The organism is Thermosipho sp. 1074, from assembly GCF_001999655.1.
Taxonomy (GTDB): Bacteria; Thermotogota; Thermotogae; order Thermotogales; family Fervidobacteriaceae; genus Thermosipho; species Thermosipho affectus.
Genome location: NZ_LBEX01000004.1, coordinates 57,672 through 173,014, shown reverse-complemented (window position 1 = coordinate 173,014; position 115,343 = coordinate 57,672). Strand labels below are relative to the sequence as shown.

Annotated in this window: 120 protein-coding genes and 2 tRNA genes (2 of these 122 cut by a window edge); 84 read left to right on the top strand and 38 right to left on the bottom strand. The window is 32.0% G+C overall.

Features of this window, described 5'->3' with window-relative positions:
• The 3 genes in view from XO08_RS02420 to XO08_RS02410 are tightly spaced (at most 9 nt apart) and all read left to right on the top strand, a layout consistent with a single transcriptional unit that may run on beyond the window.
• A protein-coding gene (locus XO08_RS02420; protein WP_075665472.1) for a diguanylate cyclase crosses the window boundary here: on the top strand, positions 1 to 109 show its 3' end. 1,280 nt of this gene lie to the left of the window's left edge; 109 of the gene's 1,389 nt are visible here — the last part of the coding sequence; its start codon lies beyond the left edge, outside the window; its stop codon occupies positions 107 to 109.
• Positions 78 to 1,586: an RIP metalloprotease gene (locus XO08_RS02415; protein WP_172799328.1), complete on the top strand. Its 1,509-nt coding sequence runs from the start codon at positions 78 to 80 to the stop codon at positions 1,584 to 1,586. The genes XO08_RS02420 and XO08_RS02415 overlap by 32 nt, the downstream gene beginning before the upstream one ends.
• A 9-nt stretch (positions 1,587 to 1,595) precedes the next feature.
• The gene (locus XO08_RS02410; protein ID WP_075665471.1) at positions 1,596 to 2,027 is read left to right on the top strand and encodes a GNAT family N-acetyltransferase; all 432 of its coding nucleotides are present in this window, start codon (positions 1,596 to 1,598) and stop codon (positions 2,025 to 2,027) included.
• 6 nt (positions 2,028 to 2,033) lie between these two features.
• Here XO08_RS02410 and XO08_RS02405 read toward each other — a convergent pair whose 3' ends face one another.
• Positions 2,034 to 2,393 carry a hypothetical protein gene (locus tag XO08_RS02405; RefSeq protein ID WP_075665470.1) on the bottom strand — a complete coding sequence of 120 codons (360 nt, stop codon included), beginning with the start codon at positions 2,391 to 2,393 and terminating at the stop codon, positions 2,034 to 2,036.
• Positions 2,394 to 2,408: 15 nt separating this feature from the next.
• A complete protein-coding gene (locus XO08_RS02400) occupies positions 2,409 to 3,089 on the bottom strand; it encodes a 16S rRNA (uracil(1498)-N(3))-methyltransferase (RefSeq protein WP_075665469.1) in 681 nt (226 codons plus the stop codon).
• A gap of 86 nt (positions 3,090 to 3,175) precedes the next feature.
• On the opposite strand from XO08_RS02400, the gene leuS reads away from it, so the two are divergent.
• The 36 genes from leuS (at position 3,176) to XO08_RS02220 (ending at position 36,759) form a co-directional block, all read left to right on the top strand.
• Positions 3,176 to 5,647 carry a leucine--tRNA ligase gene (gene leuS / locus XO08_RS02395; RefSeq protein ID WP_077287163.1) on the top strand — a complete coding sequence of 824 codons (2,472 nt, stop codon included), beginning with the start codon at positions 3,176 to 3,178 and terminating at the stop codon, positions 5,645 to 5,647.
• A 14-nt stretch (positions 5,648 to 5,661) separates the two neighbouring features.
• Entirely contained in the window at positions 5,662 to 6,648 is a 987-nt protein-coding gene (locus tag XO08_RS02390) for a peptidyl-prolyl cis-trans isomerase (protein WP_075665467.1), read from the top strand.
• Positions 6,649 to 6,719: 71 nt separating this feature from the next.
• A complete protein-coding gene (gene mtnA, locus XO08_RS02385; protein WP_075665466.1) occupies positions 6,720 to 7,760 on the top strand; it encodes an S-methyl-5-thioribose-1-phosphate isomerase in 1,041 nt (346 codons plus the stop codon).
• A 5-nt stretch (positions 7,761 to 7,765) separates the two neighbouring features.
• Positions 7,766 to 9,040: a serine--tRNA ligase gene (serS, locus tag XO08_RS02380; RefSeq protein ID WP_075665465.1), complete on the top strand. Its 1,275-nt coding sequence runs from the start codon at positions 7,766 to 7,768 to the stop codon at positions 9,038 to 9,040.
• A gap of 10 nt (positions 9,041 to 9,050) precedes the next feature.
• A complete protein-coding gene (dxs, locus tag XO08_RS02375) occupies positions 9,051 to 10,898 on the top strand; it encodes a 1-deoxy-D-xylulose-5-phosphate synthase (protein WP_075665464.1) in 1,848 nt (615 codons plus the stop codon).
• Complete coding sequence (locus tag XO08_RS02370; protein ID WP_075665463.1) at positions 10,867 to 11,196, top strand: Asp23/Gls24 family envelope stress response protein; 330 nt, start codon at positions 10,867 to 10,869, stop codon at positions 11,194 to 11,196. Before dxs ends, XO08_RS02370 begins: the two co-directional genes overlap by 32 nt.
• A gap of 13 nt (positions 11,197 to 11,209) precedes the next feature.
• Positions 11,210 to 12,820, top strand: a complete 1,611-nt coding sequence (locus XO08_RS02365; protein ID WP_075665462.1) for a DAK2 domain-containing protein — start codon at positions 11,210 to 11,212, stop codon at positions 12,818 to 12,820.
• A gap of 10 nt (positions 12,821 to 12,830) precedes the next feature.
• The gene (locus XO08_RS02360) at positions 12,831 to 13,229 is read left to right on the top strand and encodes a SoxR reducing system RseC family protein (RefSeq protein WP_075665461.1); all 399 of its coding nucleotides are present in this window, start codon (positions 12,831 to 12,833) and stop codon (positions 13,227 to 13,229) included.
• A 1-nt stretch (position 13,230) separates the two neighbouring features.
• The gene (locus XO08_RS02355; RefSeq protein ID WP_075665460.1) at positions 13,231 to 13,995 is read left to right on the top strand and encodes an alpha/beta hydrolase; all 765 of its coding nucleotides are present in this window, start codon (positions 13,231 to 13,233) and stop codon (positions 13,993 to 13,995) included.
• A 5-nt stretch (positions 13,996 to 14,000) separates the two neighbouring features.
• Positions 14,001 to 14,432 (top strand): flagellar assembly protein FliW, encoded by a 432-nt coding sequence (gene fliW / locus XO08_RS02350; RefSeq protein WP_075665459.1) that lies wholly within the window; start codon positions 14,001 to 14,003, stop codon positions 14,430 to 14,432.
• Positions 14,433 to 14,441: 9 nt separating this feature from the next.
• On the top strand, positions 14,442 to 14,669 hold the full coding sequence (gene csrA / locus XO08_RS02345) for a carbon storage regulator CsrA (protein ID WP_075665458.1): 228 nt from the start codon (positions 14,442 to 14,444) through the stop codon (positions 14,667 to 14,669).
• Positions 14,656 to 14,937, top strand: coding sequence for an Asp-tRNA(Asn)/Glu-tRNA(Gln) amidotransferase subunit GatC (gene gatC / locus XO08_RS02340; RefSeq protein WP_075665457.1), 282 nt, complete (start codon positions 14,656 to 14,658; stop codon positions 14,935 to 14,937). Before csrA ends, gatC begins: the two co-directional genes overlap by 14 nt.
• 10 nt (positions 14,938 to 14,947) lie before the next feature.
• The gene (gene smpB, locus XO08_RS02335; protein ID WP_075665456.1) at positions 14,948 to 15,397 is read left to right on the top strand and encodes an SsrA-binding protein SmpB; all 450 of its coding nucleotides are present in this window, start codon (positions 14,948 to 14,950) and stop codon (positions 15,395 to 15,397) included.
• Positions 15,398 to 15,408: 11 nt separating this feature from the next.
• The gene (gene deoC / locus XO08_RS02330) at positions 15,409 to 16,125 is read left to right on the top strand and encodes a deoxyribose-phosphate aldolase (protein WP_075665455.1); all 717 of its coding nucleotides are present in this window, start codon (positions 15,409 to 15,411) and stop codon (positions 16,123 to 16,125) included.
• A gap of 8 nt (positions 16,126 to 16,133) precedes the next feature.
• A complete protein-coding gene (gene glgD, locus XO08_RS02325; RefSeq protein ID WP_075665454.1) occupies positions 16,134 to 17,249 on the top strand; it encodes a glucose-1-phosphate adenylyltransferase subunit GlgD in 1,116 nt (371 codons plus the stop codon).
• An 11-nt stretch (positions 17,250 to 17,260) separates the two neighbouring features.
• The gene (locus tag XO08_RS02320) at positions 17,261 to 18,499 is read left to right on the top strand and encodes a glucose-1-phosphate adenylyltransferase (RefSeq protein WP_075665453.1); all 1,239 of its coding nucleotides are present in this window, start codon (positions 17,261 to 17,263) and stop codon (positions 18,497 to 18,499) included.
• A 12-nt stretch (positions 18,500 to 18,511) separates the two neighbouring features.
• Positions 18,512 to 19,504, top strand: a complete 993-nt coding sequence (locus tag XO08_RS02315) for a DUF4899 domain-containing protein (RefSeq protein ID WP_075665452.1) — start codon at positions 18,512 to 18,514, stop codon at positions 19,502 to 19,504.
• 10 nt (positions 19,505 to 19,514) lie between these two features.
• Positions 19,515 to 20,510, top strand: coding sequence for a 2-C-methyl-D-erythritol 2,4-cyclodiphosphate synthase (locus XO08_RS02310; RefSeq protein WP_075665451.1), 996 nt, complete (start codon positions 19,515 to 19,517; stop codon positions 20,508 to 20,510).
• 10 nt (positions 20,511 to 20,520) lie between these two features.
• Positions 20,521 to 21,120 carry a hypothetical protein gene (locus tag XO08_RS02305; RefSeq protein ID WP_077287160.1) on the top strand — a complete coding sequence of 200 codons (600 nt, stop codon included), beginning with the start codon at positions 20,521 to 20,523 and terminating at the stop codon, positions 21,118 to 21,120.
• Positions 21,117 to 21,893, top strand: a complete 777-nt coding sequence (rsmA, locus tag XO08_RS02300; protein ID WP_075665449.1) for a 16S rRNA (adenine(1518)-N(6)/adenine(1519)-N(6))-dimethyltransferase RsmA — start codon at positions 21,117 to 21,119, stop codon at positions 21,891 to 21,893. The genes XO08_RS02305 and rsmA overlap by 4 nt, the downstream gene beginning before the upstream one ends.
• A gap of 30 nt (positions 21,894 to 21,923) precedes the next feature.
• Complete coding sequence (gene fmt, locus XO08_RS02295; RefSeq protein WP_075665448.1) at positions 21,924 to 22,835, top strand: methionyl-tRNA formyltransferase; 912 nt, start codon at positions 21,924 to 21,926, stop codon at positions 22,833 to 22,835.
• Positions 22,825 to 24,111 carry a methylenetetrahydrofolate--tRNA-(uracil(54)-C(5))-methyltransferase (FADH(2)-oxidizing) TrmFO gene (gene trmFO / locus XO08_RS02290; protein ID WP_075665447.1) on the top strand — a complete coding sequence of 429 codons (1,287 nt, stop codon included), beginning with the start codon at positions 22,825 to 22,827 and terminating at the stop codon, positions 24,109 to 24,111. The genes fmt and trmFO overlap by 11 nt, the downstream gene beginning before the upstream one ends.
• A 16-nt stretch (positions 24,112 to 24,127) precedes the next feature.
• Positions 24,128 to 25,408 carry a UDP-N-acetylmuramoyl-L-alanine--D-glutamate ligase gene (gene murD / locus XO08_RS02285; protein ID WP_075665446.1) on the top strand — a complete coding sequence of 427 codons (1,281 nt, stop codon included), beginning with the start codon at positions 24,128 to 24,130 and terminating at the stop codon, positions 25,406 to 25,408.
• Positions 25,395 to 27,206 carry a translation elongation factor 4 gene (lepA, locus tag XO08_RS02280; RefSeq protein WP_075665445.1) on the top strand — a complete coding sequence of 604 codons (1,812 nt, stop codon included), beginning with the start codon at positions 25,395 to 25,397 and terminating at the stop codon, positions 27,204 to 27,206. Before murD ends, lepA begins: the two co-directional genes overlap by 14 nt.
• Positions 27,193 to 28,047, top strand: a complete 855-nt coding sequence (locus XO08_RS02275) for a phospholipase D-like domain-containing protein (protein ID WP_075665444.1) — start codon at positions 27,193 to 27,195, stop codon at positions 28,045 to 28,047. Before lepA ends, XO08_RS02275 begins: the two co-directional genes overlap by 14 nt.
• Complete coding sequence (locus XO08_RS02270) at positions 28,037 to 29,044, top strand: L-threonylcarbamoyladenylate synthase (protein ID WP_075665443.1); 1,008 nt, start codon at positions 28,037 to 28,039, stop codon at positions 29,042 to 29,044. Before XO08_RS02275 ends, XO08_RS02270 begins: the two co-directional genes overlap by 11 nt.
• The gene (gene hslV / locus XO08_RS02265; RefSeq protein WP_075665442.1) at positions 29,041 to 29,571 is read left to right on the top strand and encodes an ATP-dependent protease subunit HslV; all 531 of its coding nucleotides are present in this window, start codon (positions 29,041 to 29,043) and stop codon (positions 29,569 to 29,571) included. Before XO08_RS02270 ends, hslV begins: the two co-directional genes overlap by 4 nt.
• A gap of 1 nt (position 29,572) precedes the next feature.
• Positions 29,573 to 29,851, top strand: coding sequence for a DUF503 domain-containing protein (locus XO08_RS02260; RefSeq protein WP_075665441.1), 279 nt, complete (start codon positions 29,573 to 29,575; stop codon positions 29,849 to 29,851).
• Complete coding sequence (yqeK, locus tag XO08_RS02255) at positions 29,848 to 30,438, top strand: bis(5'-nucleosyl)-tetraphosphatase (symmetrical) YqeK (RefSeq protein ID WP_075665440.1); 591 nt, start codon at positions 29,848 to 29,850, stop codon at positions 30,436 to 30,438. The genes XO08_RS02260 and yqeK overlap by 4 nt, the downstream gene beginning before the upstream one ends.
• On the top strand, positions 30,435 to 31,118 hold the full coding sequence (locus tag XO08_RS02250; RefSeq protein ID WP_075665439.1) for a hypothetical protein: 684 nt from the start codon (positions 30,435 to 30,437) through the stop codon (positions 31,116 to 31,118). Before yqeK ends, XO08_RS02250 begins: the two co-directional genes overlap by 4 nt.
• Before the next feature lie 3 nt (positions 31,119 to 31,121).
• Complete coding sequence (locus tag XO08_RS02245; protein WP_075665438.1) at positions 31,122 to 31,541, top strand: hypothetical protein; 420 nt, start codon at positions 31,122 to 31,124, stop codon at positions 31,539 to 31,541.
• A 15-nt stretch (positions 31,542 to 31,556) separates the two neighbouring features.
• Positions 31,557 to 32,348 carry a tRNA (adenine-N1)-methyltransferase gene (locus XO08_RS02240; RefSeq protein WP_075665437.1) on the top strand — a complete coding sequence of 264 codons (792 nt, stop codon included), beginning with the start codon at positions 31,557 to 31,559 and terminating at the stop codon, positions 32,346 to 32,348.
• Positions 32,341 to 33,546 (top strand): S41 family peptidase, encoded by a 1,206-nt coding sequence (locus tag XO08_RS02235; protein WP_075665436.1) that lies wholly within the window; start codon positions 32,341 to 32,343, stop codon positions 33,544 to 33,546. Before XO08_RS02240 ends, XO08_RS02235 begins: the two co-directional genes overlap by 8 nt.
• On the top strand, positions 33,543 to 34,061 hold the full coding sequence (locus XO08_RS02230; RefSeq protein WP_075665435.1) for a hypothetical protein: 519 nt from the start codon (positions 33,543 to 33,545) through the stop codon (positions 34,059 to 34,061). Before XO08_RS02235 ends, XO08_RS02230 begins: the two co-directional genes overlap by 4 nt.
• On the top strand, positions 34,054 to 34,443 hold the full coding sequence (locus tag XO08_RS02225) for a hypothetical protein (protein ID WP_075665434.1): 390 nt from the start codon (positions 34,054 to 34,056) through the stop codon (positions 34,441 to 34,443). The genes XO08_RS02230 and XO08_RS02225 overlap by 8 nt, the downstream gene beginning before the upstream one ends.
• Positions 34,444 to 36,759 (top strand): RND family transporter, encoded by a 2,316-nt coding sequence (locus XO08_RS02220; RefSeq protein WP_077287158.1) that lies wholly within the window; start codon positions 34,444 to 34,446, stop codon positions 36,757 to 36,759.
• Here the strand turns inward: XO08_RS02220 and XO08_RS02215 are convergent.
• Genes XO08_RS02215 through XO08_RS02155 form a run of 13 tightly spaced genes read right to left on the bottom strand, consistent with a single transcriptional unit; the run spans position 36,756 to position 47,784 of the window.
• Entirely contained in the window at positions 36,756 to 37,754 is a 999-nt protein-coding gene (locus XO08_RS02215) for a lysylphosphatidylglycerol synthase transmembrane domain-containing protein (protein ID WP_075665432.1), read from the bottom strand. The two genes, XO08_RS02220 and XO08_RS02215, sit on opposite strands and share 4 nt — an antisense overlap.
• Positions 37,738 to 38,490, bottom strand: a complete 753-nt coding sequence (locus XO08_RS02210) for a glycosyltransferase family 2 protein (protein WP_232218210.1) — start codon at positions 38,488 to 38,490, stop codon at positions 37,738 to 37,740. Before XO08_RS02210 ends, XO08_RS02215 begins: the two co-directional genes overlap by 17 nt.
• Positions 38,490 to 39,626, bottom strand: coding sequence for a glycosyltransferase family 2 protein (locus XO08_RS02205; RefSeq protein ID WP_232218209.1), 1,137 nt, complete (start codon positions 39,624 to 39,626; stop codon positions 38,490 to 38,492). The genes XO08_RS02210 and XO08_RS02205 overlap by 1 nt, the downstream gene beginning before the upstream one ends.
• Positions 39,626 to 41,011 carry a hypothetical protein gene (locus XO08_RS02200; RefSeq protein ID WP_075665430.1) on the bottom strand — a complete coding sequence of 462 codons (1,386 nt, stop codon included), beginning with the start codon at positions 41,009 to 41,011 and terminating at the stop codon, positions 39,626 to 39,628. The genes XO08_RS02205 and XO08_RS02200 overlap by 1 nt, the downstream gene beginning before the upstream one ends.
• 1 nt (position 41,012) lies before the next feature.
• Positions 41,013 to 42,152: a hypothetical protein gene (locus XO08_RS02195; RefSeq protein ID WP_075665429.1), complete on the bottom strand. Its 1,140-nt coding sequence runs from the start codon at positions 42,150 to 42,152 to the stop codon at positions 41,013 to 41,015.
• 11 nt (positions 42,153 to 42,163) lie between these two features.
• Entirely contained in the window at positions 42,164 to 42,805 is a 642-nt protein-coding gene (gene radC, locus XO08_RS02190) for a DNA repair protein RadC (protein WP_075665428.1), read from the bottom strand.
• On the bottom strand, positions 42,756 to 43,352 hold the full coding sequence (locus tag XO08_RS02185) for a nucleoside triphosphate pyrophosphatase (protein ID WP_075665427.1): 597 nt from the start codon (positions 43,350 to 43,352) through the stop codon (positions 42,756 to 42,758). The genes radC and XO08_RS02185 overlap by 50 nt, the downstream gene beginning before the upstream one ends.
• Positions 43,321 to 43,866 (bottom strand): Gx transporter family protein, encoded by a 546-nt coding sequence (locus XO08_RS02180; protein ID WP_233120221.1) that lies wholly within the window; start codon positions 43,864 to 43,866, stop codon positions 43,321 to 43,323. The genes XO08_RS02185 and XO08_RS02180 overlap by 32 nt, the downstream gene beginning before the upstream one ends.
• Positions 43,809 to 44,150: a NusG domain II-containing protein gene (locus XO08_RS02175; RefSeq protein ID WP_077287156.1), complete on the bottom strand. Its 342-nt coding sequence runs from the start codon at positions 44,148 to 44,150 to the stop codon at positions 43,809 to 43,811. Before XO08_RS02175 ends, XO08_RS02180 begins: the two co-directional genes overlap by 58 nt.
• A complete protein-coding gene (gene hutI, locus XO08_RS02170) occupies positions 44,137 to 45,333 on the bottom strand; it encodes an imidazolonepropionase (RefSeq protein ID WP_075665425.1) in 1,197 nt (398 codons plus the stop codon). Before hutI ends, XO08_RS02175 begins: the two co-directional genes overlap by 14 nt.
• A complete protein-coding gene (locus XO08_RS02165; RefSeq protein WP_075665424.1) occupies positions 45,334 to 46,083 on the bottom strand; it encodes an undecaprenyl-diphosphate phosphatase in 750 nt (249 codons plus the stop codon).
• 11 nt (positions 46,084 to 46,094) lie between these two features.
• Positions 46,095 to 46,760 carry a hypothetical protein gene (locus XO08_RS02160; protein WP_077287154.1) on the bottom strand — a complete coding sequence of 222 codons (666 nt, stop codon included), beginning with the start codon at positions 46,758 to 46,760 and terminating at the stop codon, positions 46,095 to 46,097.
• A 19-nt stretch (positions 46,761 to 46,779) separates the two neighbouring features.
• The gene (locus XO08_RS02155) at positions 46,780 to 47,784 is read right to left on the bottom strand and encodes a M42 family metallopeptidase (RefSeq protein WP_075665423.1); all 1,005 of its coding nucleotides are present in this window, start codon (positions 47,782 to 47,784) and stop codon (positions 46,780 to 46,782) included.
• A gap of 82 nt (positions 47,785 to 47,866) precedes the next feature.
• On the opposite strand from XO08_RS02155, the gene tilS reads away from it, so the two are divergent.
• The 7 genes from tilS (at position 47,867) to XO08_RS02120 (ending at position 54,816) form a co-directional block, all read left to right on the top strand.
• Positions 47,867 to 49,138 carry a tRNA lysidine(34) synthetase TilS gene (gene tilS, locus XO08_RS02150; RefSeq protein WP_077287152.1) on the top strand — a complete coding sequence of 424 codons (1,272 nt, stop codon included), beginning with the start codon at positions 47,867 to 47,869 and terminating at the stop codon, positions 49,136 to 49,138.
• Positions 49,135 to 50,979, top strand: coding sequence for an ATP-dependent zinc metalloprotease FtsH (gene ftsH, locus XO08_RS02145; protein WP_075665421.1), 1,845 nt, complete (start codon positions 49,135 to 49,137; stop codon positions 50,977 to 50,979). The genes tilS and ftsH overlap by 4 nt, the downstream gene beginning before the upstream one ends.
• Complete coding sequence (locus tag XO08_RS02140; RefSeq protein ID WP_232218207.1) at positions 50,948 to 51,346, top strand: thioesterase family protein; 399 nt, start codon at positions 50,948 to 50,950, stop codon at positions 51,344 to 51,346. The genes ftsH and XO08_RS02140 overlap by 32 nt, the downstream gene beginning before the upstream one ends.
• On the top strand, positions 51,330 to 52,694 hold the full coding sequence (locus XO08_RS02135) for a radical SAM protein (protein WP_075665420.1): 1,365 nt from the start codon (positions 51,330 to 51,332) through the stop codon (positions 52,692 to 52,694). The genes XO08_RS02140 and XO08_RS02135 overlap by 17 nt, the downstream gene beginning before the upstream one ends.
• Positions 52,695 to 52,949: 255 nt before the next feature.
• Positions 52,950 to 53,039 (top strand) — tRNA-Leu (locus XO08_RS02130).
• Between the two features lie 32 nt (positions 53,040 to 53,071).
• A tRNA-Met gene (locus XO08_RS02125) sits at positions 53,072 to 53,148 on the top strand.
• A gap of 525 nt (positions 53,149 to 53,673) precedes the next feature.
• On the top strand, positions 53,674 to 54,816 hold the full coding sequence (locus XO08_RS02120; protein WP_075665419.1) for an MFS transporter: 1,143 nt from the start codon (positions 53,674 to 53,676) through the stop codon (positions 54,814 to 54,816).
• Positions 54,817 to 54,829: 13 nt separating this feature from the next.
• Here the strand turns inward: XO08_RS02120 and XO08_RS02115 are convergent, their stop codons facing one another.
• The 9 genes from XO08_RS02115 to XO08_RS02075 are packed head-to-tail and all read right to left on the bottom strand — an operon-like array spanning position 54,830 to position 63,360.
• Positions 54,830 to 55,612, bottom strand: coding sequence for an OAM dimerization domain-containing protein (locus tag XO08_RS02115; protein WP_075665418.1), 783 nt, complete (start codon positions 55,610 to 55,612; stop codon positions 54,830 to 54,832).
• Positions 55,609 to 57,171, bottom strand: a complete 1,563-nt coding sequence (locus tag XO08_RS02110; protein WP_075665417.1) for a lysine 5,6-aminomutase subunit alpha — start codon at positions 57,169 to 57,171, stop codon at positions 55,609 to 55,611. The genes XO08_RS02115 and XO08_RS02110 overlap by 4 nt, the downstream gene beginning before the upstream one ends.
• Positions 57,161 to 58,501 (bottom strand): DNA mismatch repair protein MutS, encoded by a 1,341-nt coding sequence (locus XO08_RS02105; RefSeq protein ID WP_075665416.1) that lies wholly within the window; start codon positions 58,499 to 58,501, stop codon positions 57,161 to 57,163. The genes XO08_RS02110 and XO08_RS02105 overlap by 11 nt, the downstream gene beginning before the upstream one ends.
• Complete coding sequence (locus XO08_RS02100; RefSeq protein WP_232218206.1) at positions 58,492 to 59,412, bottom strand: hypothetical protein; 921 nt, start codon at positions 59,410 to 59,412, stop codon at positions 58,492 to 58,494. Before XO08_RS02100 ends, XO08_RS02105 begins: the two co-directional genes overlap by 10 nt.
• 41 nt (positions 59,413 to 59,453) lie before the next feature.
• Complete coding sequence (locus XO08_RS02095; RefSeq protein ID WP_075665414.1) at positions 59,454 to 59,864, bottom strand: MaoC family dehydratase; 411 nt, start codon at positions 59,862 to 59,864, stop codon at positions 59,454 to 59,456.
• Positions 59,861 to 61,132, bottom strand: a complete 1,272-nt coding sequence (gene ablA, locus XO08_RS02090) for a lysine 2,3-aminomutase (RefSeq protein WP_077197904.1) — start codon at positions 61,130 to 61,132, stop codon at positions 59,861 to 59,863. The genes XO08_RS02095 and ablA overlap by 4 nt, the downstream gene beginning before the upstream one ends.
• A 12-nt stretch (positions 61,133 to 61,144) precedes the next feature.
• Positions 61,145 to 62,176: an L-erythro-3,5-diaminohexanoate dehydrogenase gene (locus tag XO08_RS02085; RefSeq protein WP_075665412.1), complete on the bottom strand. Its 1,032-nt coding sequence runs from the start codon at positions 62,174 to 62,176 to the stop codon at positions 61,145 to 61,147.
• A 1-nt stretch (position 62,177) separates the two neighbouring features.
• A complete protein-coding gene (locus tag XO08_RS02080) occupies positions 62,178 to 62,999 on the bottom strand; it encodes a 3-keto-5-aminohexanoate cleavage protein (protein WP_075665411.1) in 822 nt (273 codons plus the stop codon).
• Position 63,000: 1 nt separating this feature from the next.
• Positions 63,001 to 63,360 (bottom strand): hotdog domain-containing protein, encoded by a 360-nt coding sequence (locus tag XO08_RS02075; RefSeq protein WP_075666683.1) that lies wholly within the window; start codon positions 63,358 to 63,360, stop codon positions 63,001 to 63,003.
• Between the two features lie 251 nt (positions 63,361 to 63,611).
• Here XO08_RS02075 and XO08_RS02070 point away from each other — a divergent pair, with 251 nt between their 5' ends.
• The 15 genes from XO08_RS02070 (at position 63,612) to eno (ending at position 75,985) form a co-directional block, all read left to right on the top strand.
• Positions 63,612 to 64,427, top strand: a complete 816-nt coding sequence (locus tag XO08_RS02070; RefSeq protein ID WP_075665410.1) for a peptidoglycan DD-metalloendopeptidase family protein — start codon at positions 63,612 to 63,614, stop codon at positions 64,425 to 64,427.
• A 3-nt stretch (positions 64,428 to 64,430) separates the two neighbouring features.
• A complete protein-coding gene (locus tag XO08_RS02065; RefSeq protein ID WP_075665409.1) occupies positions 64,431 to 65,201 on the top strand; it encodes a 50S ribosomal protein L11 methyltransferase in 771 nt (256 codons plus the stop codon).
• A complete protein-coding gene (locus XO08_RS02060; protein ID WP_075665408.1) occupies positions 65,174 to 65,698 on the top strand; it encodes a DUF501 domain-containing protein in 525 nt (174 codons plus the stop codon). Before XO08_RS02065 ends, XO08_RS02060 begins: the two co-directional genes overlap by 28 nt.
• Complete coding sequence (locus XO08_RS02055; protein WP_075665407.1) at positions 65,698 to 66,156, top strand: 23S rRNA (pseudouridine(1915)-N(3))-methyltransferase RlmH; 459 nt, start codon at positions 65,698 to 65,700, stop codon at positions 66,154 to 66,156. Before XO08_RS02060 ends, XO08_RS02055 begins: the two co-directional genes overlap by 1 nt.
• Before the next feature lie 10 nt (positions 66,157 to 66,166).
• Entirely contained in the window at positions 66,167 to 66,739 is a 573-nt protein-coding gene (gene rdgB, locus XO08_RS02050) for an RdgB/HAM1 family non-canonical purine NTP pyrophosphatase (RefSeq protein ID WP_075665406.1), read from the top strand.
• Positions 66,736 to 67,212: a hypothetical protein gene (locus XO08_RS02045; RefSeq protein WP_075665405.1), complete on the top strand. Its 477-nt coding sequence runs from the start codon at positions 66,736 to 66,738 to the stop codon at positions 67,210 to 67,212. The genes rdgB and XO08_RS02045 overlap by 4 nt, the downstream gene beginning before the upstream one ends.
• Positions 67,209 to 67,586: a fluoride efflux transporter CrcB gene (crcB, locus tag XO08_RS02040; protein WP_077287150.1), complete on the top strand. Its 378-nt coding sequence runs from the start codon at positions 67,209 to 67,211 to the stop codon at positions 67,584 to 67,586. Before XO08_RS02045 ends, crcB begins: the two co-directional genes overlap by 4 nt.
• A complete protein-coding gene (locus XO08_RS02035; protein WP_075665403.1) occupies positions 67,583 to 67,900 on the top strand; it encodes a DUF190 domain-containing protein in 318 nt (105 codons plus the stop codon). The genes crcB and XO08_RS02035 overlap by 4 nt, the downstream gene beginning before the upstream one ends.
• Positions 67,897 to 68,919 (top strand): class I SAM-dependent RNA methyltransferase, encoded by a 1,023-nt coding sequence (locus tag XO08_RS02030; RefSeq protein ID WP_075665402.1) that lies wholly within the window; start codon positions 67,897 to 67,899, stop codon positions 68,917 to 68,919. The genes XO08_RS02035 and XO08_RS02030 overlap by 4 nt, the downstream gene beginning before the upstream one ends.
• Positions 68,920 to 68,930: 11 nt before the next feature.
• Entirely contained in the window at positions 68,931 to 70,700 is a 1,770-nt protein-coding gene (locus XO08_RS02025) for a TIGR03960 family B12-binding radical SAM protein (RefSeq protein WP_077287148.1), read from the top strand.
• A 60-nt stretch (positions 70,701 to 70,760) separates the two neighbouring features.
• Positions 70,761 to 70,991, top strand: coding sequence for a preprotein translocase subunit SecG (gene secG / locus XO08_RS02020; protein WP_172799327.1), 231 nt, complete (start codon positions 70,761 to 70,763; stop codon positions 70,989 to 70,991).
• A gap of 12 nt (positions 70,992 to 71,003) precedes the next feature.
• Positions 71,004 to 72,194, top strand: coding sequence for a tyrosine--tRNA ligase (gene tyrS, locus XO08_RS02015; RefSeq protein WP_075665400.1), 1,191 nt, complete (start codon positions 71,004 to 71,006; stop codon positions 72,192 to 72,194).
• Positions 72,195 to 72,294: 100 nt separating this feature from the next.
• Positions 72,295 to 73,314 carry an S-layer homology domain-containing protein gene (locus XO08_RS02010; RefSeq protein WP_077287146.1) on the top strand — a complete coding sequence of 340 codons (1,020 nt, stop codon included), beginning with the start codon at positions 72,295 to 72,297 and terminating at the stop codon, positions 73,312 to 73,314.
• A gap of 46 nt (positions 73,315 to 73,360) precedes the next feature.
• On the top strand, positions 73,361 to 74,572 hold the full coding sequence (locus XO08_RS02005) for a hypothetical protein (protein ID WP_075665398.1): 1,212 nt from the start codon (positions 73,361 to 73,363) through the stop codon (positions 74,570 to 74,572).
• Between the two features lie 126 nt (positions 74,573 to 74,698).
• Positions 74,699 to 75,985 carry a phosphopyruvate hydratase gene (gene eno, locus XO08_RS02000; RefSeq protein WP_075665397.1) on the top strand — a complete coding sequence of 429 codons (1,287 nt, stop codon included), beginning with the start codon at positions 74,699 to 74,701 and terminating at the stop codon, positions 75,983 to 75,985.
• Between the two features lie 24 nt (positions 75,986 to 76,009).
• Here the strand turns inward: eno and xerA are convergent, their stop codons facing one another.
• The 12 genes from xerA to ppdK form a co-directional block, all read right to left on the bottom strand.
• Entirely contained in the window at positions 76,010 to 76,858 is an 849-nt protein-coding gene (gene xerA / locus XO08_RS01995; RefSeq protein WP_075665396.1) for a site-specific tyrosine recombinase/integron integrase, read from the bottom strand.
• 2 nt (positions 76,859 to 76,860) lie between these two features.
• On the bottom strand, positions 76,861 to 79,626 hold the full coding sequence (gene uvrA, locus XO08_RS01990) for an excinuclease ABC subunit UvrA (protein WP_075665395.1): 2,766 nt from the start codon (positions 79,624 to 79,626) through the stop codon (positions 76,861 to 76,863).
• A gap of 1 nt (position 79,627) precedes the next feature.
• Positions 79,628 to 80,074, bottom strand: coding sequence for an adenylyl-sulfate kinase (locus XO08_RS01985; protein ID WP_075665394.1), 447 nt, complete (start codon positions 80,072 to 80,074; stop codon positions 79,628 to 79,630).
• Positions 80,067 to 81,230, bottom strand: a complete 1,164-nt coding sequence (locus tag XO08_RS01980; protein ID WP_075665393.1) for a hypothetical protein — start codon at positions 81,228 to 81,230, stop codon at positions 80,067 to 80,069. The genes XO08_RS01985 and XO08_RS01980 overlap by 8 nt, the downstream gene beginning before the upstream one ends.
• 20 nt (positions 81,231 to 81,250) lie before the next feature.
• Positions 81,251 to 82,672, bottom strand: a complete 1,422-nt coding sequence (locus tag XO08_RS01975) for an ABC transporter permease subunit (protein WP_233120220.1) — start codon at positions 82,670 to 82,672, stop codon at positions 81,251 to 81,253.
• A 176-nt stretch (positions 82,673 to 82,848) separates the two neighbouring features.
• On the bottom strand, positions 82,849 to 83,274 hold the full coding sequence (locus XO08_RS01970; RefSeq protein WP_075665392.1) for a hypothetical protein: 426 nt from the start codon (positions 83,272 to 83,274) through the stop codon (positions 82,849 to 82,851).
• Complete coding sequence (gene pth, locus XO08_RS01965) at positions 83,271 to 83,804, bottom strand: aminoacyl-tRNA hydrolase (protein ID WP_075666680.1); 534 nt, start codon at positions 83,802 to 83,804, stop codon at positions 83,271 to 83,273. The genes XO08_RS01970 and pth overlap by 4 nt, the downstream gene beginning before the upstream one ends.
• A gap of 4 nt (positions 83,805 to 83,808) precedes the next feature.
• Positions 83,809 to 84,462 (bottom strand): 50S ribosomal protein L25, encoded by a 654-nt coding sequence (locus tag XO08_RS01960; protein WP_075665391.1) that lies wholly within the window; start codon positions 84,460 to 84,462, stop codon positions 83,809 to 83,811.
• Between the two features lie 35 nt (positions 84,463 to 84,497).
• The gene (locus tag XO08_RS01955) at positions 84,498 to 85,448 is read right to left on the bottom strand and encodes a ribose-phosphate pyrophosphokinase (RefSeq protein WP_075665390.1); all 951 of its coding nucleotides are present in this window, start codon (positions 85,446 to 85,448) and stop codon (positions 84,498 to 84,500) included.
• On the bottom strand, positions 85,429 to 86,781 hold the full coding sequence (gene glmU / locus XO08_RS01950; protein WP_077197889.1) for a bifunctional UDP-N-acetylglucosamine diphosphorylase/glucosamine-1-phosphate N-acetyltransferase GlmU: 1,353 nt from the start codon (positions 86,779 to 86,781) through the stop codon (positions 85,429 to 85,431). The genes XO08_RS01955 and glmU overlap by 20 nt, the downstream gene beginning before the upstream one ends.
• Positions 86,778 to 87,188 (bottom strand): hypothetical protein, encoded by a 411-nt coding sequence (locus tag XO08_RS01945; protein ID WP_075665388.1) that lies wholly within the window; start codon positions 87,186 to 87,188, stop codon positions 86,778 to 86,780. Before XO08_RS01945 ends, glmU begins: the two co-directional genes overlap by 4 nt.
• A gap of 56 nt (positions 87,189 to 87,244) precedes the next feature.
• Positions 87,245 to 89,890, bottom strand: a complete 2,646-nt coding sequence (ppdK, locus tag XO08_RS01940) for a pyruvate, phosphate dikinase (protein WP_075665387.1) — start codon at positions 89,888 to 89,890, stop codon at positions 87,245 to 87,247.
• A 178-nt stretch (positions 89,891 to 90,068) separates the two neighbouring features.
• On the opposite strand from ppdK, the gene XO08_RS01935 reads away from it, so the two are divergent.
• Genes XO08_RS01935 through XO08_RS01900 form a run of 8 tightly spaced genes read left to right on the top strand, consistent with a single transcriptional unit; the run spans position 90,069 to position 96,662 of the window.
• Entirely contained in the window at positions 90,069 to 90,671 is a 603-nt protein-coding gene (locus XO08_RS01935; protein WP_075665386.1) for a uracil-DNA glycosylase family protein, read from the top strand.
• Positions 90,661 to 91,164, top strand: a complete 504-nt coding sequence (locus XO08_RS01930) for a metal-dependent transcriptional regulator (protein ID WP_075665385.1) — start codon at positions 90,661 to 90,663, stop codon at positions 91,162 to 91,164. The genes XO08_RS01935 and XO08_RS01930 overlap by 11 nt, the downstream gene beginning before the upstream one ends.
• Positions 91,164 to 92,096 carry an SDR family NAD(P)-dependent oxidoreductase gene (locus XO08_RS01925; protein ID WP_075665384.1) on the top strand — a complete coding sequence of 311 codons (933 nt, stop codon included), beginning with the start codon at positions 91,164 to 91,166 and terminating at the stop codon, positions 92,094 to 92,096. Before XO08_RS01930 ends, XO08_RS01925 begins: the two co-directional genes overlap by 1 nt.
• The gene (locus XO08_RS01920) at positions 92,065 to 93,297 is read left to right on the top strand and encodes a replication-associated recombination protein A (RefSeq protein WP_075665383.1); all 1,233 of its coding nucleotides are present in this window, start codon (positions 92,065 to 92,067) and stop codon (positions 93,295 to 93,297) included. Before XO08_RS01925 ends, XO08_RS01920 begins: the two co-directional genes overlap by 32 nt.
• Entirely contained in the window at positions 93,281 to 93,820 is a 540-nt protein-coding gene (locus tag XO08_RS01915; RefSeq protein WP_075665382.1) for a macro domain-containing protein, read from the top strand. The genes XO08_RS01920 and XO08_RS01915 overlap by 17 nt, the downstream gene beginning before the upstream one ends.
• Entirely contained in the window at positions 93,813 to 94,787 is a 975-nt protein-coding gene (locus tag XO08_RS01910) for an ABC transporter permease (protein ID WP_075665381.1), read from the top strand. Before XO08_RS01915 ends, XO08_RS01910 begins: the two co-directional genes overlap by 8 nt.
• 8 nt (positions 94,788 to 94,795) lie before the next feature.
• Positions 94,796 to 95,647 (top strand): ABC transporter ATP-binding protein, encoded by an 852-nt coding sequence (locus XO08_RS01905; protein WP_075665380.1) that lies wholly within the window; start codon positions 94,796 to 94,798, stop codon positions 95,645 to 95,647.
• Position 95,648: 1 nt separating this feature from the next.
• A complete protein-coding gene (locus XO08_RS01900; RefSeq protein ID WP_075665379.1) occupies positions 95,649 to 96,662 on the top strand; it encodes an ABC transporter permease in 1,014 nt (337 codons plus the stop codon).
• Here XO08_RS01900 and XO08_RS01895 read toward each other — a convergent pair.
• Together XO08_RS01895 and XO08_RS01890 are read right to left on the bottom strand one after the other, a co-directional pair.
• A complete protein-coding gene (locus XO08_RS01895; RefSeq protein WP_233120219.1) occupies positions 96,643 to 97,851 on the bottom strand; it encodes an aminopeptidase in 1,209 nt (402 codons plus the stop codon). The two genes, XO08_RS01900 and XO08_RS01895, sit on opposite strands and share 20 nt — an antisense overlap.
• Before the next feature lies 1 nt (position 97,852).
• The gene (locus XO08_RS01890) at positions 97,853 to 98,812 is read right to left on the bottom strand and encodes an aldo/keto reductase (RefSeq protein ID WP_075665378.1); all 960 of its coding nucleotides are present in this window, start codon (positions 98,810 to 98,812) and stop codon (positions 97,853 to 97,855) included.
• Positions 98,813 to 98,926: 114 nt separating this feature from the next.
• Here XO08_RS01890 and XO08_RS01885 point away from each other — a divergent pair, with 114 nt between their 5' ends.
• The 15 genes from XO08_RS01885 to XO08_RS01815 form a co-directional block, all read left to right on the top strand.
• Positions 98,927 to 100,309 (top strand): MATE family efflux transporter, encoded by a 1,383-nt coding sequence (locus tag XO08_RS01885; protein ID WP_075665377.1) that lies wholly within the window; start codon positions 98,927 to 98,929, stop codon positions 100,307 to 100,309.
• Positions 100,296 to 102,008: a M3 family oligoendopeptidase gene (locus XO08_RS01880; RefSeq protein WP_075665376.1), complete on the top strand. Its 1,713-nt coding sequence runs from the start codon at positions 100,296 to 100,298 to the stop codon at positions 102,006 to 102,008. Before XO08_RS01885 ends, XO08_RS01880 begins: the two co-directional genes overlap by 14 nt.
• Position 102,009: 1 nt before the next feature.
• Positions 102,010 to 102,312 (top strand): hypothetical protein, encoded by a 303-nt coding sequence (locus tag XO08_RS01875; protein ID WP_075665375.1) that lies wholly within the window; start codon positions 102,010 to 102,012, stop codon positions 102,310 to 102,312.
• Positions 102,313 to 102,464: 152 nt separating this feature from the next.
• Positions 102,465 to 103,802 (top strand): FAD-dependent oxidoreductase, encoded by a 1,338-nt coding sequence (locus XO08_RS01870; protein WP_075665374.1) that lies wholly within the window; start codon positions 102,465 to 102,467, stop codon positions 103,800 to 103,802.
• Positions 103,803 to 103,912: 110 nt separating this feature from the next.
• Positions 103,913 to 105,127, top strand: coding sequence for an iron-containing alcohol dehydrogenase (locus XO08_RS01865; protein ID WP_075665373.1), 1,215 nt, complete (start codon positions 103,913 to 103,915; stop codon positions 105,125 to 105,127).
• A gap of 102 nt (positions 105,128 to 105,229) precedes the next feature.
• Positions 105,230 to 105,679 (top strand): MarR family winged helix-turn-helix transcriptional regulator, encoded by a 450-nt coding sequence (locus tag XO08_RS01860; protein ID WP_075665372.1) that lies wholly within the window; start codon positions 105,230 to 105,232, stop codon positions 105,677 to 105,679.
• Positions 105,663 to 107,387 (top strand): ABC transporter ATP-binding protein, encoded by a 1,725-nt coding sequence (locus XO08_RS01855; RefSeq protein WP_075665371.1) that lies wholly within the window; start codon positions 105,663 to 105,665, stop codon positions 107,385 to 107,387. Before XO08_RS01860 ends, XO08_RS01855 begins: the two co-directional genes overlap by 17 nt.
• Positions 107,384 to 109,225, top strand: a complete 1,842-nt coding sequence (locus tag XO08_RS01850; protein WP_143609909.1) for an ABC transporter ATP-binding protein — start codon at positions 107,384 to 107,386, stop codon at positions 109,223 to 109,225. The genes XO08_RS01855 and XO08_RS01850 overlap by 4 nt, the downstream gene beginning before the upstream one ends.
• Before the next feature lie 62 nt (positions 109,226 to 109,287).
• On the top strand, positions 109,288 to 109,560 hold the full coding sequence (locus XO08_RS01845) for a metal-sensing transcriptional repressor (protein WP_075665369.1): 273 nt from the start codon (positions 109,288 to 109,290) through the stop codon (positions 109,558 to 109,560).
• A gap of 34 nt (positions 109,561 to 109,594) precedes the next feature.
• Positions 109,595 to 110,764, top strand: a complete 1,170-nt coding sequence (gene thiI / locus XO08_RS01840; RefSeq protein WP_075665368.1) for a tRNA uracil 4-sulfurtransferase ThiI — start codon at positions 109,595 to 109,597, stop codon at positions 110,762 to 110,764.
• Positions 110,761 to 111,522, top strand: a complete 762-nt coding sequence (locus XO08_RS01835; RefSeq protein ID WP_075665367.1) for a 1-acyl-sn-glycerol-3-phosphate acyltransferase — start codon at positions 110,761 to 110,763, stop codon at positions 111,520 to 111,522. Before thiI ends, XO08_RS01835 begins: the two co-directional genes overlap by 4 nt.
• Entirely contained in the window at positions 111,503 to 112,030 is a 528-nt protein-coding gene (locus tag XO08_RS01830) for a bifunctional nuclease family protein (RefSeq protein WP_075665366.1), read from the top strand. Before XO08_RS01835 ends, XO08_RS01830 begins: the two co-directional genes overlap by 20 nt.
• Positions 112,030 to 114,393: a hypothetical protein gene (locus tag XO08_RS01825; RefSeq protein WP_075665365.1), complete on the top strand. Its 2,364-nt coding sequence runs from the start codon at positions 112,030 to 112,032 to the stop codon at positions 114,391 to 114,393. The genes XO08_RS01830 and XO08_RS01825 overlap by 1 nt, the downstream gene beginning before the upstream one ends.
• A gap of 10 nt (positions 114,394 to 114,403) precedes the next feature.
• On the top strand, positions 114,404 to 115,015 hold the full coding sequence (locus XO08_RS01820; RefSeq protein ID WP_172799326.1) for a hypothetical protein: 612 nt from the start codon (positions 114,404 to 114,406) through the stop codon (positions 115,013 to 115,015).
• A gap of 11 nt (positions 115,016 to 115,026) precedes the next feature.
• Positions 115,027 to 115,343: the 5' end (the start) of a hypothetical protein gene (locus tag XO08_RS01815; RefSeq protein WP_075665363.1), read on the top strand. 1,846 nt of this gene lie beyond the right edge of the window; 317 of the gene's 2,163 nt are visible here — the first part of the coding sequence; it begins with the start codon at positions 115,027 to 115,029; its stop codon lies off the right edge, out of view.

The following is a 115,343-nucleotide window of genomic DNA, read 5'->3' as shown; positions in this document are numbered from 1 at the left end:
GGTGTGTTGTAAACCAAAAAGGTCTATGTTGGCTTTCGTTAAAGAAGCAGATAAAAATCTTTATAAGGCGAAAAGAAATGGAAAAAATCAAATATGCGGAGGTGATTAGTATTTTAACGTTTGTTTCTTTTGTTTTGGTTTTTATGTTTGTCGTTGTTGTACATGAGTTTGGACATTTTTTATTTGCAAAAATTTTCAAAGTGGGTGTTTTGGAATTTTCAATTGGTTTTGGCCCGGCTCTTTTTAAAAAGAAGTTTAAGGAGACTTTGTTTAGAATAAATATAATACCTTTTGGTGGATATGTTAGATTAAAAGGTGAGGACTTTGATGAAGAAGTAGAAGATGGACTTTATGCAAAACCAGCTTGGCAAAGACTTTTAATTGCTTTTGCAGGACCTTTATTTTCCATACTTGCTGCTTATATACTATTTATACCTATAGTTACTAATTGGGGAGTTCCTGCCGTTACTGTGGGAAAGGTTATTGATAACTCTCCTGCTGCCGAATATGGTTTGAAAGACGGAGATGTAATTTTGAAAGTTAATGGAAAAAGGGTGTTTGATTCCATAGAGGTTAGTGAACAAATTTCTAAGGGAAAGGTTGTGGAATTTCAAGTCTTAAGAGACGATAAAGTAATTACCATCTCTATTCCACCACGTATTACTCCGCCTGAATATATATTTGTGTTAGATGATGTGTACGGTGATATAAAAGGAAGTTTGAAAAAGATTAATGGATTTACTCCTGGTGTGAATTTGCAATTGAAAAATGGAGAATTTATTGAATTAGAAGATAATTTTGGAAATACTTTATCTGGAGTTGTTGTAAGTTATTCTTTTGTAGGTGAAAGACCTACAATAGGTTTTTATTATGCAGGATTCGAGTCTGTTATTAGTAAAGATATTTCACCGTTTCGTACAGGTGATCGAATAGTTAAAGTAAATTCTATGGAAATAAGAGATTATGTTTCACTTTTGAACCTTGTTTCAAGGTTAGGGCTAAAACAAAACCAAATGTATATAGATATTTGGGGAAATAAAATAAAGACAAAGTTGCTACCCTTGGATGATAATTTAGAAATTGTTGTAATAAGAGATGGAATTGAAAAAAAATTAAACATGAAACGAGAAGATTTTTCAAAGTTAATTACTACTCCTGGATTTTTTAAACAAGAACAGAAATATTTGAAACCTAAAAATTTATTTGATGCTGTTTCATTGGCCATCCAAAGGTGTAATTCAGCTGCAAAAACCATTTGGAAAGCGTTTGGAAAGTTGTTTTTAGGAAAAGGTGTAAATCAAGTTGCAGGGCCTGTAGGTATTGCGGTTATAGTAGGTGAAGCTGCAAAAGCGGGATGGGAGACTATTTTAACAGTGGTTGCATTGTTTACGCTTAATTTAGGTATTTTTAACTTACTCCCTTTGCCTGCGCTAGATGGTGGGAGAATAGTATTTTCTTTAATTGAGATAATAACAAGAAAAAAGGTTAATAGAAAAATTGAAGCAATAGTCCATACAATTGGTTTTTTTGTATTAATGGCACTTGCGTTTTATTTTATGTTTGCAGATTTTACAAGATTCTTTTAAGGTGAAAATATGATAATGGAAATATCAGATAAAGAGTTGTTAAAAATTGAAAGTGATGATTTAAAATACTTTTCTGAAACAAGAATTATAGATATTCCACGAAGGGTGGTTTTGAATTTTTTTGAAAGTATTCCTATTGGTTTTGTAACTTTTAATGTGCGCTATTTTAATAGAAATGCGTATATAACTTATTATGTAAGGAGTGATATGCGAGGAAAAGGGTATGGAAAGGTTATATTGAAAAAAGCTATAGATTATGCATTTGATGAAATGAATTTAAACAGGTTGACAGCTGAAGTGTATGAATACAACGAGATATCTATTTATTTATTGGAAAAGCTTGGATTTGTAAAAGAAGGTGTTTTAAGAAAAGCAAAATACAGTCAGGGAAGGTACTTTGATATATACGTGTATGGATTGTTAAAAGATGAGCGGCGTTAATGCCGCTCATTTTGTTTTTATGTTGAAATAATCCGTGTTTTCATCATTTTCTATTTTTTTAATTCTATGTATGGCTGATTCTGTAATTCTTTGTATAATAGCGTTCAGATCACTATTTTTTGAAAATTTTTCAATTTCTTCCTGCCATTTTTTAGAAAATTTTAAGTTTTTACCGTCAAGGTATACATCCTCTGGTGTTAAATTTTCAAATATTCCATCTACTTTTGAAAGCAAAATTTTTAGAGTTTCAAAGAGGATTTCCTTTACTTTTGATCTTTTTTTTGCAAGAGCTATTTTTTCCCTGTAGGTGGGTTCAATTTCATGTTCAAATTTTACGTAGGAATAAACTTTTTCACCTTTAATCATATAACCACCCCCTTTTTAAATTTTGTTTAATTTGATCGCTACAAAACTGAGGAATACAAAGGCAGCAGTTTCAAATCTCAGTATTTTTTTTCCTAACGAAACAGATTTGAAGTTTTTGGTTAAAAACTCCTTTTCTTTTGGTGAAAAGCCACCTTCAGGGCCAACAATGAAAGATATGCTCGAATCAAATTTTTCCGGTATTTTTTCACCTGAAAGATCCAAAAAGAAAGTATTTTGTGTTGCATACTTTGGAATTTCATCAAACGTTATGAATCTAAAATTTGGAAAATAAACTCTTGTACATTGTTTTGCACTGTTTCTAATAACAAGTTCGATTTTTTCCGGTTTTTCTGTGTAGTTTCTATTTGAGTATTTGGTTTTAGTAATGTATATTTTATCAACTCCCAATTCTACTGATTTCTCAATTAACCATCTAAGTCTTTCCCATTTTCCAGATGGCGCAAATAATATTAAATTTTTTTCTTGTAATTTCTCTATATGTTTAGACTCTAAAATGATTCCAAAAGATTTCTTTTTTTCAATTTTTTCAATTTTTACAGTATATTTATTTCCCTTTCCATCTGTACACTTTATTATTTTACCTTCTTTAACTCTAATGGTTTTAAAATGTTTTGTTTCATGTTCGTCAAATATGAATTTTTCTTTGTCTTTATATCCAAAAAATATGTTAGGCATCTTTTCACCTCTTCACATCTTATTTGTTAAGTGTTTATATTTATAGTATAATAAAATTAAAATGAAAATAAAAGAGGAGGGATTCCATGAAAGAGTATATTCCAAGTAAAATAGAAGAAAAATGGCAGGAAATATGGGATAAAGAAAAGGTTTTTGAAACCCCTCAGCGTTCGGAAAAGAAAAAGTTTTATAACCTAGTTATGTTTCCGTATCCTTCTGGTACATTGCATGTAGGTCATGTGAAAAATTATGTGATTGGTGATATTGTAGCAAGGTATAAAAGGATGAAAGGGTATAATGTTTTACATCCATTTGGTTACGATGCCTTCGGATTGCCCGCTGAGAATGCAGCAATAAAAAATAAGATCCATCCAGAGAAATGGACCTTTAAAAATATTGAAATAATAAAAAGCCAGATAAAAAAGATTGGAATAAGTTATGATTGGGCTAGAGAAGTTATTACATGTACAGAAAGTTATTACAAATGGACCCAATGGATTTTTTTAAAGTTGTATGAAAATGGTTTAGCCTACAAAAAGAAGGCAGCGGTTAATTGGTGCCCAAGTTGTCAAACTGTTTTGGCAAATGAACAAGTAGTGGATGGGAAGTGTGAAAGATGTGGAACAGAAGTCACAATGAAACATTTGGAGCAATGGTATTTTAAGATTACAGATTATGCAGAAAGGTTATTGAATGATTTAGAAAAATTGGAAGGTTGGCCGGAGAATGTAAAAACGATGCAAAAAAATTGGATTGGTAAAAGTACGGGTGCTGAAATAGAGTTCCCCGTAGATGGTTTGGATATGAAAATAAAGATTTTCACAACAAGGCCAGACACCCTTTGGGGAGTAACATTCATGGCTATTGCACCTGAATCTCCTTTGGTAGAAACATTGGTTACAGAAGATAGAAAGGAAGAACTTTCTAAATTTTTGAGAAAGGTTTCGCTTGAAGATAGGTTTAAAAGAACTAGTCTTGAAGCAGAAAAAGAAGGATTTTTCCTTGGAAGGTATGCAATTAATCCTGTAACAAAAGAAAAAATACCTATTTATGTTGCAAACTATATTTTATACGAATACGGTACCGGGGCGATAATGGCGGTTCCTGCACATGATCAAAGGGATTTTGATTTTGCAAAAAAATATAATCTTCCCATTCGGGTAGTTATTGACAATCCAGAAAGTTCGATAGATGCTAGTAAGATGGAAAAAGCATATGAAGAAGAAGGAGTTATGGTTAATTCAGGCCCTTTTGATGGAATAAGAAGTACTAAAGCACTTGGAAAGATAATAGAATACATTGAAAAAGAAGGTATTGGTAAGAGAAGTGTTCAATACAAATTAAGGGATTGGCTTATTTCAAGACAGAGGTATTGGGGTGCACCCATCCCCGTTGTGTATTGTGAAAAATGCGGAGTTGTTCCCGTACCAGAGAAAGATTTACCAGTAAAATTGCCAAAAGATGTTGAATTTTTACCAACAGGGCAATCTCCTCTTTCATTAGATGAACAATTTTTAAATACCACGTGTCCAAAATGCGGTGGACCTGCAAAACGTGAAGCGGATACTATGGATACGTTTGTCGATAGTTCTTGGTATTATTTAAGATATGTAAATCCAAAGCTTGAAGATAAACCGTTTGATAAAGAAGATGTAAATTACTGGATGCCTGTTAATCAATACATTGGCGGAGTGGAACACGCGGTGTTACATCTATTGTATTCCAGGTTTATTACAAAAGTACTCCACGATTTGGGCTATTTAGACTTTGAAGAACCATTTGAGAACCTGTTTACGCAAGGTATGATTTACAAAGATGGTTGGAAAATGAGTAAGTCGAAGGGGAACGTGGTTTCGCCAGATGAAATGATTAAAAAGTATGGTGCAGATACTCTAAGAACGTACATATTGTTTATGGCTCCACCTGAAAAGGATGCGGAATGGAGTGATGCGGGAATAGAAGGTGTAAATAGATTTTTAAAGAGGTTGTGGAACAATGTTTATTCTATTTTGCCAAAAATAAAGGATGTTAAAGCGGAAAATATCCAATTAAAAGATAAATCGGAGAAAGATTTGAGAAGAAAGTTGCATCGAATAATTAAGAAAATAACAGAAGATATAGAAGGAGGATTTAAATTTAACACCGCTATAGCTGGTTTGATGGAACTTAACAATAGTTTGTCTGAATATTTGAATAAATCAAGGGAATTGAATCTACCGTTACTTAGAGAATTAGTGGAAAAATTAACACTCATTTTATCACCATTTGCACCACACATGGCAGAAGAGATTTGGCATGATTTGGGAAACGAAACTTTAATAGTGAATGAAAAATGGCCAAGTTATGATGAGAGCGCTTTGCAAGTCGATGAAGTTACGATTATCATACAAATAAACGGAAAAGTAAGGGGAAAAATACTTGCAAAAGTTGATACAAATGAAGAGGATATAAAGAAATTAGCATTTGAGAATCCAAAAATTTCTTCATATTTAAAAGGGAAAGATGTAGTAAAGGTAATTTATGTGAAAAATAAGTTGCTCAATATTGTTGTTAAATGAGGGAGGATGAATTTATGAAAAAATTTCTTTTTATTTTTTTAGTGCTTTTCTCTGTAATAGCTATTTCTGAAGAATTACCTGCAACCTCAACAGTTGCGATGGTAAATGGTGAAGAAATCACGCTTTCAATGTTAAATAGTGTTGCAGATGTGCAAAAGTTAATGGTTAGTATAAGTCAGGTTGATCAAACGTTTTTTAACGTGCTTTCCAATACAGAAGAAGGAGTAAAACTTATACTTAGATACAAAAGAGCTGTTTTAGAACAACTTATAGATAAGTATTTAATAGTTCAATTTGCAGAAAAATACAATGTAAGACCCAGTGAAGAAGAAGTAAGGGCTTTAATTGATAAGCAACTTGCAGATTATTTGAAAAAGCAGGGGATAGATGAAAAAACGTTTAATGTGTACCTTCAATATGCAAATATGGGTACACTTGAGGATTTTAAAAATAAGATGTACTTTAATACGCTTGTAAATTTATCTATTGAAAATTTGTTTAATTTCGTCGCAAAAGATGCAACGGTTACAGAAAGTGAAGCAAAGGATTATTATGAAAAAAATATAGAAAAATACTCTACTCCAACTCAGTACGATATTTATATATTTAATTTTTCAAGTAAGTCACTTGCAAAAGATGTAAAAAATAGGATTATTTCAGGTGAATCTTTTGATTCACTGGCAAAAGAGTTGAAGCTAAATGACTACCATTATGAAGGGTTACCAGAAGGAAAAATCTTTCCAGAAAAATTGTGGATGTATATAAAGAATGCATCAGAGGGAGCAATTTTAGGTCCAATCAATGTGGAAGATAAGTTCTATGTATTTAAAGTGTTAAAAATTATGCCTATGCGTTCGAAAAGTTTTGAAGATGTAAAAGAAGATATTTTTAAAGAGTTACTAAACAACAAAAAGTCAGTTATCTGGTCTAATTTTATTGAGAACGAATTTAAGAAGTTTAAGGATGAAAGTAAGGTAGAAATATACTACGAAGTAAAATAAGGCCCCAAACGGGGCCATTTTTATTAAATATGTTATAATTTAATAAATGAAAAAATAAAGGAGGTTTGTATATGAAGTTAAAGACTATGACAATGGAATGGACAGGTGATGAGTTAATTTTGATTGATCAAAGGAAAATACCACTTCAAGAGGAATATATGCATTGTAAAACATATGAGGAGGTAGCATATGCAATTAAAGAGATGATTGTGAGGGGAGCTCCTGCAATCGGTGCGTCAGCTGCTTTTGGATATGTGCTTGGGGCAAGACAAATGTTTGATAAAGATTTTGATAAATTTATTGAAAATATGAAAAAGGTGCGTGAAGTACTTGCAAATACAAGGCCAACAGCCGTTAATCTGTTTTGGGCACTGGATAGAATGGAAAAAGCGTTAATAGGGTTTGGGAAACCCCAAGGATTACTTGAATTTCTCGAAGAAGAAGCATTAAATATTGCAAAAGAAGATATAGAGGTTAATAAAGCTATAGGAAGATACGGCGCAGAATTGTTGAAAGATGGTGATACAGTTTTAACTCATTGTAATGCTGGGGCACTTGCGACTGTGGATTATGGAACAGCACTAGGAGTTATTAGAGCCGCTGTGGAGCAAGGAAAGAAAATTAAAGTTTTTGCCGATGAGACAAGGCCTTACCTACAAGGTGCAAGATTGACCGCATGGGAATTAATGAAAGATGGTATAGACGTTACGTTGATAAGTGATAATATGTCTGGATGGTCTATGAAACTAGGAAAGATAAATGCAGTGATTGTGGGTGCGGATAGAGTAGCAGCAAACGGGGATGTTGCAAATAAAATAGGAACTTATATGGTTGCAGTTTTGGCCAAAAGACATGGTATACCGTTTTATGTTGCTGCACCAACGAGTACAATTGATCTAAATACAAAAACGGGTAAGGATATTCCAATTGAGGAGAGAAAACATACAGAAGTTACACATTGCGGTGGAAAACAAATTGCACCAGACAATGTTAAAGTATTTAATCCTGCGTTTGATGTTACCGATGCAGAGTTGGTAACGGCTATAATTACAGAAAAGGGCGTAGTTTATCCGCCGTATGAGAAAAATTTGAAAAAACTTTTTGAGGAGTGATTTGGATGGTGGATATAAAACTTTTGAGAAACAACCCTGAGATATTTTATGATGCTTTGGAAAAGAGAGGAATGGATAAAGATATAATAGATAAGATTGTAGAAATAGATAAAGAATGGAGAAAAATTTTAACGGAGGTTAATAATTTAAAAGCTAAAAGAAATGAACTATCTAAAATGGTTGCTAAACTAAAGTCTGAAGAAAAAGAAGAAGAAGTAAAAAGTGTAATAAACAAGAGTAAGGAAATTGGTGATACAATTAAAAGATTAAGTGAAAAGCAAAAAGAATTGGAAGAGGAAATAAAAAATCTTTCACTTGAACTTCCAAATATTCCACATAAAAGTGTACCATATGGGAAAGACGAAACGGAAAATGTAGAAGTGAGAAGATGGGGAACACCCAGGAAATTTGATTTTGAACCTAAAGCACACTGGGATATAGGACCAGAACTTGGATTGCTCGATTTTGAAAGGGCAGCTAAATTGAGTGGTGCACGTTTTACCGTAATGTATGGTCTTTTAGCAAAGTTGGAAAGGGCATTAGTTCAATTTATGCTTGATGTACATACAAATGAGCATGGTTATACGGAAGTGTGGGTTCCACATCTTGTTCGAAGAGAGACTATGATATGGACGGGTAAATTACCAAAATTTGAGGAAGAAGCGTATAATACAAAAAAAGATGATTTATTCTTAATTCCAACGGCTGAGGTCCCGTTGACCGCGTTGCACGCAAACGAAATTTTGAGTGGAAAAGATTTGCCAAAAAAATATGTTTCATATACTTCTTGTTATAGAAGAGAGGCGGGAAGTTATGGGAAAGACGTAAGAGGAATGATAAGGCAACACCAATTTGATAAAGTGGAATTGGTATGGTTTACAAATGAAGACGAGTCTTTTGATGCACTTGAACAACTTACAAGAGATGCAGAAAAAATTTTACAATTATTAGAATTACCATACAGAGTTGTTAATCTTTGCAGTGGAGATTTAGGATTTGCATCGGCAAAAACCTACGATATTGAAGTGTGGTTGCCGTCTTACAACGATTACAAGGAAATTTCATCGTGTAGTAATATTACAGATTTTCAAGCAAGAAGGGCTAATATAAGGTATAAAGGTTTGGATAATAAACTACATTTTGTTCACACATTGAATGGATCAGGATTGGCAGTGGGACGAACTCTTGTGGCAATATTGGAAAATTATCAAAATGAAGATGGTTCTATTACAGTACCTAAAGCATTAGTACCGTATATGGGAGTTGAAATAATTAAATGAAGGTGATAGTTTGAATTATATAGAGTATATTAGATCATTAGATTATGAGGATTTAGAAAAGTTTGCAGGAAAGATAAGAAATTACATAATTGAAGTTGTTTCGAAAAATGGTGGACATCTTGCTTCAAATTTAGGAGTTGTAGAATTGACTTTGGCATTGTACAGAGTTTTTGATCCTTACAGAGATTATATAATTTGGGATACAAGTCATCAAACATATACTCACAAACTTTTAACGGGAAGGTGGGAGCTTTTCCCCACTATTAGAAAGTTTGGAGGGTTGAGTGGATATACTAATATATTTGAAACAAAGTACGATAGATTTGGTGCAGGACATGTTGGAACTGCTATTGCTGCAGCTCTTGGAATTGAGAAGGCTCTGAAATTAAATGGAGAAAATTCAAATGTGCTTGTTGTAATTGGAGATGGAGCGCTTACCTCAGGTGAATCACTTGAGGCGCTAAATCAAATAAAGACGTTAAATTCAAAGATAAAGATAATTATTAATAACAATTCCATGTCTATATCCAAAAATGTAGGTGCATTGTCGCACTTTCTTGAAAAAATGAGAACTAGTAAAATTTATTTAGATGCAAAAAAGACGATGAAAAGTAGACTTTCAAAGGGTGTTGAAAAAGAATTAAAAAAATTAAGGGATGCATTAAAGGTTTCATTGACTGGTGAGGACTTCTTTGAAAGTTTAGGATTAAAGCACTTTGGACCACTTAATGGACATAATTTAAAGGAATTGGAAGATGAATTTAAAAGGATCAAAGATTATGAATATCCTTCTGTTATAACTGTAAATACGGTTAAGGGAAAAGGATTTGAAATTTCCGAATTAGATCCAGAGATGTATCACAGTGCCGCCAAATTTGATATTTCATCTGGGACCTTTGTAAAAGAAAGTGGGATAATTTCATATAGTGAAGCTTTTGGAAAAACACTTGCAAAGGTTGCCGAAAAAGATGAAAAGATAGTAGCGATTACTGCGGCGATGAAAAAGGGTACAGGACTTTTTGAATTTGCAAAGAAATTTCCAGAAAGATTTTTTGATCTTGGTATTACAGAACAAATGTGTGTTACTTTTGCTGGTGGACTAGCTACACTTGGATTAAAGCCAATTTTTGCCGTGTATTCGACCTTTTTACAAAGGGGATTTGATCAAATAATACATGATATTGCACTTCAAAAACTTCCAGTAATTTTTGCAATTGATAGGGCAGGCGTGGTAGGTGAAGATGGTCCTACCCATCATGGGGTTTTTGATATAGCTTACATGAGAATGATTCCAAATGTGAAAATATATGCTCCAAAGAATATACAGGATTTGATGGGCACTTTATATACACTTTTAAATAAAGAATTATCGGGACCTGTTGCAATTAGATATCCCCGTGATTATGAATTTGGAAAATTTGAAGAGTTATATGATAAAATAAAAATGATAGATTTAGATAAATGGGAAATTCTTAATTTTGGGAAGGAAGTTGCAATTGTTGCAACAGGTTATCCAACAATGGGTGCGTTAAATGTTGCAAAGAAAAATAATTGGACACTCGTTTTTGCAAGAAGTATTAAACCAGTTGATGAAGAAGTAATAGAGTGGGTGTTTGAAAATCATCGAGTGGTTTTTTCAGTTGAGGAAGGTGTGAAAGCCGGAGGTTTTGGAGAAGAATTGTTAAACTTTGGAAAAGTGGAAATTTTAGCCATTGAGGATGAATTTGTAACGCATGGTACTAGGAAGCAATTGTTGAAATTGTTAAAGTTAGATGAAAACGGCATTGAAGAAAGGATAAAAGAGGTTTTTGAGAGGAGGAGTATATATGAAGATGCAAACCGAATTTGGAGAACTTGATATTACGTTGAATGCTATTAGAAAACTTGTTTATTTTGCGATACTTGAGACTTATGGACCTGTTAGTATTTCGTCAGATAGTTGGTTTTCAAAGATATTAAGTAGTGAAGAAAGTCGTGTGAAAATTCAAGAAGATGAATTTGGTCATGTTAAAGTAGATGCGTATGTTGAATTAGAGTACGGTACGAAAATTTCTGAGGTTGGGAGAAATATTATCGAAAATGTAAAACACAAGTTGCAAAATTTGGCTGGTTGTGAAAGTGTTGAGGTAAATGTTCATGTAATAGATGTAAAATAAGGAGGTTTGTGCCTTGAATAAATTAAATGGGAAAGAGTTAAAACTTCTGTTTATGAAAGGAACAGAAAATTTGTTGAAGCACAAGGATGAAATAAATGCTTTAAATGTTTTTCCTGTACCAGATGGAGATACAGGATCTAATATGTCAGCAACAATGCTAGAAGGTTGTAAGTATTTGGAAAATGTAGATAATGAAACATTAGATAATGTTATAAATGCCATTCGAAATGGGACATTGATGGGAGCACGTGGTAATTCTGGTGTTATATTATCACAAATATTTAGGGGCTTTACCGATGCACTAAAGGATAAGAGTGAGGTTGATATTGTTGATTTTGCACAGGCATTTAGCTCTGCAAAAGATGTGGCGTATGGAGCTGTTATGAAGCCTGTTGAAGGTACAATATTAACTGCCATAAGGTATTTGGCGGAAAATTTTGAGGTACTTTCAGAACAAAAGGATTTTAAAACATTCTTTGAGAAGGTTTTGGAAATATTGGATTCTGCGGTAAAAGATACGCCTAATATGTTGAAAAAATTAAAAGATGCAGGAGTGGTTGATGCTGGTGCCAAAGGATTATACTATATAGCAGAAGGTTTTTCAAAATACATTAATGGTGAAACAGATATTAATTTAGATATAAAAACTACGGCGATGCCCGTAGATGAGATTAATATGATTCCAGAGGATTTAAAGTACCAATATTGTACAGAACTTATTGTTCGTTCATGTGATGATATCTCTTATGAAGAAGAAAAAGAGTTAAGAGACTTTTTGCATGAAATGGGAGATTCTGTGGTCTTTTTCTTGCAAGATAATATAATCAAATTACATGTGCATACAAATAATCCAGGAGTTGTTATTGAAAAATTTTTAACTAAAGGTGAATTGTTAAAGGTTAAGATAGATAACATGAAAGAACAACACGAACATTTTATATCAAAAGAACAAGGGGAACCAAAAAAGAACGGAATAGTTGCAGTTTCGCCCAGTGATGGCATTTCAAGAATATTAAAGGATTTAGCAGTTGATGAGATAGTTTTAGGTGGGCAAACCATGAACCCCAGTACTGCGGATTTAAAAGTTGCAGTGGAAAGTGTAAATGCTGAAAATGTTTTTATTTTTCCAAATAATTCAAATATAATACTGGCGGCAAAGCAAGTTGCGGAAACGACAAAAGATAAAAACGTTTATGTTGTTGAAACTAAGAATGTACAAGAATGTATAGCGGCGATGATAAGAAATGTACCAGATGAATCTCCTGAGAGGTTATTTGAAATATTTAAAGAGACAATAAAGGAAATTTCAACTATATCTATAACTAGGGCGGTTAGAAATGCGAAATTGCAAGGAGAAAAAATAAAAAAGGATGAATACTTAGTTTTTTTGAATAATAAATTTGTTGTGCATGATTTTGACTTTCAAATTGCTTTGAAAAAAACATTTGAGAAAATAGAGGACATAGATGAAAAGGAAATAGTTACTTTAATCGTTGGGAAAGAGGCAACACCAGTTGAATTGGATATTTTTAAAAAGTTTATTGAGGAAAAGTATTCATTTTTGGAAATTGAGACATATGAGGGAGGACAAGTGCATTATCCATTTTTAATTTTAGTTGAGTAGGTGAGGTAAAATGAAGGAATTGTTTAGAATTTCAAAAATTGAGGGAAAATATATATATCTTGATAGAGATGTGAGTGCTTGTGGGGCGTGTGCTTTATCTGGAAGTTGTAATGTAAAAAGTGTTTCTACTTTGAAAGTTGAGAAAGACGAAAAATTTGACTATTTTCCAGGTGATTTTGTAATACTTGATTTGAAGTATAAGCCTACGTTTCTGGCGTTTATGTTGTATGGACTTCCCGTGATTTTATTAATTTTAGGAGTGGGGTTAGGTGCTTTTTTAAAGCTTTCAGACTTGTTTAGTTTTTTTATTGGCATTGGATTTATGGGCATTGCGTTTTTAATTAACAAAATTTTGGATAAAAGGTTTAAACCTGTTATTTTAGATGTGCGGCACATCAAGGGGGGATAATGTGATATATTCATTTACTAGGGGTACTCCAGAAAAGGGATGGGTTGTCGTTGTTCATGGTTTAGGAGAACATATTGGAAGATATGAAAAATTAATAGATGGATTGGTAAATAAAGGGTATGGTGTAATCGGTTTTGATTTACCAGGACATGGAAAAAGTTCAGGAAAAAGAGGACATACTTCCATTGAGGAAGTAATGATGGTGATAAATGAACTTACTGTAAATCTCAATAAATTTCATATTTTCGGACATAGTCTTGGTGGGCTTATCTCTATACGATATGCTCAAGAGAATTTGAATAGAATAAAATCTTTAGTTGTTTCATCACCTGCGTTGTATGTAAAGACTTCTTTTTCACAGAAGTTATTACTTTCTGTTTTTGGACTTTTTTACCCTTCTTTTACGCTTTCAAATGGAATTTCTCCTGAAAATTTATCTAGAAATGAAGAAGCGGTGAAGAAATACGTGGAGGATGAATTGATTCACGATAAAATTAGTGTTAAGCTTGCAAGGAGTATATTGAAAAATGTAGCGCTTGCACATGAAAAAGTTGGAATAATTTACACTCCCACATTAATGTTAGTTGGTACAAATGATAGAGTTACGCCACCACAAGGTAGTTATTTATTCTTTAACAATCTTCAGATTATGAAGGAAAATAAGAAATTAATTAGGTTTGAGGGAGCCTATCATGAAATATTTGAAGATGAGGAGTGGAGTGAAGAGTTTTACAATAGGATCTTTGAATGGTATGAAAAGAGGTGAATAATTTGAAGTATAAAACCAAGTTGGGAGAACTTGATATAGAGGAAAAAGAAGTTATTCTATTTGAAAATGGGTTACCTGGTTTTGAGCATTTAAGAAAATTTTCAGTGATTTCCCTTAAAGATACGCTTCCAATAATGTGGCTTGTATCCCTTGAAGATGAAAATGTGGCTTTCCCCATTATGGATCCTTGGTTAGTGTATAAAGATTATGAATTTGAAATTTCTTCTGAAGATGTAAAAGAACTTGAAATAAAAGATAGAGAAAGGGTTGCAGTTTGGGTTATTTTGACAATACCGCATGGAAACCCAAAAGAAACGACGGTGAATTTACTGGCGCCCGTTGTTATAAATCTTGAAAATGGGAAGGGAAAACAAATAATTTTAGATGTGGATAAGTACAGTACTAAACATAAATTAGCTTCTTTGGAAAAATGAGGTGATTTTGTGCTTGTTTTGACTAGAAAAATAGGTGAAAGTATAATGATTGGTAATAATATTGAAGTTAAGGTTTTGAAGGTAGATGGTGGGGAAGTAAAAATAGGTATAACTGCGCCAAAGTCTGTTAGAGTATTGAGACGAGAACTGTATGATGAGATAAGGATGGAAAATAAAAAGGCAATAGATTTTAATTTAAAAGATATATCGGAGGTGAAGAGATTTGACGATAGATAAAAAATTAGTTAAAGATATTGCATTTCTTGCACGTCTTGAGATTTCCAACGAAGAAGAATTTATTGAGGAAATGCAAAAAATTGTGGATTATTTTGAATTGTTAAATGAAGTAGATACAGAAGGAGTAGAACCCATGTATACACCAATTGAAGAAAGATACAAACTTTCTGAGAGAAATAGGAAAGACTTTGAAGATGCGGAATTAATAAGAAATAATTTCCCAAAAAGGGAAAACAATTATTTAAAGGTACCTGGTATTCACAAATAGGAGGGTTTAGATGAAAGTAATTGCAACTAACAAAAAGGCATATTCGGACTACAATATTTTGGAAACATATGAAGCTGGTATAGAATTAAGAGGGACGGAAGTAAAATCTTTACGTGAATCGGGGGCAAATTTTAAAGATAGTTTTTGTAGAATTAAAAAAGGAGAAGTTTTTTTACTAAATTTGAATATTCCTCAATATAGAAATGGTAACTTAAACAATCACGATCCGGAAAGACCAAGAAGGTTACTTCTACATAAAAAGGAGATTCATAGATTAATTGGAAAAGTAAAAGAACAAGGTTTAACAATTATTCCAACAAAGATATATTTTAACAATAGGGGTTTGGTAAAAGTGGAGATAGCCGTTGCAAAAGGTAAGAGAAAATATGATAAAAGGGAAGATATAAAGAAAAAAGAAATTAATAGGAAAATTCAAGAATATTTAAAAAGAAATAGATAAGGGGTGAAAAGATGAATTTGGAGAAATTAATAGAGGATAAGATTAAGGAGTTTCACGAAAGTTATAAGTTTGAATTGAAAGATATAAAGGTAGAAGAAGTTAATAAATATATTGAACATACAAATTTGAAGGCCACTACTACAGAAGAAGAAATAAAAAAATTGTGTGATGAAGCAAAAGAGTATAATTTTAGAGGGGTATGTGTGAATCCTTCCTTTGTTCCGCTCGTAAGTGCTCAATTAAAAGGGACGGATGTTAAAGTTGTAACGGTAGTTGGTTTTCCTTTAGGTGCAACTTCTATTAAATCAAAAGCATATGAAGCAAAAATTGCTGCGGAAGAAGGTGCTGACGAGATAGATATGGTTTTACACATTGGTTATTTAAAGAGTAGAAACTACGAATATGTATACCAAGATATAAAAGCTGTTGTTGAGGCTTCAAAAAAGCCTGTAAAAGTTATTATTGAAACTTGTTATTTGACAGATGAGGAAAAGATTGCTGCATGTGTTATTTCAAAAGAAGCAGGGGCATCTTTTGTAAAAACTTCTACGGGTTTTGGTACAGCTGGTGCAAAGGCAGAAGATGTAAATCTAATGAGATGGGTAGTTGGTAATTTGGGTGTTAAGGCATCTGGCGGTGTAAAGACTTTTGAAGATGCAATAAAGATGATCAAGGCGGGAGCAAATAGTATTGGAACGAGTTCAGGTGTTTCAATTGTTAGAAAGTAGGTGAAATTTTGAAGGTTTTGGGCTTAATCCTTGCAGGGGGAAAAAGCGAAAAGTTGGGGCCTTTGGTATATAAAAGAGCAAGTGCAGCGTTGCCAATTGGAGGAAAATACAGGTCTATAGATTTTACATTAAGTAATATGGTAAACTCAGGGATAATAAAGGTGGGAGTATTGACTCAATATAACCCAAGAAGTTTAATGGATCATCTTGGTTCTGGAAAAGAATGGGATTTGGATAGAAAAAAAGGTGGACTCTTTATTTTACAACCGTATATAGGTTTTTCGGGAGAATATTGGTATAAAGGGACGGCTGATGCAATATTTCAAAATATGACTATTTTAAGACGTGGTGAGGAAGACTATGTGCTTATAGGTTCTGGTGATCATATTTATAAGATGAATTATAATGATTTATACCTTTATCACTTTTCAAAGGGAGCAGATATTACCCTTGTAACTAAAGATTTAGATGATTCATATGACATGAGGGAATACGGAAGTGTTGTTGTGGATGATAATATGAGAATACTTCACTTTCACGAAAAGGTGGAAAATCCACCAAGTAGGAAGGCGTTTTTAGGAGTCTATTTTATGAATAAACACCTTCTAATGGAACTTTTATATTCTACTGTTCCAAACGGTGGAAATGATTTGTTGTTAGATGTTATACTACCTCGGATTAATGAATTGAACGTTTATGCATATGATTTTAAGGGATATTGGAGAAATATAAAGAAAGGAGTAAGAGAGTATTTTAAAATAAATATGGATATTGTTTGTGATAGAAATGTTAGAGATGAACTTTTTTACGAAAATGGTAAGGTATACACTAAAATAAAAGATTTTCCACCGGCAAAGTTTACTGCAAATTCAAGTGTAAAGAACTCCATAGTTGCAGATGGATGTATAATTTCAGGTATGGTAGAAAATTCCGTTATTTTTAGGGGAGTTATTGTTAAGGCTGGTGCAAAAGTTGAAAATTCCATTATTATGCAAGGTACGGTAATTGAAGAAGGGGCTGTTGTAAAGAACGCAATAATGGATAAAGATTGTTTAATAAGAGAAGGGCAGAAGGTTATAGGAGACTTTGAACCGGTTATTTTGGAAAAGAGAACAACGATTTAGGGGTGAAATTTGTGAAAAATGTTGTTGCGTTAATTTTAGCTGGTGGGCAAGGAACAAGGTTAGGTGTGTTAACTGAAAAAATTGCGAAACCCGCTGTTCAATTCGGTGGGAAATATAGATTAATAGATTTTACACTAAGTAATTGTGTGAATTCTGGAATATACAAGATTGGAGTGCTAACGCAATATAAACCACATTTGTTAAATAGACATATTGGTATAGGAAAACCATGGGATTTGGATAGGAAGGATGGAGGGGTTACCATACTCCAACCGTATTCCACTGAAGAAATCGGTGTTTGGTATAAAGGAACGGCAGATGCAGTGTATAGTAATATAGAATTTGTGGATAGTTATAGTCCAGATTATGTGTTAATATTATCTGGTGATCACGTATATTCTATGGATTATAATGAGCTTGTTGATTATCATCGAGCTAAAAGTGCATTAGCCACCGTAGCTTGTATGGAAGTACCACTTTCTGAGGCAAGCAGATTTGGAATCATGGTTACAGATTTGGAAAATAGAATAGTGGAGTTTCAGGAGAAACCAAAGGTACCAAAGTCTACATTGGCATCTTTAGGTATATACGTATTTCAATGGAACTTTATTCGAGAGATATTAATAGAAGATTCGAAGGATAAGAATAGTTCTCATGATTTTGGGAAAGATATTATCCCAAAGATTTTAGAAACAGAGAGAATTTTTGCATTTCCTTTTGAAGGATATTGGAAAGATGTGGGAACTATATATTCGTATTGGGAATCTAATTTGGAACTTACCAGACCTATTCCACCGTTTAACATTCATGATGAAAATTGGAGGATTTATACACATTCTGAGGAAATGCCACCGGCTTATATTTCAAAAGATTCCAAAACAAAAAATTCGTTGATCAGTGAAGGTTGTGAAATTTACGGAGATGTTTATAATTCAGTACTTGCACAAGGTGTAGAGATAGGAAAAGGAACTGTTGTGAAAAATTCCGTTATAATGTCTAGAGTAAAGATAGGTGATGATTGTGTGATTGAGAATGCAATTGTTGCGGAAAATGTCTTTATTGGGGATGGTGTAAAGATTGGAGTAGGTAATTTTTCAGAAAGTAAATTAAATAAAAAGATTTATAACTCTGAAATAACTGTTGTAGGTATGGATAGTGTTATAGAAAACAAAGTACAAATAGGAAAAAATTGTGTTGTGGGAAATGATAAGATAGTTAATAAAGATGTACCATCAGGAGAGTATATATAGGAGGGTTTTTAAATGGACCTATATTTTGTTAAGGTAAAAGGTAGAAGTAAGGCTACTGCTGAAGTTTTTTTGGGATATCTGTTTGGAAAAGTAAATAACGTGCCTGAATTTGATTTTTTAATGGTACCGCTTAGGTTTTCAGAAAGACTTGATGATGTAGATTTAAAAGCCAATATATTGGATTTTAGAGAAAATTTTGAAAAGTTGAAAAATGAACTTCTTCTAGATTCCGTGGTGGAAGATTTAACTTTGTCTTTTAACTCGTTTTTAAATACAATCTTTAACAAAAGGGGAAAAATAGCACTTGGAATAGAGTTAACAACATCGGTAAAAGAGAACGATATTGAGTTGTTAAAAGTTATTCTCTCAAATGTTTTAGAAGAATGGTCTCCAAAGGCTGATATAGAAGTTGTTGCTGAAGGGTTAACGCTTGAAGAGTATTCGGCGTACAATATAATGGATTTAAAAGAAGACTACGAGGAAACGATAATAAGGAAGTTGTATGAACGTACGGATTTAAAAGAATTGCCAGAATTTTTCCCAGTAATTGATCCTATTAACGGAGAATCTATTGTAAATTTTGATATTGGAGATGCAATTTATGTTGTTCCTGTAACATTTGGAAAAATTGAAGAAAAATTGAAAAATGCGTTTCCTAAGAATTTTTCGGATGATGGAAAGGTGTTACCTTTTCAAGGCAAGATAATTTCAAAAGAGCTAGTGCCCACAAGAAAAGGAACGCTTTATTTGTGTAAAATAGATTTGGGAAATGAAATTTATGGAAAGTTTATAATAAGCCCAACTTTTAAAATTTTATTTGATGAACAAATAATTATAGAAAAAGAAAAAAACAAAGAAAAAACAAAGCAAAAACCAAAGGTAAAAGTTGTAAAGCCCGCAAATTTAAACATGCCTTCTGGTTCTGAGATATTTTGGGCATTTATAACAACAATGATGTTTTCTGGACTTTTGATTATTATATTGTATTTTCTAAAAATACTGTAGAGGTGAGTGGATGAATTTTGTTAAAATAAACAAAGAAAATTACGAGGAGTGTGCAAAATTCATATACAATGAAAAGAAAGATTATTTTGATTATTTATTTAAGATGAATGCCTTTGAGATAATTAAAAAGGCATTGCTTTTTTCTATACCTCCGTTTTTAATGCAAAATTCGTTAGTTTGTGAGGAAAATGGAGAAGTATTAGGTGTGTTGTTGTATGCACCTAAAGATGCGTTTAGGCATAGATATGAAAAGTGGGTTAAAATACTGGGGCTTAAAGTATTGGGGACAGGCATGAAACTTGCGTCTGTTATTGGACAGATACTTTTAAATTTTACCGTGGATGATGTGTATATAATTTCTCTTTCTGGAAAGGATATTTCGATTGAATATGAACTTTTGTATAATTTTATAAATTCGCATGATTACTCAAGAATTCTGGTGGATGTTACAGAGAACTTATTGAATAAGTATAAAACAATGAACTTTTTAGAGGAAAAGAAAATAAATAATCGGTTAATTCGTATGACTAAAAAGTCAAAGATGAAGCATTGTAGCGGATTGGGATGGGATACACATCCGATAGTGAAGGGAAGGCAGTTAATATTAGGTGGTATTAAGATAGATGCGGGATTTGGTTTAAATGGACATTCAGACGGAGATGTAATTGTACATAGTATAATTGATTCTTTGCTTGGAGTATCGTTAAAAAAGGATATAGGAGTGTTATTTCCTGAGACAACAGTTCCAGAAGGGATAAGTAGTGTGTATATGCTAGAGAAGGTGTTAAATGCTATAAATCAAAAGGGTTATTTTCCCGAAAATATCGATTGTGTAGTTATAACGGATTTTAAACTAGGAAGTTATAGAGATAAAATATCAAAGAACTTGGAAAAACTTGTAAGGTGTCCTGTAAGTCTAAAGTTTAAAACGGGTAATGGAGTTTATCCAGAAAGAAATCTAAATGCTATAACTGCTATTTGTGTTAGTAACATAATTTCAATATAGAGGTGATAAAATGAGAAAGTTTCTACTTTTTGCTTTTTTAATGTTTTCGTTGTTTTCATTTTCAGAGATGTATAGTATAAAAATAGGTGAAACGCTCCTTGGGACTTCAGTGTTAAACGAAAAAGGGGATGTATATACCACTAAGACCATTATTGACTATGGCATGTTGTACACGATAGATTCTACAACTGTTTTTGTTGACAATTTATTTAAAGATTACATAGTTACTTTTACAGTTGATGGAAGTTATACGGGAAGGATAATTGGTAAGTACAATGGTAAAGTTGCAAAATTTATTTTTGAAACTTTGCAAAGTTCATACACGTATACTTTAAATAAAGAAAATTTATTTATAATGGATAATAATTTTGTATTGTCACATTTAAAAAGGATATTGGATTTTCCAAGCCCTTACTTTAATGTAGTTATTCCACAGCTTTTGTTTAATCCTTCAAAGACGGAATATGCTGTTGAGAATGTATCATTGAAGAAAAAAGGTGAGATATTTGAGTTGAGTTTTAGAGATGAAAGTATCAAGATAACATACCATATGGGAAATATAACTAGGATAGAGTATCCAGGGCATGTAGTGGTGGAGCTGATAGATTGAAAGTTTCAGATTATTTAAGGGAATACAACATTAAACTGTTAAAGAGTTTGGGACAGAATTTTTTGACAAATCAAAAAATAGCAAAAGAGATTGTTGAAAAAGCGGAAATTGATGAAAAAGATGTAGTTTTGGAAATTGGACCAGGGGCTGGGACCTTAACAGAATATCTTGTTTTGACTGGTGCAAAGATTATTGCCGTTGAAGTAGATAAAAGATTGATACCAATTCTAGAAAGGTTTAATAAGTTTGATAATATTCAAATAGTTTTTCAAGATTTTTTAAAGTTTGATCTTTCAATTCTTCCGAAAGATTTTAAGGTTGTTGCAAATATACCTTATTCTATAACAGGTATGATTTTAAAAAAAATTTTGTTTTCTCGCTTTTCAAGGGCGGTGTTAATGGTGCAAAAGGAGGTAGGAGAACGTTTACTTGCACCACCAAGATCAGATAGAAGCTTTTTGTCTGTTGTTGTACAAAATTTTACCGTAGCAAAGAAATTACTGAATGTATCTAAAGGAAATTTTATACCGCAACCTAAAGTTGATAGTGTAGTTTTGGATTTAAAAAGAAAAAAAGACTTTAAATACGATATTGGGGAGTTTTGGAATTTTGTTTCAAGGTGTTTTGAAGCAAAGAGGAAGACTTTGCACAACAATTTAAAGAAAATTACTGATATAGGGTGTTTTTCAGAATTTGATTTAAAAAGAAGACCTCAAGAATTGGAAAACGAAGAATTTTTAGAGCTATTTGAAAGATTTAAAGGATGCAAATAGCATCCTTTTTTATTAAAAAGGAGGGAACATATGAAAATCCTATTTTTAGGGACACCTGATTTTGCAAGAACTCATTTGGAATATCTAATTGAAAATGGTTTTAATATAGTTGCCGTAATTTCTCAACCTGATAAACCAAAGGGAAGGGGAAAGAAGATTTCCTTTACACCGGTAAAAGAAATAGCATTAAAGTACAATATCCCGGTTTTCCAACCAAAGAGTTTGAATAAAGAAGGATTAAAAATTATAGAGGAATTTAAACCTGATGTAGGCGTAGTTGTTGCGTATGGTAAATTATTAAAACCTCCATTTTTAGATGCATTGGAGTTTTTTAATGTACATGCGTCTTTGCTCCCAAAATATAGGGGTGCTGCTCCTATACAAAGGGCTTTGGAAAACGGGGAAAAAGTTACTGGTATTACTATTTTCAAAATAGGAGAAGGTATGGATGATGGGCCCATAGCCCTTAAGGGAAAAGTGAATATTGGTAATTTTGAAACTTTTGGAGAATTGTATTTAAAGCTTTTGAATGTTGGTAAGAAGTTACTTGTAGAATTCTTAAAGAATTATCCACTAAATCTTACTCCTCAAGAAGGAGAAGTTTCATTTGCACCGAAGATATCAAAAGAGGACTTGGTGTTAGATTTTTCAAGGCATTTTTGTAAGGTAAAAGATAAAATTCGTGCGTATGATCCATTACCTGGTGTAAAAGTGGATTTTAACGGTAATTTTGTAAAGTTATTTGGTGTTGTTGATTGTATAAAAGAAAATACTAAAGAGTATGGTAAAGTGGTTGCAATAGATAAAGAAGGTGCTTTGATATCTTGTGAAGGTGGATATGTAAAGATAAAGTATATACAATTTCCAGGGAAAAAAAAGATGACATTTTACGATGCAAAAAACGGTGGATTAATCAAAGAAGGTGAATATTTTGGTGGTTAATATCGTAGGAGGAGGCCTTGCAGGAGTTGAAGTTGCGTGGAAGTTGTTAAAAAAAGGTATAAAGGTTAGAATTTTTGAACAAAAACCGAAGAAATTTTCACCGGTTCATAGGAGTGAATATTTTGCAGAGTTAGTGTGTAGTAATTCCCTAAAATCAGAGAGTTTGAAGAATGCCGAAGGAATATTAAAGGCAGAAATGAGGTTATTGGATTCTTTGGTTTTAGAATGTGCGTATAAAAATAGGGTGCCTGCAGGTAAAGCCTTGGCTGTAGATAGGGAGGCATTTTCAAAATGTATAACTGATGCAATAACTTCATTTGATAACGTAGAGATAATTAGAGAAGAAGTGGAAGAAATAAAAATAAATGATGAAATATGGGTAGTTGCAACAGGTCCTACTACAGATGGAATTTTTGCAAATTGGCTTTCAAATTTAACAGGAGGTTTTCTAAATTTTTTTGACGCAGTTGCACCTATTATCTCTGGAGAGAGTATAAACTTTGACAAATGTTTTTTTGCAGATAGATATGGTCAAGGTACAAAGGATTATGTTAATTGTCCTATGACAAAAGAAGAATACGAAAGGTTTTATACAGAACTTGTTAATGCTCAAATGATTGAAATGAAGGATTTTGATAGAAAGTTATTATTCGAAAGATGCCAACCAATTGAAGAAATAGCAAAAAGTGGTGAAAAATCACTGATTTTTGGTCCATTAAAACCTGTGGGATTAATTGATCCGCATACTGGTAAAATGCCATATGCGGTTATACAACTTAGAAGAGAAGACGAAAATGGTAATATGTACAATTTGGTAGGATTTCAAACTAGACTAAAGTGGAAAGAACAAGAGAGGGTAATTAGATTGATTCCAGGTCTTGAAAATGCCGAAATATTGAGATATGGCGTAATGCATAGAAACACTTATATTGATTCACCAAAGGTTTTAGATGAGTATTTAAGACATAAAAAGTATGAGAATCTATTTTTTGCAGGACAGATTGTGGGGGTCGAAGGATATGTTGAATCTGCAGCAACGGGTATATATGTGGGAATAAATATTTCAAGATTTTTGGAAGGGAAAGCGCCGGTTAAGTTACCCAAAAAGACGATGCTAGGTGCCCTTTTAGATTATGTAATAACGGCAAAGAATTTAAAGCCCATGTATGCAAATTTTGGACTTGTTGATGTTAAGATGCGAAAAAAAGAAAAGAGGGAGAAATTACATGAGTTTTGCCTTGAACAAATGAGGAAGTTTGTAAATGTGTTAAAATAAAGTAGAGGTGATCTGTTTGAAATATTCGCTAATGGGATTTGGAATAAGTAACAGGGAAATTTTAAAGTATTTGCTTAAAAAAGGTGAGGAAGTTTTTGTAAGCGAAGGAAAAAAATTAAGCAAGTCCGATAGAAATTTTTTAATTGAAAATAAAGTGCCTTTTGAGGAAAATGCTCATACTGAGAATATATTAAATTGCGATAAATTAATAGTGAGCCCCGGTGTTCACTTTGATAATGTTGTAATAAGAAAGGCAATGGATTTGGGAATAGAGGTGGATACGGAGATCTCCTTTTGCCAAAAGGAATTTGAAAAAATAGGATGGCATCCATTTATTATAGCGGTAACGGGATCTGTTGGGAAGAGTACTACGGTTTCCATGATATACCATGTATTAAATAAATACAAGAGGACTCTGCTTGCTGGTAATATCGGTATACCTGTAGCTAAACTTTTAAATGATAATTTAATGGCAGATTATTTGGTTTTAGAAGTAAGTAGTTTTCAATTATTCTGGGCAAAGTACTTTAAGCCAGACGTTGCTTCTATATTGAATATATACCCAAATCATTTGAATTGGCATCCAAATATGGAGCATTACATTTCTTCAAAATTTAAGATTGCAAAGTTTCAAAGTGAAAGGGATTATTTTGTGTACAACCCAAATGATAAGTACATTTTAGATAATTTGTATAGGGTTAATGCGCAAAAAATTCCATTTGAGTTTAGTTTCAAAATGGAAGATTTGCCGGTACACCTTAGATATAAGCAGACAGTTGAAAATGTAGCTGCTGCAAAAGCTATAGTTGAAACTATGGGATTTAAATTTCAGTTTGAATTTTTGGAAGATTTTGAAAAATTACCGCATAGAATGGAATATATTACGGAAATAGATGGTGTGAAGTTTTTTAATGATTCTAAAGCAACCAATGCAATTGCCGTTATTAGGGCTATTGAGAATTTTGATAACAACTTGCACCTAATTATGGCAGGTATAGGCAAAAATGAAGATTACACTTTTCTTTCTAAAATAATAAAAGAAAAGGTGAAGACTGTTGCGCTTGTGGGCCCCATTGCCGATGATCTGATACCATATTTTAATGGAATAAACTATTTTAGGGTAAACACGATTAGTGAAGCGTTAAATAAATTGGTTGAAATTGCCCAACCAGGTGAAGTAGTTATGTTAAGTCCTGGCGGTGCAAGTTTTGATGCATTTAAAAATTTTGAGGAGCGAGGGGAATATTTTAAGCAACTTGTAATGCAGCTAAAGGAGGGAAAGAGTGAAAAACGTTAGAAACATAAGTATAATAGCACATATAGATCATGGAAAAACTACATTAAGTGATAGGATTTTAGAGCTCACCGGTGCTGTTGATGAGAGAAAGATGAGGGATCAATTTTTGGATAGTATGGATATAGAAAGGGAACGTGGGATAACAATAAAATCGCATCCTTTAAGGGTTTTCTACAAATCAAAGAAAGATGGAGAAGTTTACGAAATAAATATAGTGGATACTCCAGGACATGTGGATTTTACATATGAGGTGGATAGAAGCCTTGCAGCGGTTGAAGGAGCTATTTTGCTTGTTGATGCATCTCAAGGCGTGCAGGCCCAAACTGTGGCAAACGCTTACAAGGCGGTAGAGCACGATTTGGAAATAATCCCTGTTATTAACAAAATTGATCTGCCAAATGCGAATATTCCCGAAACAGAGCAAGAGATAGAAGATTTAATAGGTATTCCAAGTGATGAGATATTAAAGATAAGTGCAAAAGAAGGGATAGGTGTTGAAGAGGTTTTAGAAGCAATAATAGAGAAAGTACCTGCACCTTCTGGAAATCATAATGGAAAACTTTCTGCACTTATATTTGATGCAAAGTATGATAAATACAGAGGGGTAATTACGTATATTAGAGTCTTTGATGGTGAAGTAAAAAAGGGTGATAAGATAATGACTTATTCAAACAAGCAAGTATACGAAGTTGTGGAAGTTGGAGTTTTTACCCCGGAAATGACTCCAATAGATAAGTTAGAAGCAGGAGATGTTGGATATGTTATTGCTGGTATAAAAGAGGTCTCACTTGCAAAGATAGGAGACACTATTACAAATGCAAATGATCCTGTAAATACACCTCTTTCTGGATATAAAGAGGTAAAACCCATGGTTTTTGCCGGAATGTATCCAGGTGTTCCAGAGTACTATGAAGAACTGAGGAAAGCCCTCGAAAAGTTAAAATTAAACGATTCAGCCTTAACTTTTTTCCCAGATCATTCTCCGGCGTTGGGATTTGGGTTTAGGTGTGGTTTTTTGGGACTTTTACATATGGATGTGGTAAAGGAAAGGTTGGAAAGAGAATTTGAAATGACGGTGATTTTGACTGCTCCAAATGTTGAGTATAAAGTAATTTTGAAAAACGGTGAAGAATTGATAATTAACGATCCTGCAAAGTTCCCAAATGAATCGGAAATTCAAGAGGTTTATGAACCATACGTAAAACTTTCTATAATTACGCCTCCTGAATATTTGGGGAAATTAATGAATCTAGTCCAAAATGAAAAAAGAGGTACTATGATAAGTACGGAGAATGCGGGGTTTGAGAGGGTGGTTTTAAATTTTGAGGTACCGCTATCGGAGATTATTTTCGACTTTTTTGATAAAATGAAGGCTTTAAGTAGAGGTTATGCATCAATGGATTATGAACTTATTGGGTATAGAAAGAGTGAACTTGTAAAGGTTACTGTTTTGGTGAATAAAGAACCTGTTGATGCTTTATCGATAATTGCTCATAAAGATAAAGCATATGCCACTGCAAGAAAATTAGTGGATAAACTTGCAGAGCTTATTCCTCAACATCAATTTGAGATTCCAATACAAGCTAAAGCGGGAGGAAGGATAATTGCTAGATCAACTATAAAGGCTTTGAGAAAAGATGTGCTTGCCAAGTGTTATGGTGGAGATGTAACAAGAAAAATGAAACTTTTGCAGAAACAAAAGGAAGGAAAGAAGAGATTAAGAGAGATTGGTAATGTTTCTATTCCGCAAGAGGCGTTCCTTGCACTTTTGAAGGTTGGGAAAGATGAAACTAAGTAGTTTGGTGTTTTTACTTTTCACCATTGTTGTCTTGTCAGTAGAAGTGTATTTTACGGAATTTTGTGATTTAACAGATGTAGTGGTTAATTTTGTAAACAATTCAAGGCAATTTTTGTACATTTCATCGTTTAGTATAGATAAAAATGAAGTGATAGATGCAATAAACAAATTGTATAAAAAAGGTGTAGATGTAAGGGTGATTTTGGAAGTACCGAATGCAAAGTTAGAGAGTCCAGTGTTGAAAGATTATGAAAGTTCCTTGCACCATGCAAAGTTTATGGTAAATGAAAATGGAGTTTTGTTTGGTTCTGCAAATTTTACCGAAAGTGGCTTGGTTGAAGGATTTAACGATATGTTGTTTTTTGATAATTATGTTATTGAGTTTAAAAAATTATTTTTGAAACTTTGGAATGAAGGGGTTATAATTAGTTTAGATGATTTTTTGGTGGTAGGATACGATGATGTGGAAAGAATTTTGTTAAAATTAATGCAAGGTGCAAGAAAAAGGATATATTTGTGTGTGTATGCGTTTACTAATCCAAATGTTTTGGCAATGTTGAAGTATAAAGAATCAAAAGGTGTGGATGTGAAAATAATTACAGATAGTTGGTTTGAAAGGTATGCACTTTTTGATTATCCGTACAGGTTTATAAAGATTATTAAAGATAGAATGTTGCATCATAAGTTTGTGATAGTGGATAATTACGTTTTTTTGGGTTCTGCAAATTTTACTAGAAATGGTTTAAATAGAAACTACGAAATATGTTATATTTCAAAAACTTTAACTAAGAAGTATTTAGAAGTTTTTAACTTTTTGTGGAGGAGAAAAAGTGGAAACTAAAGTCTTAAAGATAGAATCATCGGTTGAAATAAACATTTCATATCCTTGTAAGGTGATTAGAACAGGAGGGTTAGTTGCCTTTCCAACTGAGACAGTCTATGGTTTGGGAGCAAGTGTTTTTAATGAAAAGGCAGTTGATAGAATTTTTGAAGTTAAGGGACGTGCAAAAGATAATCCTTTAATAGTTCATGTTAATTCTGTTGATATGTTGTATAAAATAGGAAAAGTAGACGAAAAATATAGGACTATAATTGAGGATATAACTCCTGGACCTATTACTTTTGTTGTAAAAAAAAGGATGCAGCTTCCAGATAATGTAACTGCTGGACTTGAAACAGTGGGAATTAGAATTCCCGCACATCCTGTTGCTGAGAAACTTTGTTTATGTGCTGGGCCAATTGCCGCACCTAGTGCAAACCTTTCGGGAAAACCCAGCCCTACCGATGCGAATGCCGTTATTGAGGATTTATACGGGAGAGTAGAATGTATAATTGATGCAGGAGAAACACCATTTGGAATTGAATCAACGATAATAGATCTTACTGGGGATAGACCTGTGATTTTGAGACCTGGGCCTGTTACAATCGAAAAGTTAGAAGAGATTTTTGGAGAAATTGTTGTACCTGATTTTGTTAGAGATGCAAGGGCTGTTACAAACCCGAAGGCTCCTGGTATGAAGTATAGACATTATGCTCCTGAAAAGCCCGTTTATATTTTTGGTTTGAGTATTAGAGAAAAGATAAAAAAGTTTGTGGAGAAAGAAAATGGTGTTATTTTATGTCCAGTGGATCATAAAGATTTTTATCCACGTGATAGGGTAATTGTATTGGGAACCCTTGAAAATCCATACACGATAGCTCAAAATTTGTTTAGGATTTTGAGGGAATTTGATAAAACTAAATTTAATGTTGCATATGTTGAAAAACTTGAAGAAAAAGGAATATTATTTTCGGTGATGAATAGATTAAAGAAAGCCGGTATGGAGGTGCAGTTATGAGGTGGAGATCTACAACGGTGGTATGTGTAAGAAAAGGTGATTCTGTAGTGATGGTATCAGATGGACAGGTTACGTATGGAAGTACTATAATGAAGGGAAATGCAAAGAAAGTGAGGAAAATGGGTGATGGAAATGTTTTAGCGGGATTTGCAGGATCAGTGGCGGATGCAATGGCACTTTTTGATAGATTTGAGACAAAGTATAGAGAATGGGGAGGAAATTTATTAAAAGCAGCAGTGGAACTTGCGAAGGACTGGAGAACTGATAGGGTGCTACGAAGATTAGAAGCTCTACTTTTAGTTGCTGATAAAAAATATACCTTTATAATTTCTGGTACAGGGGAGGTAATTCAACCAGAAGATGATATTGCTTCTATAGGTTCTGGTTCACCTTATGCCATGGCTGCGGGAAGGGCTCTTTTAAGACATACGGATTTGTCAGCTAAGGAAATTGCGCTTGAGTCTATAAAAATTGCGAGTGAAATTTGTATCTATACAAATAATAATTTTACAGTCGAGGAGTTGTAAAATGCCGGTAAGTTTTTTGGAAATTGATATAAAACTTTTTGGCATAAATTCTCTAAAGGAAAAGCGCTCTATTGTTAAAAGACTTCTTAGTGAAATAAGGTCAAAGTATAATATTTCTGCAATTGAATTGGCTAATCAAAATTCAAAAGAAATTTTAACCTTAGGAATAGCATTTGTTAGTTTAGATAAGTCGTCTACCTTTAGAACTCAAGAGTCTCTGATAGAATATTTGGAGAGAAAATACACGGTTGAAAATGTTTACAAGGAGGTGTATGATTGATAACGAATTACGATTTGGATGAGGTAAATAAAATAGTGCAAATTTTGGTAAATAAAGAAAGGTTACCGCATGTATTAGGAACGGCAAAATTTGCCTCTACCCTTGCGAAAATACATGGATTAGATACAAGGATTGCAGAATTCTTGGGTTATATTCACGATGTGTTCAGAGATTTACCAGAGGAAAAATTGTTAAAAATGTCAAAGGCGTATGGAATAGATATAACTTTAGAAGACAGGATGCATCCTATTTTGTTACACGGGAAGATTGCCGCAGAATACATTAAATTTAGATTTAGAATTGTTGATGAAGATATTTTAAACGCCGTTAGATATCATACTTCCGGATTTAAAAGTTTTGGAGTGTATGGGAAACTGCTTTTTCTTGCAGATTCATTGGAAGAGACAAGAAATTATCCAAAGGTTTCTTATTTAAGAGAAGTTGCCTATAAAGATTTGAATATGGCTTTTTTTGAAGTTATGAAAAATAAGATAATGTATGCACTTTCTAGAAATTTGTTCATTTTAAAGGAGAGTGTTGAATGTTGGAATTATTTGATAAGTAAAAGAAAAGGAGGATTAAAATGAGAAGGAGAAGGAGAAATTCAGTGGGAATTTGGATTACGCTTTTGATAGTCTTTGTATTGTTGGTTATTTTTGGATTTTTCTTTTGGAAAGTATTTACCGTGAAAAATAGTCCAGAGTTTAATGGTGAAACAAAAACTCAATATTTGTTTATTGATAAAGAAAATAGTGAAGGTTATTATATAGTGGTGGATAAAACCATGAGGATGGTGAATATAATTAAGGTAAAAAATCACATGTATCACCCTGAATTTAGCAAAGAGATAAATTTTTCAAGTCCAGTGTTATCCTTGGAAATCTTGAAAGATATGTTTAATACAAATGCAGTGTATAGTTATTATGCAATATTGGAATCAGGGAGAGTATTGGAACTTTCTAAGAAATATGGATTTAATTCTACAAATTTTGGAGAGTTTTTGCAAAGAATGACTTCTAGAGGTTTGAAATTGTTTGATTATTTTACATTAGATAATGTGGTGAAAATATTTAGACCTGAAACAACTTTGACGAAGCCTGCTTTGGCTAAGTTATTTGATGCTTTGGGTAAATTTAGTGTGAGAATAAGGGAACTTCCAACTATTACGAAGTCATCAATAAAGATAAAGGTTGGGGATAAGACATTGGAAAGGTTGTACATTGATTTAGAAAAATTAAATCAGTTGAAAAACGAAATAGGGGGATAAATTATGAAAAAAACAGTTATTTTATTAATGATAGTTTCTATATCTTTGTTTGCAATTGAGTTTTATGGAAGTTGGAATTTTACATTCGATGGAACTGATAATAGCTTTTATTCAATAGGTATTGGTTTTCCTATTTCTATGAACAACAATACGGAATTTGGTTTTTCTATGCAATGTCTGATGAATAGTTTTTCATTTGAAAATTATGGAAAATACATTAGAAAAACTTCCTTTGGAGAATTTGCTATATACGGAAAAGGTGGAGCGATACTTGGTTTTTCCCTTGATTCACTTGGATATGTGGTTTTAGCAGGAGTAAGGTATTATTTTAAAAACTTTTTTGTCTCATTTTCTTATTCTGTTTTGTACGTAAAAGCGGAAAAAATTCAAACGATACCTATTGAAATAGGATATAGGTTTTAAAGAGGAGGAAAAGTCTTGGTTAAAGAAGGAGATAAAGTCTTATTATACGGGGAAGATGGTAGTAAGATTATTATAACGGTGGAAAAGGGAAAGAAAAAAGGTACACATTTAGGACATGTTAATATGGATGATTTGATAGGAAAAGAATATGGAGATCTCATTTCTTTTGGAAAAAAGGAAAGGACCTTTTATATATTACCCCCTACATATATAGATTTGATATTTAATATGAAGAGGAGAACGCAAATAGTTTATCCTAAAGATGCATCCTACATATTATTCAAATTGGATATAAAACCTGGTAGTAGAGTTATAGACACTGGTGTTGGAAGTGGCGCAATGTGTGGTGCTTTTGCAAGGATTGTGGGAAACAAAGGAAAGGTTTACGGTTATGAAAGAAGAGAGGATTTTTATAACCTTGCAAAGAAAAATTTGGAAGGCTGGAACTTGGATAAATTTGTTGAGTTAAAGTTACGAGATATTGCTCAAGGATTTGACGAAATGAATATAGATGCTTTGTTGTTAGATGTTCCCGATCCATATAACTATATCCAGCAATGTTGGCAAGCACTAAAAGGTGGAGGAAAGATAGGTATAATTTGCCCTACAACCAATCAAGTCCAACAAGTTCTCGAAAGGTTGTATGAATATCCTTTTATAGATGTTGAAGTATGGGAAAATTTAATGAGAAGGTTTAAACCAAATCCGGAGAGGCTAAGGCCTTTTGATAGGATGGTGGCACATACTACTTACCTTGTTTTTGCAACTAAGGTTTTGAGAAAAATGGGAGGTGTTTTTGGTGAATAAGAAAAATTATATTACAATTACCCTTGTTCTTATTGGTTTGTTTATAGGTTCTATTTTTTTAAGTGGAGCAACTGAAAAGACGTTTCAAGAACGTTTAACACCTCTTGCCGAAACTTTGTATTATATTTTAAATTATTATTACGATATGAACAACGTAGATGTGAACAAAGTAATTGATTTAGGTATTGATGGATTGATAAAGGGATTGGGGGATGATTTTAGTTATTATTACAACAGTGAAGTTTACAAAGAAAGAGAAATTGAGAATAAAGGTGAGTATGGAGGCTTGGGGATAGAAGTTACTTATGATCCAAAATCCATGGCGATAAAAATAATTAGTCCGATGTATGGTACTCCTGCGTGGAGAGTTGGTTTAAAGTCAGGTGATTTAATTATTAGTATAGATGGAACGCCTGTAAAGGACGTTTCATACATGGATGCAGTTAATATGATGAGAGGAGAGCCAGGCACCAAGGTAAAGCTTACAGTGTTGAGAGGAGAAGAAGTTTTAGAATTTGATATTGTTAGAGAGATAATAAAAATTACTCCTGTAAAGTATGGATTTGTTGAAACAGAGATGGGAAGAATAGGTTATGTAAGACTTACGCAATTTAATCAACCTTCTTCTAAAAAGTTAGAAGAGGCTTTGAAAAAGATATATGATAAGGGAGTTACAGCTTTAATACTAGATTTAAGGGATAATCCTGGAGGTTACTTGGATAGTGCGATAGATGTTGCAAGTATGTTCTTAGATAAAGAAAAGTTAATTGTGACGGTTGAACCAAGGGTTGGAAAAATTGAAAGATATTTGAGTGAAGGTAATAATTTCCCAAGAGTACCTATGGTTGTATTGGTTAATGGAGGTTCAGCATCGGCATCTGAAATAGTAACAGGTGCACTTAAAGAAAATAATAGAGCGGTTGTAATTGGGAAAAAGACATTTGGTAAAGGATCAGTTCAACAGGGCTTCCCATTAAGCAATGGCGGCGTTGCGTTTATTACGATAGCACACTACAAAACACCAAGCGGAAAAGATATTCATAGAGTGGGAATTGAACCTAATATATATATAACCGATGAAGCGACAAGGTTAGAACACAAAGAAGAAGTGGTGGATTATACAAAAGAGTTTACCAAGGTGGATATAGATGATCCTTATATTAAGAGGGCAATACAGTACTTTCTTGAACAAAAATGAGAATTGCATTTATTTCGCTTTTAATTTTGCTTGTTAATGTTGTTGTTTTACTTTCTTTTTTGGTTGTAAAGAACTTAAATTCGGAGATTGTAGAAATACAATCTCCACCTTTTGTCTTATTTGTTAATCCTTACTTTGATTATGTAAGAAAATTTAAAAACATGTTAATAATGCAAAAAATACTTTCCGAAAACTTGATATACGGTGATTCCCCTTTTTTAGTTGAAAGTAAAAAAGTTTTGGATAGCGTGGAATATTATTTTAAAATCTTTAAAGTAGATTATAGAAAAAAATATGTGTTAAGGAAATATTGGTGGGGGAGTATATTTTTTGAGGCTTTAATTTACGATAGATTTGTGTTTTACTATGTTCCACATATAAGAAAAGGTGAAAGTAATTTATCCTTTGGAGAAGCAGTTATCAAAGTGTTAAAGGGTGAAAGTGTGAATTTTGATGTAAAAAATAAGATTGAAGAAGAACTTTTGAAAAAATATGGGGTTGTTAAATATGATTAGAAGTATATTGGTTTTTTTTGAATTTTTGGTTGTGTATGTGCTTTCTTCATTTGTATTACATGTTGAAAAATTTACACTATCTTCTTTTGTTTTGGGATTTTTTGCGATATATTTTCTCGTCTTTAGTATAATTGCTTCTTTAGATGGAAAAAACTTTCTTTTTAATGAATTATCCCGTTTTTGGTTTTATGCATTTGTTCCGGTTTTTGTTTACCTAATATTTTTAATAAATGTGTTCTTCCATATCTCCGTAGATTCTAGATTTTCTTTTCTTTTTTGTTTTTTGATTTCAAATTTTAGAAAATTAGATTTTGAAAGTAGAAAAAAAGTTGCAATTTTAAGGCTTTTTGCGTTCTATGTGTTTATTATGGGGGTGAGATGATTGATAGAACGCCTTGGAAAGTTTTTAATAAATCATTCAAGGTTGATAATAATTGTTTTTTCGGTTTTTGGATTATTTCTTGGCGTGTATAGTCTTATAAATTTAAAGGTGAATGCAGAACTTACAGAACTTGCACCAAAAAATATAAAGGAGTTTCAAGATTTAGTTAAGTTTACAAAAGAAAAGGTGATTTCAAACACTTTGTTGATAGTCATTGAATTAAATAATGGTGTAAATGCCGGTAAACTTGCATATGAAATGAAAGATAAATTTGAAAAGACAAGTTACATTTTAAAAGCAGAGGCATTTGACAATCCGGAAAATCTTATAAAATATGGGATTTTTACCGTGGATGAGAACAGTATTGACAGTATAATTGGTTATTACAATGCAGTTGTAAATGTAGAACCACGTTCTGTGATTGATTTTAGATTTTGGAGAAATTTAGGAAGTGCAATTTCTGCGGTATCTAATTTTGCAGATGATTTTTTTTCAAGAAGTGGAATAAAAAAATATTATCTTATTTCCGATGATAAAACTCTAATGTTAATGAATTTCTCAATGGTTAAACCTGTAACGGATGTTAAATTTTTAAGTGTGGCAATCCCCAAGTTAAAGAAAATTGCCGATGATATATCTGAAAAGTTTGGTGTGAATGTACTCTTTAGTGGTTCAGCAATGAGTAATTATACGGGCAATTTACAAGTGTCAAAGGATTTTCAAATTACTACTTTGGTATCTTTAGTAGGGATTTCCATTTTGCTTTTAATTTCGTATGGGAGCACAAGTACTATGTTTTTTTTGTTATACGTTATGATTCTTGCTATGGGAACGAGTTTGGGGATAATTGTGTTTTTGTTTAAAGAGATAAATATAGTTACATCCTTTGTTAATGCAATGTTATTGGGACTTGGTATAGATTATGGAATACATATAACCGCTAAAATTCATGAAAATTTAAGATTGTATGGGAAATCATCGCAAAGTATAATTGAAGCTATTAAAGAAAATTTTATACCTTCGTTTATTTCTGCAATTACAACTTCTATTTCTTTATTTGCGCTTGCATTAAGTCCGTCTCGTCCACTAAAAGAAATGGGTATTTCTTCCGGAATAGGTGTATTGGTATTTTATACGTTTATGAATTTTTTAATTCCTGCGCTGTATTCGAGATTCTTTGACAGAATTAAAGTTCCAAAAAAAGAGTATTTTTCCAAATTTTTGGAATTAACAAGAAGGTTTAAACCTATAACTTTTTTTGTTTGGGGTGTGGTTATTGTTACGAGTTTTGGAGCATATTTTGCCTTTAAAAACTTTTCGTATACTCCTCCCGGACTTGTCCCCAAAAACTCAGAATTTAACATAGCTTTAAAACTTGCAGAGGAAAAGTTTGGAGAATTTGGAATAGGTCAGATAGTGCTGGGTGCAAGAGATTTTGAATCGTTGAAGAACATAAAGAAAAAGATAGAAAATTCAAGATATTTTTCTAACACATTTTCCATTTTATCATTTATGAATGATCCTGAGAGGTTAAAAGAAATAAGTCCGGCATTTTATTGGAAGATAAACCAGATAGTTAGTGAGCCTATACTTGATATAGTCTTTAAGAAGTATGGTTTGTACAATAGTTTAATTGAAACTTTGGGACTTTTGCAATCTGCAAAAACGTTTGAAGATGTTGTTTCTAGTATAGAAAAGGATATTCCAGCGTTGTTTTTTTACGATACAAATGGTAACAGATACTTTTTATTGTATGCAAAAGAAAAGCTCAATTTGTGGGAAAATAACAATTTAAGGAAAATATTTGATAACGAGTTAAAAAGTGAAAAGGTTTTTGGATATCCTGCATTATTTTACAAAGTTATGGTATATTTAGTTGATTCTACAAAAAATGCGGTGTACTTTGTCTTTTTGGCTATTATATTTACATTGTTTGTTGATCAAAAAAGTTTAAAAAAATCATTAAAAATAACTTTTTATGTTATATTATCCATTTTGTCTACAATTGGAATAGGATATTTGATTTTTAAAATAGAATTGACGTTTTTGAATTTACTTATTATTCCCATTTTCTTAGGAATTGGTGTGGATAGTATGGTTCATTTGTCTCACAGTGTTTTTTATGGGAAGGAAAGCATAATGAAAACGGAAAAAGCCGTTACTGTATCTGTTTTAACTACTGTTATAGCGTTTGGTAGTTTTCTGCTTGCACAAGGCGAATTGTTAAAGGAATTCGGTGAACTTGTTGTAATAGGATTGGTAGTTTCATGGTTTGTAAGTGTGTTTATTTTCTTAAATGGAGTGAATAAAAATTAGTTTGTTTTCTTTTTTATTAAAGGTATTAAAATAATTGTTCCTATTATTATTAGAAGGTAATATGAGAGGAATCTATAAAATAATACGCCTTTAATAATAGCTTCTTTATCTGTAGCAAATTCGGATAAAACATTGGTATACACTATTTCAAAGCTTCCACTAGCACCAGGTGTTGGAACCAAAAATGCCACAGCGTTTACTATGTTTGTTATGGAAAAAAACTTAAAAAAGCTTAAATTCATATTTGTAAATATTGATATGGAGTAGTAAAAAACATAACTTTGAAAAATTAATAGTAAAAACATCATTATAAAGTCCACTAATATTAACTTTTTATGTTCGTTAAATATTTTTTTTATTACCATATCAAGCTTGTGAAACCAATTTTCCAGTCTTTCAAAATTAACTATTTTTGAAAGAAAATTCCACTTCTTAAAAGTATGTAGAAGTTTTATAAATGTTTTTGGAAAAACTATTCCAAAAAGTATTGCAATTGAGGATGCAAGTGTCAGTATTAATCCTAAAAATATAATTTTATTTGAAATACCGTAAATTTTATTAGATAAAAAAACAATATAGTTTAAATCAATAAAGAACATTAATGAGATCATTTCAAATAGTCTTAGAAATACGATCTGTGTAGCATATGCTGAATCAACCCCATGCTTGTTTAAGTAGTATATTTGAAAAGGTTGACCACCCATTGAAAAAGGTGTAACTGATGAGAAATATCCCGTAACAAAACATGAGTTTATCGAAGATATTAAGTTTATTTTTTGATTTAAGGTTTTAAAAACAATATAATGCTTAATGCCGTCTAGTATAAAGCTCAGTAATACGAGAATAATTGCACATAAAAATTCTTTGTAATTAATCGAAAAAAATATCGTTTTTATTATGTTTTTGTTTAATGAAAAACTGTAAAAGAGCAAGATAACTCCGGATATAATAATGGATAAAATAATTCCTATAATAATTTTATTTTTCTTTTTCATTCTTCCTCCTGTAATATTCTTTTGTGTAATAAGTGCTGTAGGTTATCTTGTTGATATTGAAAGCCACATCTGCCCATAAATCAAAAGCTTTTTTTAAGCTTTTTAATAATCCTTCTTTTTTAAATCTTCTATTCGATGTTAGAACTAGAAGAAAAGGAGAAAATGAGACCTTACCAAGGTTGGATAATTTTTTTGCAAGACGAAAATCTTTTGATGCTAAATTATTTGTGGTATCGTATCCACCTGACTTTAGATAGCACTCTTTTTTTATTGCAAAGTTAGCGGCACCTACTATATATGTCTTTGTGAATATTTTTGAAAGAAAATCTGATGTTATGTAAAAGAGCCACACAAAAAAGTTTGAGAATTTGTTGTTTTCGATAAATAGAAAAGGTCCATAGATTGCACAAAGATTTTTCTTCTTTTTGAATTTTTTTACAATTTTTTCAAAATAATCTTTTGGATATATAGAGTCTGCATCGCATGTTATCAATATATCTCCAGCTGCATATTTGAACCCTTTTACTATTGCATTTATTGGGCCCTTTTTTTTCTCAAAAAGTACATTTTGTGTGTATTTTTTCGCAATCACTACGGATTTATCTGTACTTCCGTTATCTACAACTATAATTTCAAAATTCTTATACGTTTGATTTTTGATGCTTTTTAACGTGTTTTCAAGGCTTGTTTCTTCGTTTAAAACGGGAATTACAACAGAAATTTTCATAAGTTTCATTAAAGTTTTTCCCTCTTTACTTTATACCACTGAATTTTTTTATTAAACGGACCTATAATATAACTGTAAATTAGCACTAAGAGTTCGAAAATCATTAAAATGGGTACGTAAAAGAAAGAATAAACAAGTGAGAAAAAACCAAATTGTCTACTATCAAGAGAACTAACCCACATCAAAATAAATACTGAAATTATTAATCCTAGAACAAATTTTAACATTCCAATGTGAAAAAACATATCTAATACTATGGATATAAATGGTAAGAAAATTATAAATCCTACCAACATGTAATAGAATAAAAATGAAAAATTTCCCTCTTTTATACGTTGAAACATTTCTCTAAATCCACCTATATACCATCTTTTATGTTGTTTCCATAAATCTTTGAAATTTGTTGCAAATTGGATATTTATATAGGGATAAGTAGAATAATATTCTTTTACTTTTAGTTTTGACAATTTTGTGGCCATGCTAAAGTCATCAACTAATGTTTTCGGATCAATAGGAAGTATTTTTTCAAGAAGACTTCTTTTAAAGAAGACACCATTTCCCATAAATATCATTCTAACTATTATATTTGAATAGAAAATAGTTTTTACAAAATTGAAATAAATTTCTTGAATAATGAATACGGGTTTAAATTTGAAATTGTATGCTTCGAAGTTTGTAAAGATCATTTCCACTTTTGGATTTGAAAAGCAAAAGATATGGGATGAAATGTAATTTTTTGGAATTCTTGCATCAGCGTCTATGAATAGTATAATATCACCTTTTGCGATTTTCATTGCTTCGTTTATAGATTGTGGTTTTCCTTTTTCTCCCTTCTTTTTTATAACTTTTAAATTTTTGTATTTTGTTTCGAGTTTTTTTGCAAGCTCATATGTCTTGTCCTTAGAATTATCATCTATCACTATTATTTCAATATTCTTGTAGCTACTGTCTGCTACAGTTTTTATTGTGTTCTCAATTACCTCCTCTTCGTTATAGCATGGGATTATAACAGAAACTAGCGGATTGTAATCTGGATTTCTATTTTCGTGAAGGTAATTTGTTCTCTTTTCATTTTTGTATTTTCCATAGAGTACTATTATCAAAGAGATTAGTATATTTAATACATAAAATGCCACTGTAAACATTATATTTTCACCTCTGTACTAAAAATAAATAGTATATTGTCGTTTACTTTAAAGATGTTAAATTTAAAAAAGTTGTATACAACTAAAAGGTCAATAATATTATACATCAAATCAGTTGATTTTTCTATTTTTATACCTTGTGGTGACACATTTTCATTCCATGCATCCCAAAACCACTTCCATCTTATTTTTCCATCATCATTTACCGTACCTTTGACAAGAAAATTATATGTAAATGAAATTTTTAAATTTTCTATTTTGTAATTTCCACCCATGGAGACCATTGTTGCGTCTGGACCATATCTGAATCCAAGTGGAAAATCTGCAAGTGCCCTCCCAGGACTGTTATTGTTATCAAGATAAAAATGTCTTACGTTTATCCTTAAATACGGAAGGTAATTTGTAATATACATCCACTCGCTTGTAAAATCGTATTCAAACCAAATATTAAAATTATCAAGATTAAATTCAATACCTAAATTATATCCGTATGCATTGGGTTTGTAATCTTCTGTTTCTGTTGGGGTTATATAGTCGTCAAGTGCAAATTCTCCAAATATTTTAAGGTTTTTAAAACTATACGAAAAATCTACAGATGATAAGACGTTTGAATAGCCTTCGCCATATGTGTTGTGAAAAAACATTAGTGGATTTAAATCAATTAAATCTGGTGCTTTTCCACCTACTACGTTTAACTCACCTATTGCTATTCTAAAATCATCTAAGAAGAACTCAAATCTGTGTGCGACAATAGTTTTAAATGGTTCAAAAAAATATAAGTTTGGTGTGTGTTTTTCGTAGTAGTTTTCTTGAATGTGCTTTTCTTCTTTTGTTAGAAGTGGAAAAGAAGAAATAAAATGGTAAGTATAAGTGAAATTTTCAAATTTTTTTGAAATTGTAAGATTATCTTGGAAAGTAGTATCTGATATTGTAATGGGATATTTTGAATCCCCCCATTTAATGGGATATCTTCCGATGCCTATAAATAGATCTTTTTTTAGATATCCAAGTAAAAAGTTTTCAGGCCCGTTCATATCAAAAGATGTAAATGAAAAATTTAAGAAAGGATCTTTAATTTTTACAGTTGTTTCTTTGGAAAATGGTACATTGGTATAGAGCACAAAATTATTATTTTGAAATAAAATCTCAAAATTTAGATAGGGAGGGATTTTTTCAAAGATATAGAATCCGCTTTCTGCAGGATTTAAAGCCCTTCCAGGTCCATCGCCTTTTAGAATATAACTTTTCTGCCAGTTTCCAAACGCATAACTTAGGTTTATTTGTAACCCATTTTCTAAATTTTCGATATAGTTTGTGGTAAAAAATGAAAATTTTGAAAATGCAACTATAGAAATCAATTGAAGAATTAATATTATCTTTTTCATATTAATCACCGTATATTAGTTTACAATGTTTTTCCGAAAATAATAACCTAACAACTTCTGGATCAAAGTATTCAACGTAGAAGTCGTACTCTGGATTTTGGTGGATAATGTCGAATATGTTTCCACTCAATTTTTTTTGATAACCTCTGGGAATATAATAAAATTGCTTTAAACCAACAAACGTTTCTTTCTTAAAAAATAGTTTAATTTCGTATTTTTCCACTTGATTTTCAAATTTACTAAAAAATATCTTTGATTTTTCAAACAAGTTGTTGTTGTAATAGAAGAAACCAAAAAATAGATTATATTCTGGGGTTTTTTCGAACCTTTTTAGGTTATTGAGATTTATTTCACGGCCATTTAATAGTGCCCAGGCGGTATTTGCAAAAACTGATTTTATACAGTATGGTCTGTTTGGTGGTATCTTTCCTTCAATTAAACTGTAGTTTGTGTTTAGACAAAAACTTTTGGTGTTTTCTGATTCAAAGTTTTTCTTTTTGATGAAAAATAGAGTGAGAGACGGAAAAACTTTTGTTTTAATTATGTTTTTTAAGGTATTTGTATCTATTTGGTTCCCCATATAGGCATCGAGGATAATTTTAAAAAAGCTATCTATATTTGAGAGTTGAGATAATATTTTTGAAAAGTTTTTGGATAATCCATTTGCAATGTAATACTCCAAAAGTAATAGATAAGGGTATATGGAATGCGTATTGTTTTTGATAAATTCGACGATTTCGTTTGATATGTTTTGCTTTTTATAGAGTTTTGTAAGTAGCAAGTTGTATTTTGAAATTACCGTATTTTGGTTTAAAAACTTGCTAGCTTCATCGAAATTTCCCTCTAAAATGTTTATTAATGCAAGAAATATTTTGTCGGTGATGGAAAATTTTCTTAAAGTGTTGATTATTTCTTCAATACTTGCATCATAATCTTGCTTATTGATATCGAAAATAGTGTAGCTATCTTCTTTTGAAATGTTTGCTTTTTTTATAAGTTTTTCTTTTAATTTTTTTATATCTTTGCCGCTTTTAGGATTATTTTTAATCTTTTCTTTTTTCTTTTTCCCAGTTTTTACTAATTCCTTTTCCAATTTTTTTTTGAGTTCTAAAATATTTTTTAGTTTATCTTCTTTTTCCATTTTGACACCCCTTAAAGTAATTTATTTTTTTTAAAACTGTAAAATCCATTTCCAACAATTATATGGTCAAGCAACTTTATACCTATTATTTCCCCTGCTTCCTTAATTTTAAAAGTTAAATCTTTGTCATTTTTACTTGGCTTTACATCTCCAGATGGGTGGTTGTGTACTAGAATGATGTATGCTGCGGAGTTTTTAATAGCTTCTCTATAAATTTCCCTGGGATGTGCAAGACTTGTGTCTATAAGTCCGATTGTTATATCTTTTGAAGTAATTTCTGAAAGTTTAGAGTTGAGCATTATTACCCTTACCACTTCTTGATCGTATTGTTTCATATCTTTGCAATATTCGTATACTAATTCAGGTGAATTTAATGTTTTTCCTTTTCTTTCTTCATTTAAAAGTCTTTTTGAGAGTTCGATTGCTGCAAATATTGTAGCAGCTTTTGCCTTGCCAAGTCCTTTTACATTACATAAATCTTCTATACTTGCTTTGCTTAATTTTAGAAGACTGTTGTCAAAATATTCGAGTAATTTTTTTGAGAGTTCAAATACGTTTTTATCTTTTGTTCCAGTTCTAATTAGAATGGATATTAGTTCATAATTAGAAAGTTTTTCCGCGCCATCCACCAGAAGTTTTTCCCGTGGAAGCATTTATTATCCCCCTATCCCACAAGATATCCCAGACTTTTGAAATTGGAAATCCCATAACGTTGTAAAAATCCCCCTCTATTTTTTCTACAAGTATAGCACCAAGCTCTTGGATACCATATGCACCTGCTTTATCAAATGGCTTTGACGTATTTATATAGTATTTTATCAATTCATCAGTTAAAGGTTTAAATTTCACATTTGTTTTTTCACAAAATGTGATTGTTTCATTTTCTGTTAGAATGGTTACTCCAGTGTATACTGTATGCCAATTTGCTGAAAGGGTTTTAAGCATATTGTATGCTTCATCGTAATCTTTAGGTTTTCCAAAAATTTTGCCATTAAAGTAGACAATTGTATCTGCTGCAATTATTATACCTTTTTCTTTAATACTTTTTGCTTTAGTGAGTGAAAGTTTTTTTACCAATTCTTCTGGATTTTTTTCATTTATGTTTTCGTTTATATTTGGTGGTATCACTTTGAACGTGATATTTAGCATTTTGAATATGTCTATTCTTCTAGGAGATGTTGTTGCCAAAATTAGATTCATTAAATATCTCCTCCATTTTTTGTGCAAGGATGGCATTAATTATTGCAGAAATAATGCCAAGTCCAATCATTAGTGGTAAAAAAGAAAATATAGAGTTACTCCTTATGATTATACTTCCAACTAAGACTTGTGTAAAGTTATTTGCAATCATACCTATAACGCTTATTCCAATGTATCCAAAAAAATTTAATTTTGAAAATAACCATTGAAAGGTCACAGCTGCGATTATACCAAAAAAGCCCATAAAGAAAGGAGGGGTAAATATTGTTCCGGTAAATATACTTCCAATTAATGTTTTTAAAGTGCCTACTAACACTCCACCTTTAAAGCCAATGTTTAATACGGTGTATAATATTACAAAATTGGAAAACCCCCATTTTCCAGCAGGTACAGGATATGGAATGTATTTTTCTATAACAAACATTACGGAAGATATTGACACCAAAAGGGCGTATATTACCAGGTTTGTAATTCTTGTTCTTTCGATTCTACGACTATCTTGTTTGGAACACAAATTATTTTTCCTCCTTTGTCTATTTTACCAGTTTTTTCGCAAATCTTTAAAGGACAAGTTGAATCTGTTATCCAAGCTTTTTCGCCGTCAAAGTGTACAATTGAAAGGACTTTTCCATTGTTATCTTTTATTTTGTATGCTCCGGGTTTTGTTAGTTTTAAATAGAGTTCCCCGTTAACTTTTACCACGAAAATGGAATTTTTACTAACTTTTGGAAAAAATATTACGGAAAAAAGGGCTATTATAAGGATTAAAACAATGTCTGCACGTTTAAAAAACTTCATACATAGTCACCTTTCCGTTGATTATAATACCTCTTAGAAAGTTTTGATCAAACATATAGGGAATATCCAAAAATTCATTTGTGTTCCAAAGGGCAATATCACATTGAAATCCCGGCTCTATTTTTCCATTTTCAATTCCAAGCACATGTGCAGCGTTTAAAGTGTAAGCTGTTAAGATTTCTTCTGGTTCCATTTTTAAAAATCTTATGGCAAGATGCATAACAAACGATGGTGAAAAGATTGGACATGAACCAGGATTAAAATCAGAACCTAAAGCAACTGCCGCACCTTTATCAATGATTTTTCTTGCATTTGCAAATGTTTCACCAAGGTAGAAACTTGTGCCTGGCATTAATGTTGCAACTGTATTTGATTTTGAAAGTAAAGCTATTTCTTCTTCATCTATTTTTAATAAATGATCTGCAGAGACTGCATGTAACTTCACCGCAAGTTTTGTTGCACCGACATTTGCTATTTCATCTGCATGGAATCTTAATTTAAATCCCCTTTCTTTGGCAAAATTAAAAAAATCCTCAATATCTTCCGGGAGAAACACACCTTTATCGCAAAATACGTCTATTGTATTTGTGAAACTTTTGATATCATCTAGCCATTCTTTTACATTTTTTATATATTCTGTTTTATCACTATCCTTTGGAATTGCATGTAACCCCAAAAATGTTGGGATCACTTTCACATCCTGTATTTCATTTAATATTGATATCGCTTTTAGCTGTTTTATTTCACTTACTTTTTCAAGACCGTATCCACTTTTCCCTTCAATTGCACATATTCCGTTTTGTTTTAAGAGGTTTAAATATTTAATGTTTTCTTTTACTATTTCATCTACAGTTGCGTTTCTTACCATCTTTACGCTGCTGTGAATTCCCCCACCTTTTTCGAATATTTGAGAGTAGGTTTTCCCACGTGCTCTCATGTAAAATTCATTTGCACGTTTTCCATAGAATGGAATGTGTGTATGTGCATCTACAAAGGCGGGAGTTACAAGTTTTGCATTAATTGTATAATCAGATTTTGATTTGTGCTTTTTTATGTCCAAAATTTTTCCATGATCAATTATCACATCTACGTCAAATGCCTCGAATAATTCTTGCATTTCTTTTCCTTTTTTTGGAGTATTTCCCGTTGGAGTTAAAAGATGATCAGCATGTATCTTGAACATTTAAATCCCCCCTAATATAAATGAGAGAATAGATGCAAATAGACAATATATGGAAAATATCTTAAGATTTTTTGAGATAGTAGCTTTTTTAAGTATAAATAAGCTAAATAAACCGAATATGAAAGCAACTAGCGCAGAGGTTAAATAGATTGTATTAATAGACATGTTTTTTACACCTAGTATACCTGCCCCTAATATTACGGGAATACTTATTAGAAAAGAATATTTTAACGCTAATTCTCTTTTTAATCCTATCATTAATGCGCCAAATAGTGTGAATCCACTTCTTGATATTCCTGGGAATATTGCCAACGCCTGAAATAAACCGATTGTTAATGCATCGGTATATGTTATTTCAAAATAATTTTTCTTTCCCTTTAGTTTGTCGGAAATAAAAAGCGCGGCGCTCGTTACTAAAAAGAAGAAAGAGATAATTTTAAGATTTGAAATGGAAGATTCCACTTTGTTTTCAAATAAAAGACCAAAAATTGCTGCAGGTATTGTAGAGACAATAATTTTAAGTACAAGATTTATATAATTTTTTTCAAATTTAAAAAATCCTTTTATTATTTCAAATAATTCTTTCCATACAAAAATTATAATTGCGGCTAATGTTGCAAGATGTAAAAGTGCAAAAATAGATAAATTTGAATCTATGTTTAGAATTTTTGAGAACATACTTAAGTGTCCAGAACTTGAAACGGGTAAAAATTCGGTAAGACCTTGTATGATTCCAAGAATTATCTCCATTTTCTTCCTCCTTAATGTGTTATTCTCCCTGCGTATGGCCTATATGTATATATTTTTAATTCTTTTACGTTTAAATTGTTTAAATATTCTTTAGCAGAATCGATATCTGGAAAAGCGCCTAAACAAAGTGAATAGAAGATTTTATTATTCCTTTTAAATTTTATTGCAAATGATGAAAAGCCATTTGATCTTAGATTTAGAATATCTCTAAAAATAGGTTCTGCATTTTCACCTGTTTTTAAGAATATTGTGTATACACTTTTTCCGGCAAGAAGACCTGGGAGCCTTATCTTTGATGGTACTACTAAAAAGTATGTATCCTCTGATAACTTGTTGATTAAAAAATTTTTACTTAACTTTACTATTTTAAGGGCATTTTGTGAGTCTACCACAAAGGTGGAAACATCTGTGCTGTATTCTAAGATATCAAGTGAATGTACTAACAATTTATCATAATTAAATGTTTCAAATTTGATCATAGTAGTTGTGGAATCTAATGAAAAATCTGGGAGCTTTTCACTCCCAGTTACATTTCTGAATTCAAGTTTTTTTGGAATGTATACAACATCTACGTTTACAGAAGATTTTTTGATGTACAGATAAATAGTTGATATTAGAAGTAGTAATGTTATTAAAGATAAAATAAGTATAAGAGTGCTTAGTATTTTTAATTCCAAGGGTGTAAAAGAACGCAGCTTAAATTCCCTCCTCTACGTATTTCAAAATCAACTCAATAGTGGCTTCTACATCCTTTTTGTGTACCATTTCGTTTGGTGTGTGAATATACCTTGTGGCAATAGAAATAGTTGCACTTGGAATACCTGCTTTTGTGTTTTGATATCCACGTGCATCTGTTCCACCGTAAATTAAAACTTCCATTTGATATGGTATATTGTATTTTTCTGCAAGATCTCTTAATACGTTTACCATTTCTTTATCACTAATTGAATATCCGTCCTTTACCTTTATACATGCTCCACTTCCCAATTTCATTGATACTCTTTTATTTGCTTTTGGAGTATCACCTGCGGCGGTAACATCAATTGCTATAGCCACATCTGGATCAATATCATAGCCCGCAACTCTTGCGCCTATTATTCCAACTTCTTCTTGCACTGCAAATACTCCATATACCGAATTTTTTGTATTTTTAAGTTTTTTAAACACTTCTATTATTACTGCGCAACCAATTCTATCATCCATTGATTTTGAGATGAAATAATCGCCGTTTTCAATGAAGTATCCATCAAAGGTTCCAAAAGTTCCTATAGGACAAATTTTTTCTGCTTCTTCCTTTGACTTTGCCCCTATATCTACGTATATTTTGTCAAAGGACATATTTTTTATGTTTTCCGCTAAAATTTGACCTGTTTCTCCTTCAACATCAACTATACCTACAACATTACCAAATCTAACTTTTGAACGAAAGATCGTATAAGGTGATACACCACCCACCATGTCAATTTTTAAAAATCCGTTATCATCTATGTTTGTTACTACTACCCCAATCTCGTCCATATGTGCATCTAAAAGTATTTTTTTGCCAGATGAACCGTTTTTCCAGACAATTAAATTTCCCAATTTATCTACTTTATAACCGTCGATGTAACCTTCTAGCTCAGAGAGGATTACTTTTCTAATTTTCTCTTCTCGACCGCTTGGACTATGTGTTTCGGTAAGTTTTTTTATTAATTCTTTCATACATGAAAACCTCCTTTTAATTTTATCAATTTTATTATACACTACTAATGTGGAATTTAGCAAATAAAAAGAAGGTGAAAATGTGTTATCGATAGAGAGTTTTATCGAGAAGATAAACGATTATAGTGTTATCACGGAAAATGATAAGATTTTGGTTGCTGTTTCAGGTGGTGTGGATTCTATGACTTTGTTATACATATTAAATGAGATAAAAGAAAAAATAGGAATAGAAATTTTTTGTGCAACGATTGATCATGGTATAAGGAAGGAATCTAAAAATGAGGTAATTTTTGTGAAAAAATTTTGTGAGAGGTTAAATATTCCATGTTTTACATCAAGCGTTGATGCATTAGGTTATGCAAAAGAGAATAAATTGACACTTGAAGAAGCTGCAAGAAAGTTAAGATATAGCATTTTGAGAAACTTTAAGAAAAAATTAGGAGTAAAAAAGATTGCAGTTGCACATAATTTGAATGATTTAGTTGAAAATGTACTTTTTAGAATTTCACGGGGGACTGGTCCATTTGGAATTTATGGAATGAAACCTGTAAGTGGAGATATAATTAGACCTTTACTTTTTTATACAAGATTTGAAATAGAATCTTTTGCAAAAGAAAATAACATAGATTTTGTGGTAGATAAAACAAATTACGATGTAAAATACACAAGAAATTTTATAAGACATGAGATAGTTCCAAAGTTTAAAAAAATAAATCCGGCATTTGAGGTGGCTGTTTTTAGATTTGTAGAGAATTTATGGGAACTGGAAAAGTTCGTGGATAAAAAAATAAATTTAGAGAGTGTACCACTTTTAAATGGAATACTTTTTAAGATACCAGATGATGATTATGTTTTAATTGAATTTGTAAGACGACAGACATTAAAACACTATGGAGTTGCCCCTGATAAGGAAAAACTTGATAGACTGAAGAAAAATCTTTCCAAAACAACCTTTAAAGTTAGTTTTTGGGGAAATTATGGGGTGGAAATATCGTATGGGTATGGTTTTTTGGGTGATTTTTTAAGTAGAAAATTTCGTTACGAAATAAATGCTCCACAGGAAATTTATGTAGAACCTTTTAATATAAAAATTGGAAAAAATGACAAAGATGGTATAATATTTAATAAGAGTTCTTTTGTTATAAGAAATTGGGAGTTTGGAGATAAGATAAAAGGGGGTAAAAAGTTAAAGGAAATGTTTGTGAGGAAAAAGATCCCATCATTTATTAGGAGAATTATACCCGTTTTTGTGGATAATGAAACGGTGTTTTTTGTTCCAGGTGTTTACGTTGATAAAGAAAGTGTCTCTAAAGAAGGATTATCTGTGAATGTGAAAGGAGGTTTATTATTTTGAATAAAGGAATTGGATCAATAATTGTAGGGCTTTTAATAATTTTAAGTATTTTTTGGATACTTGAGGGGGTGTTTTTCAACAGTAATACCTCAGAAACATCTATGAGGTATAGTGATTTTGTTAAAAGACTAGAATCAGATACCGGTGATATTGCAGAAGTTACGATAAAAGATGATGGAAGTGTAATATTAAGAACTATTTCTGGAAAGAGGTATAACGTTTATGCACCATGGGTTAAATACGATATGGACCTTATTAATAAAATGGTTAATAAGGGAATAATCGTAAATGGTGAAAAAAGTGTAGATAGTTCTTTTTGGGTTAATATTGTAGGAAATTTACTATTTTTCATTTTAATGCTTTTTATGTTTAGCTTTTTAATAAAGGGATTAGGAGGAAAAAATAATCAGGCGTTTACTTTTACCAAAAGTAGAGCCGAAAAGGTGGTTCCAGGTAAGAAAAAGATAACCTTTAAAGATGTTGCAGGTGTGGACGAAGCAGTTGAAGAATTACAGGAAATAGTTGACTTTTTAAAGAATCCTGGAAAATTTAACAAAATAGGTGCAAGGATGCCTAAAGGAGTTTTGCTTGTTGGACCTCCGGGAACTGGAAAAACATTGCTTGCAAGAGCAGTAGCGGGAGAAGCAAATGTGCCTTTCTTTCATATAAGTGGTTCTGATTTTGTGGAGTTATTTGTTGGTGTAGGTGCAGCAAGAGTTAGGGACTTGTTTAACCAAGCAAAATCTAATGCACCGTGTATTGTGTTTATCGATGAAATAGATGCCGTTGGAAGACATAGGGGAGCTGGACTTGGTGGTGGACATGATGAAAGGGAGCAAACGTTAAATCAACTTTTGGTGGAAATGGATGGGTTTGACGTAAAAGAAGGAATAGTCGTGATGGCGGCAACGAATAGACCAGATATATTAGATCCCGCTCTTTTAAGACCGGGAAGATTTGATAAAAAAGTAGTGGTTGACCCACCAGATGTAAAAGGAAGGGAAGAAATTTTAAAAATACATCTTAGGGGTAAACCTATATCTGAAGATGTAGATGTAAGGATTTTGGCAAAAAGGACGACGGGATTTGTTGGGGCGGATTTGGAAAATCTCGTTAATGAAGCAGCACTTCTTGCAGCAAGAGATGGTAGGGTACAAATGACTATGGATGATTTTGAAGAAGCTATTGATAGGGTGATTGCTGGCCCTGCAAGAAAATCGAGATTGATTTCGAATAAGCAAAAGGAAATTGTTGCGTATCATGAGTTAGGGCACGCCATAGTCGGAACAGAATTACCAAATTCTGACCCGGTTCATAAGGTGTCTATAATACCTAGGGGTTATAAAGCGTTGGGATTTACATTGCATCTTCCCGCAGAGGATAAGTACCTTATTAGTAAAAACGAACTAATGGATAATATAACAGCTTTGTTGGGAGGAAGGGCGGCAGAAGAAATAGTTTTTCACGATATAACAAGTGGTGCGGCAAATGATATTGAGAGAGCAACGGAAATAGCAAGAAAAATGGTTTGTGAACTTGGTATGAGTGATAACTTTGGACCACTTGCTTGGGGAAAGACGGAACAAGAAGTATTTTTGGGGAAAGAAATTACAAGGATGAGAAATTACAGTGAAGAAGTTGCAAAATTAATTGATAGTGAAGTGCAAAATATCGTAAACACATGTTATAACAGGGCAAAAGAAATATTAAATAAACATAGAGAAAAATTAGATGAACTTGCTCGAATTTTGTTAGAAAGAGAAGAAATTAGTGGAGAAGAGTTAAGGAAGTTACTTAAGGGGGATGATAGTGTTGTGGAGGAAGATAGAGGGGATAAGTAAAACTATAGAGTTTGTTCCCGATGATTCTTATATTTGGGACGAAGATGATGAAATGAGAAATTATCATTTTGTTTCAACTTCCGGTATTATTAAACAATTTGTAAGAGTGGGATATGAAATTTTATTAGAAGTATTACCAGAAGATTTGATTTCAGTTGTTTTGAGTGTGAAGGTAAAACAAATATTTCCCGTGATGGTTGGTGATAAATTGGTTTTGGGAGTTAGAGTTACGAAAATTGATGGAAATTATATATATTTTTCTGGAATTTTGACGAAAGATAATAAAAAAGTCGCTGAGGCAGAATTTGTTAGGGTTGTAGTTTCAAGAAATTATCTTAGGAGGAAAGCAGTTGAGGAAGCCACGTAAAAAAGATGATTTTCTAGAATATTCACATGTTAAAAAATTTAGTGATTCTGAAAAAAGATTCAAAGAATTTATGGGCAACCAGGGGGTTGCCTTAGTTTTTCCAAATAATTATACAGTAGCTGCATCATCTCTTTCGTGGAGTTGGGTGCAACAACTATTTTGGGAAAGTGGTATATACCCAGAGCGTTATTTCTATGAAAAGTGGTTTAGAAAATTTTATTCCGTTGAATCTTTTAAACCGTTAGATGAAAATAGAATTTTGTTATTTTCTCTGCATTTTGAGCTTGATTTTGAGAATATTTTGGATATTTTAAAAAAACTTGGAATACCATTGCTTGCCAATGAGAGAGATGAAGATTCACCAGTTATTGTGATTGGTGGAGCAATTACATTTTTTAACGAAGAGTTGATTAAACCCATTGCAGATGTAATAATTGTTGGAGATTTAGAAGATAAGGTTAAAGAAGTTTCAGAGGGAATTCGAATTTTATTAAAAAGTAGGAAAGAAGGATTGGAATATTTTAAAAGATTAAAATGGGAAGATAAAGTGACAAACTTTGATATTGGAAAAAAACTCCCTGTTTCTCATTTTGTAACACGATTTTCCGAATTTGGTGAAAAAAAGCTTCTAGAAATTGGTAGGGGATGTATTAGAAGATGCAATTTTTGTGTGATGGGGTATAATAAAAAGCCGGTAAAGTTTGTACATCCAAATGTTATAGAAGAATTTTTAAAAAATGAAACTTATCCAATTGGAATAATTAGTGCTACAATAACAGATTATCCATGGTTGGATGAATTATTGGATATTTTAGAGGGATATAATATAAAGTTTTCCGTTTCATCTATGAGGGCGGATGGTATCTCTGAGAGACTGTTGAGATTGTTAAAAGATAGTGGTCAAAAAAGCTTTACCATTGCACCTGAAGGGGTTTCACAAAGAATTAGAAATTTAATGTTGAAGGATATAGATGAGGATGATTTGTTATTTGCACTTGATATTGGAAGAAAAGTAAGTTTTAACAGTATAAAGATGTATTATATAGTTGGTGTAGGTGAGGAATTATCTGATTTTGTAGAATTAAAGTCTTTTTTAGAGAAAGTAAAAAAAATGGGGTATAAATCAATAACTTTAAGTGTTAATCCTTTGATTCCAAAGAAAAAAACCCCATTTTATGGTAGGGAATTTATTAGTAATGGGGAATATAATAAAATAAGGAAGTGGATGAAGGAGAGTCTAAAAGGAATAAGAATAAACTTTGAAAGTTATAAACTTTCAAAAAAACAATATGAATTTAATGTTATGTCTGAAAAGGAAATTGTTGATCATATAAAAAAAAGATTTTAAATGTTTGTTTTGTACAGTACTAAATATAACTTTTCCGATATCATGTATATTACAAATAAAAACTAAAAATTTAGCACGTGGTGCACTATAGGTGTTTTTTTATAATCTGTAGATAGAAAATAGCTTTGGCAGTATTTCAAAGCAATTTTTTATTTGATTTTTCCTCAGATTTGTTTTATATAATCCTATTTTTTGAAACACTCTTCAAAAGGTATTGACTATTTTACATTTTATGTTAAAATAAATTACGGTGACGCCGGGGTGGCGGAATTGGGAGACGCAGCGGACTTAAAATCCGCTGGGGGTTACACCTCCGTGTCGGTTCGAGTCCGATCCCCGGCACCACTTGAGAATAATAGCAGTGTTGTTATATACGATGCGGGGTGGAGCAGTCTGGAAGCTCGTTGGGCTCATAACCCAAAGGCCGCAGGTTCAAATCCTGCCCCCGCTACCAGAAAAAGGTGGAACCGAAAATGGTTCTACCTTTTTTTATCTAGTCTGGAAGCGTTTTAGGTGTTAGTATCGAGAAGGAATTGTTTTTCATTTGTTGACTGTGAAAACATTCGTAGTAATTTTCTTGAGATTTTTTACAAATTTGTGGAGAAAATTACTATAAAGGCTGAAGATTTTTTGCATAAGATGATGAAAAGATTGTTGTGGTAAAATCTTCAAAATATTACTTTTTAAGAATATTAGAATTTACTAGATATTATTTGGTAGCACATTGGTTGTCAATTCCATCGTTTATAGTAGAATAACAAAACATTTTGTGACAATTTTATGACGGAATTGGAGATTTTTATTAGTGTTATTTGCGGCATAAATGATTTCTCAATCTATTGAGGTTTTTTTATAATGAAAGGTAAGAAAAAGTAGATTAATAACGATAATTTTCATACTATGACTTCTAAATTTATATTTATCACTGTAAGATTTATTGGGATAGCTATAAATTTTTTAATTACGAAGGGGGAGTTGTATGAGATTTCACAGATATCATTTTATTTCAGTATGTTTCTCTATATTGTTTTATTTAATAACTTCATATGTAAACTCAATGGGTTCGAAGTTGGGGTTAGCATATTCTCAGATTGGTATGATAAATTTTTTTGGTGCACTTTCTTACGTGATAACTAGTATTAGTATAGGTCATCTTGGTGATAAGTTTGGTTATAAAAAGATATTGATAGTGGAGTTTTTGCTGTATTTTTTCTTTTTAGTTGTTTCATTAAATTTATCAGGCATATTTTCTTTAATAGTAATAGCTGTTATATCAAACTTATTTTTTGGAAGTTTTTATCCTCAAATTGAGGGACTAATATCAAAAAGCGAATCGTTAGCAAACTTTCCACATTCTAAAACAGTTATGAGATTTAATCTTTCGTGGAGTTTTGGAAATATCATTGGGATGGCTTTGGGACCATTTATGACTGTAAAATATCCACAAATAATATTTGGATATGGTTTATTTCTTTCTACTACTATGAGTATTTTTGTTTGGTATGATTATAAAAGCTTTGGAAATTACATAAGACTTTTGTGTTGCAATTTTAAAATGGAAAAGATAGTGAAAAATATAAAAAAATATAGGTTGGTGTATAGAAGTACGTTGTTTTTTTCAGGACTTTTGTATACGTCAGTTTTGGCTCTTTTTCCAAAATTAATAAGTTCATATGGTACGGCGCTTAGTTTAACAGGATTTTTAATTGCCTTTGCAAATTTGTCAGTTTTTTTGACTTTTTTATTTATGGGGAAATTTAACTTTTGGGTGGGAAAACCAAAGGTTTCTTTTTATTTTTTATTAGTATTGCCGGTAACTTCCCTTCTTATGTTTTTTAAACCATCGCCAATGTTATTTTTGGTAATTTCTTTCTTGAGTGGAATGTGTTACGCTATTCCATATACATTTGCAATATACTATGGGCTTCATTCTGAAGAAGATGATCAGGGAAAGCAAGGAGGATTTCATGAAGCTGTAATTGGTCTTTTGTTTGGTTTTGGTCCATTAATTGGTGGAACTTTTTTGGATTATTTTTCTGGGATAAAGGGGCTTGGAATTTTTGGACTATTGTTGACGATTATAGTATTTTTTATTCAAATAAGGTTTTTAATAAAAAAATAGGGGCTTTTGCCCCTTATTTATTTAATCTTTTATATACTTCATGCGCAAGGAATGAACCTACATGTTCTGCAAATGTATTAGGGCCAAACCCCGCATCGTATCCCAGTTCTTTTGCAAGCTCATGTGTTATTCTTGGCCCGCCAACTACCAATACTAATTTTTCTCTTAAGCCTTCTGCTTCAAGTAATTCCACAAGTTCGGTAAGGTGTTTTATATGTATATTTTTTTGAGTAACGGTTTGTGAGACAAGTAATGCATCTGCGTTAACCTCGATTGCTTTTTTTACAAATTCTTCAACTGGTACTTGACTTCCCATGTTGTATATTTCGAACATTTCGTATCTTTCAAGTCCGTAGTGTCCGGCAAATCCTTTCATGTTTAAAATAGCATCTAGCCCAACTGTGTGTGCGTCAGTTCCTATAGTGGCACCTACTACTACTATTTTTCTGCCTATTTTTTCTTTTATAAATTTATCTATCTCATACATTGTCATTTCCTCAACGTGAACTTTTGGAACATGTATACTTGTATAGTCTATTGTGTGAATGCAATCTCCATAGCCAATGAAAAATGTAAAACCATTTGTTAATTCTTTTGAAAATACTATTTGTGGATTTTCAAGACCCATTTTTTTCATTAGTATTTTTGCCGCTTCTGTAGCTTCATCTCCAAATGGTACAGGTAGTGTAAAACTTACTTGTAATTTCCCATCATTCATGGTGTCACCATAGGGTTTAACCGCTTTAAGGTTTAGTGTTTTATCTATATTCTTTTTTTCAAGATTGTATCCACTCATTCTTGACACCTTCTTTCTAACATTTTATCAAAAAATGGGTTTATATAATTTTTGCCTTTCATAAATACTCCGTCAAGTCCTTTTCCACCATTTATTGGTCTTTTTATATTTGCAAAGACTCCTAAACTTAAAGCTTTAAAAAGCCCGATTTCTGATATTTTTTCGAGGAGTTCTATAGCTTCATTTAAAACTTGTTTGGCTCTATTTTGTATTAAACCATTTTCTTTAAAGTATATTTCATCTCCTATGTTTTTCATGTTATTAAATATGTATTTTGCCGTTTCAATTGCGAGGTATCTATCTGACATAAATGGAGTATGGATAGCTTCAGTTAACATGCCTAGAAGTTGGATTCCTTGTTTAGTCCAAATTGAAATTACGTTGAACATTGCATCTTGAACTAGTCCTTTGAATATATTTCCTGTCATATATTTTGTTGGAGGCATGTATTTTAAAGGAGCTTTTGGAAATATTTCTCTTGCCATTTGAGCTTGTGCAAGCTCGTATAAAAAGCCATTTTCAAGATCAGGATTCATTTCAAATGCGTGGCCTAAACCCATTTGTTCTTCGGGAAGATTTGCTATTAATGCAAGTTGTTCGTTTATAAATTGTGAGGCAAGAACGGTATGTGCTTCTTGATATGCATCGGCCGTTGTAAGATAATTGTCCTCACCTGTGTTTATTATTATCCCAGCAAATCCATTTATTACTCTTGAAAAATGCTGATCAATTATAGTTCTTTGCATATTAATATCCCGAAATAGAATGCCGTAAAGGGCATCGTTTAACATCATATCTAATCTTTCAATAGCTCCCATTGCGGCTATTTCTGGCATACAAAGGCCTGATGCATAATTTACTTGTCTGATATATCTTCCGACTTCGCGGGAAACCTCATCTAGTGCTTTCCTCATTATTTTAAAGTTTTCCTGAGTAGCATAAGTTCCCCCAAAACCTTCTGTAGTTGGGCCATATGGTACATAGTCAAGTAAACTTTGTGCAGTAGAACGAATTACCGCAATTATATCTGCACCTTGTCGTGCGGCAGCCTGTGCCTGAACGACATCTTCGTATATATTTCCCGTGGCAACTATTACATAAAGATATGGTTGCTTTCCATCACCAATTTCATTTATCATTTTTTCTCGTATGTTTTTATTTTCTTTTATGCGGTTTATTGTACTTTCAACTAATGGATTTAGAATATCCAATACATTTTCTATGGAATGTGTTTTTACTTTGCTTAAATCCAATTCTTTTTTAGCTATTTTTTCTGCTATTTCTTGTGGGGAGAGTTCTGTTTCTATCATTGCGTTTCCAATAAAATATGCTGCACCTTGTTCTAAAATTCCTTTTTCTTTTAAGTGATCAACAACGACATTTGGAAGAGGAACTTTTTCATTATTTGTTCCATCTATACCTAAAAATCTGCATATTGTTCTTTCGATAGAAGTTGTGGAGCGAGGTTCTACGAATTCTTTTATATCTTTGGCTATTTTTTGGGCAAGTTTTTTTGCGTAGTCTACTTTTTTGAAATCAAGTCCTAGTTTACTCTCCATTTTCCAATACCTCCTCTATTTTTTCCACTATATTGTTGTCTATATCTAGTAATTTTAATATTTTTATTGCTTCTTTTGGAGAATTTTTTTGCGTTATTTCTTCAAGTGAATAGTCAAAATAATCTTGTAATTCTTTGTTTTTGTCTATTTTTTCTATATCTTTTAATCCCTTAACTCTTAAATGACGCATATTTGAAGATAGTACATTGTCAAAATGTGTAGTTATTGCGCATACTATATTTGGTTTGTTAAATAACTTTGCAATTGCTTTAACTATAGCTTTTCCTTCTAATGGGTTTGTCGTACGTGCAGGTTCATCAAGTAAAATCAAAAATTTTTTGTTACTTTTGATTTGTTTAAATATGTTATTTAAAATTTTCATTTCAGCGGCAAATGAAGAAAGTCCAAGTTTTTCATCTTGAAAATCTCCTGAAATAAAGAAGATATCATCAAAAATTGGCAAAAAGGCGTTTTCCGCTGGAATATAAAATCCTTTTTGAAATAGAATTTGAGAAAGTGCTATTGTTTTTAAAAGAATAGTTTTTCCACCCATATTTGCACCGGTTATAATTTGTGTGCCGTTTTTTAAGGTTATATCTACTTTTTGAAAATGTTTTCCGGTATTTTCGAGTATTTCTTTTACTTCAGGGTTAAAAAGTTTAGAAAGCTTTATAGTAAGTTGCTCCGATATATTGGGTTTTTTTAGATCCAGTTTTTTGGAAAGTTCCATTTTTGATATGGAAAGATCCAAAAATCCAATAGTTTCATAGTTTTTTAAAAAATTATGTGAATGTCTGGATAATCTTTCGGAAAGATTTTTGCATATTTTTTCCTCTATTTCTTTTTCTTTTATAGATAGCTTGAGTAATTTTTCCTCATCTTTTATTTTAGCTTTTTCTTTTCTTATATTTTCAAGTTCTTTGTCATAGCTACTGTATATGTAAAAGGTTGGAAGATTTTGGTTTTCTGGATCTAGAATTTGGAAAGGTTTATGTAATTTTTCAAGCTTAAAGCAATCCAGAAGATTTAAATCTTTGAGAATTTCAAATAATTCGTTTGAAAAGTATGAGAATTGTTTTAATTGAAACAGTTCAATTTCATCAAGTGTTGTTCCAGTTGTTAATTTATTTATAGTTTTAAGTATATCCTGAAAGTGTGAGAGAATGTTTTTGATTTTATCAATTGGTATATCAAACAATTTTTCCATAGCTTTTAGATGTAATTGTATTGTATCTTTATCCGATAAAAGATTTAGATTTTCAAGGTATCTTTTGCCAATTTGCGAGGAAAAGTCCAAATTTTGTTTGATGTAATCAAAGCCTATATCCATTCACCTTCAACCTTTCTAACGTTTAATATGGGTAATTTTATTTTACTTGATAGTTTTTCGATTAGTAGTTTGTCGTCTATTACAAAGCCATTTGGGGAATATGGGTTTACCGTAACTAAACACAAATTTGGCTTGTGTAGCACCAATATCTTTCCACCTTTTTTTTGATAGAGTTTTAAATAAAAACTATTTACAAATATTTTTGAAAAATCCTTAACTACCAAAGTTGGATAGGTATTATTATTTATCAATTTCCTTAAAAATTTTTCCGTTAATGCCCCGCCTATTAGAATTTCCTTTTGGTCTTTTATTAAACTTAAATCATTGATATTTAAAGATGAACGTGCTATTAGTTTTAAATCTTTTGTAAATATACCTGATTTTATATCCAACTTTTCAGGGTATAAAGGGAGATTTATTTTGTAAAATAAATCCAATGTTTTTTCAACTATTTTTTCTATATCCAAACTTACTGCAGCACCAGTTGAAAGTACTACTGCATCGCTTAATGTTGAACTACTTATTCTAGACAAAGCCCCGTCTATTAGTATTTTTTCCACTCCAAATGTTTGAAGTATTGAATTTATTTCTTTGAGCCATTGGATTGTAGTGGGGCCTGATAAAATTATTTTTCCTTTTTCAAGTGCCTTTGCAATTATTACTCTTCCCGTTGATGTGCTTCTGTCTGAAACATATAGTATTTCTGAAAGAAAATTTTTCCTTTTGTAAAAATTTTCTGTAGTTACAAATAAGATCCCATTGTCGACTAATATGTTTGGTTTTTTTGTGAAAGTTACTTGATCTGTATCTTCACCATCAATCCCAATTGATGTGACTCCCAATACGAAATCTTTCTGCAAATGCTTTAGCAGAAAATTAAACGTTTCTGTTTTTCCTGTGTTTTTTTCCAATCCTACAATTGCTATTGTTTTGAATTTTTTAAACAAATTTATCAAAGGAATTTTAACGAAAGTAGAGCATCTCCTTCCACACATAATTCGTCTTTTTCGTTAAAAATTAACGTGGAAACTTTTATCCTCTTTTTTTCATCATGCTTTTCCAATACTTTTATTTTTATTTTTATGTTTTTTCCTACGTATACAGGCCTTAAAAATTTTGCGTTTTGTGACATGTATATTGTTCCAGGACCTGGAAACTCCATTCCCAAAACATATGAAATATAACCAAGGAGAAGAATGCCATGGGCAATTCTTCCTCCAAAAATAGATTTTTTGGCATATTCTTCATCAATATGTACAGGATTTTTGTCTCCCGTAATTTCTGCAAATTGAAATACATGTTTTTCTTCTACCTTTATAACCTTTTCATATGTTTGGCCGACGCTTAATTCTTCATATTTCATCTTTTTTCTCCCCTTTTTTCTTTCCAGTTTTTGATTCTTTCATGTCTTTCAAGGTGTGTGGGTTCGATGGATATTTTTTTGCTTTCATAAAGAGAGGCAATGCCTGTAAACTCATATTTTCTTCTGTATTCACTATCGTCTACATCTGATTTTGTTTCTTCTGGTTCGTGATATGCAACGATAACACCTTCATAATTACGTAAAATTGCGGTGTTATTTGAATAAGAGATTAGATATTGAGGCATTAGCCTAATTTTCCCACCACCTGCTGGTGCATCGACAACGTATGTTGGAACACAAAAACCTGAAGTATGTCCAATTAAGCTTTCTATTATTCTCAATCCAGTTCCAATGGATGTTCTAAAGTGAGAAATTCCCTGTGAAAGATCACATTGGTAAATATAGTACGGTCTTACCCTTATTTTTACAAGTTGGTGGACAAGTTCCATCATGATATATGGACTGTCGTTTATTCCACGTAAAAGTACAGATTGATTTCCCAATGGAATACCGGAATCTGCAAGCATTTCACAAGCTTTCGAACTTTCAGGTGTTATTTCTTTTGGATGGTTAAATTGCATATTAATCCATATTGGATGATATTTTTTTAGCATATTGGTGAGTTCTTTTGTAACGATTTGTGGAATGACTACAGGTGCCCTTGTTCCTATTCTAATTATCTCCACATGTTTTATCTTTCTCAATTCTTTTAATATGTATTCAAGCATATCGATTCCAGCAAGTAATGCGTCTCCACCGGAAAGTAATACATCTCTAACTTCAGGAGTTTCCCTTATGTATTCGATAGCTGCATCTATTTCACTTTTTGTTCTAGCTCTATCATGTTGACCTGCAAATCTTCTTCTTGTACAGTGTCTACAATACATAGCACACATATCGGTAATTAAAAACAAAACCCTATCTGGATATCTGTGTGTTAATCCTGGAACTGGAGAATCTTCATCCTCGTGTAGTGGATCAACCATATCCCAAGGTTTTAGTTCAAGTTCTTTTATTGTAGGTACTGCTTGTCTTCTAATGGGGCATTTTGGATTATCAGGATCCATAAGTGAGGCGTAATAAGGTGTTATTGCCATTCTCAAAGTTTTAAGGCTTTGTCTTATTCCCTCTTCTTCTTCCTTGGTAAGGTTGATTACTTTTTTTAAAGTGTCTACGTCTGTTATTCTGTTTCTTATTTGCCATTTCCAATCATTCCATTCTTCTTCTGTTACATCTTTCCAAAGTGGTATATCTTTATAATGTCTCATCCTATCCCCCCATTAACAATATTTTGATTCAAATAGCTTTCTTATTTCATTAGATTCTCTGATAATATTCAAACTTAGTTGTGCGTGACCCTTAGTATATCCATTTCCAATTATCATAGTTACGTCTTTTCCCACACCTTCAGCTCCCAAGGCTGCCCGAGTGAAAGATGTGGCCATACTAAAGAAATAAATTATTCCTTCATCTTTAGTAATTAATATAGAAGACATTTCAGTACCTTCGACGTTAACGTTGTTAATAGTTACATCTGCAAGTTCACTAACTTCTGTGAATTTTTGGTATACTTCCACAGGTTTTGTGGCATCTGCGACTATTACGTGGTGTGCAAGGTTTAAATCAATTATTTTTTGAGCATTTTCCTTAGAATATTCTATTACAATAACTTTACCATTTTTTCCAACATTTTTCATTGCTTGATAGGTGCAGAGTATTCCAGATTTTCCACCACCACCTATTATTGCAACTGTCATTCCAGGTTTTACAAGTTTATTTACTTGCGCTGGTGCACCTGCAACATCTAAAACGGCAAGTGCGAGTTTTTCTGGAATGTCATCTGGAAGTTTTGCGTAAATTCCCGTTTCGAATAATATTGCTTTTCCCTTTATATCCACTTGTTCCGCATCAATTTTTATATCTAAAATTTCGTCAATTTTTAGTGGGGTAAGGGAAAGGGATACAAGGGTTGCAATTTTGTCCCCTACCTTTAGGTCTGTTTTTAAATCTTTTCCTATTTCTTTAACAGTCCCTATTAACATACCACCACTACCAGTTAAGGGATTTTGAAGCTTTCCCTTTTCTTTTACTATTGAGAGAATTGTTTTTTTTATGCATTCGATATTGTTGTTGCACGAATTTTTTATCTGAGTAAAGCTTGCAGAGTCCACGTTTAAAGTCTTTACATCTATTAGTATTTCGTTGGAATAGATTTCCATGTTGTTATCTATTTTTTTTGCAGCTTGTGGTAAAAAACCTTCTGGTTCAATAACCCTGTGCGTTCCATATGGACATCCCTTCTTATTTATCATCTTACTCCTCCTTTTTTATTTCCAAAATTTTTCTTGCCTCATCTGGGGTTGCAATTTCCCTTCCCAACTCCTTTGCAATTCTTACAATTCTTTCCACAAGTTGGGCATTCGATTTTGCAAGCACCCCTTTTTTATAATAGATGTTATCTTCAAATCCCACTCTGACGTGTCCACCCATAAGTATGGCGTGAACTGCCAATGGAAGTTCATATTTTCCTATACCGGCAACACTCCATGTAGAACCTTCTGGAAGTTTTGAAACTAGATAAACGAGATCATCTATCGTTGCTGGTATTGCCCCAGGCACTCCCATAACAAAATCAAAATGGAGGGGTAAATCAAGTATTCCTTTTTTTACTAGATTTAATGCATTTTGAATCATTCCACGTTCGAAAACTTCAATTTCTGGTTTTATATTTCTTTTTTTCATTTCAATAGCAAACTTTTCTATGTATTCCATTGGATTTAAAAAGACATCATTTCCAAAATTGCAAGTTCCTGCACTAAGTGTTGCCATTTCTGGATTTGTTAGTAATGGTTGCATTCTTTCTTCGAAGGTGTGCCACGTTGCTCCACCTGTGGAAGGTTGGAAGATTATGTTGCACTTTTTTTCTATCTTTTCCTTTATTTCTTTGTAGATTTCGTATGATTGTGTAGGTGTTCCATCATTTTTCCGTGCGTGGATATGCGCAATAGATGCACCTGCAAGGTAACATTCGTATACTTCATCTGCAATTTCATCTGGTGTAATGGGAAGATTGGGTTGTTTTTCTTTTGTAACTTCTGCACCTGTTACGGCAACGGTGATAATAAGTTTTTCCATGTTATCCCCTTCTTTGTTTGTCGAGTGGAACTACACATGTCCCTATAGCTTTACAAACGATTATTGGTTCTTCCAGCACATCTGCTGCACTATCGTTTATATCCGGTCTTGCAGTTATAATCTTTTTTGCTATAAATTCCATTTTTCTAGAAGTTTTACCAACTTTAATTATTTCACCTGTTATTTCTATAAAGTCTCCTGCATAAACTGGTGCTAAAAATTCAATATTTTCATATGCGCGAAACAATCCTTCGTCTCCATCATGACGAATGAGTAATTCCGTTGCAACATCACCAAAAAGCTGCAAAATTTTTGCACCATCAACTAAATTGCCACCATAATGGGCATCTGCACTACTCATTCGTACTTTTAATGTGGTTTTCACATAATCCCCCCTTTATTTTTACATTACAGTTTTAATATTAACAGAACAGGGGGTATTAAGCAAAATTTGTAAAATATTATTAAAAATGATTAACTTAATTTAGCTTTTTTAATGTGTTTTTTATTTATTTTTTCAAAGATACTTTTAAATTTTTATTTTTTATTTGATTTTATGAGTTTTTGTATGGTAAAATAATTTTGTCTTTAATGAGAGGAGCGTATTAAACTATGAAGAAGATTTCATTTATTATTTTGCTTGTCTCAGTTTTTGTATTTCCCAGTTATTTTATTTTAAGCTATTATGTACAACCTGGGGATACTATATATAAGCTATCCCAGGTATTTGGGGTTTCACCGTCTGTCATCCTTGATTGGAATGATATTGATCCGTATAATTTGAAGGTCGGTGAAGTTTTAAAGATACCTCAACCTTCTGGTATTATATACGAGGTTCAACAAGGAGATAGTCTTTATTCGATTGCGTTAAGATTTTTTACAACGGTAGATGATATAAAAGTTTCAAATGATTTGAAGAGCACCTATATTTATGTAGGACAGAAATTATTTGTCCCTCTAGATTATGTTGGAAAAGCTTTTAATGTATATGATAAAGATTTCATTTGGCCGGTTTTTGGAAAGATTTCTTCTACATATGGGTGGAGAATGCACCCTATTTATCATAGAAAAAGTTTTCACACAGGGGTAGATATTTCTGCACCAATGGGGACTCCTATCTTTTCTGCTACAAATGGAGTTGTGAAATTTGCAGGTGAATATGGGGGTTATGGACTTGCAGTTATAGTTGATTATGGTAGTTACGACATAGTTTATGGTCATATGTCGAAAATATGTGTGTATAAAGGACAGAGTTTAAGAAGAGGAGAATTAATTGGAAGAGTAGGTTCGACAGGGGTGAGTACCGGTCCACATTTGCATTTTGAAGTGAGAAGAAATGGAAGGCATACAAATCCCATGGCTTTTCTTCCTTCGTACGGAAGGATGTATGTGTTGAAGGATGAAGGTTTGTATTTAGGTGGTGAATAAAAAATGGAATTTTTTGAGAGAGTTTATAGGATATCTAATGAAAATGTAGAAAAATTGGAAGAATATTTTTTTGATAAACAAATTAACAATTATTATTTTTATGAAACAAAAGAGGGAATTTTTTTAGTTGTAGTTAGTGAGAAAAAGGATTTTGATTTTGATTTTTCATTTGACATTGTTGAAGAAAGGGTAACATCATCAGATGATTGGGTGAAGAATTTAATTTCTCGTCCTTTTGAATTCATTGAAGGGGTATGGATAGATCCAGATTTTCACGATATAAAAAAGGGAGTAGTTATAAAGATAACACCAGGACTTGCGTTTGGTACAGGACTTCACGATACAACGAAACTTGCCGCGTCTTTTTTGAAGGAGTATTTAAGACCAGGTATGGATGTTTTGGACTTAGGTTGTGGTAGCGGTATATTAAGTATTTTATCTAAAAAATTAGGTGCAAATAGAGTTTTAGGTGTTGATAATGATCCACTTGCCGTTGAATCTGCTCTTGAAAATGTAAAAAAGAATAATGGAGATGTTGAAATTAGAAAGTCAGATTTATTTAAAAATGTAGATGGAAAGTACGATTTGATTGTATCGAATATAATTGCCGAAATTTTAATAGAAGCATTGGAGGATATGCCTAAATATTTAAAAAAGGATGGAATAGTTATTTTATCCGGGATTATAGATTCAAAATTAGATTTGTTTAAGCATTTAAATATTATAGAACATCGGAGGAAAAACGAATGGAATGCACTGGTGATAAAGTTTTAAATAAAATAGTTGCCAAACAACTTGGACGGGAGATTACTAACTTTTGCAATGTTACACGTTTTTGTTCTTATGGATTTCCACAGGTTGTTGTTAGTTTGCCTGTTAAAGATGGAAAACCTTTTCCCACATTGTATTATTTAACGTGTCCTTTTCTTGTAAAAGAGGTATCTCGATTGGAAGAAAAGGGAATGATAAAAGAAATTGAAAGAATAATAAGCAAAGATGAAAGGTTTAGAGAGCGTCTATTTTTAGCACACAAGAAAGTTATAGATTTAAGAGATAAGTTTTTCTTAAAAAAAGAGTTCTTAGATTTTAAACGCTGGAGAGAAGAATTAAAAAAAGTAGGAACAGGTGGGATTTCAAATTTTTCAAAGGTAAAGTGTTTGCATCTGCATTTAGCAGATTTTTTATCTGGGATAGAAAATCCAGTTGGAGAGATTATCTTTAAAAAACTAGAAAGATTGGAATGTGAAGATAAATATTGTGAGGGATTGTAGTGTACATAGAAATAATTATTCCTGGAAAACTTTCTAAGCATCTTCGAGATGCTTTTGATTTTTATTTGGGAAAGATAAAAAGATTTGCAAAGGTAAAAGTAACTTTTATTAAATTGGGTGGAGATCTTAACAAACTTTCGAGAGGTGTTATACTTAAAAATGAAGCAAAGGAGATTTTAAGTAAAATAAAGGGGAGGAAATTTGTTTTACTTGATCTTTTTGGGAAACAAATTGATAGTTTGGAATTTTCTAAATTTTTGGATATGCAGATGCTTGAAGGGGAGATTGTTTTTGTTATAGGAGGGCCATTAGGGGTAGATGAGCAATTAAGGAGGTTATCTTTAAAGAGGATATCGTTATCAAAATTTACTTTTACACATGAAATGGTACTAATATTGCTATTAGAACAGATTTTTAGGGGATTTAAAATAATAAATAACGAAAAATATCACTATTAGGGGTGTGAAAATGATTTACATTGCAACTTCAAACCCGCACAAGGTTGAAGAGATTAGGATTATTTTAGAAGGTATAGAAGTTGAAAGGTCTCCTAAAAATGTAGAGGTTATTGAAGATGGAAAGTCTTTTTACGAGAATTCCATGAAAAAAGCCTATTATTATGGACTTGCTTTAAATACACCGGTTATTGCAGATGATTCCGGACTTGAAATTAATGCGTTGGGAAAATTTCCCGGAGTTGAAAGTGCAAGATTTATGGAAGGAAAACCTTATGTTTTAAAGATGGAGAAAATTCTTAAAATGTTAGAGAGCAAGGTTGATAGATCTGCACAATTTGTTTGTGTTGCAACTTATTTTAATCCCAAAAAGGGAGTGCTGATTTCTGTGGAAGGAAAAGTTGAAGGTGAAATTTCAAGAGAAATAAAAGGGAATTTTGGATTTGGATATGATCCATTTTTTATTCCGCACGGATATGAAAAAACTTTTGGGGAATTGGGAGACGAGATTAAAAGAAAGATAAGTCACAGAAGCCGTGCATTTAGAAAGTTGTTTAAAATTTTAAAAGAGGTGGAGGAATTTTGAGAATTCTTTTATCTAAAAGTTTTTTAGTGGAAGAATTTGATCCGGATATTTGGATTACAACTGATTTTGAAAGTTATAACGTTCCGTATACGATTTTTTATAACGGTGAGCATGTGTTTATCCACGGACAGTACAGGCTTGTTGATGTAGTCTTGAGAAATACTAAAAGGAAAATTAGATTGGAAAATTACGTTGTCTCAATAATTAATGGAACTCAGATTGGAATTGCCGAAAATTATTTAGAGGATGTGGATTTTTTCTTTTTGTTTGACAAGACAGTATATACATCTAAATTTCTTTTGAGAAAAGCACAGATAATGGTTGCAAGTGATATTTCGAAAAGGATGTGTTTTGCAATATTGCTCTTCAAAGATAGACCAAATTATATTCGAGTATTTCCAGAGAATGGAATAGTAGATGATAGTATGTCTTATGTTTTATACGAAAAGCTTGAAAGAAGTGAAATATCGTGAAGATAGTTTATATAGCTTTGGGTGGAGCATTGGGTGCATTATCAAGATATTTTGTTTCAAAATTTGTTAATTCCCACCTTCCTTTTGGTTATATCCCCTTTGGAACTGTTATTGTTAATGTTGTTGGTGCCTTTTTATTATCTTTTCTAATGTTTTTAAATATCGAAAGGTTGGAGATTTCAAGGAGTTTTTTGATGTTTTTTGGAACGGGTTTTCTAGGATCATTTACTACTTTTTCAACGTTTACATATGAATCTTTATCTTTATTTTTAACAAGTCCGTTTAGGGCTTTTTGTTATTTTTCTTCAAATGTAGTTTTGGGATTTTTGGCCGCATTTTTGGGGATGGTACTTGGAAGGGGGAGAGTTTTATGAAGTTGCTCAGAATTTATTTGGGGGAAAAAGATGTACATTTTGGAAAACCTGTTTTTGAATATATTGTAAAACTTGCATACGATGAAGGATTAAGAGGAATAACTGTTATGAAAGGAATAATTGGCTTTGGACACAAGAGGCATATACATAGGAGTGATTTTTTTTCTCTATCTGAAGATTTACCAATAGTTATTGATATAGTAGATGAAAAGAATAAAATTGATATGTTTTTACAAAAAGTAAAGGAGTTAAATTTTGACGGATTGATAGTTGAAATGCCGGTAAACGCGTATTATATGGAGAAGAAAATATGACTTTTTTACTTACTTGTACAACAGGTCTTGAGGCAGCTGTAGCACTTGAATTGAGAAAGATGGGGTATAAGATATTGGAATCGGTTTCAGGACGTGTGTATATTAAGGGAGAGCTAAAGGATATACCTTTCCTCAACATTAACCTTAGGACAGCCGAGAGAGTTTTAATATTGCTTGAGCGAAAAAAGGTAACAAGCTTTGAAGAACTTTACAAGGCAATATACAATATTAATTGGTCGGATTTTGTGGATGGTAAAGTTTATATTTCGGATATTTCATCTGTAAAGTCAAAACTTTCCGCAAAAGGTGCGATAATTTCCGTTGCGTATGCTGCTATAAAGAAAAAGATAAAACAAAGAAAAAATACGATATTTCCCGTTAGGTTAGTTTTAAAAAGAGATGAACTTCAAGTACTTTTAGATACAACTGGAGAAAAAGCGTTAAGTAAAAGAGGTTATAGATTAAAGACATCTAAAGCTCCTTTAAGGGAAACAATAGCGGCTTCGATGATTTTGCTTTCAAGGTGGAATAAAAATATGTTGGTTGATCCATTTTGTGGAAGTGGAACAATTCCCATAGAGGCTGCTTTGATAAAATCTAATACTCCGCCGGGGATTTTTAGAGATTTTGTTTCTGAAAATTGGGGATTTTTAAAGTGGCCTAAAAGAATAAAAAGAAATATAAATGTTTCTGGAATATATGGATACGATATTGATAATTCTATTTTAAAGGTTGCAAGAGCTAACGCAGAAAGGTTTGGAATATCGGGTTTAATTTTTGGGAATAAATCTTTTGGAGATTATACCTTTGATAATGTGTGGGTTGTTACCAATCCTCCGTATGGTGAAAGGATAAAAACAGATGTGGATTTTTCTTTATTCTTGAAAAAATTTAAAAATTCCAAGTTTTACATTCTTTCACCGGATAATCAATTTGAAAAATTTTTTGGTAGAAGGGCAACAAAGAAGATAAGATTTCAAAATAGCGGAATTTGGGTTTGGTTTTATATGTTTTATTGAGGAGGTAGTATATGATCTTAAGGTTTTTAAATGAGGAGCTTTTGAATGTTCAAAAACCCGCAAGATATATTGGAGGAGAGTTTAATCAGGTTAGGAAAGATGTTGAGAATAAATTTAGAATTGCACTTGCCTTTCCAGATGTGTATGAAGTAGGAATGTCACACTATGGTCTTGAATTATTGTACCATTACATTAATTCATTTGAAGAATTTTACGCAGAACGGGTGTTTTTGCCATGGGTTGATATGATAGAGCTGATGGAAAAAAAAGATATACCACTATTTACTCTTGAAACAAAAACTCCAGTCTTTAACATGAATGTTTTGGGAATATCAATAGAATATGAGTTGTCTTATACAAATGTATTAAAACTTTTGGAACTTTCCAAAATAAATGTTGAATCTGAAAAAAGAAAAGATGGTGATCCAATAGTTATTGCAGGAGGCCCTGTTGTTTTTAATATTGAGCCTATAGCCGGTGTTTTTGATATAGTCTATATAGGAGATGGAGAGAAGAATTTAAGGCAATTGTTAGATCTTTTATGCGAAACAAAAGGGGCAAGAAGGTTAGATAGGTTAAAAGAGGCAGCAAAGATTCCGGGGATATATATTCCCCAGTTTTACAGGCAAAGGGGAAAAAAGGTTGTTCCAATTAAAGATGTTCCAAAAAAGATTAAAAAGAATGCTATAGGTGATCTTGATGAATGCTTTGTCCCAATAAGACAGATCATTCCAAATGTACAAAGTATTCACGATAGGGGAGTTATTGAAATTAGTAGGGGTTGTACTAGAGGATGTAGATTTTGTCATGCAGGTTATGTATATAGACCTGTAAGAGAAAGAAGCAAGAAAAATGTTGTTGAAAATGCAAAAAAAATTTTGAAAGAAACAGGATATGAAGAAATTTCGCTTTTATCATTATCTGCTATGGATCATACAACTTTAAATGAGATTGTAGATGGACTTTTACCTTACATTAAAGAGAAAAAAATTTCAATGTCTATTCCTTCTACAAGGGTTGATGCGTTTAACATTGAGTTGCTTTCAAAAATAGCTTCGGTTAGAAAAAGAGGAATTACCCTTGCACCAGAGGCTGGTTCACAAACGATGAGAAATAAAATAAACAAAAATATAGATTTTAATGAAATTTACAACAGTGCTTTGGAAGCAAAAAAGGCAGGTTGGAATAAAATAAAGCTTTATTTTATGGTAGGATTTCCAGATGAAACAGAGGGTGATATAAAGGAAATAGGTGAGTTGTTAAGAGAAATAAAAAGGATGAAGTTTAAACTTGTTACTGCATCTGTTAATTTACTTGTTCCAAAACCTCACACGGCTTTTCAATTTGTTAAAATTAGAGAACCAGAATATATGGAGTATGTTTATAGTATTTTGAAAAATTACAAAAGATATGCAAAAATTGATGTAAATGATGGAAAAAAAAGTTTTGTTGAGGGAATTTTATCAAGAGGTGATAGGCATTTATTTAGGGTAATTATGAAAAAATATAAGATGTCTTATTATGATGAATGGACAGAGTTTTTTAATTTTGATGAGTGGATAGAGTCGTTTAAAGATATAGATTTAGACAAATACAAAGGACCATATAGTTTAAAAGATGATTTTCCATGGGACCATATAGATTCAGGGGTTACAAAATACTTTCATTGGAAAGAGTATGAAAGATTCTTCAAAGGCGAGAGTACAAAAGATTGTAGAAATGTTTGTAGTTATTGTGGAGTATGCCAGATTTTAAATGTGGAAAATAACCTTAAGATTTGATTTGGATATTTTGATATGTTATAATAAAGCTTAGAAAAAACTTGGATGGAGGTGTGTCTAGTGGACAAGGTGATGCTAATAGTACATGGAATTATTAGTGTTATTTTGATTTATCTTTCTTTAAAACAGATGGGAAAATTTGCGGAACTTGGTGGAGCGTTTGGTTCGGGATCTATGAATACGATATTTGGAAGAGAAAAGGGGTTAGATACAGAGGGAAAAATTACCGTTTTGTTTGGTATTTTGTTCTTTGTCTCGAGCATTTTGACAGCTTTCTTTATTTCCAGATAGGGGTGGTTTTTTTTGCAGAGTCAACTTGAAATACTCAAAAGAAATGTAGTAGATTTAATTTCAGAGGAAGAGTTAGTAGAAAGATTGAAAGAAAATAGACCACTTAGAATAAAGTTGGGAGTTGATCCGTCTAGGCCAGACCTTCACTTGGGACATGCCGTTGTTTTGAAAAAATTAAAGGAATTTCAAGATTTAGGTCATCATGTTATTTTGATTATTGGCGATTTTACCGCTATGATTGGGGATCCTACTGGAAGAAACACAACAAGGCCCATGCTGTCTGCTGAGGAAGTCAGAAAAAATGCCGAAACTTACGCAAATCAAGCATTTAAGATATTGGACAAAGATAAGACGGAAGTTAGATTTAATAATGAATGGCTTGGGAAGATGGATTTTGCCGATGTAGTCAAACTTGCTGGAAAGTATACAGTTGCAAGGATGTTAGAAAGGGATGATTTCTCTAAGCGTTTATCAGAAGGGCAACCTATAAGTATTGCCGAGTTTTTATATCCTTTAGCGCAAGCATATGATTCTGTTGCGATAGAGGCCGATGTGGAAATTGGCGGGACTGATCAACTTTTTAACTTCTTAGTCGGAAGGAAAATTCAAGAGGAATTTGGACTAAAACCTCAGATAGTAATGACAATGCCTATTATTGAAGGAACGGATGGAAAATTAAAGATGAGTAAAAGCTACGATAACTACATTGCATTTACCGATGAACCGAATAATATGTACGGTAAAGTAATGTCTATACCTGATGAACTAATAATAAAGTATATGAGGCTTGTGACAAATATTCCAGAAAACGAAATAGATGAATACGAAAAGTTGATGAAAGCAGCAAAGATAAATCCAAGAGATGTAAAAATGAGACTTGCAAGGGAAATAGTGGCATTTTTTTACGATGAGAACATTGCAAAAGAAGCTGAAGAAAATTTTGTAAAAGTATTTAGGAAAAAAGAATTACCAGATGAAATGCCTGAAATTGAAATAAAGGAGGGAGAGTACAACATAGTAGATTTGATGATTTTGGTTGAAGCAACATCAAGTAGGAGTGAGGCAAAAAGGATTGTTAACCAAGGTGGCGTGAAGTTCGATGGAAATAAAGTAAAAAGTTTTAAAGATTTTGTTACGGTCGAAAAAGAGCATGTATTAAAAGTTGGCAAAAGAAAATTCTTTAGATTGGTTGTAAAAGATTAAATTTAATTAAAAAAAGGCTTGAAATATCTTAACAAAAAATGTTATAATAAACCTGTATGGTAATTTAAATGTAACACAAAATAGGAAGGGAGGTATTTTCATGAAAAGATTGTTAGTTATTGTTGCTATGGTTTTAGTTTCAGCGTTTATTTTTGCAGAACTAAAAGACGTACCAGAGAATCATTGGGCATACGATTCAGTAATGATGTTAGAGAAAGCGGGTATTGTAACAGGTTATCCAGATGGAACATTTAGGGGGGCTAGTAACATAACAAGGTATGAACTTGCGGTGTTTTTGGCACGTGTAATGAATTTACTTGAAAAAGAGATTCAAAAGGTTTCTGTAACAGTTGATGTTCATGAAAACGACATAAATGCTTTATATGAAATTTCCGGAAGCTTAAAAAAAGCACTTAAAGATGTAGCAAAAAAGGAAGATGTTGAGGTTTTATCAAAGAGGTTAGATGTTATTGATAAAGATGTTATTAGGATTTATGAATCTTTAACAAAGAAAGTTTCATCTGAAGATGTAGAAAAAATGATTAATAAATCTTTGGATTCAATAAACGATCAAATTAATTTCTTGTACAAAAAAGCAACATTAGCTGAAGAAAATGCCGCTAAATATACAGATGAAAAATATACAGAGCTATCTGCTAAATTATTGAATGTTGAAACAAATGTTAATAATGCAATTCCAATGTTGAGAAATCTTGTTTATCAAAATTCAGAGAGTATAAAATCTCTTGATGCAAGGTTGGTTAAATACATAAACGTAAAGATAAAAGGTGTAGATAGAAAATTAAGTGAGATAAAAGATATAGCACAATTTAATTCGGATACTTTAAATGGTCTTGCCGCAAAACTTGGAGAAGTAGAATATGCTTTAAGGAAACAGATTGAAAAGACTAATAAGAATGTTGAAGGGTTAAAAACAGAGGTAACTAATGTAAAGGCAGCAGTAGATGAAAATAAATCCGCAATTGAAACAAAAGCAGCAAAGGAAGATTTAGATGCTGTATCTAAGAAAGTGGATTCAACAAATATGCTTTCGATATTTGGTTTAATTTTAGGTGTCGTTGGTGTTGGTTTGGGTGTATATGCAGCATTTATTAAATAAAATAAGTAATTGTTATTAATTATATTAAAAAGGGAGGTTTGTGCGTATGAAGAAGCTTTTGGTATTATTAGTATCGTTGTTTGTTTTAACGGCAGTTTTTGCAGCAGAAGCTACACCTGTAGTTTCTTGGAGTGGTAGTGCAAGTTTTACATTGGGTGTAGATGAAAAAGGTTTGGATGTTTCAGGTGCATTAATTAAGCCAAAGGTAAGTTGGTCACCATCTTCTGACTCACAATTTGGAGTAAGCTTTGGAATCGATTTAATCGGAAAATCTTTAACACTTTCTAGCATTAGCTTTGAAAACAGCATTTTTGCTCTTACATATGCAAATGGTGCAAGTGCATTCCAATATTTCGTTGGTACGGATAATGATGGAAATCCATTGATGAGTGCTGAAGGAAACATTGCAGTAACACTTAGTGGAGTTGAAGGACTTACCTTGGTATACCAAGACATTTTAAGAACAGTTGATTACAACACTGGTGTGTTAACTGGAGAAAAATGGTTCAACGATTTTGTAGGTGTAAAGTATAGCGTTGCAGGTGTTGATTTAGCAGCGGCATTTTACGATGCAGACACAGTTGCGACAGCAAATACGTTCGAATATGGTCTAAATGCAAAGACATCGTTAGATCTTGGTATTGCTACAGTAGATCTTGATGGTGTGTTTGGTATGGTGGATGGTACAAACACAACGGCATATGGTATTTCCGAAAGTATCAAGGCAGAATTTTCTATCGTAACACTTACCCAAACATTTGCATGGAAAGAAAACGTTTCTATGTTCGAATATGCAGGAGATAGTGATGCAAAGAAACTCACAGTTGGTGCGGAAGTATCCTATGAAATTTCTCCTGTAACATTAGGCGCAAAAGCAACATTAAAAATTGCTGATCTTTCTACACCAACAGAATTTACAGTTCCAGTTAGTGTAAACGCATCATTTGAAAATGATATGGTAAATGCGGATGTATCTGCAGCATGGAATGATGTAGTTTCAGCAGCAACAAATTTGACGGTTGATGCAAATGCAAGTGTAACACCAGTTGATAAATTTACACTTTCTACTTCTGTAAAATACTTAACAGATGGAAATGAGTTTGGATACAATGCAAAGGTGAGCTATGCACTTGATGATAACACAACAATATGCGCATTCTATGGAACACTTTATGATAAAGATGGAAATGGTTCAGCAGATATCAATAAAGACGATGCACAATGGTATGCAAAACTTAGCTGGAGTGTAAGTTTCTAATATAAGGTTTGTTTGAAATTGCCCCCGCATTGTGCGGGGGTTTTTATTTGTAATATTTATATATATAAATTGAAACATTTTTTAGGTATAATATAATTGTGAAATAAAAAACTTGGAGGTGAGTTTATGTACATTGAAATTATTGATGTTTTTGCGAGAGAAGTGCTCGATTCCCGCGGAAATCCTACTGTTGAAGTTGAAGTTATGCTTGAAGATGGTTCTATTGGAAGGGCAATTGTACCTTCAGGGGCATCTACTGGAAAATTTGAAGCGTTAGAATTAAGAGATGGTGATAAAAGATACGGAGGAAAAGGAGTATTAAAGGCAGTTGAAAATGTGAACGAAAAAATTGCCCCTAAATTGTTAGGATTAAACGCATATGATCAAACCTTTATTGATAAAACATTACTTGAAATTGATGGAACGGAAAATAAAAGTAATATAGGTGCAAATGCAATTTTAGGTGTATCAATGGCAGTTGCAAGAGCAGCAGCAAATTCATTAGATTTGCCACTTTATAAATATCTTGGTGGAGTTAGCGCAAAAGTATTACCTGTGCCATTAATGAATGTTATTAATGGTGGAGCTCACGCGGACAATAATTTGGATATTCAAGAATTTATGATAGTACCAGCAGGTGCACCAAGCTTTAGAGAAGCCCTAAGATATGGAGCAGAAACCTTCCATGCATTAAAGAAAATTTTAAAAGAAGCAGGTCATGTTACGGCCGTTGGTGATGAAGGAGGATTTGCACCAAATCTTAATAGTAATGAAGAAGCAATACAAGTTTTAATTAAAGCAATTGAAACAGCAGGATATGTTCCTGGAAAAGATATATTCATTGCGCTGGATGTTGCTGCAAGTGAGTTTTACAATGAGGAGACAAAAAAATACTTTATTGATGGTTCTGAAAAAACGTCAGACGAATTAATAGAATATTACGAATCTCTTGTGAACAAATATCCTATTATTTCAATTGAAGATCCATTTGATCAAGAGGATTGGGAATCATATAGTAAATTTAATGAAAGATTAGGAAAGAAAGTTCAGATTGTCGGAGACGATTTATACGTTACTAACGTAAAAAGACTAGCAAAAGGAATAGAAGTAAAAGCAACAAATTCGATATTAATTAAATTAAACCAAATAGGTTCAGTTACAGAAACACTTAATGCAATAGAAATGGCAAAAACAAATAACATGACTAATGTTATTTCACATAGGTCTGGAGAAACAGAAGATACATTTATTGCGGATTTAGCAGTTGCCACAAATGCGGGACAAATTAAGACGGGTTCTCTTTCAAGAAGTGAAAGAATTGCAAAATACAACCAATTGTTGAGAATCGAAGAAGAACTTGGAGAAGTTGCTGAATACAAAGGATTAAAAGCGTTTTATTCGATAGATAAATAAAATTATAGCCCTCCATTTGGAGGGCTATAATTTTCTTACTGCGTCAAATTTTTCTTGGTCTGCAACATGTAGGTATATGCTGGTTGTATTTAAATTTGTATGTCCCAAAAGTTCTTGAACAACCTTTATGTTGACTCCTTTTCTGATTAAATGTGTGGCATATGAATGTCTTAAAGTATGTGGATGTACATCTTTTTTTATTTGGGCTTTTTTTACCCCTTCTTTAATCCATCTGAATACTGTAGAAGGATGTACGTGTTTTTTTCCGTTTTCAAATACGTATATTTTTGGATTAAATGTGTCAATGTATTTTTGTAATAGTGGAACTACCTTATCTGGAAGAGGTACTAATCTATCTTTTCTTCCCTTTCCCATTTCCACTCTTAAAAAAGGTGGAATAAAAGAAATATCCGATACCCTTAGATTACAAAGTTCACTTATACGAAGACCTGCAAAGTATAAAAGAGAGATAGCAGTTTTTTGCCGTAACTTATTTTCCTCAGAAAATGAAGAAATTAATTTTTGCACTTCATCTTCGGTCAAAAAATCTGGGATTTTTCTTCTAATTCTTGGATGTTTAATTCTTTCCATTGGGTTTGAAGAGATTACACCGGATAATTCAAGATAGCTAAAAAATGAATTTAAACTGGATATGTATCTTGATATAGTAGTTTCTCTAGGGCTATCACCAGTAATTTGTCCTTTGGATAGTGCTTTTAAAAAAGATTCAATGTCACTTCTCTCAATATCTGAAATATTTTTTTTTGTAAATTCAAAAAATTTCCTTACATCTTTTATGTAGGCTTTTAGGGTATTTTCCGAATGTCTTCTAACGTGTGCAAGATAATCTCTAAAATTTTCCAGGTAATCCATCCTTATCCTCCTAGGATTTTTTTTAGATATTTTCCAGTTAATGATTTTTTGGAATGTGCTATTTGTTCAGGTGTGCCTTTTGCAACTATATATCCTCCATCATCTCCACCTGTTGGGCCTAAATCTATTATGTAGTCTGCTGTTTTAATTACATCCAAGTTATGTTCTATAACTATTACAGTATTACCTTTATCAACAAGTTTATTTAGTACATGGATTAATTTTTTGACATCGTCAAAGTGTAAACCGACTGTTGGTTCATCAAGTATGTAGATTGTTTTTCCAGTAGCTTTTTTCTTAAGTTCAGATGCAAGTTTTACACGCTGTGCTTCACCGCCTGATAAAGTAGGTGCCGGTTGCCCAAGTTTTATATATGAAAGTCCCACTTCGTTTAATACACTTAGTGTAGAGTAGATGCTGGGAATGTTTTTAAAAAACTCCAGTGCTTCTTCTACAGTCATGTCTAATATTTCCGAAATATTTTTTTCTTTGTATGTAACTTCTAAAGTTTCACTGTTGTATCTTTTCCCTTTACATACTTCACATTCAACGTATACGTCTGGTAAAAATAACATTTCAACCTTTATTACACCCTGCCCTTTGCAATGTTCACACCTTCCACCTTTTACGTTGAAACTAAAGCGTCCTGAGTTATATCCTCTTGCTTTTGCAAGAGGGGTCATTGAAAATAGTTTTCTAATTTCATCAAATACTTTTGTATAAGTAGCGGGATTACTTCTTGGTGTTCTACCTATTGGAGATTGATCAATTGCAATAACTTTGTCTATATACTCTAAACCTTCTATATAATCATATGCACCTGTTTGTAATTTTGAGTTATGGAGATGGTTCATTAATGTTGGGTATAGTGTATCTAAAATTAAAGAACTTTTTCCAGAACCAGATACCCCTGTAATGCATATAAATGTTCCTAATGGAAATGTAACTGTGAGGTTTTTTAAATTGTTGTGTTTAGCACCTACAAGCACGAGTTCTTTTCCATTTCCTTTTCTTCTCTTATCTGGAACTTCTATTTTTAATTTTCCAGTTAGATACTTTGCAGTAATTGAATTTTTTGCGTTTTTAATTTTAGATATTGGCCCTTGAAATACAACTTTTCCACCATTTACTCCGGCTTTAGGGCCAATGTCTATAAGGTAATCTGCGTTTTTAATCACATCTTCATCATGTTCAACTACTATTACAGTATTACCCAAATCTCTGAGCTTTTTTAGAGTGCCGATTAATTTTTCGTTATCACTTTGGTGTAATCCAATAGTTGGTTCATCAAGTACATACGTAACACCTGTTAAACCTGATCCAATTTGAGTTGCAAGTCTTATTCTTTGTGCTTCTCCTCCGGATAGAGTTTTTACATTCCTTGAAAGGGTAAGATAACCAAGCCCTACTTCATTCAAGAATAAAAGCCTTTTTTCTAGTTCTTCTATTAATTCTTTTACTATCTCCATCTTCTTGGAGGGTAATTTTTCCTTTAGTGATTTGATAAATTCGTATTCTTGTGAAATGGGAAGTTCTGTAAAATCAGTTATATTTATTTTTTCTATCAAAACTGATAGTGCTTCTTTTCTTAACCTTTTTCCGTTACATGCATGACAGGTGTTTTCTATGAAAAATTTGTTTAGTATCCATTGTCTCCCTTCTTCGGAAGATGCGTATTCGTATCTTTGGCGGACAATTGGGATAAGTCCATCAAAGAAAGTGGTACCATACAAGATAGCTTCTTGTGTGTCTTCGGAAAGTTCTCTGAATGGTTTTTTGGGAGATCCACCATAAATTTTTAATATCTTTTTGATCTTTCGTGGGATCCATCCATCTTCTTTGTGCCCAATTTGGATAGCTTCAAAAACAGGTTTGTCAAAATCAATAACCTTTTCAGGATCAACTTCTAATGTGAATCCCAGGCCATGACACCTTTGACATGCCCCGTATGGGCTATTGAACGAAAAAAGTTTTGGAGTAATTTCCGGCATGGATATTCCACAAGTAGGGCACATCATTTTTTCAGAGTATATTTTTGTAGTGTTATCATCCATATTTTTTATATATATAACGCCATTTCCTTCCTTTAGAGCTAGTTCTATAGAATCGAAAACTCTGTATTTTGTATCTTTGTCAGCTTTTAATTTTAATCTATCCACTACTAAGAAAATATTGTGTCTTATGTTTTTGTTTAATTCAGGTACCTCTTCAATTCTGTATATTTTGTTGTCTACTTCTACTCTTACATAACCTTTTTCTAAAAGTTTTTCAAATACATCTTTGAATGTTCCTTTTTTTTCAATTGCAATAGGAGATTCTACGTATATTCTTTTTCCGTCAAAATTTTTGTATACGTCTTTTACTATTTCATCAATACTCATTTTTTCAAGTTTTCTACCACATTTATAACAGTGGGGTTCTCCAATTTTTGCATACAACACACGTAGGAGATCATAAATTTCTGTGATCGTTCCTACTGTGGAACGTGGATTGTGAGATACACTCTTTTGATCAATGGCTATGGAAGGAGAAAGGCCTTCTATACTTTCTACATCTGGTTTTTTTAAGTTTCCGATAAATTGACGTGCATATGATGAAAGACTTTCAAGATATCTTCTCTGTCCTTCTATGTAAATGGTATCAAGGGCTAAAGAACTTTTTCCTGAGCCTGATAAACCAGTTATAACTGTCAATTTATTTTTTGGAATTTTAACAGTTATGTTTTTTAGATTATGAACTTTTGCGCCTTTTACTACAATATAATCCATTTTATACCCCTTGTATATTTTTGTTTACATATTCTATTATAATTCTAACACATTCATCAATATTGTGAAGTGATGTATTGATTTCAAGATCAAAGTCATCTGATATCTCGTATATTGAATCTACATATTTTGAAAATGGGGTGTTTTTTTCTTTCAATTTTGAAGAGATATAGATTTCAAAAAATTTTACAGGAGAATTTTTTGAAATTTGTTTTCTTATTTTTTTTAATGGAGATACAGAAGGGACTATTACTATAAATTTTTTAGAAAGCAGATACGAAATATTTCCAAGAATTAGCATTCTTGCTTTTATATCGAGATTTATATTCTCAAAAATTTCATATCCTTCTAATATTATTGAATTTTGATAATATTCATTTAGTTTCTTTGCAAGAGTAGACTTTCCCGTACCACTTTTTCCCGTAAGCCAAATTATAAAATTACTCATTTACGATTCTCTCCAAATTATCTAGTGCTTTGTTGATTTCTATTTTATCAAGTAATATTAGTTTTAGTATATCACTTACATTTTTGTGAAAGTTAACGTATCTTAAATCAAATGGTATAGATTTTCCAGGCATTGTTTCGTCAAAAAATTTATAATATTTTTCTGAAAAAAACTTTTTAAACCTTGGGGATTTTAATAGCAGTGTTAACCACTTTGTGAAATCTTCATTTCCATCTTTTGTTGTAACGAATACTTTGTAATCTTTAAATGGGATTAATGGTTTTGGTAGTGGTTTCACAATAAACTTATTTGGCATTAGTTTTTTTAGGGTAGGATATAAAAATGTCCCTTGAAACATAAATATTGATTCCTCGCTGTTGAATGATGCTATTTGTGCTTGTTTATTTAGAAAATCAAAGTATCCATTTTTATACCAACTTTTAATCTTGAGGATTGCTTTTTTTGTTATTTCATCGTTTAAAACAAATTTTTCACCAATTAGTGGGATTTTTCCGTACCCCATTAAAAATGTAGAAAACCAATATGCACTAATTGGATTTATTGCAATTTTTTTACCGGTTGTTTTTAGTATTTTTTCTATCTCCTTTATGTCCCAATTTTTTATCATACCTTCAAATTTTTTATTTACATAAACAACCTGTGTGTCAAAATAGAAGTTGTATGCATTACCTTTTATTATATTTAACTTTTTGTATGTGGGATAATTAAATGCGCTTGCCATTATTACATCTGGAAGTTTGATATTACTTTTACTTTGTGGGATAATTTTAGAAGAAATTTTGGGTATAGACAAAACTTTAATTTTTACATCATTTAACTTTGTATAATTTTCAATAAATGTTTTTATGTCATCTGTTCCTTCCCAAGAAAGCCAAATTTCCCAATTTTTTTCTTTAAGGTATTTACCATCTACTTTTATTTCTTTTATTTTTTCACCTTTAAAATAGTAAGAGTTTGAATCTTTTAAGACTGTATCATAAAGATCTACATTATAGATATTTTTTTCCGTGTAAATTGTGATTTTTCTTATTTCTTTAAATGGCTTTATTAATTCAATTACGTGGTATTCGGGTAAATCAGTTGAAAAATACAATATGGAAAAAAATAAAAATATAAATCCAAATAATTTCTTCACAACAACCCCTCCTTAGTAATTTAGTAATATTGTAGATGGGAAATATCTGTTATTTTTATTAATATTATTGAAAGAAAGATTAATATTAATAGATTTATTATACTTATTGCTGAAAACACATTCCATTGTGGATAGTGATTGCTTATTGTTCCAACGTAGTTGTAAAGAAGTAGACTCAACGGGTATTTTTTGGCATCGTATAAAAATAAAAGTGGAGGAAGAAAAGAGTTAAAACTATTTAAAGTAGAGAGCAAGAATAGTGAAGAGATTAATGGAAAATTGTTTGGGATTAGTATTTTAAAAAAGAATTTGTTGTTTGAAAGGCCATCTAGCTTCGAAAGATAGAATAATTCTTCTGGAAAATCTTTAAATGTGTAAAATGAAAGTAATGTTAGAAAAGGCAAATTTTTTGACGTTATAACAAGTATTACAGAAAAGAATGTATTTAATATGTGGATTTTTGAAAATATGTAAAATATGAATATCAATGAGTGTAATCCAAAAAATATTTTTGAAAAATTAAAAAAGGCGAGAAAAGATTTTCCAAAACGAAAATGTAGAAGTTTAAATGCAAAATATGTAGATAGGAAAATTCCAAGAAAAGATACTGAAAATGAAATAATAAAAGTGTTGAAAAAAGAATTGAAAAAATCTTTGCTAAACACTTTTTGAAAGTTATCGAGTGTAAAATGACCTTTTAAATATATACTTGGGGAACTTGAAAATGAAAGGTTGATTATTATTAGGAAAAAAGCAATTATTGTAAATATCCATATGTAAGCTAAAATTTTGTTAAATATTGAAATATTAAACTTTATACGTATCTTTTTTCTAAAAAAATAAAAAGAACTTAAAAACGTAATTGTAAGTGTAAAGATAGCCGCTATTTTTGATGTATCAATATTTTGATTGAAGAATTTGTAAATAAGAACCTCAAGATTTGTAGTTGCACCTATAATTCCTTTATTAGTAATTCCTATTTTCATAGGTGCACCGCCTTCTAAAAGAAGCCATGGTACTTGAAAATCTTTAAAGGCGGATATGAAATTTAAAAACAATACTGCACTTATTGCTCCTTTGATATTTGGAATTACTATTTTGTTGTAGTATAAGCTTATATTATTTGAATCTAACAAAAATGCTTCAAGATATTTTTGATTGATATTTTTGATATACGAATACAAAAAGAATGCGGAAAAAGGTATTAAAAACCACGAGGAAATTAGTATTGATACAATAAACGACAAAACCGGATTTACGGTAATATCCGTATATTTTTCAAAAAATGTCCTAAATATTGGGACGCCAATGTAAGGTGGAATGACCCATCCAATTATTAAAAAAATGAGTATTTTTTTTAGTACCTTTGATAGGTAGAGTGCAATGTATGTGGATAAAATGCTTGAAAGGATAGCATATAATACAGAAATGATAAGGCTCAAGTAAAAATATTTGGCCTTTAACGTGGCAAGCAGCACTGATAAAGTGAATGAATTGTTATGTATAAATGCAAAAAAAGTACCGTAAAATAACGGTAAAAAATTTAAAAAGAATACGAATATTATTATGGCTATCATGTCAAGAAGATTATAACATTTTATAGGTGGGAAAAACAAATTTACTCTTGATTGCTCAAATTATCAATTTGTTCTTTTATTTTTTTGGCAATATTATATTGTTCACTTTTTAAAGCTTTGTTGAGTTTTTGCTTTAAGAAAAATAATTGTCTTTGTTGTATGTCTTTTATTAATCGTTTTTTTGTTAATTCATCATGTTTGAATAATGCGCTTTGTACAGCAAGAGGCATTAAAGTTAAAATCTCAACATTGTTTACTATAAATTTAGTGGACTCAGAGAATATATCCTCTGCATACTCTATATGTGCAGCAATTAATTCTACTCCAGCTTTTGTGTATTTTGTTGTGTCATATTTTATTGTTTCTTCAAGACAACTTTTGCAAAATGCTATTTCTTTTTTTGCAATATCTATATCAACTATTAAAAAGAAATCGGCTTTTCTTCCACATCTATTACACTTTTTCACACTTTCACCTCTTTTGAGTTGAAGAGGCTCATGGCTTTATCAATCCCATCATTGATTATAGATTTTAAAGCTTCAATGGATAGTATTAATACTTTGTCTAATATTTTCAATTCCGTATTTGAAAATTCTCCCAATACGAAATTCACCAACTCAGTATTTTCAGGTAAAGGTCCAATGCCTATTCGAATTCTTTTAAAATTGGTTCCAAGATACGATATTAGCGATTTTATACCGTTATGTCCACCATGTGAACCTTTTTTTCTTATTCTTATTTTTCCAAGTGGTAAACTTACATCATCGTACACTATAATTATATCATCAAAATCATCTGGGTTTAAATAGTTAAATATATCGCCACTAAGATTCATATATGTCAAAGGTTTAACCATGTATAGGTTATCTTTTATAGAATATTCGAAATTATATTTTTTTTTCCATGAACTTGCTATTTTATCTAGAAACATAAAACCCACGTTATGCCTAGTGAAGGCATAACGTGGACCGGGATTTCCAAGACCAACAACTAAAATTATATTATTCTTCCTCCTTTTTACCTTTTTCAATAACTTCAGGTTCTACTGGTTCTTCTGCTGTTTCTTCTCCTTCAACTTCCATGCCTCTTGGAACGGCAACTGTAATTATGGGTTCATTTTCTGGAAGTTCAGCTTCCATACCTTCTGGAAGTTTCAAATCTGAAACGTGCAATGATTCACCAAGATTTAAGTTGCTAATATCAATTTCCAATTTTTCAATTATTACAGATGGCAATGTTTCAACTGGAAGTTCGTGGTGAATTACTTCAATAACTCCGCCTTTTTCCACACCTTTTGGCTTTCCTACAAATTCAATAGGTATGTTAATGTTCATTTTATGTCCTTTTTCTGGTACGTAGAAATCAATATGTTTAACTTCGTCGGTTAATTTATCATATTGTACGTTTTTAATAAATGCTACGTGGGAAAATACTTCTTTTCCAGAGTCATCCTTAACGTTAAGTGTAATAGCACTTGCTTCTGTTACTTCGTGAAGAAGTTTAATCAAATTTGTCTTTCTAATGGAAATAGATAGTGGTTCAATATCTGGCCCATAAACAACACCAGGTACAAAACCTTGTTTTCTCAATCTTCTGACAGCCCTTTTGTTTCCAATAACACTTCTTACCAGGGCCTCAAGTTTGTGCTCTGCCATACTAAAACCTCCTCTTTTTATTTTTATGGGTTTTATTATTGTCTAAAAAGTATGCTCACCGATAAGTTCTTTCTTACTCGCATGATCGCTTCACCGAGTAGTGGTGCAAGTGAAACGACTGAAAATTTATCCGGTAAATTCTCGTGACTAATCGAGTCTGAAACGTATATCTTCTCTATTACAGATTTTTGAATCCTTTCGATTGCACCGTCTGAAAGAACGGGGTGAGTAATACATGCAATAACTTTCTTTGCACCATTTTCTTTTATTATCTTTGCGGCATTTACTAAAGACCTTGCCGTATCGGCAATATCATCAACAATAACTGCAGTTTTATCTTTTACATCACCTATTATATTTAAAATTTCTGCAACATTATCCTTTGGTCTTCTTTTGTCTAAGATTGCAAGTGGACCACCCAATCTTTCTGCAAATTGTCGTGCCCTTTTTACGCCACCAACATCTGGTGATACTATAACGTAATCATCTTCTAATATTTTATCGCTTTTTAATTTTTTTGCAAATATGGGAAAACTCCACAAATTATCAAGTGGTATATCAAAAAAGCCTTGAATTTGCTCTGAATGTAAATCAACAGTCATTACCCTAGTTGCCCCTGCAACTGTAAGTAAATTCGCCACTAGCTTTGCGGTTATTGGATCACGGCCTTTAGCTTTTCTATCTTGTCTTGCATAACCGTAGTATGGTATAACAACAGCTATACTATTTGCTGACGCCCTTTTAAGTGCATCTATCATTATTAAAAGTTCCATTAAATTTTCATTTACCGGAGGACATGTGGGTTGAATAATAAATGTATCATGTCCTCTAACAGTTTCACCAATTTTTACATTTATTTCTCCATCAGCAAATTTACCGACTTCACAATCTGCAAGTCTTGTGCCTATATACTCTGAAACCTTTATTGCAAGTTCTCTATTTGCATTTCCCGTAAAAATTTTCATTTCATTTTTTGTTATTTGCATTTTTATTTCCCCCTTTTTTTAAAACCCAATTTTCTTTGTTAATCTGTCTTTCCCTTGCGATAGCAAGGCTATTTTCGGGAACATTGTTTGTAATTGTTGAACCTGCAGCAGTAATGGAATTTTTTCCGATTTTCACAGGTGCAACTAGTGAGCTGTTGCTTCCAATAAATACATTATCTTCAATAAACGTGGGATGTTTCTTTTTTCCATCGTAATTACACGTTATAGTCCCAGCACCAATGTTGACATTTTTTCCAATAGTTGCGTCACCTAAGTAAGTTAAATGTTGTGCTTTGCTATTTTGCCCCATAACTGTTTTTTTCGTTTCAACAAAATTTCCTATCTTAACGTTTGTGTCTAATGTTGTTCCTTCCCTCAATCTCGCATATGGACCGACAGATACGTTATCTTTTACTTCTGCTTTTTCAACTTCGGATCTATTTATAATTACATTATTTCCTATTTTGGAATTTTTAATTCTTGTCATGGGACCTATGATACAATCTTCACCTATTGTCGTATCCCCTTCTATAAATGTAAAAGGGTAAATAATGGTGTCTTTTCCAATCTTTACTTGAGGATCTATATAAACTACATCAGGGTCAATTATCCTTACCCCTTCTTTCATTAATTTTTCATTGATTTTTTTTCTTATTCTTTTTTCTAACCTTGCAAGTTGTATTCTATCATTAATACCTGTTATTTCATCTATATTTTCGGTTATAACAGTTGAAATTTTTTCCGTAAATTTCAAAATATCTGTGAGATAATACTCACCTTGTGCGTTATTGTTATTGATTTTATTTATATTTTCTATTAAATATCTACCTTTTATAATATAAATTCCCGTATTTATTTCTTTGATCTTTTTGACTTCATCGTCTGCGTCTTTGTCTTCTATTATCTTTATTTTATCATCTCTTACAATCCTACCATATCCGCTAGGATTTTCCAATATTGCCGTTAGTATAGTAACATCACTGTTACTTTCCAAATGTACTTTTTCAAGTCTTTTTAAAGTTTCATATGATATAAATGGTACATCTCCGTATAATATCAATAAATTATCATCTTTAGATACAAATTCAATTGCGGACATTACCGCATGTGCTGTCCCCAGTTGCTTTTTTTGGATGTAAATTCTCACATCACTTGATAGTTTATCTTCTACCATTTCATATTTGTGACCTAAAACAACTGCAACCTCTCCAAATTTTTTTGCAGTTTCAATTACCCACAAAATCATGGGTTTTCCAAAAATTTCATGTATAACTTTTGGATATTTTGAATTCATTCTTTTTCCCATACCTGCCGCTAAAATAAGGGTTTTCAACTTTTTTCACCCCTTTTTCTAAACTCTCTTAGAAATATTGGAATTATCAAAAGTCCAAAAAAATACCCTAGATTTCCGTATTTTATAGAACCAATCATTGAAATTGATATACCCAAAAGCGAGAAAAAAGGTATACTCCAAATAGGCTTTTTAAGTATATCATACAATATTGAAGAAAATGTTGCAATAAGTAGAAGAATTAGACCTTTTGGTTCATAACCACGAATAGTTGAAAAAAAAGCCAACGCTATCATTAAAATAAGCGTTAAGCTTAATAGACTTTGTAATTTTAAATTGTCTTTTTTGAAATAATAAATTCCCAGAAAAATTAGGGAAAAATAAAGATAAGATTTTGTAAAAAAGTATAGAATAATTGAAGATGCGATTGAAAATAATAGAAATGACACACTAACACCTCCAAATACTAATGGGCCCATATGGGCCCATTAGTGTATAATGAATGTTATTTTCTATTTTTAATTGTTGCTTGAGCTGCTGCTATTCTTGCAACTGGTACCCTGTATGGAGAACAGCTTACATAATCAAGACCTGCTGCGTCAAAGAATAGAATGGATCTTGGATCACCACCGTGTTCGCCACAAACTCCAACTTTAAGGTCTTTTCTTGTGCTTTTGCCCTTTTCGGTTCCCATCTTAACCAATTGACCTACGCCATCCCAATCAAGACTCTTGAATGGATCATGTTCGAGTATACCTTTTTCAAGGTATTCTGGCATGAATTTTCCAACATCGTCACGGCTGAACCCAAATGTCATTTGTGTTAAGTCGTTTGTTCCAAAACTGAAAAATTCCGCTTCTTGTGCTATTTGATCAGCTGTCACGGCAGCTCTTGGGATTTCAATCATTGTACCTACTTTGTACGTTAATTCTATACCAGATTCTTTTATAAGTGAGTCGGCCGTTTCAACTACTATTTTCTTTACGTATTTTAACTCGTTGATATGTCCTACAAGAGGTATCATTATTTCTGGAATTACATCGATATTTTCTTCTTTCTTTAGTTCAATTGCAGCGCCGATTATAGCTTTAGTTTGCATTACTGCAATTTCTGGATAAGTGATTGTAAGCCTACAACCTCTATGTCCAAGCATTGGATTCAATTCGTGAAGTTGTTCAACTACCGTTTTTAATTCTTCAACAGTAATACCTATTTGTTCAGCTACTTCTTTCATCTGTTCTTCATCGTGTGGTAAAAATTCATGTAGAGGAGGATCTATAAGCCTTATGGTTACAGGTAATCCTTTCATTGTTCTAAACAATCCCTTAAAGTCATCTTTTTGAAGAGGTAATAATTCCGCAAGTGCTGCTTCTCTCTGTTCTTTTGTTTTGGCAACGATCATTCTTCTTACTTTGGGAATTCTATCTTTTTCAAAGAACATATGCTCTGTTCTGCAAAGCCCTATACCTTCTGCACCAAAATCTCTTGCAACTTTTGCATCTCTTGGTACATCCGCGTTAGTTCTTACACCGAGTCTTCTAATTTCATCGGCCCAGGTTAGAAGTTCAGCAACGGGTCCTTCAAGACCTTGTGGTTTTACTGTCTTAACTTTTCCAAGATAAACACTGCCCGTTGTACCATCTATTGAGATCCAATCTCCTTCTTTTACGACGACGTCGTTAACCTTAAATTCCAAGTTTTCTTCATCTACGAAGATGTCTTCTGCACCAACTACTGCTGGTTTTCCCATTCCTCTTGCAACCACTGCTGCGTGCGAAGTCATACCGCCTCTAGCAGTAAGTATACCTTCTGCTGCGTTCATTCCACCAACATCTTCAGGACTTGTTTCAGGTCTTACAAGGATAACTGGTTCTCCTTTTTTTGCCATTTCTTCAACTTTTGCAGCATCAAAGTAAACCTTACCGGTTGCTGCACCTGGAGATGCGGGAAGCCCTTTGGCAATTAATTTTGTGTTTTTAATTTCATTTTCATCGAATTTTGCGTGGAGAACCCTTTCCACATCTTCGGGTTTGACACGTATAACTGCCGTTTCTTTATCAATAAGTCCTTCATGGACAAGATCTACGGCTATTTTAATAGCAGCTTGACTTGTTCTTTTGCCATTTCTCGTTTGAAGAATGTAAAGTTTACCTTTTTCAATTGTAAATTCTATATCTTGCATGTCTTTATAATGTTTTTCAAGATTTTTCATGATGCTGAGAAGTTCGTTGTATACATTTTCGTTGATTTTCTTGAGCTCATCTAGTGGAACGGGAGTTCTTATACCTGCAACAACATCTTCACCTTGTGCATTTTGTAAGAATTCACCATATGGTTTCTTCTCTCCTGTGTTTGGGTCTCTTGTAAAACAAACACCTGTACCGCAATCTTCTCCCATGTTACCAAAGACCATTGTAACAATATTAACAGCAGTACCGAGTAATTCTCCTTCTTTTATGTTGTTAATTTGTCTGTATTTTATTGCCCTTTCGTTCATCCAAGAACCAAAAACTGCGTCAATCGCAGCCCAAAGTTGTTTGTATGTATCTTGTGGAAATTCTTTTCCAAATTTTTCGTAGATTTTTTTGTAATCTTCAACTAATGCTTTAAGGTCTTCTGCATCAAGTTCAACATCCAATTTAACACCTTTGGCTTTTTTTCTTGCTTCTAACGCTTTTTCAAATTCTGCATGTGAAATTCCAAGTGCTGTATCACCAAACATTTGCAAAAATCTTCTGTATGCATCGTATGCAAATCTTTCATTATTTGTAAGTCTTGCAAGCCCTTTTACGGTTTCATCGTTGAGTCCAAGATTTAAAATTGTGTCCATCATACCAGGCATGGAAACAGCTGCTCCTGACCTGACTGAGACAAGCAAAGGTTTCTCTGGGTCACCTAGTTTTTTCCCTGTAACTTCTTCTAATCTTTTTAATGCTTCATCTACTTGTGTTTTTAAATCTTCTGGGTATGTTTTTCCATGGTCATAGTAATATTTACAAACTTCGGTTGAAATAGTAAATCCTGGTGGTACAGGAATACCAATGTTAGTCATTTCGGCGAGATTTGCGCCCTTTCCTCCAAGAATCTCTTTCATATCTGCACGGCCTTCTGCTTGGCCATTGGCAAAGAAATAAACCCATTTCTTTGACATTATTACACCTCCTTGAAAATCTAAGTCTAACTTTATTTTATCATATCGTATAGGTTAATACGGTTAATATTTTATGATTGTATTTTTCTATTTTGTAACAATTGAAAATTTTAAAATTTTTTGATGTGTGGTATAATACTAACAAAGTTAGATAAAATTAATAATTTGGGGGTAAAGTATGAGTAAAGAAGAGTTAATGAAAGTTATAATTGAAAGGATAAAGAAATGTAAATCATGTTCGTTACATGAAAATCGAACCAATGTAGTACCTGGTGAAGGAAATTTAAATAGTCCCATTGTTTTTGTTGGAGAAGGGCCAGGTGAAGAAGAGGATATTCAAGGTAAACCGTTTGTTGGAAGGGCAGGTCAGTTATTAACCAAGATTTTGGAATCCGTTAATATTAAAAGAGAAGATGTGTATATAACTAATATTGTTAAATGCAGACCCCCGAATAACAGGACGCCTACAAAGGAAGAGGCAAGGGTGTGTTCTCACTTTTTATTTGCTCAATTAGAAATAATAAATCCAAAGATGATTGTCACATTGGGAAAGCCTGCTTTGGAATTATTTTTAGGAAAAAATGTTGCAATTACTAAAGTTAGGGGAAATGAGTTTATATGGAAGGGTGGAGTAATAATATTTCCTATGTTTCATCCAAGTTATTTGTTGAGAAATCCTTCAAAGGCAAAAGGTTCACCTAAAGACCTTACGTGGCAGGATATTAAAAGAGTTAGAAAGTATTATGACCAATTTTTAAAGGAGAGAGAAAATGGCGATTAAAAAGTTAACTCCTGCTCTTGAAAACTACCTTGTAACTATATACAAGTTGTCAAAAGAAAAAGGGGTTACAAGAATTTCAGAAGTTGCAAAGATAAAAAATGTTAGTTATCCTAGTGTTACTACTGCTGTGAAAAAGTTGGTTAATTTAGGTTATGTAGAACACGAAAGATATGGATTTATAAGATTAACCAATAAAGGAAGAAGAATTGCGATCACTATTTACAATGGAGAACTTAGAGTGAAGTATTTCTTTATGTACGTTATAGGTTTTTCAGAATCTAGGGCACAGCAAGTTGCCGAACTTATGATATACGGTTTAGATAATGAAACAAGAAAACAATTAAGACGTTTTTATGCTATAATGATTGATTTTGATGAAACAAAGGCAGAAGGACTTATAAAGTTTTTGAAAGAACAAAGGAAAAAATTGGGTGTGAAAAATGTCCCAAAAGAAGCGCTAAAACTTAAATTAAGGTTAAAGGAGGATGACTAATGAAAGTTTTAGTTACAGGTGGAGCAGGATTTATTGGATCTCACGTAGTTGATAAACTTGTAGACAATGGTTATGATGTTGTCGTTGTGGACAATTTATCAAAGGGAAAAAGAGAAAATGTAAACAAAAATGCAACGTTAATAGTAGCAGATATAAGAGATGAAAATAAAATGCGTGAAATTTTTAATGAATATAAATTTGATTATGTCTTCCATCTTGCAGCCCAAGCAAGTGTTTCTGTTTCTGTGAAAAATCCAGTGGAAGATGCAAATGTAAACATAGTAGGTAGTTTAAATCTCATAAAGCTTTCCATAGATTTAGATGTGAAAAAATTTATTTTTTCTTCAACGGGTGGGGCGATATATGGTGATGATGTTGATATTTACCCCACACCTGAAGCTATTTGTCCCAAGCCTATTTCACCATATGGTATTGCAAAGTTTTCCGTTGAAAATTATTTAAGATTTGCAAAGCACGAATTTGGATTAAATTACACAGTTTTACGCTATGCAAATGTATATGGTCCAAGACAAAATCCATTTGGAGAAGCAGGAGTAGTAGCGATATTTGTGTCTCGTATGTTAAAAGGTGAAAATGTAACTATAAATGGTGATGGAGAATATATTAGAGATTATGTGTATGTAGAAGATGTGGCAAATGCCAATTTACGTGCAGTAAAAGCAAGAAGCGGTCTTGAAATAAACATAGGAACTTCCGTTGAAACAAGTGTTAATCAACTTTTTGGGTACTTAAAAAAGATTATAAAGTATGAAAAAGATCCCATTTACGGTCCACCAAGAAAGGGGGACATTAGAAAAAGTGTATTGTGTTATACAAAGGCACTTGAAGAATTAAGATGGAAACCTACAGTTGATATTGAAAAGGGGTTGAGACTTACAGTTGAATGGTTTAAACGAAATTTTAAGGCCTAAAAGTTTGGGGGATATAGTTGGGCAAAACCATTTGTTTGGAAAAGCTGGTATATTAAAGATTGCCATTGAAAGGAACAATTTATTTTCCTCTATTTTTTATGGTCCACCAGGGTGTGGTAAAACTTCTACATTAGATGTTATAAAAAAACATACTGATTACGAAATCTATCATTTTAATGCTGCGATAACTTCAACGTTGGATATAAAGAAGATTTTGGATTACGCAGAAAAGGTAAAAGATGTCAAAAAAATACTGCTTTTTGTAGATGAAATACATAGGTTTAATAAGAAACAACAGGATATCTTTTTACCTGGTATAGAAAAGGGAAGTTACATCTTTATTGGGGCAACTACTGAAAATCCATTTAAAATGATTAACCCTGCCCTTTTATCCAGAGTAAAGGTAATTGCTTTTAAAAGGTTGAGCGAATCTGATTTAAAGAAGATAATTGAACGTGCCATAAATAAAAAAAAGGTTAGTGTAGAAGAGGAAGTAATGGAATTTATAGTAAAAAATTCAGCAGGCGATGCACGCTTTGCCATAAATTTATACGATGTATTAAGTGAAATAGCACTTTCTTTAGAAAAAGACGTTGTTGATGAGGAAATAATAAAAATTTATAGTGGAGAGGGAAAAAAGTTTTATACAAAAAAAGAACATTATAACCTTGCATCTGCATTTATTAAGAGTATAAGAGGTAGCGATCCAGATGCTGCTTTATATTACATGGCTCGTATGCTTGAAGGTGGTGAGGATCCTCGATTCATAGCAAGGAGATTAGTTATACTTGCAAGTGAAGATATAGGTCTTGCAGATCCTATGGCCATTTTAATTGCTACCGCTACGGCGCAAGCCGTGGAATTAGTGGGACTTCCAGAGTGTGTTTTAAACCTTTCAGAATGTGTAATTTATCTTTCCTTAGCGCCAAAAAGTAATTCATCAACTATTGCTATTTCAAAAGCTATGGAACTAGCTAAAAAAACACCTGATTTAAAAGTTCCATTTAATTTACTCAACGTGGAAAAAAGTGGTTATAAAAATCCACATTATTATGGGGGATTTATTAAGAGATCTTACCTTCCAGATAAAATTTCAGATAGTATTTTTTACACACCAAAGTCTATTGGAAAAGAAAAGCGGTTTAAAGAGATAGTTGACAAGCTGTGGAAAGGGGTGAAAAGATATGGAAGTGAGGGTTAATAATGTTTTGGTAAAGTTGATAAACGGAGATATTACAAAAGAAAAAGTTGATGTGATTGTTAATGCGGCAAATACTTGGTTGAAACATGGTGGAGGGGTTGCTGGTGCAATTTTGAAAAAAGGAGGTTATTCAATACAAAAAGAAAGCGATGAATATGTTCAAAAATATGGGCCTGTGAATACAGGTGATGTAGCGGTGACCTTTGCGGGAAATTTAGAAGCAAAATATATAATCCACGCAGTAGGGCCAATTTGGCATGGTGGAAAAAATAAAGAAGAAGAAAAATTGAAAAGTGCAATTTTAAGTGCTTTAAAAAAAGCGTGTGAACTTGGGGTAAAAACCATAGCATTTCCCGCAATTAGCAGTGGTATATATGGTTTTCCAGTGAAAAGGTGTGCGGAAATTTTTAAAGAAAGTATAGAAAAGTTTACGAAGAATAACACTTGTCTTGACGAAATAAGAATTGTAAACATTGACAAAGAAGATCACGAAATTTTTGTTGAGGTATTTTCAAATGATTAATCTTATAAAAGCGTTGTTTTTAGAATCTTTTAGAAATAAGATATCTTTTTTCTTTGGGATTCTTTTACCAGTTGTGTTTTTTATAATGTTTGCTCAAGTTTTTTCAAATGAAAAAGAAGTTTCATTTGCATACTTTAGTGATAAGCCTTTGGATATACCTGGAAAGTACTATAGTAATAAAAATGCGTTGATGAAGGATAGATATAATTACGCAGCATCGGCATTTGTAGAAAGCAAAAAAATTGTAGTTTACAAAAATTATAACGATTATACCGTTGACTTGTGGATCGATGACTTGAAACGTAAAGTAGATACTATTGATTTCAGAGAAATTGTAAAAATAAACGAAAGGATTTTAGATTATAAAGTTTTAAATGAAAAAGAAAGTATTTACTTGGGTTCTTTTGTTTTGTCATTGGTTTCAATTGGTATGTTTTCAGCCATAAATTTATTTGAAAGATATAGAAAAATTGGAATAATAAGGAGATTTAGAGTATTACCTCTAAGTGCATTTTTGTTTGTACTTTCGTTTTCTCTTTCTCAATTTATAGTAAGTCTAATTTCTTTTGTTGTTGTAAGACTTGTTGGAATTTTTCTTTTCAATATAAACTTAAAGGTTGATTATCTATTTTTTGCGTTTTCATTTATTTCGGCTGTCTTGGGGATGCTGGGTATTGGAATACTTTTGAGTATTTTGTTTGAAAAATTTGCAAATTCTGTTGCGCAATTTTTGTATACCATTTTTATATTTTTTTCTGGAATATACTTTCCCATAGATTTTCTTCCAAAATTTTTAAAAAACATTACTTATTTTTTACCCATAATGTATATATTTGATAATTTTAAGCATTCTATATTTAAGCAGGATTCTTTTGGGAAATTTTTACTACAAAATATATCTTTAATAATTTTTGGGGTTGTTTTATTGTATTTTGGTGGGAAAATTCTTTTTGCACCAGAAGAGTAGGTGAAATAATGATAAAAGTGGTTAATTTAAAAAAGAAATATGGAGATTTTGAAGCACTTAAGGGAATAAGTTTTTCCATAGAAAGGGGAATTATATTTTCGTTTTTAGGCCCAAATGGTGCTGGAAAGACTACAACTTTGGAAATATTAGTGGGACTTAGAAAGAAGACTTCAGGTGAAATATATTTTTTTGGCCAAAAAGTAGATGATATTGATAAGAAAATAAAGGAAAGAATAGGGGTACTTCTTCAAAAAACAGAACTTTTTAGAGAACTTACCGTGTATGAAACGCTAAAACTTTTTAGAAGTTTTTACAAAAAAGGATACGACCCTAAAAAAGTGTTAGAGATGATTGGACTTGTTGAGAAGAAAAATGAAAGGGTTAAGACACTTTCTGGTGGACAATTTCAAAGGCTTAGCTTTGGATTATCTTTTATTAATGATCCTGAAATTTTGTTTTTGGATGAACCAACTACGGGGTTAGATCCACAATCTCGAAGACATATTTGGGATATTATAAGAGAATTTAAGAGGGGTGGTAAAACTATCTTTTTAACGACGCATTATATGGAAGAAGCGCAAACATTATCTAATAAAGTGTGTATTATAGATAACGGATTAATTATAGCTGAAGGTAGTCCAGATGAATTGATCAAACATTCAGGGTTAAGTACAATTGTTGAAGTAGATGGAGAATACAACTTTGGAAAAGTGGTGGAAGGGAAAACTATAATTGAGACTAAAAATATGAGTGAAGTGATAAATAAGCTTTTAAACGATGGCGTAGAAAAATTCATTGTGCGACATCCAACACTTGAAGATGTATTCTTAAAGCTTACTGGAAAGGAATTGAGGGATTAATATGTTTAAAGCGCTTTTGAAAATAGAGTTTTTAAGAAGTAAAGAGGCGACTTTTTGGTTTGTATTATTTCCCATTTTGCTTACTTTACTTTTGACGTCTATTTTTGGAGGTTTAGAAAAAAGGATACGTTTTAAAATAGGTGTTATTGGTAACTCGAGTGTATTAGATGTTTTTAAGGACTATTTTAATATTGTAAGAATAGAAAAAATAGAGCAATTTATCGAAAAGAACCTGGATATAGTTGTAGTTTTGGAAGAAAATTTTGATCAAAAGTTTCAAAAGGCACTTTTTTTATCGAAAACAAAGCTTTTTGAGCCACTTGAAGTAGATGTTTACTATATTCCTGGAAAATTAGATTCAAAGATTGCCAAAGATGTTTTTATAAGTGCATTTTCAAAGGTTAATTATTTAATGGGAAGAGATATTCCAATTAAGATAATAGAGAAAAACAAAAATATAAGATACCAAGAATTTCTATATGGGGCTATTTTAGTTATGAACATTATGTCTGTTGTTTTTTTTGGATATTTAACTAATATTTCTTTCTATGAGCGAAGAGGTGTCTTAAAGAGGTTATCTGTTACACCTTATAACAGGTTTTACCTTACTTTTACTATGGTAGCCTTTTTACAAATTCTATTATCGTGTGTAATATTCTCCATTTTTGATTATTTTGTATATGGAGTGAATATTTTTAATTACAACGTATGGTTTTACGTTTTGTTTGGAAGTATGGTTTTTCTTTCCTTTGGTTATATGCTTTCAAAGATGTTCAAAAATCCAGAAACAACAATTGTATTAGGTAACATATTTTTTCAGGTATTTATGTTCGTAGGCGGTTTTTATTTTAATGTAGATAACGTAAAATTCATTTCAACCATTTCAAAAATAATCCCATCTACCTATTTGGTAGATGGGATACGTGCGTCGTATGGATATTCTATATATAACAACCACATATTTGTTCCATTGGCATGGTTTGTTTTGTCTGTAGTTATAAGTTTGGTATTGTAAATAAACCATTTTTCATTATTTGGACTTTTTCCGTGCCTTTAACTCCCCAAACGTTCATTTTTTCATTGCCTATCATGAAGTCAACATGTGTAAGACTACTATTAAGTCCAACTTCTTTTAATTGTTCGTCTGATAATTTTTCCCCGTTTTTTACACAACTTGGGTATGCTCTACCAAATGCAAAGTGTGAAGCTGCATTTTCATCAAATAGCGTGTTGTAGAAGATTTTTTTCATCTGATAAATGGGGGATTCAACGGATACAAGTGCAACTTCACCTAATCTTCTTGCACCTTCATCTGTGTTTAAAATGGTTTCTAGTATATCTTTGCCTATTTTTGCATCGTAATTTATTATTTTTCCGTCTTTAAAGGTAAGTGTAAATTTGTCTATAATGTTTCCACCATATACTAGTGGCAAACTATTTGAAACCACACCGTTTATTTTATCTTTATGTGGGGCTGTAAATACCTCTTCTGTTGGAATATTTGGAACAAAAACGATATCTTGTTTGTTTTTTTGGCTTCCTGATATCCAAATGTGCTCTTTGGGAAGACCAACTTGTAGATTTGTACCAGGACCTTCGTATATTAAATAGTCGAATTGTTTTTCATTTAGATATTTTGTAATGTGTGTTAATTTTTCTATGTGTTTTTTCCAGTTTTCAACGGGATTTCCTTCTATTCTACTGGCTTTTAAAATGTATTCAAGAAGTTTTTCCGTGTTTTCTTCACCTAATACCTTTTTTGCCCATTTTTTTGAAGGGTATGCAACAACACACCAAGAAATTTCATTAGACATCATTCTTTTCATGATTTCTTTATTTGCGATGTTTACCGTTTTTGTGTAAATGCCTATTCTTTCAGGTGGAATGTCTTTTAATGCGTCTGGATCTGCACCAGTTATACTCAACATCGCTCCCTTTTTATCAAGTAAATATTGAGAGGCCATTATTTCCCATTTTGGATATTCTTTTAACGCATCAATAGGTGCATTTTTTAAACGATATTTTGTGACTACTTCATCATTCCATCTTACGTATACATCATGTGCACCTAGATTAAAGGCTTCATTTACTACTTCTTCTACAAATTCTCTTGCATCAAGCGGTGCTTTTATAAATAAAATTTGTCCTTCTTGAAGATTAAGTCCAATTTGAAGTGCAACTTTTGCATATTTGTTTAACATCATATCATTCCTCCAAAATTTTTCTTATTTCTTTTTCTATATCCTCTGTTATTTTTTCCTTAATTTCTATTGCTTTAAGATTCTCATGTAATTGTTCAATCTTTGATACCCCCAGGATAACACTACTTACATTTGGATTCAACAAACACCATGCGATGGCAAGTTGCGAGAGCTTTGCATTCAATTCATCTGCAATTTTTTGTAATTTTTGTAGTTTTTCAAATGTTTTTTCCGTTAATATACCGTTTTCTTCAAGGTGTTTTTTTAGGTTTGGAAATCTTGCAAGTCTTGAATCTTCTGGGATGCCGTTGTTATATTTTCCAGTTAGAATCCCAGAAGCAAGAGGACTCCAAATTGTTAACCCCATGCCGTATTTTTCGTATATAGGTTGATATTCTTTTTCTACCCTGTCCCTTACAAGCATGTTGTATTGCGGTTGTTCTACAATAGGTGGTATGCAGTTTAATTCTTTGCATGCTATGTGGGCTTTTTCAAGTTGGTCCCCACTCCATTCGGAAGTACCCCAATAGAGTGCATAACCGTTTCTCACTAAATAATCCATTGCAAGAACGGTCTCTTCAATAGGTGTTTCTGGATCAGGGCGGTGGCAGTAGACAATGTCAACGTAGTCTAGTTGTAACCTTTTAAGTGAAGCAAATGTTCCTTCTAAAATGTGTTTTCTTGAAAGCCCTCTGTCATTTGGTCCGTTTCCACCCCAAAATATTTTCGTGGAAACCACAATGTCACTTCTTTTGAATTCCTTTAAGACTTCACCTAACATGGATTCAGCCATACCATTTGCGTATGCTTCTGCCGTGTCAAAGAAGTTTATTCCATTTTTGAAAGCTTCTCTTACTATTTCTTTGGCTTTTTGAATGTCTAGTTGATTTCCGAAAGTGAGCCATGATCCAAGTGAAACTTCACTTATCTTTAATCCCCATTTTCCCACTTTTCTGTAATTCATATCTTTCACCTCCTTACGAAAAAATTATATCATAAAATATTCGCTTTGCGAAATATATTGTTTTTGGTTGAAATATGTTATAATTAGCATAGCGAATAATTGGAGGGGGAATTTTTGAAAAATAGGGTTGATTTATTCAAGCAAAGTATAATAAAATCGCTTTTTTTGCTGAGTTGGCCTTTAGTTATATCAAATTTAATGCAGACATTTTACAATGCAGTTGATGCTTATTTTTTGGGAAAGTTGGGAAAGATAGAGTTTTCTGCTCCTACAATAGTATGGCCACTTATATTTGTTTTTATTTCACTTTCTATAGGTTTTGCACAAGCTGGAGTAACGTTAGTGGCACAATTTACAGGAGCTTCAAATAAGAAGGCTGCAAGAAAAGCTGCAGGTCAAACTGTTGTAATTTCCACACTTTTGGGTATTTCTTTAGCGATAATAGCTATTATAATTTCACGTCATGTAATTACTTTAATTGCTGGTGAAAATAGTAAAGAAGTAATAAATTATGCGGTTAATTATTTTAACATAATAATGATAGGGTTGCCATTTGGTTTTATCTTTAACTCAATTTCTTCTATTTTAAGAGGTTGGGGAGATTCAAAATTTACAATGAAATTGATGTTTATTTCAACTGTGGTTAATATAATTTTGGATCCAATATTTATTTTTGGTTTTTGGTTTATTCCAAAAATGGGGGTAATTGGTGCAGCTTGGGCTACAACAATTGCAAGAGTTGTTGCAGCTGTAATTTCAATTGAACACTTATTTGCAGGGAAAAGAGGGTTTAAGATAGGTTTTGAAGATTTAAAACCGGATTTTTCATTGGTAAAAAAGGTATTTCGTATTGGACTACCAAGTTCTTTGAGTATGTCTATAACTTCTTTGGGATTTGTGGTTATAATGAGGTTCGTTTCTAGTTTTGGCCCTACAGTTGTTAGTGCATATGGTGTGGGAAATAGAATTATAAACTTTATTACGATGATATCATTTGGTATTGGTAATTCTGTTACCACTATGGTGGGGCAATTTTTAGGTGCGGGAGATTTGAAAAGTGCTGAAAAAACGGTAAAAGTTGCGTTTATTTCAAATTTTTTAATCGTATTTTCCTTAAGTACTTTGACCTTTTTCTTTGGTGGAGAACTTACCAGGTTTTTTATAAATGATCAAGAGGTCATAAGAGTGGGATATATATTCTTTAAATACGTTTCTTTCTCTTTGCCGTTTTTTACTTCTATGTCTGTTTTTATCAACACACTTGTGGGTGCTGGAAGAACGGAATTGTCAATGATAGTTGATATAACAAGATTATGGGGAATTAGGGTGCCGTTAATAGCAATTTTTTCCTCTACTTTTGGCTTTACAGGATTGTTTTTTGCTATGATAATTAGTAATGTGGCAGCAATGATTTTGGCATATCTTTTTGTTAAATTTTCAGATTGGAAAAAAACAATTGTGCAGAAAAAAGGGGGTAAATGTGATGATATTTACTGACAAAAAGATTGAAAAAAAGAAAAGAAAGTATTTTATGGGGCTAGATTCAACAGATGCCAGTAAGATTATTGAGATTTTAAATAGTCTGCTTGAAGAGAAAGTTGAAACGGAAGAGGAAGTTGTAAAGTTAGTAGAAAAATTTACAGAACTTTCCGATATTGTATCTGAGGAAATGGGTTGGAGATATATTAACATGACGAGGTTTTCGGATAAAAAGGAATATGCCGAAAAATTTAACGACTATTTTCAAAACGTTGTTTCAAAATTAAAACCCTATTATATAAAACTTGAAAAAAAGATATATGATAGTAAAGTAGAATTTTCAAGAGAATATGTACATATGCTGAATATAATTTCAAATAACATTGAATTATTTAGAGAAGAAAATATACCTTTACAGATAGAAGAAAGAAAACTTTCAAATAAATATGGTGCTATCTTTGGTTCTATAACTGTAAATTTTAGGGGCGAGGAAAAGACCCTCCAACAACTTATACCATATTTAAAATCACCTGATAGGGTAATAAGGGAGGAAGCATGGAGAAAAAGGTATGAAGGATTGTTAGAAAAAAGAGAAGAGCTTGATAACCTTTTTGATGAGTTAAAAGAAATTAGAATAAAGCAAGCAAAAAATGCAGGTTTTGAAAATTATAGAGATTATATGCATAAAGCAAAAGGAAGATTTGAATATACGGTAGAAGATGTTTACAAATTTCACGAGGCAGTGGAAAAGGAAGTTATGCCATTTTTTAGAAAAAGAATGCAAAAACGTGCGAAAAAATTAGGAGTTGATACATTAAGACCGTGGGATACAGCTGTTGATGTTGATGGAAAAGTACTTAAACCGTATAAAACGGTAGATGAATTTGTTGAAAAGGCGATAAAAGTACTTGGAAAAGTTAAACCACTTTTTGGTGAAAGGTTAGAAATGATGAAAAACACTGGATTGCTTGACCTTGAAAATAGAAAGGGAAAGGCACCAGGTGGATACAACTATCCATTACCGGAAACAGGTGCACCGTTTATTTTTATGAACGCAACGGGACAGAGTGGGGATGTAAGGACCTTGCTGCATGAATCAGGACATGCTATGCATACCTTTGAAACGGTAGACATACCTGTTACATATTATAGACCAAATCGTATGGAAATAGCAGAACTTGCTTCGATGAGTATGGAATTGTTAACTATGCACCATTGGAATGAGTATTATAAAGATAATGAAGAGTTAAAAAAGGCAATGATAGAAGAGCTTGAAAGTGCTATTTTATTCCTGCCTTGGTGTATGACAGTTGATGCATTCCAACAGTGGATCTACAGCAATCCAGGACACTCTGCTGAAGAAAGAGCAGAATATTTTGGAAAATTGATGGATAGATTTAATCAAGGAGTGGATTGGACAAATCTTGAACTTGAAAAGAAATACAGATGGTTATTCCAATTGCATATATTTGAAGTACCTTTCTACTATATAGAATATGGAATTGCACAACTTGGAGCATTGTCAATATATAGAAATTACGTCGAAAACTCAGAAAAAGCTATAGAGAGTTATCACAACTTTTTAAAGGTTGGATATAAAGTACCAATTGATAAGGTCTATGAAGTTGCAGGTATAAAATTAGATTTTTCAGAAGAGTATATTGGAGAGATTGTAGATTTTGTCGAAGATAGATTAAAAACTTTGGAAGGGGATTAATTTGTTTTTTGAAGATTTTAACGAAGAGTTTGAAAGTTTAGACGAATTTGTTGAAAGTGTAAGAAAAAAGACGAATTGTCCAGAATGTGTACAATGTGGATATTGTTGTAAGATAACACCTTGTTATTATGGAAAATGGAATAGTAAAAAGAAGCAATGTGAATATTTAACAGATGATAATAAGTGCGATATCTATGACAAGATAGTTGAATTGGAAAAGGATAAAGAAGTGAAAATGTTTGGAAGCGGCTGTTGTTTAAACTATATGAATCCGGAAAGATTGAAAAAATTATCCCAAAAGTAGATTTATAATTGCTCATTAGCTTCGGCATATGCCGAAGCTTTTTTTGTCAAATAGTTAGTTATTAAAAAGTTTGTAAGGTATAATTAATTTACTTTGGTAAGAATATGTTATAATAAAACTGATTGATAAAAAAATCACAAGGAGGGATATAAATGAAAGTTGCGATTATAGGGTGTACTCATGCAGGCACTGCTGCAGCCATAAATACGGTGAATCTATATGAAGATGCAGAAGTGACGGTCTATGAAAGAAATGATACCATTTCGTTTTTATCTTGTGGAATTGCATTGCATGTTGAAGGTGTAGTTAAAGAGCCAAAGAAACTTTTTTATTCATCGCCAGAGCATCTAAAAAGTTTTGGTGTGAAAACAAAGATGAAACATAATGTAAAAGAAGTAGATTTCAAAAATAAGACTTTGGTAGTTGAAGATATTAAAAGTGGCAAGTTTTTTGAGGAAACATTTGATAAGTTGATTATTGCTACGGGTTCATGGCCGGTTATTCCTGAAATTGAGGGAATTGATTTAAAAAATATTTTGCTTTCAAAAAATTTTTATCATGCAAATGATATAGTGAAAAGTGTAAAGAATGTAAATGATGTAGCGATTATTGGTGCGGGATACATTGGAGTTGAACTTGCTGAGGCAATTAGAGAAAATGGTAAAAAAGTAACTTTAATAGATATTGAAACAAGAATTTTAGCCAAATACTTAGATGAAGAGATAACAGATGTTGCAGAGAAAAAATTAAGGGAAAAAGGTATAAAACTTGCGCTTGGTGAAAGGGTAATAAAATTTGAAGGAACTGAAAAAGTTGAGAAGGTAATAACTACAAAGGGTGAATACAAGGCTGATTTGGTAATTCTTTCTATGGGATTTAAACCAAATACAAAGTTATTTAGAGGAAAACTAAACATGCTTGATAATGGTGCAATAATTGTTGATAAGCATATGCAAACAAGTGAAAAAGATGTTTTTGCTGCTGGGGATTGTTGTGCGGTATTTTACAATCCATTGGAAAGATATGAATATATACCTCTTGCTACAAATGCGATTAGAATGGGAACAATAGCTGCGTATAATTTAAAGAAAAAGAGGTTAATGCATTTGGGGACTCAAGCTACATCTGGAATAAAGATATACAATTTAAATATTGCGGCAACTGGAATTACAGAGCATATGGCAAGAGTAAATAATTTAAATGTAGGATCAATTTTCATTGTGGAAAATCATAGACCGGAATTTATGCCATATTTTGAAAAAGTATTTTTTAAAGTAGTTTACGATAAAAACACAAAACGTATATTAGGTGCTCAAATAATGTCAAAAATTGATTTAACTCAATCTATGAATACAATGTCTGTTTTGATTCAAAATAAGATGAGAATAGATGAACTTGCGTTTGTTGACTTTTTCTTCCAGCCGCATTTTAATAAACCGTGGAATTTTTTGAATGTTGCTGGTTTGGAATATTTGAAAAATCATTTCTAATTCAGGAAAATTTATCGTGAAAAAATTAACATAAAATTTATGTGAAATTAACCACTTTAACCTGTTTTCGGTGTACAATATTTGTGAAAATATTCACAGGAGGTGAAATTATGTGGGAAAGCAAAATGGATATTTACAATGTATTTGAATTAAGGTGTAAAACAACGTGTTATTTTGGTGTAGGTGCAATAAACAAAATTGGTGATATATTTGACAATTTGAAAGAACAAGGAATTAACAGTGTGATTTTTGTGACAGATAAAGTAGCTTATAAGGTAACGGGTGCATGGGATGTTATAAAACCTGAACTTGAAAAAAGAAACATAAAGTATGTTATATACGAAGATGTATCTCCAAATCCAACAACCACTCAGATTAATGAAGCAACAAGGATTGCAATTGAAAATGATGCAAAGGCTGTTATAGGTATAGGTGGAGGAAGTCCTATTGATGCAGCAAAAAGTGTAGCTGTTTTACTTGAATATACAGACAAAACAGCAGAAGAATTATACGAAGGAAAATTTATACCAACTAAAGCAAAACCAATAATTGCAATTAATACAACACATGGTACAGGTACTGAAGTAGATAGGTTTGCAGTTGCAACTATTCTAGAGAAAGAATATAAACCTGCACTTGCATATGATTGTATATATCCAACATATGCAATTGATGATCCTCAGTTGATGAAGACATTACCAAAGAGTCAAACAGTTTTTACATCTATTGATGCTGTTAATCACGTAACCGAAGCAGCTACAACTCTTGTAGCAAGTCCTTATTCAATACTTCTTGCAAAAGAAACAATAAGGCTTATTGCAAGATATTTACCTCAAGCAGTTGCTCATCCAGATGATTTGACGGCGAGATATTATCTTTTGTATGCTTCTACAATAGCTGGAATTTCTTTTGATAATGGGTTGTTGCACTTTACACACGCACTTGAACATCCATTGAGTGCAGTAAAACCTGATCTTGCTCATGGACTTGGGCTTGCAATGCTTCTTCCAGCCGTTGTAAAACATATTTACACCTCAAAACCAGAGGTTTTAGCGGATATTTACAGCCCAATTGTTCCAGATTTAAAAGGTGTTCCAGGCGAAGCAGAGAAGATAGCAATTGGTATTGAAAAGTGGCTGTTCAACTTAGGAGTTACAGAAAAATTAGAAGATATGGGATTTAGTGAAAATGACATTCCAAAACTTACAAAACTTGCACTTGAAACACCTTCTTTGGGATTGTTGTTGAGTATGGCACCAATTAATGCAGATGAAAAAACAATTTCTTCAATATACATGGATTCATTAAAACCTTTGTCAAAATGATAGTTGTTTTTTAGTTTCGTGGGGCCTTTTGGCCCCACTTTTTTGACAAAAAAATAGTTTGATGTATAATAGTTTTACGTAAATGTATTGGAGGTGAGAAAATTGAAAAGTGAAAATTTTGAAAATGCTTTTTTACTTTTTTCAGAAATTGAAAAGCTAAAGTTTCAGATTTTAAGAGCAGATATGGAAAAATATGGAATTCATCCTGGACAAATTCCACTTTTTTTTATTATTAAAAAATTTCCTGGAATAACACAAAAGAAATTGGCTGAAAGAATAATGGTTAATACTTCTACAGTGGCAATAATGTTAAAAAGAATGGAAAAGGCAGGGTTTGTAAAAAAGGTTGTGGATGAAAAGGATAGGAGATATTTTCATGTTTATCTTACAGATAAGGCAGAAGAAATACACGAAAAGTTACTAATGAGTATGAAAAAGTTTGAAAGTGCGTGTTTTAAAGATTTTTCGAAAGGGGAATTAAATCATTTGGAAAAACTTTTGGGAAAAGTTGTTAAAAATTTGGAGGCGATGAAAGATGGGAAAAATTTTTAAGTATCTAAAGAAATATACCTTTTTGATTATTTTAACATTGTTTTTTGTCACTTTGCAAGCTATTTTAAATTTGTACCTTCCAAATTTGATGGCGGATATAGTTAATAAAGGTGTTGCAAGGGGAAATGTCGATTATATCTGGAGTGTAGGTTGGAAAATGCTTGGTATTACTTTGTTAAATGTTGCTGCTGCTGTTATTTCAACATTTTTTGCCGCAAGAATTTCTATGGGATTTGGAAAAGATCTTAGGAGTATGGTTTTTAAAAAGGTAATGAATTTTTCTTTAAGCGAGGTAGATAAGTATGGTGTTTCAACGCTTATAAATAGAAATACAAATGATATTACACAAATTCAAAGTGTTTTGTTTATGATGTTACGTATAGTTGCACTTGCTCCTGTTATGGCTATTGGTGGAACAATAATGGCTGTTTCAAAAAGTGCAAAGCTTTCTATGGTTTTGCTTGTTTCGTTGCCTGTTATGTTTGTTGCTATGTATTTTATTTTGAAATATTCAATTCCATTGTTTAAATCAATGCAAAAAAAACTTGATAAGTTAAATAGAGTTTTAAGAGAAAATCTTACAGGTGTTAGGGTCATTAGGGCATTTGCAAAAACAGAGTATGAAAAACAAAGGTTTGAAGATGCCAATGAGGATTTAACGAGTACAGCTCTTAAAGTTAACAGGATTTTTTCCTTAGTTTTTCCTTTGATTTTATTGATTATGAATATAACTATTGTCTTTTTGATTTGGGTTGGTGCTTTACAGGTTGATAAAGGCACGTTGGAAATAGGTAACATGATGGCAGTTATGCAATACATTATGCAAATTATGTTTTCATTTATAATGATATCCGTTATTTTTATCTTTCTTCCAAGGGCATCTGCTTCAGCAGAAAGAATTAGTAGTGTTTTAGAAGAAAAAATAAGGATAAAAGATCTAGAACAACCGAAGAAGATCGATATCGTGGAAAAGATAGAATTTAAAGATGTTACATTTTATTATGAAGGAGGAAAAGAACCTGCAGTATCAAATGCAAGTTTTACGATAAATCCAGGAGAAGTAGTTGGAATTATTGGAAGTTCTGGTTCTGGAAAGAGTACTCTTGTCAAATTACTCATGAGATTTTATGATGTTACTAAAGGAGAGATTTTAGTTAATGGAATTAATATTAATGAAGTTTCTCAAAAAGATTTGAGGGAAAGGATTTCATTAACCCCCTCGCGTCCGGTTATTTTTTCTGGAACAATTGAAGAAAATGTAAGAATAGGTAAAAAAGATGCCAATGAGGAAGAAATTATAGAGGCCTTAAAGATTGCACAAGCTTGGGAATTTGTTTCAAAGTTTCCTGATGGTATAAAGACGAAAGTTTCGCAAGGTGGGACAAATCTTTCAGGTGGGCAAAAACAAAGACTTGCAATTGCAAGGGCAATTGTGGGGAATAAAGATGTTTATATTTTTGATGATAGTTTCTCAGCTCTTGATTTCAAAACTGATGCAAAATTGAGAAAGGCTTTGCGTGAAAACTTATCGAATGCAACTAAAATAATAGTTTCTCTAAGGGTAGCCACAGTTATGAATGCAGATAAGATTATAGTTTTAGAAAATGGGAAAATAGTGGGTATTGGAACACATAAAGAACTCATTAGAAATTGTCCGGTATATAAGGAAATAGTTTCTTCTCAACTTTCAGAGGAGGAGATAGCATGAGTATGGGAAAACCTGTGCGTAGAGGAGGACCTGGAGGACCAATAAGGGGAGCTGTTGAAAAGCCGAAAAATTTCAAAAAAACACTGAAAAGATTGTTAGGGTATTTAAAACCATACGCAATTCCTTTGATAATTGTATTTGCACTTGCAATAACTGGAACAATATTTAGTATTATTGCTCCAAAAGTTTTGGGGAAGGCAACAACTAAGTTGTTTCAGGGATTTCTTGCAAGAAAAATATTTCCTAGGGCAAAAATAGATCTCCAAGGTATACTAAAAATTTTGATTGAAGTGGGAATTTTGTATGGATTATTTGCGTTATTTATGTATATACAGCAATATATAATGGCAGGTGTGTCACAAAAGGTTGTAAAAAAATTAAGGACGGAAGTTATGGAAAAACTTTCAAAACTTCCATTGAGGTTTTATGATTCAAGAACACATGGTGAAATTTTAAGTAGAGTAACAAATGATGTGGATTTAATTAGTAACACTTTAAATCAAAGTTTGACGCAACTTATTACTTCTATAGTTACAATAGTTGGTGTTATTATAATGATGCTTACTATTAGTCCTTTGCTTACTTTTGTTACAATGGTTACACTACCTATCAGCATATCATTGATAGTACTTATAGTAAAGAAATCTCAGAAATATTTTAAAAATCAGCAAAAATTTCTTGGAAATGTAAACGGACATGTCGAAGAGATGTTTGGCGGATTAATTGTTGTAAAAGGATATAACATGGAAGAAGAAAGTATTAAAAGGTTTGAGGAGTATAACGAAAAGTTATATGGTTCTGCATGGAAGGCACAATTTGTTTCTGGAATAACTATGCCTATTATGAGATTTGTTGGTAATTTGGGGTATGTTATAGTTTCGATAATGGGTGGAATAATGGTGACGAAACGCATTATCCAACTTGGTGATGTGCAGGCATTTATTCAATACTCTCAACAATTTAATCAACCTATTTCTCAAGTTGCAAATATAATGAACATGATTCAGTCAACTCTTGCAGCATCGGAAAGAGTTTTTGAAATTTTAGATGAGAAAGAAGAAGAACCTGATCCAGAGAATGCCATAGAATTGAAGTCTGTTGAAGAAAATGTGAAATTTGAAAATGTTTATTTTAGTTATAGTAAAGACAAAAAATTAATTGAAGACTTAAATATTGATGTGAAAAGTGGTCAGACTATTGCCATTGTTGGACCAACAGGTGCCGGAAAAACAACTCTTGTGAATTTATTGATGAGGTTTTACGAGATACAAAAGGGAAGAATTACCATAGATGGTGTGGATATAAGGAAATTGAGAAAAAATAATTTGAGAAGGTTCTTTGGGATGGTTTTACAAGACACTTGGTTGTTTAATGGTACTATTAGGGAAAATATTGCATATGGTAAAGATAATGCCACTGAAGAAGAAATAATAAATGCTGCAAAGTTAGCACATGCTCATCACTTTATAATGGCATTACCTGGAGGGTATGATGCCGTTATTAATGAAGAAGCTTCAAATATTTCTCAAGGGGAGAAACAGCTTATAACGATAGCAAGGGCTTTTGTAGTGGATCCAGATATTTTAATTTTAGACGAAGCTACTAGTAATGTGGATACGTTGACTGAGAAATATATTCAGAGTGCTATGAAAAGATTGATGCATAGTAGAACTAATTTTGTTATTGCACATAGATTATCGACTATTAAAGATGCGGATATGATTTTGGTAATGAATGAAGGAAAAATAATCGAAAAAGGCACACATGAGCAGCTGATGAATAAAAATGGTTTTTATGCAGAATTGTATAAAAGTCAATTTTTAGGTGCTTATGTGTAAAACTCTCTGCGAATGCAGAGAGTTTTTTTCATGGTATAATTTAAGGGAAGGAGGTTGGTTATGTGAAGCATAAGGATGCGTTAAGAACATTGAAGAATGCCAAAGGGCAAGTTGAGGCGGTAATAAAGATGGTAGAAGATAACAGATATTGTATAGATATTTCAAAGCAAATTCTTGCAACGATTGCCCTTTTGAAAAAAGCAAATGTTCAGGTTTTAAATTCACATCTTGAGACATGTGTAAAAAGTGCGATTTTTTCAGAAGACGTAGAAGAAGTGGATAGGAAAATACAAGAATTGGAAGAAGTTATAAGTTACTTAAACAAAATCGTTTAGATGTGATAGAATATTACCAGAAAGGAGGCTTCAAATGGAGCCAGTAGTTGTAGTAAGGTATTCTGAAATAGGATTAAAAGGGAAAAATAGGGGATATTTTGAAAAAAAACTTATTGATAATATAAGAAAGATTGCAAGACCGCCTGAAATAAGTAAAAGGTATGGAAGAATAATTATAAGGTTAAAAAATATGTCATTTTTGGAAATAAAAGAAAGATTAAAATATGTGTTTGGGATACAAAATTTTAGTTATGCATATGCGGTAAGTCATGACATTGATGAAATAAAAGAGGCTGTAAAAAAATTGTTGAGTTTGAATATAAAAGGGAAGAAAACTTTTAAGGTTCAAACGAAAAGGTCTTTTAAAGAATTTCCAATGACTTCTAATGAGTTGAGTGCATATATTGGTGCTTACGTACTTGAAGAATTTGACAATTTAAATGTTGATGTTCATAATCCCGATATAACAGTTGGAATTGAGATAAAAGAAAAGGAAGCTTTTATCTTTGTTGGTAAGGAAAGATTGTATGGAGGACTCCCGGTTGGTGTTTCGGGTAAGGCAATTTTACTTTTAAGTGGAGGAATAGATAGCCCTGTGGCAGGTTGGTATATGCTAAAGCGTGGGTTAAAACTTGAAACGTTAAGCTTTTTAAGTCCACCATTTACGAGTGAAAAATCTGTAAAGAAGATATTAGATTTGGCTGATGTTTTATCAAAATATACCCCTGATACCTTAAGAACTCATATCGTTCCTTTTACGGAAGTTCAGCAGTACATAAAGTCAAATGTGCCAGATAGATATTCTTTGATTATTCAAAGAAGAAGTATGATAAGAATAGCAAACAAACTTTCAAAGAAAAGAAAAGCCAGTGCAATTATAACGGGTGAGAATATTGCGCAAGTTGCAAGTCAAACACTTTCTAATTTAAGAACTATTGAAGATGTTTCTGATATTCCAATTCTACGACCATTAATTGGCTTTGAAAAGCTAGATATTATTGAAAAAGCAAAGGAGATAGAAACATATGGAATTTCAATATTACCTTATATAGACAGTTGTGTGGCTTTTGCACCTAAAAATCCCGCAACTAAATCTTCGATTGGAGAGTTAAAGGAAATTGAACAAAAACTTGACAAACTATTTGAATTGGAAGAAAAGGTATTTAATAAGATGGAAAGTTATACGTTAGGGAGGGAGTCATGAGAAAAATATTTGAGTTTTTTTATACGTTATATTTTTTGATTGGGGCCTTTGTTTATATTGTAATATACGGTGCGATAGTTTTATTTGTAGGATTTGTTATAGGTTTATTTAACAAAGAAGTATCTAGAAGATTTGTTGTAAAGCAGATTGAAATTTTCGGTAGGATGACTTTTAAATTACTTGGGATTAAGGTGCACGTATTTGGTAAAAAGCCAAAAATAGATGAAAATTATATTGTCGTGTCTAATCATCAAAGTGCTCTTGATATTCCTTTAATTATTGGATTTGTTGAACCTGTTGCGTTTATTGCCAAAAAGGAATTGGGAAAGGTGCCGGGAATAAATTGGTTTTTAAAATATCTTAGAAGTGTTTTAATAGATAGAGGGAATGTGAGAAAGACGGCAATGTCTTTGAAAGAAGTGATAATGAAACTAAATGAAGGAGTTCATTTTGTTTTGTTTCCAGAAGGTACGAGAAGTTTTGATGGGAAGGTTCTAGATTTTAAAAATAGAAGTTTGGAGATAGCTTACAAGTATAAGATTAAGATTTTGCCGATTTCCATTTGGGGAGCGCATAAAGTACTTAGAAAAAAGAGTTTGTTTATAAAAAGGCATCCTATATATATTAAAATCCATGATTTAGTGGATCCCAACATTTTTGATAGTGAGAAAGCTTTAAGAGAATATGTAAAAAGTGTAGTTTCAAAAGGCGTTGAGGATTTTGAAAGGGGGATTTGGGATGAAAAGGGCGACAATTAAAGCATTGGCATTGGATAAAGTAAATAATTCACCCGTTGTGATTTTATCTATTGAAGGTACTAAAAAGATACTTCCAATATGGATAGGTGCATGCGAAGCAAGTGTACTTGCTATGATTTTGGAAAATGTAACTTTTGAAAGACCGTTAACTCATGATCTTTTACTTTCAATGGTTGAAGGACTTGATGCACAGATGGAGAAGATATTAATAAACAAAATTGAAGATAATACTTTTTATGCAAAAGTAATATTAAAAGATTTGACTGCAAACGACGAAGAGGATGATGGATTGATAGAATTTGACGCAAGACCATCTGATGCTATTATTCTTGCTTTAAAGACATCTTCGCCGATATATGTTTCAAATGAGTTAGTATTGGATTATTCAATTGATTATCCTAATGAGGATTATGATAAAGAAGATGACGAGTTTAAAAAATTTGTTGAAAATTTGGACTTAGACGAATTTAGAAAAAAATTTGGGAAAGGTTCACAGGGGGATAATTAATGGATTTTTTAAAGAATATTTTAGGGAGAGCAAAAGAACTATTTGGAAAATTATTTGGTAGAGTAATTGAGTTATTGAAAACTATATACAAAAGAAAGCTTTTGCTTTTGTTATCTATATCTATTGTGATAGTTGCAGTAGCTTTTGCTATATTAATTGGTCAGTTTTTAAAGAAAAAGTCTCAAATTGAGATAAAGGCGCAACAAGAAACAACTGTTGTGAAAAATCTTTATATAAATATTCCAAAAGGTGCCTTTCCGTATGAAAAATCTTTTAGGTTAAATCCTATTACACCGGATACTGATCCAGACTTATTTAAAAATTACCCGTTTATAGACACGGTGTACGATGTTATTCCAAAAGATGGAAAGGTTGATTTTGCATATAGACCAATTACTTTTAAATATTATTTTCCATCTGATTATTATTATGGTATAGATTATAACAATGTTGCACTTGCGTACATTCCCGATAAAGGTTCTGCCTATAGGATCTTTCCTGGAAGTTATATAGGAAAAGATGAAAAAGGATATTACGTTGAAACTCAATCTTTCCATAGTTCAAAGATAGGAATCGTGGCTTTAAACCCAAAAAAACAAGAATTGGGTATAAAGGTGCTTGTTGAAAAACTTACACCAAAACCCGCTATTTTGGTTATTCCAGGCTCAGATAGAAATTTCAAGGGATATTTTAAATCAGATGATAGTCCAGATTTAAATTTTTGGTCGGTTGTATTTTCCGATAGAACTATAATGATGTATAATTATCCACTTTACGAAGTAAGATCAAAGCTGTATAAAGATATGGTAGATGATTATTTTAAGCGTTCGGAGTTAAAAAGCTATATTGAATTTGAAGCTGAGAAGCTTGCATCTGAATTGAAAAGATTCAAGAATTTCAAATTTGATGTTATAGCTCAAGATATTGGGGGATTAATAATTTCTTATTGTTTATTGTTACATCCAGAAATTAACAATGTTAGAAAAATTGCATTTATTTCTGTGCCATTTAAGGGTACAAATATTTCAAATCCCGTATATTTTGGTTCACTTTTGTATGGAAAGACCCCAGAAGCGTTATCAAAGATTTATAACCTTGATGAAAACATGATTTCTTCAATTCAGACACATATTTATACTTTTATTGAGACAGTAAATACATATTGGAGTGAAATTTTACCGGATTCCAAACTTTTGGAAAAGATGAAGACGCTTTCAAGAAAAGATAATGTAAGCATGGTTTCATTTATTGGGACAACTCCTCCTTTTGGTATAGACGTTAAAAATAGTACTCTTGAAAAATTTTATCCTGAGCTTGTTAGTGGAAAAGGTGATGGAATTGTCTCAGTGGATTCTGCAAAAATAGATGGAATTGATCTTATTCAAATAAAAGGAGATGCTTATTCGTTTTATTCTTCTAACGAGTTTGTGGAAAAGTTAAAACAATTTTTAGAGTTTGGTGAAATTAAGATCCCCGAGTACAAAGATGATAACTATAGAGAGTATGTATCAAAGACTGAAAAAGAAAAAGAAGTGTATTTATCTAAGTTGAGACCATATAGATTTAATGGTGCAAGAATTTCAAATTCAATAGTTGTGGATTTTGACAAAAAATTGGATTTTCCTGGAAATCAAATTGCCATTTTTAAGTCAGTTATTTATACAGGAGGACCAAATGGATTGTATGGAAATGGTACGAAACTCATGGAAGGACCTATATTTAACTTAAAAAAGAGCTTTGGTGGGGTTTCCTTTAGAACGGCAAGTGAGATTTACTTTTATAGTCCAGCTATAAAGAAAAAATACAATGTTGTTTATGTGGCGGATTTTCTTGCAACACAAGAGGGAGTGTATACAGCGGTTAATTCCGGGGAAATTGTTAGTTTTTGGGATCCATTTGGTAAGAAAATAGTAGATTTAAAAGGACAGTATGGGAGAATTAAGGTGGTTGAAAATTATCTTATTTTATATACAAATAAACAAATTTATATACCAAGATTAAATCTGCTTTTAAGTGTACCTGAACTTAAAAATAAAAGTATTGATATTTCAGATGTAATAATTTATAGAAATGAAGTTTTGGGAGTTACAAGAAGCTATGGATTTTTATTTTATGATATAGGTTCGACTGTTGGAAATTATATAGGTGAAGGTTGGATAGGTAATATAGCTATTTTTAGAGTGGGAAATTATTTCTTAACTATTGGAAGAAATTTTATTACAATAATTGATATTCCAGAAAGAAGGGTTTTGAAGATTATAGAGAAACTTGACAATGAAGTTTTGACAGCGGATTCAGATGGTGAATATTTGTATCTTGTAACTAAAGATGGAATATTGAAATATAAAGTAAAAAAGGATTAGGAGTGAGATGATGCTGCACCTTTTTTTAGGACATTATGTAGCTGATCATGGATTTACCCACAACAGCAAATTGAGGCATTTAAAAGGATGGAATTTTATACAACATCTAATTTGGTCTGCCTTTGCAATTTTAGCTTTTACTTTTGATACACTACTTTATACCGTACCTGTGATTTTATTTACTTTCATAGCTATACATCTTTTTTTTGATTATCTACGTGTTAAAGTAAATAAAAAGGTGTATTATCATTTAATTGAAGTAGCCGGGATGATAATTGCTTTAATATTTAATTTTGTTGTTTCAGATTATTTTAAAACTTCGTATCTTTCAAAAGAATTCGTCTTATATATACTTGGTATGGCTTTGGTTACCACGGCACTTTCCTACTTTTTTAGAAATTTTTATCCCGCAATAGAGAATTACGAGGATTTGGAAGGTATTTCAGAGCGATTGGCATTCTTTATATTTTTTCTTGCTGGTAAACCATTTTTTGCATTCTTATCTTTGTTTTTTGGATTTTTATTTAGATTGTGGAAGGTGAAGAAATTTGATCATGTATGGTGGATAAGTCCTGTTTTTGCTATATTTTTTAGTATTATTTGGAAGGGGATTGTGTTTTAGGAGGGGTATATTTGGAAAATAAGAAAAAATCATATTTGTATTTACTATTTATAGTTTTAAGTATTGTAAGTATAGTATTAATTATTAAGTTCACCCAAGTTGAATCTCCAAGGGTTAATTTAATATTTCCAAAAGATAATTCTATTTTGAATAGTAGGAATGTGGAATTAAAATGGGACATTCAGTATAAAAGGGAACTTTCTTTAATTTCAGAGTTGTTTTTGGGTACAAATGAATTGGAAAAGGTGTATGATGGTATAGAAACAAAATATCCTATTTCATTAAAACCTGGAACTTATTTTTGGAAGGTTGGAATAAAATTTGGAAA

What these genes read in the sequence shown, in the direction of transcription:
- XO08_RS02415 (WP_172799328.1), top strand. Translation starts at nt 78, where the DNA reads ATGGAAAAAATCAAATATGCGGAGGTGATTAGTATTTTAACGTTTGTT.
- XO08_RS02410 (WP_075665471.1), top strand. Translation starts at nt 1,596, where the DNA reads ATGATAATGGAAATATCAGATAAAGAGTTGTTAAAAATTGAAAGTGAT.
- XO08_RS02405 (WP_075665470.1), bottom strand. Translation starts at nt 2,393, where the DNA reads ATGATTAAAGGTGAAAAAGTTTATTCCTACGTAAAATTTGAACATGAA.
- XO08_RS02400 (WP_075665469.1), bottom strand. Translation starts at nt 3,089, where the DNA reads ATGCCTAACATATTTTTTGGATATAAAGACAAAGAAAAATTCATATTT.
- leuS (WP_077287163.1), top strand. Translation starts at nt 3,176, where the DNA reads ATGAAAGAGTATATTCCAAGTAAAATAGAAGAAAAATGGCAGGAAATA.
- XO08_RS02390 (WP_075665467.1), top strand. Translation starts at nt 5,662, where the DNA reads ATGAAAAAATTTCTTTTTATTTTTTTAGTGCTTTTCTCTGTAATAGCT.
- mtnA (WP_075665466.1), top strand. Translation starts at nt 6,720, where the DNA reads ATGAAGTTAAAGACTATGACAATGGAATGGACAGGTGATGAGTTAATT.
- serS (WP_075665465.1), top strand. Translation starts at nt 7,766, where the DNA reads ATGGTGGATATAAAACTTTTGAGAAACAACCCTGAGATATTTTATGAT.
- XO08_RS02370 (WP_075665463.1), top strand. Translation starts at nt 10,867, where the DNA reads ATGAAGATGCAAACCGAATTTGGAGAACTTGATATTACGTTGAATGCT.
- XO08_RS02360 (WP_075665461.1), top strand. Translation starts at nt 12,831, where the DNA reads ATGAAGGAATTGTTTAGAATTTCAAAAATTGAGGGAAAATATATATAT.
- smpB (WP_075665456.1), top strand. Translation starts at nt 14,948, where the DNA reads ATGAAAGTAATTGCAACTAACAAAAAGGCATATTCGGACTACAATATT.
- deoC (WP_075665455.1), top strand. Translation starts at nt 15,409, where the DNA reads ATGAATTTGGAGAAATTAATAGAGGATAAGATTAAGGAGTTTCACGAA.
- XO08_RS02315 (WP_075665452.1), top strand. Translation starts at nt 18,512, where the DNA reads ATGGACCTATATTTTGTTAAGGTAAAAGGTAGAAGTAAGGCTACTGCT.
- XO08_RS02310 (WP_075665451.1), top strand. Translation starts at nt 19,515, where the DNA reads ATGAATTTTGTTAAAATAAACAAAGAAAATTACGAGGAGTGTGCAAAA.
- XO08_RS02305 (WP_077287160.1), top strand. Translation starts at nt 20,521, where the DNA reads ATGAGAAAGTTTCTACTTTTTGCTTTTTTAATGTTTTCGTTGTTTTCA.
- fmt (WP_075665448.1), top strand. Translation starts at nt 21,924, where the DNA reads ATGAAAATCCTATTTTTAGGGACACCTGATTTTGCAAGAACTCATTTG.
- XO08_RS02275 (WP_075665444.1), top strand. Translation starts at nt 27,193, where the DNA reads ATGAAACTAAGTAGTTTGGTGTTTTTACTTTTCACCATTGTTGTCTTG.
- hslV (WP_075665442.1), top strand. Translation starts at nt 29,041, where the DNA reads ATGAGGTGGAGATCTACAACGGTGGTATGTGTAAGAAAAGGTGATTCT.
- XO08_RS02260 (WP_075665441.1), top strand. Translation starts at nt 29,573, where the DNA reads ATGCCGGTAAGTTTTTTGGAAATTGATATAAAACTTTTTGGCATAAAT.
- XO08_RS02250 (WP_075665439.1), top strand. Translation starts at nt 30,435, where the DNA reads ATGAGAAGGAGAAGGAGAAATTCAGTGGGAATTTGGATTACGCTTTTG.
- XO08_RS02245 (WP_075665438.1), top strand. Translation starts at nt 31,122, where the DNA reads ATGAAAAAAACAGTTATTTTATTAATGATAGTTTCTATATCTTTGTTT.
- XO08_RS02230 (WP_075665435.1), top strand. Translation starts at nt 33,543, where the DNA reads ATGAGAATTGCATTTATTTCGCTTTTAATTTTGCTTGTTAATGTTGTT.
- XO08_RS02225 (WP_075665434.1), top strand. Translation starts at nt 34,054, where the DNA reads ATGATTAGAAGTATATTGGTTTTTTTTGAATTTTTGGTTGTGTATGTG.
- XO08_RS02215 (WP_075665432.1), bottom strand. Translation starts at nt 37,754, where the DNA reads ATGAAAAAGAAAAATAAAATTATTATAGGAATTATTTTATCCATTATT.
- XO08_RS02210 (WP_232218210.1), bottom strand. Translation starts at nt 38,490, where the DNA reads ATGAAACTTATGAAAATTTCTGTTGTAATTCCCGTTTTAAACGAAGAA.
- XO08_RS02205 (WP_232218209.1), bottom strand. Translation starts at nt 39,626, where the DNA reads ATGTTTACAGTGGCATTTTATGTATTAAATATACTAATCTCTTTGATA.
- XO08_RS02200 (WP_075665430.1), bottom strand. Translation starts at nt 41,011, where the DNA reads ATGAAAAAGATAATATTAATTCTTCAATTGATTTCTATAGTTGCATTT.
- XO08_RS02195 (WP_075665429.1), bottom strand. Translation starts at nt 42,152, where the DNA reads ATGGAAAAAGAAGATAAACTAAAAAATATTTTAGAACTCAAAAAAAAA.
- radC (WP_075665428.1), bottom strand. Translation starts at nt 42,805, where the DNA reads ATGCTTCCACGGGAAAAACTTCTGGTGGATGGCGCGGAAAAACTTTCT.
- XO08_RS02185 (WP_075665427.1), bottom strand. Translation starts at nt 43,352, where the DNA reads ATGAATCTAATTTTGGCAACAACATCTCCTAGAAGAATAGACATATTC.
- XO08_RS02175 (WP_077287156.1), bottom strand. Translation starts at nt 44,150, where the DNA reads ATGAAGTTTTTTAAACGTGCAGACATTGTTTTAATCCTTATAATAGCC.
- hutI (WP_075665425.1), bottom strand. Translation starts at nt 45,333, where the DNA reads ATGTTCAAGATACATGCTGATCATCTTTTAACTCCAACGGGAAATACT.
- XO08_RS02165 (WP_075665424.1), bottom strand. Translation starts at nt 46,083, where the DNA reads ATGGAGATAATTCTTGGAATCATACAAGGTCTTACCGAATTTTTACCC.
- XO08_RS02155 (WP_075665423.1), bottom strand. Translation starts at nt 47,784, where the DNA reads ATGAAAGAATTAATAAAAAAACTTACCGAAACACATAGTCCAAGCGGT.
- XO08_RS02120 (WP_075665419.1), top strand. Translation starts at nt 53,674, where the DNA reads ATGAGATTTCACAGATATCATTTTATTTCAGTATGTTTCTCTATATTG.
- XO08_RS02115 (WP_075665418.1), bottom strand. Translation starts at nt 55,612, where the DNA reads ATGAGTGGATACAATCTTGAAAAAAAGAATATAGATAAAACACTAAAC.
- XO08_RS02110 (WP_075665417.1), bottom strand. Translation starts at nt 57,171, where the DNA reads ATGGAGAGTAAACTAGGACTTGATTTCAAAAAAGTAGACTACGCAAAA.
- XO08_RS02105 (WP_075665416.1), bottom strand. Translation starts at nt 58,501, where the DNA reads ATGGATATAGGCTTTGATTACATCAAACAAAATTTGGACTTTTCCTCG.
- XO08_RS02095 (WP_075665414.1), bottom strand. Translation starts at nt 59,864, where the DNA reads ATGAAATATGAAGAATTAAGCGTCGGCCAAACATATGAAAAGGTTATA.
- ablA (WP_077197904.1), bottom strand. Translation starts at nt 61,132, where the DNA reads ATGAGACATTATAAAGATATACCACTTTGGAAAGATGTAACAGAAGAA.
- XO08_RS02085 (WP_075665412.1), bottom strand. Translation starts at nt 62,176, where the DNA reads ATGATAAATAAGAAGGGATGTCCATATGGAACGCACAGGGTTATTGAA.
- XO08_RS02080 (WP_075665411.1), bottom strand. Translation starts at nt 62,999, where the DNA reads ATGGAAAAACTTATTATCACCGTTGCCGTAACAGGTGCAGAAGTTACA.
- XO08_RS02075 (WP_075666683.1), bottom strand. Translation starts at nt 63,360, where the DNA reads ATGAGTAGTGCAGATGCCCATTATGGTGGCAATTTAGTTGATGGTGCA.
- XO08_RS02070 (WP_075665410.1), top strand. Translation starts at nt 63,612, where the DNA reads ATGAAGAAGATTTCATTTATTATTTTGCTTGTCTCAGTTTTTGTATTT.
- XO08_RS02065 (WP_075665409.1), top strand. Translation starts at nt 64,431, where the DNA reads ATGGAATTTTTTGAGAGAGTTTATAGGATATCTAATGAAAATGTAGAA.
- XO08_RS02060 (WP_075665408.1), top strand. Translation starts at nt 65,174, where the DNA reads ATGGAATGCACTGGTGATAAAGTTTTAAATAAAATAGTTGCCAAACAA.
- rdgB (WP_075665406.1), top strand. Translation starts at nt 66,167, where the DNA reads ATGATTTACATTGCAACTTCAAACCCGCACAAGGTTGAAGAGATTAGG.
- XO08_RS02035 (WP_075665403.1), top strand. Translation starts at nt 67,583, where the DNA reads ATGAAGTTGCTCAGAATTTATTTGGGGGAAAAAGATGTACATTTTGGA.
- XO08_RS02030 (WP_075665402.1), top strand. Translation starts at nt 67,897, where the DNA reads ATGACTTTTTTACTTACTTGTACAACAGGTCTTGAGGCAGCTGTAGCA.
- XO08_RS02025 (WP_077287148.1), top strand. Translation starts at nt 68,931, where the DNA reads ATGATCTTAAGGTTTTTAAATGAGGAGCTTTTGAATGTTCAAAAACCC.
- XO08_RS02010 (WP_077287146.1), top strand. Translation starts at nt 72,295, where the DNA reads ATGAAAAGATTGTTAGTTATTGTTGCTATGGTTTTAGTTTCAGCGTTT.
- XO08_RS02005 (WP_075665398.1), top strand. Translation starts at nt 73,361, where the DNA reads ATGAAGAAGCTTTTGGTATTATTAGTATCGTTGTTTGTTTTAACGGCA.
- eno (WP_075665397.1), top strand. Translation starts at nt 74,699, where the DNA reads ATGTACATTGAAATTATTGATGTTTTTGCGAGAGAAGTGCTCGATTCC.
- xerA (WP_075665396.1), bottom strand. Translation starts at nt 76,858, where the DNA reads ATGGATTACCTGGAAAATTTTAGAGATTATCTTGCACACGTTAGAAGA.
- uvrA (WP_075665395.1), bottom strand. Translation starts at nt 79,626, where the DNA reads ATGGATTATATTGTAGTAAAAGGCGCAAAAGTTCATAATCTAAAAAAC.
- XO08_RS01985 (WP_075665394.1), bottom strand. Translation starts at nt 80,074, where the DNA reads ATGAGTAATTTTATAATTTGGCTTACGGGAAAAAGTGGTACGGGAAAG.
- XO08_RS01960 (WP_075665391.1), bottom strand. Translation starts at nt 84,462, where the DNA reads ATGGCAGAGCACAAACTTGAGGCCCTGGTAAGAAGTGTTATTGGAAAC.
- XO08_RS01955 (WP_075665390.1), bottom strand. Translation starts at nt 85,448, where the DNA reads ATGCAAATAACAAAAAATGAAATGAAAATTTTTACGGGAAATGCAAAT.
- ppdK (WP_075665387.1), bottom strand. Translation starts at nt 89,890, where the DNA reads ATGTCAAAGAAATGGGTTTATTTCTTTGCCAATGGCCAAGCAGAAGGC.
- XO08_RS01935 (WP_075665386.1), top strand. Translation starts at nt 90,069, where the DNA reads ATGAGTAAAGAAGAGTTAATGAAAGTTATAATTGAAAGGATAAAGAAA.
- XO08_RS01930 (WP_075665385.1), top strand. Translation starts at nt 90,661, where the DNA reads ATGGCGATTAAAAAGTTAACTCCTGCTCTTGAAAACTACCTTGTAACT.
- XO08_RS01925 (WP_075665384.1), top strand. Translation starts at nt 91,164, where the DNA reads ATGAAAGTTTTAGTTACAGGTGGAGCAGGATTTATTGGATCTCACGTA.
- XO08_RS01915 (WP_075665382.1), top strand. Translation starts at nt 93,281, where the DNA reads ATGGAAGTGAGGGTTAATAATGTTTTGGTAAAGTTGATAAACGGAGAT.
- XO08_RS01910 (WP_075665381.1), top strand. Translation starts at nt 93,813, where the DNA reads ATGATTAATCTTATAAAAGCGTTGTTTTTAGAATCTTTTAGAAATAAG.
- XO08_RS01905 (WP_075665380.1), top strand. Translation starts at nt 94,796, where the DNA reads ATGATAAAAGTGGTTAATTTAAAAAAGAAATATGGAGATTTTGAAGCA.
- XO08_RS01900 (WP_075665379.1), top strand. Translation starts at nt 95,649, where the DNA reads ATGTTTAAAGCGCTTTTGAAAATAGAGTTTTTAAGAAGTAAAGAGGCG.
- XO08_RS01895 (WP_233120219.1), bottom strand. Translation starts at nt 97,851, where the DNA reads ATGATGTTAAACAAATATGCAAAAGTTGCACTTCAAATTGGACTTAAT.
- XO08_RS01890 (WP_075665378.1), bottom strand. Translation starts at nt 98,812, where the DNA reads ATGAATTACAGAAAAGTGGGAAAATGGGGATTAAAGATAAGTGAAGTT.
- XO08_RS01880 (WP_075665376.1), top strand. Translation starts at nt 100,296, where the DNA reads ATGATATTTACTGACAAAAAGATTGAAAAAAAGAAAAGAAAGTATTTT.
- XO08_RS01870 (WP_075665374.1), top strand. Translation starts at nt 102,465, where the DNA reads ATGAAAGTTGCGATTATAGGGTGTACTCATGCAGGCACTGCTGCAGCC.
- XO08_RS01865 (WP_075665373.1), top strand. Translation starts at nt 103,913, where the DNA reads ATGTGGGAAAGCAAAATGGATATTTACAATGTATTTGAATTAAGGTGT.
- XO08_RS01855 (WP_075665371.1), top strand. Translation starts at nt 105,663, where the DNA reads ATGGGAAAAATTTTTAAGTATCTAAAGAAATATACCTTTTTGATTATT.
- XO08_RS01850 (WP_143609909.1), top strand. Translation starts at nt 107,384, where the DNA reads ATGAGTATGGGAAAACCTGTGCGTAGAGGAGGACCTGGAGGACCAATA.
- thiI (WP_075665368.1), top strand. Translation starts at nt 109,595, where the DNA reads ATGGAGCCAGTAGTTGTAGTAAGGTATTCTGAAATAGGATTAAAAGGG.
- XO08_RS01835 (WP_075665367.1), top strand. Translation starts at nt 110,761, where the DNA reads ATGAGAAAAATATTTGAGTTTTTTTATACGTTATATTTTTTGATTGGG.
- XO08_RS01830 (WP_075665366.1), top strand. Translation starts at nt 111,503, where the DNA reads ATGAAAAGGGCGACAATTAAAGCATTGGCATTGGATAAAGTAAATAAT.
- XO08_RS01825 (WP_075665365.1), top strand. Translation starts at nt 112,030, where the DNA reads ATGGATTTTTTAAAGAATATTTTAGGGAGAGCAAAAGAACTATTTGGA.
- XO08_RS01820 (WP_172799326.1), top strand. Translation starts at nt 114,404, where the DNA reads ATGCTGCACCTTTTTTTAGGACATTATGTAGCTGATCATGGATTTACC.